The 115,343-nt window shown below is 32.0% G+C and carries 91 protein-coding genes; 37 read left to right on the plus strand and 54 right to left on the minus strand.

Annotation, left to right across the window (positions count from 1 at the left end; all coding sequences use genetic code 11):
- Window positions 1-425 precede the first annotated feature (425 nt).
- From G4D72_RS11140 to G4D72_RS11170, 7 genes are all read right to left on the minus strand, one after another.
- Entirely contained in the window at window positions 426-1,730 is a 1,305-nt protein-coding gene (locus tag G4D72_RS11140; RefSeq protein ID WP_166077936.1) for a TolC family protein, read from the minus strand.
- 99 nt (window positions 1,731-1,829) lie between these two features.
- On the minus strand, window positions 1,830-2,543 hold the full coding sequence (locus G4D72_RS11145) for a hypothetical protein (protein ID WP_207784908.1): 714 nt from the start codon (window positions 2,541-2,543) through the stop codon (window positions 1,830-1,832).
- A gap of 93 nt (window positions 2,544-2,636) precedes the next feature.
- Window positions 2,637-3,263 (minus strand): Crp/Fnr family transcriptional regulator, encoded by a 627-nt coding sequence (locus G4D72_RS11150; RefSeq protein WP_166077788.1) that lies wholly within the window; start codon window positions 3,261-3,263, stop codon window positions 2,637-2,639.
- Window positions 3,264-3,604: 341 nt separating this feature from the next.
- A complete protein-coding gene (locus tag G4D72_RS11155; protein WP_166077789.1) occupies window positions 3,605-5,503 on the minus strand; it encodes an amidophosphoribosyltransferase in 1,899 nt (632 codons plus the stop codon).
- A 101-nt stretch (window positions 5,504-5,604) separates the two neighbouring features.
- Window positions 5,605-6,528: a PfkB family carbohydrate kinase gene (locus tag G4D72_RS11160; RefSeq protein WP_166077790.1), complete on the minus strand. Its 924-nt coding sequence runs from the start codon at window positions 6,526-6,528 to the stop codon at window positions 5,605-5,607.
- Window positions 6,529-6,664: 136 nt separating this feature from the next.
- Window positions 6,665-10,792: a reprolysin-like metallopeptidase gene (locus G4D72_RS11165; protein ID WP_166077791.1), complete on the minus strand. Its 4,128-nt coding sequence runs from the start codon at window positions 10,790-10,792 to the stop codon at window positions 6,665-6,667.
- A 110-nt stretch (window positions 10,793-10,902) separates the two neighbouring features.
- Window positions 10,903-17,700: a choice-of-anchor D domain-containing protein gene (locus tag G4D72_RS11170; protein ID WP_166077792.1), complete on the minus strand. Its 6,798-nt coding sequence runs from the start codon at window positions 17,698-17,700 to the stop codon at window positions 10,903-10,905.
- 181 nt (window positions 17,701-17,881) lie between these two features.
- Between G4D72_RS11170 and G4D72_RS11175 the strand changes: the two genes are divergently transcribed.
- Both G4D72_RS11175 and thiL read left to right on the plus strand, forming a co-directional pair.
- Window positions 17,882-18,361 (plus strand): regulatory protein RecX, encoded by a 480-nt coding sequence (locus G4D72_RS11175; RefSeq protein ID WP_235922498.1) that lies wholly within the window; start codon window positions 17,882-17,884, stop codon window positions 18,359-18,361.
- A gap of 113 nt (window positions 18,362-18,474) precedes the next feature.
- The gene (gene thiL / locus G4D72_RS11180; protein WP_166077793.1) at window positions 18,475-19,530 is read left to right on the plus strand and encodes a thiamine-phosphate kinase; all 1,056 of its coding nucleotides are present in this window, start codon (window positions 18,475-18,477) and stop codon (window positions 19,528-19,530) included.
- An 85-nt stretch (window positions 19,531-19,615) separates the two neighbouring features.
- Here thiL and G4D72_RS11185 read toward each other — a convergent pair whose 3' ends face one another.
- The 7 genes from G4D72_RS11185 to purN all read right to left on the minus strand — a co-directional run bounded on the left by G4D72_RS11185 (window position 19,616) and on the right by purN (window position 26,223).
- The gene (locus G4D72_RS11185) at window positions 19,616-20,959 is read right to left on the minus strand and encodes an outer membrane beta-barrel protein (protein WP_166077794.1); all 1,344 of its coding nucleotides are present in this window, start codon (window positions 20,957-20,959) and stop codon (window positions 19,616-19,618) included.
- Window position 20,960: 1 nt separating this feature from the next.
- On the minus strand, window positions 20,961-21,224 hold the full coding sequence (locus G4D72_RS11190; protein WP_166077795.1) for a hypothetical protein: 264 nt from the start codon (window positions 21,222-21,224) through the stop codon (window positions 20,961-20,963).
- Entirely contained in the window at window positions 21,211-23,187 is a 1,977-nt protein-coding gene (locus G4D72_RS11195) for a KUP/HAK/KT family potassium transporter (RefSeq protein ID WP_166077796.1), read from the minus strand. The genes G4D72_RS11190 and G4D72_RS11195 overlap by 14 nt, the downstream gene beginning before the upstream one ends.
- 216 nt (window positions 23,188-23,403) lie before the next feature.
- Entirely contained in the window at window positions 23,404-24,081 is a 678-nt protein-coding gene (locus G4D72_RS11200) for a response regulator (RefSeq protein WP_166077797.1), read from the minus strand.
- Window positions 24,074-25,156 carry a sensor histidine kinase gene (locus tag G4D72_RS11205; RefSeq protein WP_166077798.1) on the minus strand — a complete coding sequence of 361 codons (1,083 nt, stop codon included), beginning with the start codon at window positions 25,154-25,156 and terminating at the stop codon, window positions 24,074-24,076. The genes G4D72_RS11200 and G4D72_RS11205 overlap by 8 nt, the downstream gene beginning before the upstream one ends.
- A 3-nt stretch (window positions 25,157-25,159) precedes the next feature.
- Window positions 25,160-25,639 carry a ribonuclease HI gene (gene rnhA / locus G4D72_RS11210; protein ID WP_166077799.1) on the minus strand — a complete coding sequence of 160 codons (480 nt, stop codon included), beginning with the start codon at window positions 25,637-25,639 and terminating at the stop codon, window positions 25,160-25,162.
- 14 nt (window positions 25,640-25,653) lie between these two features.
- Window positions 25,654-26,223, minus strand: a complete 570-nt coding sequence (purN, locus tag G4D72_RS11215; protein WP_166077800.1) for a phosphoribosylglycinamide formyltransferase — start codon at window positions 26,221-26,223, stop codon at window positions 25,654-25,656.
- A 245-nt stretch (window positions 26,224-26,468) separates the two neighbouring features.
- On the opposite strand from purN, the gene G4D72_RS11220 reads away from it, so the two are divergent.
- The 5 genes from G4D72_RS11220 (at window position 26,469) to pyk (ending at window position 30,919) form a co-directional block, all read left to right on the plus strand.
- Window positions 26,469-26,705, plus strand: coding sequence for an acyl carrier protein (locus G4D72_RS11220; RefSeq protein WP_007137004.1), 237 nt, complete (start codon window positions 26,469-26,471; stop codon window positions 26,703-26,705).
- Window positions 26,706-26,899: 194 nt separating this feature from the next.
- Complete coding sequence (gene fabF, locus G4D72_RS11225) at window positions 26,900-28,153, plus strand: beta-ketoacyl-ACP synthase II (protein ID WP_166077802.1); 1,254 nt, start codon at window positions 26,900-26,902, stop codon at window positions 28,151-28,153.
- A 3-nt stretch (window positions 28,154-28,156) separates the two neighbouring features.
- Window positions 28,157-28,906, plus strand: coding sequence for a ribonuclease III (gene rnc / locus G4D72_RS11230; RefSeq protein WP_166077803.1), 750 nt, complete (start codon window positions 28,157-28,159; stop codon window positions 28,904-28,906).
- A 109-nt stretch (window positions 28,907-29,015) separates the two neighbouring features.
- The gene (locus tag G4D72_RS11235) at window positions 29,016-29,486 is read left to right on the plus strand and encodes an IPExxxVDY family protein (protein ID WP_166077804.1); all 471 of its coding nucleotides are present in this window, start codon (window positions 29,016-29,018) and stop codon (window positions 29,484-29,486) included.
- 2 nt (window positions 29,487-29,488) lie between these two features.
- Window positions 29,489-30,919, plus strand: coding sequence for a pyruvate kinase (gene pyk / locus G4D72_RS11240; protein ID WP_166077805.1), 1,431 nt, complete (start codon window positions 29,489-29,491; stop codon window positions 30,917-30,919).
- Window positions 30,920-30,983: 64 nt separating this feature from the next.
- Here pyk and G4D72_RS11245 read toward each other — a convergent pair whose 3' ends face one another.
- The 3 genes from G4D72_RS11245 to dinB form a co-directional block, all read right to left on the minus strand.
- Window positions 30,984-35,261, minus strand: coding sequence for a T9SS type B sorting domain-containing protein (locus tag G4D72_RS11245; protein ID WP_166077806.1), 4,278 nt, complete (start codon window positions 35,259-35,261; stop codon window positions 30,984-30,986).
- Window positions 35,262-35,388: 127 nt separating this feature from the next.
- Entirely contained in the window at window positions 35,389-37,185 is a 1,797-nt protein-coding gene (lepA, locus tag G4D72_RS11250) for a translation elongation factor 4 (protein WP_166077807.1), read from the minus strand.
- A 137-nt stretch (window positions 37,186-37,322) separates the two neighbouring features.
- A complete protein-coding gene (gene dinB / locus G4D72_RS11255) occupies window positions 37,323-38,429 on the minus strand; it encodes a DNA polymerase IV (protein ID WP_235922499.1) in 1,107 nt (368 codons plus the stop codon).
- Between the two features lie 146 nt (window positions 38,430-38,575).
- On the opposite strand from dinB, the gene G4D72_RS11260 reads away from it, so the two are divergent.
- Complete coding sequence (locus G4D72_RS11260) at window positions 38,576-39,043, plus strand: CYTH domain-containing protein (protein ID WP_166077808.1); 468 nt, start codon at window positions 38,576-38,578, stop codon at window positions 39,041-39,043.
- 71 nt (window positions 39,044-39,114) lie between these two features.
- Here the strand turns inward: G4D72_RS11260 and G4D72_RS11265 are convergent, their stop codons facing one another.
- The 4 genes from G4D72_RS11265 to G4D72_RS11280 all read right to left on the minus strand — a co-directional run bounded on the left by G4D72_RS11265 (window position 39,115) and on the right by G4D72_RS11280 (window position 41,721).
- Window positions 39,115-39,567 (minus strand): septal ring lytic transglycosylase RlpA family protein, encoded by a 453-nt coding sequence (locus tag G4D72_RS11265; RefSeq protein ID WP_166077809.1) that lies wholly within the window; start codon window positions 39,565-39,567, stop codon window positions 39,115-39,117.
- A 153-nt stretch (window positions 39,568-39,720) separates the two neighbouring features.
- A complete protein-coding gene (locus G4D72_RS11270; protein WP_166077810.1) occupies window positions 39,721-40,137 on the minus strand; it encodes a hypothetical protein in 417 nt (138 codons plus the stop codon).
- A 65-nt stretch (window positions 40,138-40,202) separates the two neighbouring features.
- Entirely contained in the window at window positions 40,203-40,766 is a 564-nt protein-coding gene (locus G4D72_RS11275; protein ID WP_166077811.1) for a 5-formyltetrahydrofolate cyclo-ligase, read from the minus strand.
- Window positions 40,759-41,721, minus strand: coding sequence for a succinylglutamate desuccinylase/aspartoacylase family protein (locus G4D72_RS11280; RefSeq protein WP_235922501.1), 963 nt, complete (start codon window positions 41,719-41,721; stop codon window positions 40,759-40,761). The genes G4D72_RS11275 and G4D72_RS11280 overlap by 8 nt, the downstream gene beginning before the upstream one ends.
- 274 nt (window positions 41,722-41,995) lie before the next feature.
- On the opposite strand from G4D72_RS11280, the gene uvrC reads away from it, so the two are divergent.
- The 15 genes from uvrC to G4D72_RS11355 all read left to right on the plus strand — a co-directional run bounded on the left by uvrC (window position 41,996) and on the right by G4D72_RS11355 (window position 66,729).
- The gene (gene uvrC, locus G4D72_RS11285) at window positions 41,996-43,783 is read left to right on the plus strand and encodes an excinuclease ABC subunit UvrC (RefSeq protein ID WP_166077812.1); all 1,788 of its coding nucleotides are present in this window, start codon (window positions 41,996-41,998) and stop codon (window positions 43,781-43,783) included.
- Between the two features lie 3 nt (window positions 43,784-43,786).
- Window positions 43,787-46,036, plus strand: coding sequence for a patatin-like phospholipase family protein (locus G4D72_RS11290; RefSeq protein ID WP_166077813.1), 2,250 nt, complete (start codon window positions 43,787-43,789; stop codon window positions 46,034-46,036).
- A gap of 70 nt (window positions 46,037-46,106) precedes the next feature.
- Window positions 46,107-47,600, plus strand: coding sequence for an APC family permease (locus G4D72_RS11295; protein WP_166077814.1), 1,494 nt, complete (start codon window positions 46,107-46,109; stop codon window positions 47,598-47,600).
- A gap of 296 nt (window positions 47,601-47,896) precedes the next feature.
- On the plus strand, window positions 47,897-49,054 hold the full coding sequence (locus G4D72_RS11300; RefSeq protein ID WP_166077815.1) for a homogentisate 1,2-dioxygenase: 1,158 nt from the start codon (window positions 47,897-47,899) through the stop codon (window positions 49,052-49,054).
- A gap of 55 nt (window positions 49,055-49,109) precedes the next feature.
- Window positions 49,110-50,273 (plus strand): 4-hydroxyphenylpyruvate dioxygenase, encoded by a 1,164-nt coding sequence (gene hppD, locus G4D72_RS11305; protein WP_166077816.1) that lies wholly within the window; start codon window positions 49,110-49,112, stop codon window positions 50,271-50,273.
- A 435-nt stretch (window positions 50,274-50,708) separates the two neighbouring features.
- On the plus strand, window positions 50,709-51,482 hold the full coding sequence (locus G4D72_RS11310) for a DUF3108 domain-containing protein (RefSeq protein WP_166077817.1): 774 nt from the start codon (window positions 50,709-50,711) through the stop codon (window positions 51,480-51,482).
- A 5-nt stretch (window positions 51,483-51,487) separates the two neighbouring features.
- On the plus strand, window positions 51,488-52,408 hold the full coding sequence (locus G4D72_RS11315; protein WP_166077818.1) for a tryptophan 2,3-dioxygenase family protein: 921 nt from the start codon (window positions 51,488-51,490) through the stop codon (window positions 52,406-52,408).
- 16 nt (window positions 52,409-52,424) lie between these two features.
- On the plus strand, window positions 52,425-53,660 hold the full coding sequence (locus tag G4D72_RS11320; RefSeq protein WP_166077819.1) for a M23 family metallopeptidase: 1,236 nt from the start codon (window positions 52,425-52,427) through the stop codon (window positions 53,658-53,660).
- 11 nt (window positions 53,661-53,671) lie between these two features.
- Entirely contained in the window at window positions 53,672-55,330 is a 1,659-nt protein-coding gene (gene pgi / locus G4D72_RS11325; RefSeq protein WP_166077820.1) for a glucose-6-phosphate isomerase, read from the plus strand.
- A gap of 85 nt (window positions 55,331-55,415) precedes the next feature.
- Window positions 55,416-58,736 carry a TonB-dependent receptor gene (locus G4D72_RS11330; RefSeq protein WP_166077821.1) on the plus strand — a complete coding sequence of 1,107 codons (3,321 nt, stop codon included), beginning with the start codon at window positions 55,416-55,418 and terminating at the stop codon, window positions 58,734-58,736.
- A gap of 18 nt (window positions 58,737-58,754) precedes the next feature.
- Window positions 58,755-59,756, plus strand: a complete 1,002-nt coding sequence (locus G4D72_RS11335; protein WP_166077823.1) for a fasciclin domain-containing protein — start codon at window positions 58,755-58,757, stop codon at window positions 59,754-59,756.
- A 91-nt stretch (window positions 59,757-59,847) separates the two neighbouring features.
- On the plus strand, window positions 59,848-61,293 hold the full coding sequence (locus tag G4D72_RS11340) for a nucleoside recognition domain-containing protein (protein WP_166077824.1): 1,446 nt from the start codon (window positions 59,848-59,850) through the stop codon (window positions 61,291-61,293).
- A 118-nt stretch (window positions 61,294-61,411) separates the two neighbouring features.
- Entirely contained in the window at window positions 61,412-61,960 is a 549-nt protein-coding gene (locus G4D72_RS11345; protein WP_166077825.1) for a transposase, read from the plus strand.
- Between the two features lie 79 nt (window positions 61,961-62,039).
- Window positions 62,040-63,641 (plus strand): fumarate hydratase, encoded by a 1,602-nt coding sequence (locus tag G4D72_RS11350; RefSeq protein ID WP_166077826.1) that lies wholly within the window; start codon window positions 62,040-62,042, stop codon window positions 63,639-63,641.
- 151 nt (window positions 63,642-63,792) lie between these two features.
- Complete coding sequence (locus G4D72_RS11355; protein WP_166077827.1) at window positions 63,793-66,729, plus strand: S8 family serine peptidase; 2,937 nt, start codon at window positions 63,793-63,795, stop codon at window positions 66,727-66,729.
- A gap of 82 nt (window positions 66,730-66,811) precedes the next feature.
- Here the strand turns inward: G4D72_RS11355 and G4D72_RS11360 are convergent, their stop codons facing one another.
- The 8 genes from G4D72_RS11360 to trhO all read right to left on the minus strand — a co-directional run bounded on the left by G4D72_RS11360 (window position 66,812) and on the right by trhO (window position 75,611).
- Window positions 66,812-67,975 (minus strand): class I SAM-dependent rRNA methyltransferase, encoded by a 1,164-nt coding sequence (locus G4D72_RS11360; RefSeq protein WP_166077828.1) that lies wholly within the window; start codon window positions 67,973-67,975, stop codon window positions 66,812-66,814.
- A gap of 106 nt (window positions 67,976-68,081) precedes the next feature.
- Complete coding sequence (locus G4D72_RS11365; protein WP_166077829.1) at window positions 68,082-68,444, minus strand: four helix bundle protein; 363 nt, start codon at window positions 68,442-68,444, stop codon at window positions 68,082-68,084.
- A 137-nt stretch (window positions 68,445-68,581) separates the two neighbouring features.
- On the minus strand, window positions 68,582-69,238 hold the full coding sequence (locus tag G4D72_RS11370) for a CoA transferase subunit B (RefSeq protein ID WP_166077830.1): 657 nt from the start codon (window positions 69,236-69,238) through the stop codon (window positions 68,582-68,584).
- Window positions 69,239-69,278: 40 nt separating this feature from the next.
- Window positions 69,279-69,977, minus strand: coding sequence for a CoA transferase subunit A (locus G4D72_RS11375; protein ID WP_166077831.1), 699 nt, complete (start codon window positions 69,975-69,977; stop codon window positions 69,279-69,281).
- Between the two features lie 8 nt (window positions 69,978-69,985).
- The gene (locus G4D72_RS11380) at window positions 69,986-72,310 is read right to left on the minus strand and encodes a penicillin-binding protein 1A (protein WP_166077832.1); all 2,325 of its coding nucleotides are present in this window, start codon (window positions 72,308-72,310) and stop codon (window positions 69,986-69,988) included.
- An 8-nt stretch (window positions 72,311-72,318) separates the two neighbouring features.
- Window positions 72,319-72,807, minus strand: a complete 489-nt coding sequence (locus G4D72_RS11385) for a gliding motility lipoprotein GldH (RefSeq protein ID WP_166077833.1) — start codon at window positions 72,805-72,807, stop codon at window positions 72,319-72,321.
- A complete protein-coding gene (locus G4D72_RS11390; protein ID WP_166077834.1) occupies window positions 72,797-73,951 on the minus strand; it encodes a PSP1 domain-containing protein in 1,155 nt (384 codons plus the stop codon). The genes G4D72_RS11385 and G4D72_RS11390 overlap by 11 nt, the downstream gene beginning before the upstream one ends.
- 289 nt (window positions 73,952-74,240) lie before the next feature.
- Window positions 74,241-75,611 (minus strand): oxygen-dependent tRNA uridine(34) hydroxylase TrhO, encoded by a 1,371-nt coding sequence (gene trhO / locus G4D72_RS11395; RefSeq protein WP_166077835.1) that lies wholly within the window; start codon window positions 75,609-75,611, stop codon window positions 74,241-74,243.
- 179 nt (window positions 75,612-75,790) lie between these two features.
- Between trhO and recA the strand changes: the two genes are divergently transcribed.
- From recA to G4D72_RS11415, 4 genes are all read left to right on the plus strand, one after another.
- On the plus strand, window positions 75,791-76,795 hold the full coding sequence (gene recA, locus G4D72_RS11400; protein WP_166077836.1) for a recombinase RecA: 1,005 nt from the start codon (window positions 75,791-75,793) through the stop codon (window positions 76,793-76,795).
- Window positions 76,796-76,885: 90 nt separating this feature from the next.
- Window positions 76,886-77,293, plus strand: a complete 408-nt coding sequence (locus G4D72_RS11405; RefSeq protein ID WP_166077837.1) for a hypothetical protein — start codon at window positions 76,886-76,888, stop codon at window positions 77,291-77,293.
- Between the two features lie 9 nt (window positions 77,294-77,302).
- Complete coding sequence (locus G4D72_RS11410; protein ID WP_166077838.1) at window positions 77,303-77,842, plus strand: RNA polymerase sigma factor; 540 nt, start codon at window positions 77,303-77,305, stop codon at window positions 77,840-77,842.
- A gap of 80 nt (window positions 77,843-77,922) precedes the next feature.
- Complete coding sequence (locus G4D72_RS11415; RefSeq protein WP_166077839.1) at window positions 77,923-79,617, plus strand: porin family protein; 1,695 nt, start codon at window positions 77,923-77,925, stop codon at window positions 79,615-79,617.
- 86 nt (window positions 79,618-79,703) lie between these two features.
- Here the strand turns inward: G4D72_RS11415 and G4D72_RS11420 are convergent, their stop codons facing one another.
- Window positions 79,704-80,444, minus strand: a complete 741-nt coding sequence (locus G4D72_RS11420; RefSeq protein ID WP_166077840.1) for a lysophospholipid acyltransferase family protein — start codon at window positions 80,442-80,444, stop codon at window positions 79,704-79,706.
- A gap of 439 nt (window positions 80,445-80,883) precedes the next feature.
- On the opposite strand from G4D72_RS11420, the gene trpS reads away from it, so the two are divergent.
- Window positions 80,884-81,855: a tryptophan--tRNA ligase gene (gene trpS / locus G4D72_RS11425; RefSeq protein ID WP_166077842.1), complete on the plus strand. Its 972-nt coding sequence runs from the start codon at window positions 80,884-80,886 to the stop codon at window positions 81,853-81,855.
- A 9-nt stretch (window positions 81,856-81,864) separates the two neighbouring features.
- A complete protein-coding gene (locus G4D72_RS11430) occupies window positions 81,865-82,833 on the plus strand; it encodes a hypothetical protein (RefSeq protein WP_166077843.1) in 969 nt (322 codons plus the stop codon).
- Window positions 82,834-82,895: 62 nt separating this feature from the next.
- Here the strand turns inward: G4D72_RS11430 and dprA are convergent, their stop codons facing one another.
- Window positions 82,896-83,999 (minus strand): DNA-processing protein DprA, encoded by a 1,104-nt coding sequence (gene dprA, locus G4D72_RS11435; protein ID WP_166077844.1) that lies wholly within the window; start codon window positions 83,997-83,999, stop codon window positions 82,896-82,898.
- A 233-nt stretch (window positions 84,000-84,232) separates the two neighbouring features.
- Here dprA and G4D72_RS11440 point away from each other — a divergent pair, with 233 nt between their 5' ends.
- From G4D72_RS11440 to G4D72_RS11450, 3 genes are all read left to right on the plus strand, one after another.
- A complete protein-coding gene (locus G4D72_RS11440; RefSeq protein WP_166077845.1) occupies window positions 84,233-85,219 on the plus strand; it encodes an HU domain-containing protein in 987 nt (328 codons plus the stop codon).
- A gap of 65 nt (window positions 85,220-85,284) precedes the next feature.
- Complete coding sequence (locus G4D72_RS11445) at window positions 85,285-85,797, plus strand: acyl-CoA thioesterase (protein ID WP_166077846.1); 513 nt, start codon at window positions 85,285-85,287, stop codon at window positions 85,795-85,797.
- A gap of 11 nt (window positions 85,798-85,808) precedes the next feature.
- The gene (locus G4D72_RS11450) at window positions 85,809-86,861 is read left to right on the plus strand and encodes a ferredoxin--NADP reductase (protein ID WP_166077847.1); all 1,053 of its coding nucleotides are present in this window, start codon (window positions 85,809-85,811) and stop codon (window positions 86,859-86,861) included.
- 59 nt (window positions 86,862-86,920) lie between these two features.
- On the opposite strand, the gene G4D72_RS11455 is transcribed toward G4D72_RS11450, so the two are convergent.
- The gene (locus G4D72_RS11455; RefSeq protein ID WP_235922502.1) at window positions 86,921-87,949 is read right to left on the minus strand and encodes a glycosyltransferase family 9 protein; all 1,029 of its coding nucleotides are present in this window, start codon (window positions 87,947-87,949) and stop codon (window positions 86,921-86,923) included.
- The gene (locus G4D72_RS11460; protein ID WP_166077848.1) at window positions 87,950-88,555 is read right to left on the minus strand and encodes a DUF4254 domain-containing protein; all 606 of its coding nucleotides are present in this window, start codon (window positions 88,553-88,555) and stop codon (window positions 87,950-87,952) included. It abuts the gene before it with no gap.
- 69 nt (window positions 88,556-88,624) lie between these two features.
- Here G4D72_RS11460 and upp point away from each other — a divergent pair, with 69 nt between their 5' ends.
- Window positions 88,625-89,278 carry a uracil phosphoribosyltransferase gene (gene upp / locus G4D72_RS11465; protein WP_166077849.1) on the plus strand — a complete coding sequence of 218 codons (654 nt, stop codon included), beginning with the start codon at window positions 88,625-88,627 and terminating at the stop codon, window positions 89,276-89,278.
- Here upp and G4D72_RS11470 read toward each other — a convergent pair.
- Complete coding sequence (locus G4D72_RS11470) at window positions 89,273-90,199, minus strand: DUF6427 family protein (protein WP_166077850.1); 927 nt, start codon at window positions 90,197-90,199, stop codon at window positions 89,273-89,275. The two genes, upp and G4D72_RS11470, sit on opposite strands and share 6 nt — an antisense overlap.
- 44 nt (window positions 90,200-90,243) lie before the next feature.
- Between G4D72_RS11470 and G4D72_RS11475 the strand changes: the two genes are divergently transcribed.
- The gene (locus tag G4D72_RS11475) at window positions 90,244-90,477 is read left to right on the plus strand and encodes a DUF6341 family protein (protein WP_166077851.1); all 234 of its coding nucleotides are present in this window, start codon (window positions 90,244-90,246) and stop codon (window positions 90,475-90,477) included.
- 76 nt (window positions 90,478-90,553) lie between these two features.
- Here the strand turns inward: G4D72_RS11475 and purD are convergent, their stop codons facing one another.
- Entirely contained in the window at window positions 90,554-91,825 is a 1,272-nt protein-coding gene (purD, locus tag G4D72_RS11480) for a phosphoribosylamine--glycine ligase (protein WP_166077852.1), read from the minus strand.
- 111 nt (window positions 91,826-91,936) lie between these two features.
- On the opposite strand from purD, the gene G4D72_RS11485 reads away from it, so the two are divergent.
- On the plus strand, window positions 91,937-93,244 hold the full coding sequence (locus G4D72_RS11485; protein WP_166077853.1) for a phenylacetate--CoA ligase family protein: 1,308 nt from the start codon (window positions 91,937-91,939) through the stop codon (window positions 93,242-93,244).
- Between the two features lie 58 nt (window positions 93,245-93,302).
- Here G4D72_RS11485 and G4D72_RS11490 read toward each other — a convergent pair whose 3' ends face one another.
- The 7 genes from G4D72_RS11490 to G4D72_RS11520 are packed head-to-tail and all read right to left on the minus strand — an operon-like array spanning window position 93,303 to window position 101,030.
- Window positions 93,303-94,070: a glycosyltransferase family 2 protein gene (locus tag G4D72_RS11490; RefSeq protein ID WP_166077854.1), complete on the minus strand. Its 768-nt coding sequence runs from the start codon at window positions 94,068-94,070 to the stop codon at window positions 93,303-93,305.
- Entirely contained in the window at window positions 94,070-95,422 is a 1,353-nt protein-coding gene (locus G4D72_RS11495) for an undecaprenyl-phosphate glucose phosphotransferase (RefSeq protein WP_166077855.1), read from the minus strand. Before G4D72_RS11495 ends, G4D72_RS11490 begins: the two co-directional genes overlap by 1 nt.
- 1 nt (window position 95,423) lies before the next feature.
- Window positions 95,424-96,407 (minus strand): UDP-glucuronic acid decarboxylase family protein, encoded by a 984-nt coding sequence (locus G4D72_RS11500; protein ID WP_166077856.1) that lies wholly within the window; start codon window positions 96,405-96,407, stop codon window positions 95,424-95,426.
- Window positions 96,404-97,738, minus strand: a complete 1,335-nt coding sequence (locus tag G4D72_RS11505; protein WP_166077857.1) for an O-antigen ligase family protein — start codon at window positions 97,736-97,738, stop codon at window positions 96,404-96,406. Before G4D72_RS11505 ends, G4D72_RS11500 begins: the two co-directional genes overlap by 4 nt.
- Window positions 97,671-98,786, minus strand: a complete 1,116-nt coding sequence (locus G4D72_RS11510) for a DUF1972 domain-containing protein (RefSeq protein ID WP_166077858.1) — start codon at window positions 98,784-98,786, stop codon at window positions 97,671-97,673. The genes G4D72_RS11505 and G4D72_RS11510 overlap by 68 nt, the downstream gene beginning before the upstream one ends.
- A 45-nt stretch (window positions 98,787-98,831) precedes the next feature.
- The gene (locus G4D72_RS11515) at window positions 98,832-99,971 is read right to left on the minus strand and encodes a glycosyltransferase family 4 protein (RefSeq protein WP_166077859.1); all 1,140 of its coding nucleotides are present in this window, start codon (window positions 99,969-99,971) and stop codon (window positions 98,832-98,834) included.
- Complete coding sequence (locus tag G4D72_RS11520; RefSeq protein ID WP_166077861.1) at window positions 99,972-101,030, minus strand: O-antigen ligase family protein; 1,059 nt, start codon at window positions 101,028-101,030, stop codon at window positions 99,972-99,974.
- A gap of 403 nt (window positions 101,031-101,433) precedes the next feature.
- Between G4D72_RS11520 and G4D72_RS11525 the strand changes: the two genes are divergently transcribed.
- Both G4D72_RS11525 and G4D72_RS11530 read left to right on the plus strand, forming a co-directional pair.
- Complete coding sequence (locus tag G4D72_RS11525; protein WP_166077862.1) at window positions 101,434-102,762, plus strand: lipopolysaccharide biosynthesis protein; 1,329 nt, start codon at window positions 101,434-101,436, stop codon at window positions 102,760-102,762.
- Window positions 102,755-103,522 carry a glycosyltransferase family 2 protein gene (locus G4D72_RS11530; protein ID WP_166077863.1) on the plus strand — a complete coding sequence of 256 codons (768 nt, stop codon included), beginning with the start codon at window positions 102,755-102,757 and terminating at the stop codon, window positions 103,520-103,522. The genes G4D72_RS11525 and G4D72_RS11530 overlap by 8 nt, the downstream gene beginning before the upstream one ends.
- A gap of 21 nt (window positions 103,523-103,543) precedes the next feature.
- Here G4D72_RS11530 and G4D72_RS11535 read toward each other — a convergent pair whose 3' ends face one another.
- The 12 genes from G4D72_RS11535 to G4D72_RS11590 form a co-directional block, all read right to left on the minus strand.
- Entirely contained in the window at window positions 103,544-104,068 is a 525-nt protein-coding gene (locus tag G4D72_RS11535; RefSeq protein WP_166077864.1) for a hypothetical protein, read from the minus strand.
- A gap of 51 nt (window positions 104,069-104,119) precedes the next feature.
- Entirely contained in the window at window positions 104,120-105,955 is a 1,836-nt protein-coding gene (locus G4D72_RS11540; protein WP_166077865.1) for a glycosyltransferase family 39 protein, read from the minus strand.
- Window positions 105,956-106,909, minus strand: coding sequence for a glycosyltransferase (locus G4D72_RS11545; RefSeq protein WP_166077866.1), 954 nt, complete (start codon window positions 106,907-106,909; stop codon window positions 105,956-105,958).
- Window positions 106,902-107,801, minus strand: a complete 900-nt coding sequence (gene rfbD, locus G4D72_RS11550; RefSeq protein WP_166077867.1) for a dTDP-4-dehydrorhamnose reductase — start codon at window positions 107,799-107,801, stop codon at window positions 106,902-106,904. The genes G4D72_RS11545 and rfbD overlap by 8 nt, the downstream gene beginning before the upstream one ends.
- Window positions 107,795-108,346: a dTDP-4-dehydrorhamnose 3,5-epimerase gene (gene rfbC, locus G4D72_RS11555; protein WP_166077868.1), complete on the minus strand. Its 552-nt coding sequence runs from the start codon at window positions 108,344-108,346 to the stop codon at window positions 107,795-107,797. The genes rfbD and rfbC overlap by 7 nt, the downstream gene beginning before the upstream one ends.
- Before the next feature lie 46 nt (window positions 108,347-108,392).
- A complete protein-coding gene (gene rfbA, locus G4D72_RS11560; RefSeq protein ID WP_166077869.1) occupies window positions 108,393-109,250 on the minus strand; it encodes a glucose-1-phosphate thymidylyltransferase RfbA in 858 nt (285 codons plus the stop codon).
- A gap of 239 nt (window positions 109,251-109,489) precedes the next feature.
- Window positions 109,490-109,621 carry a four helix bundle protein gene (locus G4D72_RS13590; RefSeq protein WP_394367577.1) on the minus strand — a complete coding sequence of 44 codons (132 nt, stop codon included), beginning with the start codon at window positions 109,619-109,621 and terminating at the stop codon, window positions 109,490-109,492.
- A 146-nt stretch (window positions 109,622-109,767) separates the two neighbouring features.
- Window positions 109,768-110,781: a dTDP-glucose 4,6-dehydratase gene (gene rfbB / locus G4D72_RS11570; RefSeq protein ID WP_166077870.1), complete on the minus strand. Its 1,014-nt coding sequence runs from the start codon at window positions 110,779-110,781 to the stop codon at window positions 109,768-109,770.
- Window positions 110,781-111,737 carry a hypothetical protein gene (locus G4D72_RS11575; RefSeq protein ID WP_166077871.1) on the minus strand — a complete coding sequence of 319 codons (957 nt, stop codon included), beginning with the start codon at window positions 111,735-111,737 and terminating at the stop codon, window positions 110,781-110,783. The genes rfbB and G4D72_RS11575 overlap by 1 nt, the downstream gene beginning before the upstream one ends.
- Window positions 111,738-111,740: 3 nt before the next feature.
- Window positions 111,741-113,426 carry a DUF6909 family protein gene (locus tag G4D72_RS11580; RefSeq protein ID WP_166077872.1) on the minus strand — a complete coding sequence of 562 codons (1,686 nt, stop codon included), beginning with the start codon at window positions 113,424-113,426 and terminating at the stop codon, window positions 111,741-111,743.
- A 133-nt stretch (window positions 113,427-113,559) separates the two neighbouring features.
- The gene (locus G4D72_RS11585; RefSeq protein ID WP_166077873.1) at window positions 113,560-114,459 is read right to left on the minus strand and encodes a carboxypeptidase-like regulatory domain-containing protein; all 900 of its coding nucleotides are present in this window, start codon (window positions 114,457-114,459) and stop codon (window positions 113,560-113,562) included.
- A 3-nt stretch (window positions 114,460-114,462) separates the two neighbouring features.
- Window positions 114,463-115,323 (minus strand): carboxypeptidase-like regulatory domain-containing protein, encoded by an 861-nt coding sequence (locus G4D72_RS11590; protein WP_166077874.1) that lies wholly within the window; start codon window positions 115,321-115,323, stop codon window positions 114,463-114,465.
- Between the last annotated feature and the right edge of the window lie 20 nt (window positions 115,324-115,343).

Here is a 115,343-nt window from a genome sequence, read left to right on the forward strand (position 1 = left end):
ATAATTTTTTTAATTTCTTAAATCTGTATTGTTACTTATTTTCTTTTGAAACACAGACTGGAGAAATCATATTAATTTTAATAATTTTTTTAATTTCTTAAATCTGTATTGTTACTTATTTTCTTTTGAAACACAGACTGGAGAAATCATATTAATTTTAATAATTTTTTTAATTTCTTAAATCTGTATTGTTACTTATTTTCTTTTTAAACACGGATTGGAGAAATCATTTTAATTTTAATATTTTTTTTAATTTCTTAAATCTGTATTGTTACTTATTTTCTTTTGAAACACAGATTGGAGAAATTTTAATAATTTATATAATTTCTTCAATAAATGTTATTCTTTTTTTCAACACAAACTGAAGTGATTTTTTAGAATTCTTTAATTTCTTAAATCTGTGTTGTTAGAAAGTTTCTATCTAATTACTTCGTTAAAAACTGTAAATACTGTTTGGTGAAATTATATTCGAAAACCGCTTGTAATTGTTCTAATTCTTTTTGAATCATTTGGGTTTCGGATTGCAATAAATCGGTTGTTTTTTCTAAACCTTGTGCGAATCTGTTTTGACGAATTCGGTAAGCTTCTTGCGATTGTTCGAAAGCTAATTGTGATACATTCACTTTGTTCTCTGCATCTTTTAATTGGCGATTGGTTTTGTTTACTTCCAGCAGACTTTGTTTGGTGTATTGCTCTTTTTCTGCATCGGCTTTTTGAGATTCTGCTTTAGCTTTTTCAAATTTACCGATAGATTTATACCCATCGAAAACATTCCAAGACAATTGCGCACCAACAACATAGCCTTTTGCAGAAGTTCCTAATATATCTTTATCGTACATTTCATAGCTTCCGAAAGCGTTTAATCTTGGTAAGAATGTCATTTTTGATGCTTGTAGCATTTTCGCATACGCTTCCGAAGATTTTGTCATGGCCTGTATGTCTTTTCTATTTTCAGATAAATTCGCGTTTATGGCTTCTATGGAAATTGTGTTTTCTAAAGCTTCCGAAGGTTTGTAAATTTTGCCTTGTGTGTCTTCGTTTAATAAAAATCCTAAATAATCTGAAGCGTTTTGTATGTTACTTTTTGCATATTGTAATTGATTGGCGATTTCGTTTACTCGAACTTGCACGTTAAGTAAATCTGTTTTTTGCAACAAGCCTTGTTTGAAATAATTTTCGACTAATTTCAAATTGGCTTTTCCGGTAGTGTGGGCTTTTTCTAAAACAGTTACAGCTTTGTAGGCCAATTGCAATTGCATGTAGGCTTTCGAAACTTCTAACTCTAAATATTCTTTGGTGCGTTCGGTTTGTAGTTGAAACGCTTCCATTTTAGCTTTAGCGGCTTGTCTTCCGTAAATACCATCAACATTAATTAAAGGTTGTTGGATTTCGAATTTCGTAGCAAAATTTTGAGTTCTTGCGGGATCATTTAATAACGCGGGATTGAAATCAGAAGCGGTTAATATTTCCTGATTTAATTTCGAACCGAAAGCCATTAGCGGATTAGTAGTTGAAATTCCGGTGTGCGACACATTTATATTCGGCAAGAAAACTGCTTTCGATTGGTTGTAGTCTGCTTTCGCTGATTGAACATTTTTTTCAGCAATTTTCATTTGTAAATTATTCTCAGCAACTTTCTTTGAAATGTCATTTTTAGATATAGAAAGCGTGTCTTGCGTCCATCCAAAAACGGAGAATAATAAAGTGGTTATAAAAATCGGTTGTTTCATTTTTTTCATAATCTGATGAATTATGAAGCAAATTTAAACGCAACCGAAATGGTATACAGTTACAAATGTTACAGAGGTTGGATTTTTGTTAAAAGGAATTTACTCCCACCAACTTTTAATTGTCTCTTTGGTTTTACTTTTAGATTCAGTAATATCTAAACTATATGCTTTGCCTTTCAATGCTAAATCTATCCATCCTTTTTTATGATATTTTTCAGCAACTACAAATTCACCTGCTCCGATATCAAAACTACAATCAACACTTGGAACTCTATAATCGCCCCAATGGCATTTTTTTTCGATTTTATAATGGTACATTTTCCAACTTCCCACAAATGCATTGTTGAAATAACCATCAGAATGGATATTTATATTGTCGTATTGCATTTTATCATCTTTATCTAAAAACCATTTCGTTTCTAAAATTCCAGTAAAATAACCAGAATGTGATTGTAATTTATTTTCGAAAAATTCATATTTAGCGGTTAACAAACCTTGTGTTTTTATACCTGAATTTTTAAATTCGTCATCTACTCCAAAATGTTCCCTTTTCGATTCTTGAATTTTAAGAATTGTAATTTTACCAACAAATTCGCAAATATTTTCTTTGACACTTGATTTACCATAGACAAAATATTCATTTGGATTGTTGATATTTTTTTCGATTGTAAGCAACTTTATTAAAATTCTTTGATACTCATCACCGAGAATTCCGTATACCAAACTGTTCTCCGTTTCTAGCCATAATTTGGAAAAATCATATTTTAAAAATTCATCAATTTTATTGTTTGGAAGTAAATTTTCTTGATTCATTATATCTGTTTTACACAAATCTTGTGAAAAAGAACTTATTGATAAAAAGATGTATAAGAATAAAATTTTATATTTCATTTTTGCGAGATTCATTTACAACAACTCTATATACGCTCTATTCAATTTAATTTTTCCTTTGTTTTCTAGGGCTTTTAGAATTCTAGAAATTACTACTCTGGAAGTATGTAAATCGTAAGCAATTTCTTGATGTGTATTATGAATTTTATTGGATTTATTAATTTTAGCTTTTTCAAATAAGTAGTTTAACAAGCGTTCGTCCATGTTCATAAACGCCAAATGATCTATGGTAGTTAGCATTTCTTTCAAACGATTGTTGTAGCTGTTAAATACGAAATTTCGCCAAGTAGCATATTTGCTCAACCATTCGTTCATTTTAGCTACTGGAATTAAAATAACTTGTCCGTCGGTTTCGGCAATTGCACGAATTTCACTTTTAGCATTTCCTAAACAACATTGCATAGACATTGCACAAGTATCTCCTTTTTCTATAAAATATAAAAGCAATTCACCTTCATCAAAATCTTCTCGTAAAATTTTAATAGCGCCAGTTAAAATTAGCGGCATACTTTTTATATTTTCATTAAAGTCGATTATGATGTCGCCTTCTTTGAAATTATGAATCTTAGAAACTTCAGAAATTTCATTCAGTAAAGCTTCTTCGAAAATAAAATTATAGGTGTTTTGAAGTGTATTTTCCATGTTAGGAAATTTAGGTTTATTTCTTAGGCTAATTTAGTAAATTCAATAAGAAATAGGTGTTAAATAATAATTTTTAATTTCTTTTGATGCAGCCGAATGTTTGCTATTTAGAAAAAAAAGTCTTGGTAAACTGATGAAATACCTGGCTCAGAAACCAGAAAAACCAAATTTCATGAAGTACTAAAAATAAAAAAGGCGAAACTTTCGTTTCACCCTTTTTGCCCCAAATCTACCATAAAACTTAACCTACTAATTTTCTGGTGATGTAAAATTGAATAAATTAATTTCATCGGCAATAAAAACTTGTTAAAAAGTAAGAATACTCGTTAAAATACACTTTTTTAATAAGCGCGTTGTCCATTACCTTCGAAAAAATTAATAAAAGCAGTGTTAACTACTCTGTTTCCACCTGGAGTTGGATAGTCTCCCGTGAAATACCAATCTCCTAAGTTTTTCGGACAAGCTTTATGTAAATCTTCTACTTTTTGGAAAATAATTTTCACTTCAGCTTTTACTTCTTTTGAAGTTAACATTTCTGCCATTTTATCTGAAATTTGTTCATCTGAAAAAGGTGCATATATGGCTTTTACATGATTTACCACTTCTGTATCTTTTAACCCTTGTTGTGCTTTACATTTTTTATAAACTTCCTCAACAATATGATATTGATTGGTTTCTTTTAATAATTCTAACGTAGCTCTGAAAGCAATGAAACCTTCCATAGTACTCATATCGATACCGTAACAATCTGGATATCTAATTTGTGGTGCAGAAGAAACCACTACAATTTTTTTAGGATGTAATCGGTCTAAAATTTTTATAATACTTTTCTTCAATGTTGTTCCACGAACAATACTATCATCAATAATAACTAAATTATCAGTAGGTTTTACTACTCCGTAAGTGATATCATATACATGCGCCACCATTTCATCTCGACTACTATCTTCAGTAATAAAAGTACGAAGTTTAACATCTTTAATGGCGATTTTTTCGGTACGTACTTTTTCTTCTAAAATGGCATTTAATCCTTTTTCATCTAAAGTATTTCGTTGTGCAATAATATCTTTTACCTTTTGCTCGTCTAAATGTTTTTGAGCGGCTTCTGCCATTCCGTAAAAAGAAGTTTCAGCAGTATTCGGAATAAAAGAAAAAACAGAATTATGAATGTCATTATCAATTTCTTTTAATACACTTGGGAAAACATATTTACCTAATAATTTTCTTTCTTGATAAATTTCGGCATCGCTTCCGCGAGAAAAATAAATTCTTTCAAAAGAACAGGCTTTTTTTACACCAGCTTCTCTGATAGTTTCTAAAATTACATTTCCGTTTTTCTTAACGATGATGGCATCACCAGCTTCTAATTCTTTTACCGCATCAAACGCTACATTAAAAACGGTTTGAATGACTGGTCGTTCTGAAGCCACCACTACAATTTCATCGTCTTGATAATAATAAGCAGGACGAATTCCGTTCGGATCTCTCACTACAAAGGCATCCCCATGACCTAAAAGTCCGGCCATTGCATATCCGCCGTCAAAATTTTTAGATGCTCTTCTTAGAATTCTGGCAATATTTAGGCGTTCTGCAATTACTGGAGAAGCTTCTAATTTGGTTAAACCTTCATTTTTACAATCTAAGTATAAATCGGTAATTTCATCGTCTAAGAAATGACCAATTTTTTCCATAACCGTAACGGTATCAGCCATTAGTTTCGGATGTTGTCCTACATCTACTAAATCTTGAAACAACTCTTTTACATTGGTCATGTTGAAATTTCCTGCGACTAATAAATTTCGGTGCATCCAGTTGTTCTGACGTAAAAAGGGATGTACACTTTCTATACTGTTTTTTCCGAACGTACCATAGCGAACGTGTCCTAAAAACAATTCTCCTACATAAGGAATGTTTTCTTTTTGTAAAGCTACATTATCTTGGTATGATGGATTTTTGGCTAACTCATCTGAAATTCTTGTATTGATTTGCGTAAAAATATCCTGAATAGGTTGTGCTTGATTAGAGCGTATTCTACTGATATATCGCTGTCCAGGTTTCACATCTAATTTTATGCTGGCAAAACCAGCACCATCTTGTCCGCGATTGTGTTGTTTCTCCATTAAGAGATACATTTTTTCTACACCGTAAAAAGCGGTACCATATTTTTCTTTATAGTATTCTAATGGTTTTAATAATCTAAGTAAGGCAATTCCACATTCGTGTTTAATAGCGTCGCTCATAGTTGTTGTGTTGTTTATGCTGCATTTATTTCAGCATTTGTTTAGTGTGTATGTGTTTTTAATATTAAAAATGCCCCGAAAATTCGAGGCATAGTAGGTGCTTATAATTTGATGTCAAATTGTGTTAATGACTTAAATTGTTGTAAACGAGCGTAAACGTCTTCTTTGTTTAAATCCACCATTCTTTCTGTTCCGAATTTTTCCACACAGAAAGAAGCTAAGTTAGAACCGTGAATGATGGCATTTTTCATGCTTTCGAAAGAAGTATCTTCCGTTTGAGCAATGTAACCTGAGAAACCACCTGCGAAAGTATCTCCTGCTCCTGTTGGATCAAATACTTCTTCTAATGGTAACGCTGGTGCGAAGAAAACATCTTTATTATGGAAAATTAAAGCTCCATGTTCTCCTTTTTTAATAACTACATATTTTGGACCCATAGTATGGATTTTTGCAGCCGCTTTTACTAAAGAATACTCTCCAGATAATTGACGCGCTTCTTCATCATTAATAGTAATTACATCTACACGTTTAATTACCTCTAATAATTCTGGTAAAGCGCAATCCATCCAAAAATTCATAGTATCTAAAACTACCAATTTGGGTTGCGTAGTCATTTGATTTAAAACAGAAGCTTGAACCATTGGGTGTAAGTTTCCTAACATTACCACTGCTGCATCTTTATATGCTTGTGGAACAACTGGATTAAAATCTGCTAATACATTTAACTCAGTGGCTAAGGTATCACGAGAATTCATATCGTTATGGTATTTTCCACTCCAAAAGAATGTTTTTCCACCTTTTACGATTTCAATACCTTCGATATTTATATTTCTTTCTGTTAATAAATCTAAATGTTCTTGTGGGAAATCTTCACCTACAACAGATACAATTGCTGAATCTACATTAAAAAAAGACGCAGATAAACCGATATAGGTTGCTGCTCCGCCTAAAATTTTATCTGTTTTTCCAAAAGGGGTTTCAATGGCATCAAAAGCTACTGTTCCTACAATTAATAATTTGCTCATTTTCTTTGTTTTAAATAAGCCGCAAAGATAGCTATTCCGTTTGAAGTTTAAAAATTGTTACAATAATTTTAAGCATAAAAAAAATCTCGATTCCGAAAACTATCAGAATCGAGATTTAATCTTTATTGTACTTATCTTATTTAATTACTTTTCTTGTTACAGTATTTCCTGAAATAAAAGTAATTTTTACAAATAAAGCCTGATTTCTATTTGCAATTGAAGAAATCGTTAGTCCTTTATTTTTAACATTTGAATTGTTGTATACGTTTCTTCCTAATACATCAAACACATCAACAGTTGCGATTTCTTGAGAAGCAGAAATTTTCAATTCTTCATTTTGAGTAATTACGATCACATTTTCATCTAAAACAGCTGTGTCATTAGATAAAGTATTTCGGAAAACTACTTTAAATCTGTTATTATCCACACCTTCTTGAGTAGTAAACACGTAAGGTGCTTGTTTGATATCGTGAATCGTATTCGTTGTGTTATCTTTAATATAAACATTTTGAGAACCGAACAATCCATCTACATTTTCTAATGAAATCGAATAAGTACCTGATGAAGTTGCTTTTAATCCTAAAGCAATTTCGTCTGAATCATCGAAAGGCAATCCTTTACCTTGAATTACATATTCTTTATCATCAATTACGCTGTATAACATCGTTTTTGAATCATCTGGAACGCTTCCATCAATTCCAAAATCGAAACCAGAAGTTGCACCTTCCATATAACCAAATAAAACCTGATTGTGTTTTTCATTTTCTTTATTTAAACTTAACCAGATACGGTGTTTTTCTGTTTCAATGTTATTTGTTGTTTCTTCAGATGTTCTAAAAAATTGAGTCGATGCAGAGGCATTTTCTCTATGTGCATTGGTAAATCTCATTGTACCAAATTCTAAACCTCTTACAAAGAATCCTTGTCCAACCTGAATGATTCCATTTGGAACTTGACCGCCAGAAACTGAAGCTGTACCACCCATTAAAGTATAAGCTGAATAGTTATTTTGTGGATATGTTCCGCCTGAAGCTGCAACAGTATTATTCCAGAAATATAAGGCACCTATCATCGTTGGATTGTCGTTCATTATTTTAGTGGCATTAATAGGAGAAGCATAAGGATTACCTAGTAAATTAAATCCTCTAGCTATACTTACTGAAACATCACCATTATATGGCACACCTGTAAACTGGCCGTTGTAAACTGTTGAAGTGGTTGGCCAGTTATTTGCAGTTCTAATCATATAACCTTTACCTCTAGCGAAATTTGAAGTAGCCGTAACTGACTGATAAGCTGTTGGTGTAGTATTCCCTCCATAAAAATACTCATAAAAACGTGTTGGAAGAGTATTTGGAGAGAACGCTTGCAATTGCTGATTTGCAACTGGAGAAGACCAAGCTGTATAATCTAAGCGAACCATTCCTGTAGAATTTCTTCTTACAATAATATTTCCTGTATTAACCGCATTACCATCTATTTGACGTAAGGCTGCATTATTATTTAATATTAAACTTCCTGTTCCGTTAGCTGTTACACTTCCGCCTACAATTAACGTATGACCCGCATTGAAAGTAACTGTTGCTCCTGTATTTATAGTAACTGAACAAGCTTCTAAATTGGCTGTAGAATTAAAATTACCAGCAAAAACTGCAGCTACGTTTCTATTGGGTACACCATTAGACCAAGTTGTACCGTTCCAAGTTGAAGTTGTTGTACCACACACTCCTGCTGTAGGTGTAATTTGAGTATAACAAATTGTAAACGTAAAACTGTTTAATGTACCATTTCTAGTAGCAACTACGTCTGCAACTCTAAAAAGCCATGTTCCATTAGCATTTTCACCATTTAATACTCCTAGATCTCCAACCGGACGCATCGTACCAAAATTATCAGTTGCACCACAAGCTGCTGGATTAGCAGAATTGGAATCAAACGTTCCATTTAAATTAGCGATTGCATTACCACAACCCCCTTGATTAAACAGAGAAACAAAAGTATTTGCAGGACTATTAACAGCTACTACTAACTCATTACGTCTAGCATGAGTAATATTAGAAGTAACATTAACATCCGTAATAATAGCGTCTAACGGAATATTAATAGCAAAATTTTGGTAAGCTAAAGGTGTTTGAGTCGTAATTGCATTGCCTGCAGTTAAGGTTCTTGTAAAATCTTGACAAACCTGTGTTACTGTAAATCCAATGGCAAAATTTTGAGTATTTATAGCGTAAAAATTATTCGCGGTAGGCTCAATTAAAATTCTACAAAATGGAGCATCAACATCTGGTATAGTTACAACTTGCGTTCCATCATTAGGAGTATTAGATAAAATTGTAATAGGATACGTTAATCCACCATCTGTAGACAATTTAATGTTTACGTTGGCTGCACCAGCCATTAAATTAGTATTATTTACTGACCAAGTTATAGTTTGAGTAGAAAGAGGAGCGTAACTAATACCTGTAGTATTTTGAGAAGTTATTAAAAACGGACCTCTAGTTGCATCAAAAGTAACAGCTGTATTTACACTTTCATTATTTCCTCCGCCTAATTTATTATCTCTAACTGTCAGTCTAAAGTTCATGGTTCTTCCCACATTTGGTACTACTTCCCATTTATTACCTGTTAAACCATTTCTAACGTGGTCTACCAATCTAGGAAAAAATCTAGTTCCTGAGTTAGAAGGCAAAAACGATCTGAAATTGGGACCTGCTGTATCAGAACCAACTGGAATACAATCCGCATCACCAGCTGGATTTGTACCCGATTGACTACAAAGATTACCAGCTCCAGAAGCATCATCAACTTGCTCCCAACTATAAGATAAAATATCACTTGAATTGGCATCTGTAGCAGTACCTACTAATTTAAAAGCTGTACCTATAGGCAAAGTTAAGGTTGCAGGTGCAGAAGGAACTGGAACTGCATTTGCAATAACAAATTCTGTATCACAAGTTTTAGTTTTTACATTATTTGTAATTTGCTGAATTGTTCCTGCATGAAATACTCCAATAGAATTATTGGCTACATCGGTATTTGCACCAGTAATCCCAGCATAAGCCATAATAGTAACGCCAGAACCTGGTTCCATATTTACAGGGTTATCTTCAACAGATGTAGTAAATGTATGATTACCACCAAACTGATGTCCATATTCATGTGCCACATAGTCTATATCAAAAGTATCGCCTTGAGGTAAACCAGCAGACGGAGAAGTATATCCACTTCCTTTTTGTCTTTGGTTATTTGCAGTAGGATTCACACAAACACAACCAATACAACCAGCATTTCCTCCACCGCCAGAAGCACCAAATAAGTGACCAATATCATAAACGGCATTATTTGCTGCTAAAGTCGTACCAACTCCTGTTAAATTGGCATTTAAATTATTTTGCAATTCTAAATTCCAAGCCCCACCAGCACCTGTAGCTCCATCAGAATATGGATCTGTTGCTGGATTATAATAAATCACATTGGTACTTTGATTAATGATTTGCATGGTAACATTGAAATCTTGCTCATAAATAGCATTTACCCTAGTTAAAGTGGCGTTATATTGTGCTAAAACTAAATTAACCTGAGCAGCTGAAGTAGCTCCAAAAGCATTAGAATATTCTGCTGTACAAGATTGCGCTAAATCAAAACGTCTAAGTACAGAATCGTCTGCATTGTTTAAAATAACATTATCAGTCTTTTCAATATCTGGACCAAACTGCTTTACATCGTCTTTAGTAAAACAATTAAATTTACCTTTTGAACCTGAAGTAAAAGCTCTATCATAAACGATAAATTTCTTATAATCCATAGAAAAAGGATCAATGATATAAGTGGTTTCATCAGTTGCAGAACGAATAGTAGCGCTAATTCCACTTTCTTCAGATAAACTAAAACGGATAACATTTGAAGGATTTCTTATATCATTTCCAGCAAAAGAACGAATGTTTGGGAAACGAGCTTGTAAGACCTCATCAAAAGAGGAAGCCTCAACAATACGATAATCTACAAGTTCACCGTTTGGTAAAGGCAAAGATACAACTACATTAGAAACACCATTAAAAGTGTATCTATTAGGAACATTTCTTAATTGATTTTGGAATGCTTGATAGTTGAATTCGAATATAGAAAATTGAAGCGGTAAATTAGGTTTTCTGGAGACTTCATTGAAATTAATATCAGAATTATCTACCAATGTCCAACTCTCATTTTTTTGAGCAAAAGTTATTGCACAGAAAAAAACAAAAAAAAGTAATTTTTTTTTCATTAGTTTTTAATTTGGGGGTTAAGTTCTCAAAATTATAATATTATTTGATAATAACAAAAAAAGAGTGATAAAAATCACTCTTTTTAACTATTTTAATTAAATATAAATAATTAATAGATGGTTTTAATAATTTGTTTGATCCCGTTATCAAGTGTTATTTCAATCAACAATGTGGTATTTCGTTTGCTAACTGGCACAATAAAATTACTTGAATTAACTTTGTCTTTTTCATATAATTTTCTTCCTAAAACATCATAAATAGTCACTTTTGCAACCTTACTGCTTTGACTTTTTATGCTTAAATCTTCATTTGAAACGACTACTATATTATTATTTGAGTTAAATGTAGCATTTGATAAAACAGCTTCATTTGTATATCTAATTACAAATCTGTCTATTATAGCGCCTTTAGTTGCCATAAATGAATAAGGTGCGGTTCTTAAATCATAAATCACATTTAACAACTTATCTTCTAAATAAATATTTTGATTTGTATTTGTAAACAAACCATCAACCGCCGCTATACCTATTTTGTATAAGCCATCTTGAGGTATATTCACACCAATTTTTACTTTGTCGTTTTCATTAAATGGAAGTGATTTCCCTTGAATAAGCATTTTTTCATCTTCTATTAAAGAGAAAATATTGAACGCTAGTTTTTCATTAGAAAAAGCATCAAATAACCTGTCTTTATCATTTGTTGCGTTTTCTATATATCCTATCATTGCTCTAGTACTTGAACCAGAAGAAGCAATTAAATCAATCCAAATTCTATTTCTTTCTAAGCTAATAGTTTGATTTTCTACTGAATTTGAATTTCTAAAAAACTGGCTGTTATTATAAACTCTATTTCTAAGTGAATTATTAAAAATTAAGTTTTCAGTTGTAGCTGCTGTACCATGTAACATCGAAACAAAAAATCCTTGACCACCGGCAATAGAACCATTAAACATACCTGGACCACTTGATGCTCCCGATGCATTATAAGTGATGTAATCGCCAGGTGTATAATTATAATCATAATTATTATAAAATGGATCTGCAATTGCGGTAGAAGGTAATGTCCCGTGTGTCCAAATATTAACAAAACCTGCGATGTTGGTATTTAAAGTTAAAAAGTCTATGGCGTTAATAGCTGATGGATACGGATTACCTACTAAATTCCAGTTATCATCTTCGTCTGTTCCTAATGTTGTAGAAACTCCAGTAGAATAAGTACCACCATTCCAAGTTCCTCTGCTAATTGGTATAGATATTAATCCATTGTTAGGAATACCTGTAAAAGTAGCTGTATAATTCGCTAAAGTAGATATAGAATAATTATTAGGACCTCTTATTGCATACCCTTTTCCTAGAACCATTGTTTCGTTGGCAAAAGACCAGTTTCCAAACCCATTGGTGTTTGAACTTATTGTTGGGGTCCAAAACAACTGCAAATTTAAAGAGGTTGCTGGAGATATCGCAGCACTAGAAAAACCTGCAACAGGAGAAGACCAATACACATAATCATATCTTCTAATATTAGTAGTTCTGTTGTAATTTATATTTCCAGAATTTACAGCTGCATCATTAATTTGTACTAATGAACCATCACTTAATACATCTAAATTTCCGTTATTAGTTATACCGTTTTGAACTTCCACATAACCTCCTGATGAAATAGTTAAAGATCTTGCGGCATTTACCGTTAGACTACAACAACTAAAATTTCCATTCGTTCCAGTAACATATGTACCATCAATTATTACTGGTCTGGTAATTGTTGGAGCGCCACCTATCCAAGCAGTTCCATTCCAAATTGACGGGTTGTTATCTGTGATTTTTACAGCATTTGTAGCCGAATAACAAGTAGCTGTATTTTCTCTTATTTGACAGTAATACTGATAATTTAAAACTCCAGAAATAGAAGAAATACTTAAAGAAGCAGTTGTTGCACCGCTGTAAATTCCACCATCTGAAACAGCTGTCCATGAAGCATTTCCAGGTGCTGCAAAAAACCATTGATAAGCTAAAGGATTTCCACCTGCAAAACCTTCTGTACCTGCTGTACTTAAAACTACTGAAGTAGCTCCACATGATGATGAATAATTTGGCTGAGTAGTTACAGTTGGAGGTGTACTTCCTGTAGGTAAAATTAAACCAGCACTTGGGTAACAAACGCCTGGGCCAAGAGGAATAGTATTCCAATCTGCTGCTACGAAAGTAGTTCTAGCATTCAACGCACCTGAATTTCTTACCATGTAATAACCTGGACCTGTAACATATGTTTGCACATCATCGATAACAACTGAGCCAGTTGCATTTCTTAATTGTATACCATCATTCTGATTAAAACCACCATCAATTGTTCCGTTTGTTGATGCTGGTCCGCAACTAGCTACAGATACCTTTAATATACCTAATGCACCAGGAGCAATTGTGCCTGTTAAATTCGCATAATCAGTATAAGTAACACCATAATCTCCCGCTCTCCAAATACTATAATTGGTTAAATCTACTGTACTAGCTGTTCCATTGTATAATGTAATAAAACCGCCAGAACCTGTTTGCTCGTCGTGAATATCGTAAATAATTAAATCTGTAGTTACTGCAGAGACCCCTTCACAAGAAGAAGTATCATTAGTAATTATTGTAAAACTATTGTTAACAGCACATGGTTGACTATCTGAAACTGTTAACAATCCTGTAATTGCACCAGATGGGATAACTGCCACAATGGTTGATCCGTCATTAGAAAGAATTGTAGCATTAATACCTGAAAAGGTTACAGTTGCACCAGTTAAATTTGTTCCATTAATTGTAACTTCAGTTCCTACAGGTCCTGAAGTTGGAGTAAATGAAGAAACAGTATGTGAAGGAACACATGCATTAATTACTTGAACCGTATAATCTTCAGTAGAACCATATGTAAATGTCCCACAAGGTGAAACGGCTGCAGAAGTAGCTGCCTCCGTTTGAACAATTCGCATTCTATAATTGCCAATAGGCTGTCCTGCAGGAACATTGATAATAAAATTTTGTATTACATTAGTATCTGTAGCTGTCATTGCTATGTCTGCAGTACCAATTGTTTCATTGGCGTCTAAAAAATCTCCATCATTATTCCAATCGATCCAAACTCCTCCGGCGCCATCAAATTGAGCACCATCACTACAATCTCCAAACTCAACTGCTACAGTGTAAGTTCCGCCTACTTGCAAATCAGCACTTAAGGCTGTAAAATTATTTACACCTGTTGTACAAACATTTGTTGTATTATTTGAAATCGTAGAAGAAAATCCTACTAAAGTTACATTTTCAATTTCAGAATCTAAACTTGAAGTTGCGCCTGAAGCACAGTATGCCAAAGTAGGAGTACAAGAAACTTCTGTACCATTACTCCAATTTAAATCGTTTCTAGTAAAAATTTTGAAAACATATGTCGTCCCATTCGTTAGACCTGTAACAGTTACTGAAGTTCCAGTTCCTTTAAAAACTGTAAATCCTCCATCAAATGCGGTTCCAGAACCGAAAATTGAATTGTCTGTATAAGCACCACCGTTTCCTACTGGGGTAGCTGTTGAAAAGGCACTGTTTGTTGCAAACACTAAAACATTATCGCTACAGCCTAATGGAGCAGTCCAACTAATTGTAGCTGTTCCGTTTTCACAAACTGAAGTCACCGCGCCAGTCACATTATTTGGAATCGCACTTTGTATTGTGTGTGTCCCACTTGCAAATGCTGTACCTGATTTATTTCCTAATACAAATGTTAAATCGGCAGTAGTAATGGCATCAACAACAATGGTATTGCCTGCTGTTGAAGAACAAGGAATATCGGTAGTAATAAAGAAATATCCTGTACTACCATTAGTAATTAATCTTGTAAAACCTGTAAAGGTATGTGCGCCAATCCCTAGAGCCGCTGTTTCATTATCTAAAGTAATGTCTAATGTGCTGTTAAAAGTAGCATCAGTAGAATACCACAATTTAAAATTGGTGATATTTGAAGCTGCATAAATGCCAGAAGTATTAAATACCACTGAATTTAAAGTAGCATCTGCATTTGTTACGGCTAAGTTAAAAGCATAAATAACGTTATTTATTGTTCCTTGTGTGATGTTAGACGCCGCAGTAGCCGGATTCGAAGAACTTAATACTATATTTGGAGTAGCAAATCCAGTTCCGATTAAAGCAAAATTGTATGGGTTTTCATTGGAGTCATTATTCATAATTACTATCTCTGCATTGTGAGTTCCTACAATTGTCGGATCAAATGTTACTTGGAATGTAGTAGAACCACCAGCAGCAACAGTTCCTGAAGGCGGAGTTGTTAGCGTGAAATTTGCAGCGTGAGTTCCAGTAAATGAAATAGCACCAATTGTTAAATCTGCTGTTCCTATGTTTTGAATCGTGAAGGTTTTTACGATCGTTCCGCCTGCAATATCTGCAGAACCGAAATTAGTATCGTCACCAACAATTGGTGTAACATCTCCATCAAGAATAGTAACCGAATTTCCTTGAACATTTATTTCTGGCATTGGTGGTGCACATGAGTTAGAATGTGTTCCTAAATCTGCAATGTAATCTGTAGCAAAACCTGTCCATTCTGTTACTGGATTAAATGCATCGGCACCATTAATATCTCCTGCTTGAACTGCAAAATTTCTGATTATGGTATTATCTGCTGTGGATTGATTTCCCGCACCCCATTCAGTACCCGGATCATTTCCAATTTGACCAATAACATCAATGTTTACCCCTGATTTTCTTAACGCAATAGCATCATCACCATTAAAAGTTAAGACTAAACTAGCTGTTGTTTGGTTTGCTACTGCTAAAATTGCAGCAGAAGCACTTGAATTACTAACAACATGTGTTCCATAAGCAGGAATGGTTCCTGTTAACGCAAATGTTCCAGTTACAGTTGCACTTCCATTACTATAATAAACTAAATCGTAAGTAGCTAAATTAATTGGAGCTGCGGTTGGATTATAAATTTCAATCGCTTTATTATTACTACTTCCTTCTATATATTCCGATATAAATAAATCTCCACAATTCACTACCAATGCTGTGGCTTCTGCTCTAATGGCAAAATCATAGCTAGATTCGTTGCTATCATTATTTGTAATAGTGACTACATCATTAAAAACACCAACTAAAGCACTATTAAAAGTGATCGTAAAAGTTGTAGAACTTCCTGCTGTAATTGTCGCAGGTAACGTAATTCCACTAACCGCAAAAACCGACCCTGTTGTTAAAGCAACATTTGAAACAGTTAAATTAGCTGTTCCTATATTTTGAATCGTAAAAGTTTTAGTAATATTTGTTGAAACAGTTGTACTACCAAAGTTGGTATCGTCTGCTAATATTGGTGTAACATCGCCATCTACAATTGAAGTACCATTTCCTTGTACATTAATTTCTGGAGCTGTAACAGTTAAAACTCCATTTACATTAGTTGTACCATTCCAAAAACCGCCGTTATAACCACCATATCTAAAAGCTCCTATTCCTAACTGAAATCTTGAGGCATAATAATAGGTTCCTGCTGGTAAAGTGGAACCAATTTCTGCTTGATATTCATCATTATTTCCTGATTGTACATTAAATGTAGCCGGTACCCAAGTCCAGCCTCCACCACTTGGGTCTGTATTTGCTGTGCTATATCCTATCTCAGCCAAAATCCCTGCGCCTTGTCCGGCAGCTTCTGTAACTCCGGGTTCGTAAACTTGTGCAAATACGGTAAAATTACCACCTGAAACAATAGTTCCATTGGCTGGAAATTGAACATTTGCATAATCTACCACAGACGGATTAACCGTTAACACACCACTTGTTTGTGTAGTTCCATTCCAAAAACCATTTGGAAAACCACCATAACGGAAAGGCCCACCATTTAATTGAAAACGTGAGGCATAATAATAAGTACCTGGCGCTAAACCAGCACCTAAAGCAGTAGTAAATTCATCATTATTTCCAACCTGCGTGTTGAATGTAGCTGGTAACCATGTCCAACCAGCACCACTTGGGTCTGTATTTGTTGTGCTATATCCTATCTCAGCCAGAATCCCTGCGCCTTGTCCCGTAGCTTCTGTAACTCCGGGTTCGTAAACTTGTGCAAAAACTGAAACCGTTCCGCCTTCAATAATAGTTGCAGCTGAAGGAAATTGTAAATTACAGTAGTCTACGGCGTCATTAGAAACTGTCCATGACACATTCACATCATCTATTGCTAAACCGTGATCATTACCCGTATGGTCAGGATCTAGCCATCTTAACATTATGTAATCTCCTGATGCAAGATTTAATGATGGAATAGCAGTTGAAGGAATAACAACTCTATTTACAGCTAAATTTCCGTTTAATGAACTAGCAGCTGCAGAGTTTTGTGGACTAATAAAATTTAAAACTGTTACTGCTGTCCATCCTGTATTATTGTTTGGAGTTAGAGCCGTAATCGGACTTGATGAAATTCTATACCAAAATGTAATAGATTGAGATGTTACATTTTCCCTTCTCCATTGTTCTCCCGTGTATGCAACAGATAAGTTCGTAACAGTTGTACCAGATGTATTTCTAAGTAATAAACCATGAGCAAAACTACCAGCAGCGGCGTTTCCAGAACCAATTGAGCCTAAAGCTCTTTCCAAAGACACTACCCCTTCACCAAAACTATATAAATTTCCAGTAGCTGTAGTCCCTGTATTTGCTGCATAGGTAGTCCCTGTTCCTGTTCTTTGCGAATACCAACTTGCAATGGTACTATCGTCAACCCATGGGACAGCGGTTCCTGCATTTGTTAAAGTATTAAAATCTTGAGTGTAATTACCAGTAGCGGTAATATTAACCTGCCCCCAACTCAAAAAAGAGCATAAAAAGGCAGCTAAAAATAAGGTAAATTTTGTAATGTAGTTGTTTTTCATTTCAAAGGGGGTTTTATTATGCTTGCATAGTATTTTTCATAAAAACACTAAGAAAATTAATAATCTTTCTTTATTTTTACTATTCCTTTGTGTTTTTTAAACAAAGGGCATCAAATTTACGCAAAAATATAATTTTAACCTTATTTTTGTAAAATATTTACATGAATAAATTGTTAACAAATTGGAAACGCCCAAAAACACTGAACATACTACAAATGAGGTAATTAGTAAATTGGAATATTTTTGTTCTTATCAAGACCGTTGTCATAAAGAAGTGGAACAAAAACTCAAAAATTTCATGTTAATTCCAGAAGTAAAAGAGAAAATTATTGTACATCTTATCGAAAACAAATATATCGATGAAGAACGGTTTGCTAAAAGTTTTACACGTGGTAAACACAATTATAAAGGTTGGGGAAAAGTTAGAATTATTCAAGAATTAAAATTCAGAGAAATCTCTAAAAGAAATATAGATTTGGCCTTGTTAGAATTGCCTTTTGAACTATATCTTCAAAATTTTCATGCGCTTGCCGAAAAAAACTGGGAAAGCAGCAAAGAACGAAAAGGACAAAAAAAGAATAAAAAATTCGTTGATTTCTTACTCAGAAAAGGCTATGAAACTAATTTAATCTTCGAAAAACTAAGAGAATTAGACAAGTAAAAAATTAGACATTTGCTCCATTTTCAATATGCCAAAGATAAAAACCAATTGGCGAATTGACACATTAAAATATTGGCACATTAATTTCCTATCTTTGCAAAAATTAAAATTCGATGTTAGAAAATAAAGATCAAAAAAGAACCAGTTTGGCCAGTTTAGGTGAATTCGGATTAATTGAACATTTAACCAAACATTTTCAAATTAATCAAGAAAGCACACTTAAAAGTATTGGTGACGATGCGGCTGTTTTAGATTTTAAAGATAAGAAAGTAGTAGTTTCCACAGATTTATTGGTAGAAGGCGTGCATTTTGATTTAAGCTACATGCCTTTAAAACATTTAGGTTACAAAGCGATCGTAACTAATGTTTCTGATATTTGTGCGATGAATGCAGTGCCAACTCAGGTTACCGTTTCTGTTGCCGTTTCGAATCGTTTTCCTTTAGAAGCTTTGGAAGAACTTTTTGCAGGAATTACTTTAGCAGCTAACACCTATAACGTAGATGTAATTGGTGGCGATACGACTTCTTCTCAGAAAGGATTAATCATAAGTATTACAGCAATTGGTGAAGCAAATTTGGATGAAATCGCATACAGAAGTGGCGCACAACAAACGGATTTATTAGTAGTTTCGGGCGATTTGGGTGCTGCTTACATGGGCTTACAAGTTTTAGAAAGAGAAAAACAAGTCTTTCAAGTGAACCCGAACAACCAACCTGTTTTAGACGATTACACCTATTTAATTGAACGTCAATTGAAGCCTGAAGCCAGAAATGACGTAAAAGAATTACTAGAAAAATTAGAAATTAAACCGACTGCTATGATTGATATTTCGGATGGTTTGTCCTCTGAAATCATGCACATCTGCAAACAAAGTAAATTAGGTTGTAATTTATATGAAGAAAAAATTCCGGTGGATCCACAATTGATAAATGTTTGTGAAGAATTTAATGTAGACATCACTACAATTGCTTTAAACGGTGGTGAAGATTACGAATTGCTTTTCACGATAAAAATGGACGATTTCGAAAAAATAAAACACAATCCTAACTTCACTATTATCGGTCACATGGTCGCAGAAAGTGAAGGCATGCATTTAGTGACTCGTGCCAACACTAAAATAGAATTAAAAGCTAGAGGTTGGAACAGTTTATTGGAAGAACAAGAATAAATCAATTTTGTCATACTGAAAGTGTTTCAGTATCTAAAAAAAGACCTGAATGATTTCTAAAATCCGTCAGGTCTTTTTTAATTGGTTACAATCTAAAATTCACTGCTAAAATAATTCTGTTTTCATTTTTTACCAAATCGGCTTTCCATGTTGGGTCTACTATATCATTTGAAAATCCGGTTTGTGATGTTGTTCCACCGCTTCCAGTGAAATACGGAATACTTGCATTTCTGTAAGCATATTCAATTCGGAACGTTACGAAATCGCTTGGCATAAAATCTAAAGTCGCGCTTAACTGTTTCATGTTTAATTTTTCTCCATTTGAAATTGCCACTTCATAATCGTTTGGAACATTTCCAGATTGCGCTGGATTGAAAGATAAATAACCTCCAGGATTGGTTACATAATCGAAACGAGTGGTCAATCCAATTTTGTTATTGTTAAACCATAAGCGGTTCACAAAAGAAGTTCCAGCCATAAAATTATCTTTAGCTTTTACACCATCGCCTTGCTGAAAACCATAGTGGTTGTTTAGACTAAAAGCGGCTTGAGACAACCCTCTTTTTTTGTTTTCAGGTTTAAAATATCGGTACACGATACTATTATCATGATGAAAACGAGTAATGTTAGATAATTCTGGCGTACCACTTTTACTGTCTTTTCCGTAGTAAAAATTCGCTACTAATTGAAGGTTTTCATTTGGTCGGTAATAATTAGAATTTCCAACTCCAGGATGTTTGCTCCAACTGTTGTACGATTGCCATCCGTTTAAAATCCATAGCTCTGTTTTGTAGTTTTTAGTTGGATAATATTGTACCCTTGCTCCTTGAAAATAAAATGGGGTAAAATCACAAACCATACTTCGTTGGTAACTCCAATTTTCTTGCGTTAAATAACTTTCCAAGCCAATATAACTCATGAAAATTCCCATTTCTACATTCAAACCATAATTTACATCAAAATGATAACCTGCTGCGGCTTCTCTTATGAATTTTAAGTTTCCGGTACTTGTATTTCTTCCTCTAGTTACAGAGCCGTCGGTTTCTTGAATGATGTTTATCATACTTCCAGTTTGCAACCACAAACGACCAATCGTATTTTTATAATTCGATTCAATTCCGATACTTGCTAAAGCCAAACTGAACTCGTTACTTCTTGCGGTAACCGCTGAAATAGTTTGTGTATTGTCTTTGGGTTGCGCAAAATTGTAATTGAAATGTCCGTCTAAATACACTACTCCAGTTAAAATGGTTTCGCCCGATTTATCTTTTAAAACTAATGGGAAATCTTTTTGACGATTTTGTCCGTTGATCCAAGTCGTATTGTAGTTTTCAAACGGAATCTTCTTTTGTATAGAATCCGTATTGGTTTGAGCATTTGAAAAGATTGACACGAAAAGCATCAAAGTAAAAATTATATTTTGTTTCATGTTAAAAAAGTATTTGTAAGTTATCATCAAAGAAGAATACTTCTAAGATGTCTTTATGTTTAATGATTTCGCCTTCTTCTGGATTAAAAACCGCTTCTTCTTCCGCTTCCTGAAAAATCCAGCGTTCTACAAAAAAGGAATCACTGTGAAAAAAACCAACTAAAAAACCGATTTTGATTTCTTGATTCGAAAGATGCAGCTTCACTTTTTTATTTGAAACCGCATCTAATTTGTCATATAAAATTTTCGATTTATCTAGCAGCATCTTCTTCTCTGGTTAAATCAATATTTGAGATGGGTTGATACAACAATGGAACTTGTTCAATAATTACGTCACTTTTATCTAAACCGAAGGCTTTTTCATCGCTAATTCCGAAATGTTTTAAATAATTGTAGGTATTTAAGAGTAAACTGTCTTTAATACTGAACTCATTTTCAACGGAAAGGTATTTTTCAATCACCACGAATTTGAAATCGGGTTCGTTGTTATATTTCGAAGAACCATCTGGTCGGATGTGTAAGTTTAATTCTTTATTCGCTACCAATTCTTGTACGATTTTTTTGAAATACAATTCGGTTTTAGGTTGAATTCTGAAGCCTACATTGATGTTAACTTTTATTACTTTATCATCAACTAACTCAGAAACGTTATAAGTTAACGTATACGGTTCATTGGTTCGATTTAGATGCAAAAACCAATACACATCGGCACGTTTCGGCTTTTTTGCTAAAATGGATTTGATAATTTTTTCTTCCACCTGATGTCTTCTATCCGCTTTAGAAAGATAAATCAAATGGGTTGCGAATTTTGGAATACTATCGTCTTCACTTAATGCGGCTAGTTGCGTGCTGTATTTTCCTAATTCGGTAAACTTAGTGTATCGGTTATGAATTTTTCTGGCTTCGTACCAAATGTACATCACCATAAATATGCCTAATTCGAAAAATAAGAACATCCATCTTTCTTTAATTTTTGCCACATTCGCAATAAAAAAAGACGTTTCTACAATCGCAAATAATCCAACCACTAAAAAAACGGCATATTTATTCCATTTTAATCTGTATCTTAAAAAATAACCCAATAATAAGGTAGTCATCATCATGGTAATGGTAATTGAAAAACCATAAGCGGCTTCCATATGTTCCGAAGAACGGAAATATAAAATCATCAGAACACAACCAAACCAAAGGACATTATTCACACTTGGAATATAAATTTGTCCTTTCAATTCTGAAGGTTGACGCACCGCAACTCGAGGCCAGAAATTTAAGTTGATGGCTTCATTAATTAAGGTATAACTTCCACTTATTAAAGCTTGAGAAGCGATAACGGTAGCTAATGTCGCAATGATGATACTTGGCAATAAAAACCAAGTTGGCATGATTTCGAAAAACGGATTTCTCCCATTTAAAAAGGCTTCATTTTGATGCATTAACCAAGCTGCTTGCCCTAAATAAGCTGTAACCAAACTGGTTTTTACAAAAATCCAACTGATGCGAATGTTTTTGATACCACAATGGCCTAAATCGGAATACAAGGCTTCCGCTCCTGTTGTACATAAGAATACTGAACCTAACAACCAAAAACCTTGCGGATATTGTGTTAACATTTCATAGGCATAAACAGGACTTAAAGCTTTTAAAATATCAGGATGAATTAATATCTGATTTAAACCTGCAAAGAAAAGCATGCTAAACCAAACCAGCATAATAGGTCCGAAAAACCTTCCAATGACTTGAGTTCCGAAGCGTTGAAAAAAGAAAAGCAACGATAAAATTACCACTACTAAACCCACCACTACATTATTTCCTGCCACAATAACATCTTGTAAGCCGTTCACCATTCCTAAACCTTCAACGGCTGATGCCACAGAAATGGGCGGTGTGATAATTCCATCCGCTAAAAGAGTGGTGGCTCCTAAAACAGCTGGAATGACTAATTTTTTTCCATATCTTTTTACTAAAGCATACAAAGAGAAAATTCCACCTTCTCCATTGTTATCGGCTTTTAACGTGAGCCAAATATACTTAATTGAAGTTTGTAAAATTAATGTCCAAAAGATGGCTGAAAGTCCGCCATACACTAAAATTTCATCGATTTTTCTTGTTCCAATTACTGCTTTTAAGGCGTAAAGCGGACTGGTTCCGATATCGCCATAAATAATTCCTAACGCTACCAGTAAAGAAGCTGCTGTAACTTTACTTGGTATGCCGAGTTTTGTTTCCATAATAATATTAAAAATTTATGGTACAAAGTTCGGGCGAAAGCTATTGGTAAAATATAAAGAAACGAAGGGTTGGTATAAAGAAAATATAAAGATTAAACTCGTTTGGTATCGTAAAATTTTGAATGTTTTTATCATTCTGAACTTAACTCAAAATCGATTCTCTTCTAAACTAGTTAATAAAGAAGCTGAAACGAGTTCAGCTTGACAAGTTTAGTTTTATTGAAAACGGTATCCCACACCACTTTCGGTAATAATATGAATCGGATGATTGGGATTTTCTTCGATTTTTTTACGAAGTGTTCCCACGAAAACCCGTAAATATTGCGTTTCAGTTTGCGAACCTACACCCCAAATTTCTTTTAAAATGTATTGATGTGTAAGTACGCGACCTTCGTTTTTAATGAAAAGTGCTAGTAAATTAAATTCTGTAGAAGTCAGTTTTAAGAATTCGTTGTTTTTCTTTACGGTTCTCGCCACGACATCAATTTCTAAATCGTTAAACTGAGAAATAACTGCATTATTTTCAGAAGTATTTCTTCGGATAGCTGCACGAATTCTGGCCATTAATTCGGCATTTCTGAACGGTTTCGTTAAATAATCGGTAGCTCCGTTATCTAAGGCCTTTACGATATCTTCTTCTTGGTCAATTACAGAAAGAATGATAATGGATTTCGTATACCAAGTTCGTAATTCCTTTAAAATTTCGTGACCACTTTTATCGGGCAAACCTAAATCTAACAAAATTAAATCGGGTGAATGATTGGCGGCTAACAAAATACCTTGTTTACCTGTTTCGGCTTGGATGACTTTAAAATCGTTACTCTCCAAAGTAATTTCGAGTAATTTTCTAATTTGAGCTTCGTCATCAATGACAAGTATTTCGGCCTTATTCATTTTTTAATTGGTTTACATAAGTAATTTCAACAGGTACAAAAATATCAAATTTTAGTCCGTTCGGAATGGTGTTTTTAACTGCAATTGTTCCGTTTTGAGCTTCCACAAAACCTTTCACAATAGACAAGCCTAAACCTGTTCCGCCAGTAATTGTATTGGGCACTCTGTAAAATTTATCGAAAATTTCTGGTAAATGTTCTGAAGGAATTCCTTTCCCGTTATCGGCAACAGATAAAAGTAAAACTTCCTCTTTTACTTGTATTGAAATCGTAACCGTACAATTATCGGCAGTATACAAAAGTGCATTTCGAATTAAATTGATTAAAATTTGTTCTAAAATTCCGATATCTAATTTACAGATTGGGAAATTTTCTTCTTCTTCAAAAAGGATTCTGGGATTCGATAAAAAATGATTTTGAATGACCAATCGGATTTGTTCGTTCACATCGCACCAATCCAATTTAAGTTGTAAAATTCCGGATTCGAGTCGACTCATGTTTAAAAGGTTTTCAACCTGATCATTTAATTTCAAGCCTGCAATTTCAATTTCGCTGAGTAACGATTTTCTATTTTCAGAAGTTAATTTTGCATCATATTCTAGAAGCATATCTGCCGAACCAATAATAGTAGAAATGGGCGTTCTTAACTCGTGTGAAAGCGAATTTAATAACGTATTGTAAAGCTTTATCGTTTTTTCTTTTTCTTCTTTGTCACGAGCTTTTTTCTCCATTTTCTTAATTTTAACTGTTAAAACGGTATTCACAAAAGCTACCAAAAAATACATTAAAAACATGAGCATATCTTCCGAATTGCTAATATGAAAGGTATAAATCGGTTGAATAAAAAAGAAATTCCAAATTAAAGCACTAAGTGTTGCGGCTAGTAAAACGGGGACAATTTCAAACAACATCGCTAAAATAGAAACTGTCATTAGTAAGATAAAAGCAACGACTTTATAACCTATAAATGCACTGAAAAAATAGCAAGAAACCGACACAAGAATTACCATAATCAAAGCAATTACACTCTGATTTATGATGTTATGTTTTTGATTATGAATTGCTTTTGATATCATCAATTACATTAATTTTTGCTCTTCAGTTTCGTAAAAAGTATCAATATTTAATTTTTTTTGTTGTGATGCCATAACCGCTAATTCGTCGCAACGTTCGTTTTGAGGGTGACTATTATGGCCTTTTACCCACATGAATTTCACATTATGTTGGCGGTAAATTTTGAGAAATCGCATCCACAGATCTGGATTTTTTTTGTCTTTGAAGTGTTTTTTTTCCCAACCAAAAACCCAACCTTTTTCTACGGAATCTACCACATATTTAGAATCGGAAACTACTAAAACATTCGTTTTTAAATTTTTCAATTTCTCCAAACCAACTATAACCGCTAATAATTCCATTCTATTATTAGTAGTATGGCGGAATCCTTCATAAAACTCTTTTTTATAAGGTGTGCCTACCATTTCCATCACCACACCATAACCGCCTGGACCGGGATTTCCTTTGGCAGCGCCATCTGTGTATATGTGAACTTGGTAAGACATGTTGAAGTTGGAAGTTAAAAGTTAGAAGTTAGAAGTGTAGCTATCACTTTCGGAAAATGTTCCCTTTCCAATTCGTGAATTTTTTGTGCGATTTCTTCTGCTGACGAACAATTTTCAATATTTATGTTGGCTTGAAAAATAAATTCGCCTTCATCAAAATGTTCGTTTACATAATGTACGGTGATTCCGGTTTCTTTCTCTTTATTTTCTAAAACGGCTTGGTGTACATGTATGCCATACATTCCTTTTCCACCATAATTAGGTAACAAAGCCGGATGAATATTAATCACTTTATTGGGAAAAGCATTAATAATATGAATAGGAAATTTCAACAAGAAACCAGCAAGTACAATTAAATCGGGTTGTAGTTCTTGCAACTGATTAAGAACCGTGTCGTCTGAAAGTTCGGTTTTGTTGAATATATAAGTAGGTATCTGAAATTTTTTAGCTCTTTCGATAACTTTGGCATTTGAATTGTTTGTGAACACACCGACTACAGTTCCTTGACCCGATTTCTCGAAATGTGCCATAATGTTTTCGGCATTTGAACCATTGCCCGAAGCAAAAAGTACCATCTTTTTCATTTAAATCTCATTTTTTTCAACTTATATCAGTAATAAATCGTCTAAATTTCACACAAAAGTATAAATTCCTTTAGGTTTAGACACAAAAAACGGAAGAAATAAAAAAATAATTTAACGGAAAAGAATAGAGAATTAGGCTATTGAAAGATTTTTTTATAAATTCGTAGTTATATTTACTAACAAAAATGTTGTTTTAAAATAAAGTTTTTTATTTTTGCCAACAAATAAATTAAAAATTAAAAATTATGTCAGACATTGCATCAAGAGTAAAAGCGATTATCGTGGACAAATTAGGTGTTGACGAAAACGAAGTAGTAACAGAAGCAAGCTTCACTAACGATTTAGGTGCTGATTCATTAGACACTGTAGAGCTTATTATGGAATTCGAAAAAGAATTTGACATCCAAATTCCAGACGACCAAGCTGAAAACATTGCTACTGTAGGTCAAGCAATTTCTTACATCGAAGAAGCTAAGAAATAATAACCATTCATCCGTGTAATTTTATTTTTATACGGATGTTGTTATTTTTGTTTCTGTTTTTAAAAATCTTTGTTTAGATTTGTAAAAACATTGATTGTATTACAATCATTCAACATAAGACATTTATGTAATACCCAATGTTTCTATTTATAATATGATACATTGGGTTTTTCTATATAACTAAAAAAAAATTTATGCAATTAAAACGTGTAGTAGTTACAGGACTTGGAGCTTTAACTCCAATTGGAAACAACATTCAAGAATATTGGGACGCCTTAATTAGCGGGAAAAGCGGCGCGGCTCCAATTACGTATTATGACACTGAAAAACATAAAACAAAATTTGCTTGTGAAGTAAAAAACTTCAATATCGAAGAATTTATCGATAGAAAAGAAGCAAGACGTATGGATAAATTTGCGCAATATGCCATCGTTGCTGGTGAACAAGCTATTGCAGATGCAGGAATTTCTGATTCTAATGTAAACAAACAACGTGTAGGTGTAATTTGGGGTGCAGGAATTGGTGGTTTAGAGACTTTCCAAGAAGAAGTACTAAGTTATGCTAGCGGTGATGGAACTCCACGTTTCAATCCGTTTTTTATTCCTAAAATGATTGCTGATATCGCTCCAGCTCATATTTCTATGAGAAATGGTTTTATGGGACCAAATTATACCACAGTCTCTGCTTGTGCTTCTTCAGCAAATGCTATGATTGACGCTTTCAACTACATCCGTTTAGGAATGTGTGATGTAATTGTGTCTGGTGGGTCTGAAGCTGCTGTTACCATCGCAGGAATGGGAGGATTTAACTCTATGCAAGCTTTATCAACCAGAAATGATTCTCCTGAAACCGCTTCAAGACCTTTTGATGCGAACAGAGACGGATTTGTATTAGGAGAAGGTGCTGGTGCTTTAGTTTTTGAAGAATACGAACACGCAAAAGCGCGTGGTGCAAAAATATATTGTGAAGTTGGTGGTGGTGGAATGTCATCAGACGCGTATCATTTAACAGCTCCACATCCAGAAGGTATTGGAGTGATTGCAGTAATGGAAAATACGCTACGTGATGCAGGTATGAAACCAGAAGATGTAGATCACATCAACACACACGGAACTTCAACTCCATTAGGTGATGTTGCTGAATTAAAGGCAATTAGTCATGTTTTTGGTGATCACGCGAAAACAATTAATATCAATTCTACAAAATCTATGACAGGACATTTGTTAGGAGCTGCTGGTGCTATCGAAGCTATTGCTTCAATTTTAGCTATGAAACACGGCATTGTTCCCCCAACAATTAACCACTCAACTGTAGACGAAAATATCGATCCATCATTAAATTTAACTTTAAATGTTCCTCAAAAAAGAGAAATTAAAGTAGCCATGAGTAATACTTTTGGATTTGGTGGACACAATGCATGTGTACTTTTCAAAAAAATTGAAGAATAATTCATGCGCAGAATTTTTAAAAAAATATTGAAAAAATCCCCATCTTCTAACCAAGACGGGGTTTTTTTTGAACAAATTACCAAAATTTTAGGTTTCAAACCGAATGCTGAAGAATTTTACAAACATGCTTTTACACATCGTTCTTCAAACAAGGTTGATGATAATGGTTATCCCATTAGTTATGAACGCTTAGAGTTTTTAGGTGATGCTATGCTAGGCAGTGTAATTGCGGCACATTTATACAAAAAAGTACCAACTGGTGATGAAGGATATTTAACCAAAATGCGATCTAAAATTGTAAGTAGAGAACACTTGAATGAATTAGGTCGCGATTTCAATTTAGTCCAATTTATCGAAAGTAAAGTTAGTCCTTCGCACTTTGGCGATAACATTCACGGAAATTTATGCGAAGCCTTCATAGGTGCCATTTACTTAGACAAAGGGTATCCTTACTGTGAAAAATTTATTCACGAAAAAATCATCAAACCCTATGTTGATATTGCACGTTTAGAAGGCAAAGTAATCAGCTATAAAAGTTTAATTATCGAATGGTGTCAGAAAGAAAAAATCAATTTTAAATTTGAGGTTTTTGAAGACGACGGAAAAGAAGGCGTAAAACATTTTGGAGTTAAACTACTAATGGACAATGAAGTAATTAGTAAAGCTAGAGCAACTTCCAAGAAAAAAGCAGAAGAAACTGCTTCCAAAAGAGCGTTTTTTGCCTTACAAGATAGAATTGAAAATAAATTGTAAAAATTTTTATTAACTACAACGTTTGAAATGAAAATTTAACGGTTTTACAACCTTTTTTACAATAATTTAATATTTTTAAAGCCTATCTTTACAATTATTAAAAATTTTAATGGCCAATCTGAAACTTACATTAGACGATTTTGAATCAAATGATTTTGAGTTATTTGCGATTCATACCAATCTGAAAGATTTTAAATTAAGCTTTTTAATCAATTTAAAACTGAATGTATTGTTGGCAAAAAATGAAAACGAAATAACTATTAAATCAAAAAATGGAATTGGAAAATTTTCAAGATTTAGTTATGATGATTTCAACCAAGACATCACATGGGAACTTATTAAAAATCAAACCCATTTTAATTCGAACAAACAAAATGTAGGTTTTTTTGAACAAGACCCAATTACAATAAATTTAATCCCAGAACTAAAATTAGCAGATTATTTATTAAAACTTGATAATACAGATATGGGGTTTAATGCTGAAAATATAATTGAAAACATAAGTACAATACCAAATATTTCTACAATATATAGAGTAGAAACAGAACATTTAAAATCGATAAACAATTTAATTTTTTAAAAATGCATACAACAAAAAAAACAAAAATTGTTGCCACTTTAGGTCCAGCTTGTAGTAGTAAAGAAATCATTAAAAAAATGATAGACGCTGGAGTTAATGTATTCAGAATTAACTTTTCTCATGCCGATTACACCGATGTGAGCGAAAGAATTAACATCATTAGAGAACTGAACAAAGAATTTGGTTACACTACTTCCATTTTAGCCGATTTACAAGGTCCGAAATTACGAGTTGGTGTCATGAAAGAAGATGTGATTGTAAATCCGGGTGATATCATTACCTTCCAAACTTCAGATGATGTTCCGGGTACGGCTGATAGAGTGTACATGAATTACAAAGAATTTCCAAAAGATGTAAATCCGGGTGAAAGAATTTTATTAGACGATGGTAAACTGATGTTTGAAGCCATCGAAACCAATAGAGTGGATGAAGTAATTTGTAAAGTAATTCAGGGTGGACCTTTAAAATCAAAAAAAGGGGTAAATCTTCCTAATACAAAAGTTTCTTTACCTGCTTTAACCGTAAAAGACATTAAAGATGCGATTTTCGCTTGTGAAAACAAAGTAGATTGGATGGCTTTATCGTTTGTGAGAACAAAAGAAGATATTAAAGATTTACAAGATTTAATTGAAAAACATTCTGATCATAAAATTCCAATTGTTGCTAAAATTGAAAAACCAGAAGCTGTTGAAAACATTGACGAAATTGTAATAGCTTGTGATGGTTTAATGGTAGCTCGTGGCGATTTAGGTGTAGAAGTTCCAGCGCAAGAAGTTCCATTAATTCAGAAAAAACTAATTTTAAAAGCCAAATTAGCACGTATTCCTGTAATTGTTGCCACTCAAATGATGGAAACTATGATTACGAGTTTAACTCCAACAAGAGCAGAAGTAAATGACGTTGCCAATTCGGTTATGGATGGTGCAGATGCTGTAATGTTATCGGGAGAAACTTCTGTAGGAAACTATCCTGTTCAAGTAATTGAAACGATGACAAACATTATTGAAAGTGTGGAAGATTCTCCATTAATTAATGTTCCGCATATTCCACCAACAAAAAGAAACGACAGGTATATTACGAAATCAATTTGTTTTAATGCCGCATCAATTGCAGACAGTATTAATGCAAAAGCAGTTACAACCTTAACTAATAGTGGATATACAGCCTTTCAAATTTCTGCTTGGCGACCTCATGCACATATTTTAGTTTTTACTTCTAACGAAAGAATTTTAACACAACTAAATTTACTTTGGGGTGTAAGAGCTTTCTATTATGATAAATTTACTAGTACTGATGACACTATTGATGACATCAATAAAATTTGTAAAGAAAAGAAATATGTAAAAAAAGGAGATATGGTAGTTAACCTTGCTTCAATGCCAATCGCAAATAAAGGAATGGTAAATACTTTAAGAATTTCTGATATTGAATAAATATAAGTAACGAGTTCAAACAAAAATCCCAAATTCAATAGTAAGAATTTGGGATTTTTATTTGTTATCTTTTTAAAGTAAAATGGGATTTAAAAACGGCTCTATTATTCGTTTGTGTTGTATATTCAACAGTAAACCAATAATCGGTTGAAGGTAAATCTTGCCCGTTATATTTTCCATCCCAACCTATTCCTGAAGGTGAAATCTGTTTTAAAAGTTTCCCATATCTATCAAAAATTGAAATGACACTATCAGTTTGTTGGGCCAAATCGAAGATATTCCATGTCTCATTTACTCCATCGCCATTAGGAGTAAAAAAATTAGGATAATTAACGATATAAATCGGTCCGATCCGTGTTGGAGAACAATTCCCTAAAGTATCAAAAATAGTTACGAAATACTCACCAGTTTCTAAATTTGTAAACACATTACTCGATTGAAAAGCACTCGTTGAACCATCTGGATTTTCTAACTGATAAAGATAATTTCCTAAACCACCAGTTATAGTAATGGTAATAAATGTATTGTTTGTATCAAACTCCGCACTTACATCGAAACTTGCTAACGCAGGACTAGAGGCAATGACTTCAAAGGTGGTTGAGTTATAATTACAATTTGCACCTACATCTGGTGTTAATTTAATAAAATCAACCGTATAAATACCCGCTTGGGAAGCCGAATAACTCGAACCTGTACCCATTAAATTTCCTCCTAAATACCAATTAACTGTAAATTGAGTAGGATCCAATCCTGTTTGAACGGTATAAGTGTCAAGTGCAACATTAGTTGTAGGATCTACACAGATAATTCCGTCGGGAAGATTTATATTCAATAAAGGATGAACCGTAAAAGTAAATGCTTGTTCGTCGTTACAATTAGCGTTATTGGTAGCGGTTGCATAAACATAGTAAGTATACGTTTGAGAAACAGCAGGTGGATTACCAGGTGTTCCAGTAGTATTAGAAATAACTAAATTTGTAATCGGTCCTACTCCATTTGGCTGAGAAAAATAACCAATATTGTACGGAACTGATGGTAATGGAGGTAACACATACGTACCACATTCTTCAGGATCAAAAACGATAGGTGCAATTACTGGTGTTTCAGAAACTGTAATGATAATTTCATCGACTTCAACACAACTTACACCAAATCTACCATTGTTCACAGCATATACATAAACAGAAATAGGATTGGCAGTAGTTGGAGTAAAAACAGTACCATTCGGAACCGGATTTGTACCATCATTATTATAAAAATATCCAATTGAATAATTTGTAGTTGGCTCAGGTGGCACATGCGTTAACATAGGCAAGGTATAAGAATCACATACACTCACATTGGAATAATTAGGTAAATTTATACCGTTATAGTACATTTCGAAAGGCTTATCTACTACACAACCTGTTACAGGATCTTGGTAATATAAATAAAACCTTCTGTCTTCGTTAAATATATCTGTTGGAGCCACAACAACTCCTGTTCCTGTTGGTCCGCCTGGTGCAGTATAAATCTGACCAGTTACTGGTGCTGGTATGGAATACGGATTACAAACAACCTGATTTATATATTCATCAACAATAGGTAAAGGTGTAATTCCAATGGTAAAACTACTTTCAGAAGCACACAAAGTTGTGGTTGAATTCGGATTTAAATTAGTTTCATCATTGTAAATATAATATGTTCCTGGAGGCAAATCATCAGAGGTTAAACCAATAACTTGTCCTGCAGTCAATGCCGTTTGACCAATGGCGCTTGGTCCACCAGGTAAAGTAAAGTAATTTCCATTTGTTAGGGTTGGTAAAATAAATGATCCACAAAAAGTTCCACTAACTAAAGTATCAACTGAAGGTTCAGGGTAAATAGTAATATCATAATTTAAATTATCTGTACAATTTGGTAAAAGTGTTGTGTTTGCATAGTAGTATATTACTTGAGAAGTCGTAATTGGAAGTGCTGGATTAACAGGAGAACCACCGCCGTTTGGAGCCGTAAAGTATCCGCCAAAAGCAATTGGAGGTAATGTATAATTTGAATTGGAACAAACATATATGTTAGTAAATTGAGAGGTATCTACCAGATTTACAACAAAAGGTTCAGAGATAAAACAAGAACCTGCACTTCCGTCAGAATTGGTATGTGCCAGTTGATTGACTACATAATAAGTACCTGGAAAATTTGGTCCTGCAACATTTATAACATCATTTGCACTTAAAGTTAACCCAGTTCCATCTGATGAAGTATTATAAGTTCCATTAGTTAAGGCTGGTAAAGTATACGTATCACAATAAGTTACATCTGGAAGAGAATCAACTAAAGGATTTCCATGAATATAAATATCAAACTGTTGGTCTCTACAAAAAACGCCATTGACTTCCGCATAATAAAATATGGTTTGAATAATAGTTGCTTGTGTTGTGTTTGTAAAAACTGTTCCTTGTGGAATTAAAGTTCCTGGCCCAGTTGGTCCGCCAGCAGCTGTATAAAAAGCACCAATATTATAAGGAGCAGCAGGCACACTAAAAGCACCACAATTGTCTAAAACCGGCACATATTCATCAATAAAATAAGCTGTAAATGTAGACTGATTAAAGCATCCATTTGCGTCAGGTCCGTTGTATATATAATAAGTAGCACTTGCATCAATTGTATCTCCAGCGTTTAAAGGCGTTCCTGTTCCGTTTGGACCTGTAAAATAATTTCCATTAGTTAATGCTGGTAAAATGTAACTACTACATTCAACAACATCTGCTATTTCATCAACTGGTGGTAACGGGTTAACTATAATGTCTACACTTGTTATATCAAAACAAGACGGGTTAGAACTATCTTGCATTCTAATCCAAACGGTTGCAGTTGTAGTTCCGTTAGGAATTGTAATGGAAGAAATTACTGCTCCATTTCCAGCAACAGCATCAGCCTGAGAAGTATAATATAATATATTGTATCCTGATTGTCCGTTTAAAACTTCAGAATCTAAGGCTGCTAATAAATATGTTGTGCCGCCATTTGATTCGCAAACCTCAACATCATTAGGCTGTGTTGCAACAACACTTGCATTAATTAATAAATTAAACGCATAAATCGCATCACAAAACTGATTCGTTACTGTATTGAAAATTTTGATGTATAAAGTTTGATTCGAAGAAGTTGTATAATTATTTGGTGAGCTAATCGGAATATTAGCCGTAGCATTTGCTGGAGAAGTATAATAGAAAAGATCATAAATAGCATTGTCAATTCCTAATTGAACTTCACTATTTGTTGTTAAATCAAAAATATAACTTGCCGCGCCTGTATTACAAGTTTGCAAATCTATCGGATTCGTAACAGCTAAAGTATTAAACACAACCGTATCTGTTAAAAAACAAGAACCTTTAGTAATTTCAACCCTGTAAGTTCCTGGAGAAGTTACCGTATATGTTGAGGTGTTTCCACCAGTTGGATTTCCATCTAAAAACCATTGATAGGTGTAGGTGTTATCTAACTGAGTATCCAATATAGCGGTATTTCCTGTACAAATAGTTTGATCTGAACCTAAATCTAATGTATTCGTAAAGCTTCCACCTGAAATAAAAACAGACGAATCGAAATCAGAATCACCGTAATCGGCAATAACTAACTTTAATCGGTATGAAGTATTTGGAATTACAGAAGATGACGCATTTAAAACAACAGTATGGCCTCTCATATTTAATGTTGATGAAGAAAAATCTATAACATTATACACGCCAAAAAGAGAAGGATTAGTAGAACTACAAGTAGAATTATAAATTGAATTTTTAATTGTTCTTACAGAAACTGGACTTGAAGTAGAAGGTATAACTCCTAAATTCGTTGTTACGTTAGTTGTTAAATTAGTTAATTCAAATGCAAAAATATCATTAGACAAACATTGAAATTGTCCGTATTCATTTGAAGCAAATAAAAAATCAAAACTAAATGAAGAAGAAACAGGTATAAAATCGAACTGAATAAAAGCTAAATCTGTTAATGCAGTAGTGGTTCCACTACTAGTGTTGCTTAAGTTTTGTAAAAAAGGATCCGTTCCTCCGCCCGATGCTGGTGTACTCAAATTTGAACCATTATATTGCCCTTGCGTATTTAAAATCGCGCCACTTCTTAAAATAATTCCTTCATTGATTGGAAAAGTAGAACCATTTCTGTTAAAATAACCTACAGAATTTGGAGAAGAAATAGAGATATTAGAAATTTCAACACAAGAATTTCCAGATAATAAATTTACCAAATCTGCTGGAGAATATGTGGTATTATCTACAGTTATTGTTTGTGAAAAGGAAACTGTTGAAAAAAGCAAAAATAGGCGTAAAATTTTTTTCATAATGATATCATTAGGGCAATTGAAAATCAGTAGATAAATATACTAAAAAAAGAAAGTTTAAAAAAGAAAAACTTATCAAAAAAATTAATATTTTGATAAGTTTTTAAATATATTGTTAAAAGAATAATTAATCGTTAAGTTTTAATACAGCCATAAAAGCTTCTTGCGGAATTTCTACATTTCCAACTTGACGCATACGTTTTTTACCTTTTTTCTGTTTTTCTAAAAGTTTACGCTTACGCGAAATATCTCCACCATAACATTTTGCGGTTACGTCTTTACGAAGTGCTTTAATCGTTTCGCGGGCAATAATTTTTGCACCAATAGAAGCCTGAATCGGAATTTCAAATTGTTGACGTGGAATCAATTCACGTAACTTTTCACACATTTTCTTCCCGATATTGTAAGCGTTATCGACATGAATTAATGCAGAAAGCGCATCTAATTGATTCGCGTTTAATAAAATATCCATTTTTACTAACTTCGATTCTCTCATTCCAATTGGATGGTAATCAAAAGAAGCATAACCTTTAGAAACCGTTTTTAATCGGTCATAAAAATCAAATACAATTTCCGCTAAAGGCATATCGAAATTTAATTCTACTCGCTCTGTAGTCAGATAAGTTTGGTTGGTAATTAAACCACGTTTTTCAATACACAAACTCATTACGTTTCCTACGAAATCCGCTTTGGTAATAATAGTTGCTTTGATAAACGGTTCTTCTACTCGATCTAATTTGGTAGCATCTGGTAAATCACTTGGATTGTTTACGATGATAGGTGTATCGGGTTCTTTTTTGGTATAAGCTAAATACGAAACGTTAGGAACCGTAGTAATTACGGTCATGTCAAATTCACGCTCTAAACGTTCTTGGATAATTTCCATGTGTAGCATACCTAAGAAACCACAACGGAAACCAAAACCTAAAGCTGCTGAACTTTCTGGAGCAAAAACTAATGACGCATCGTTCAGTTGTAATTTTTCCATAGAAGCACGTAAATCTTCGTAATCTTCCGTATCAACCGGATAAATTCCTGCAAATACCATTGGTTTTACATCTTCAAAACCTGTAATCATATTGGTAGTTGGTTGTAACGCATCGGTTACTGTATCTCCAACTTTTACTTCTTTTGCTTCTTTAATTCCAGAAATTAAATAGCCAACATCACCAGTAGAAACCACATTTTTAGGCACTTGATTTAATTTCAAAGTACCTATTTCATCTGCATAATATTCTTTTCCTGTAGCCATGAATTTTACTTTCTGACCTTTTTTGATTTCTCCATTTACTACACGGAAAATTACTTCAATTCCACGAAAAGGATTGTAATGCGAATCGAAAATTAAGGCTTGTAATGGTTCTTCTTTATTTCCTTTTGGTGGTGGAATTTTTTCAATAATGGCTGCTAAAATATTTTCCACACCAAAACCTGTTTTACCAGAAGCGTGAATAATATCTTCTAATTTACAACCTAATAAATCTATAATATCATCTGAAACTTCCTCTGGATTGGCTGAAGGTAAATCGACTTTATTTAAAACTGGAATAATTTCCAAGTCGTTATCTAAAGCTAAATATAAATTGGAAATCGTTTGTGCCTGAATACTTTGTGCCGCATCAACAATAAGTAAAGCGCCTTCACAAGCTGCGATACTTCGAGACACTTCATAAGAAAAATCTACGTGCCCTGGAGTATCAATTAAATTTAAGATATAATCTTCTCCTTTGTATTTGTATTCCATTTGGATCGCGTGACTTTTTATGGTAATACCACGTTCGCGCTCCAAATCCATATTGTCCAGTAATTGAGCTTTTTCTTCTCTAGCTGTAACAGTTTGAGTTGCGCCTAAAAGTCTATCCGCTAATGTACTTTTTCCGTGATCAATATGTGCAATTATGCAAAAATTTCTAATGTGTTTCATAGTCAATTTCAAAAATCAATGTCAATTTCAAAATCAATAAAAAAATATTGAATTTCAAAATAGCTTTTCTTATATTATAATCTACAAAGATAAGGTAATTATACGATTTTGAAAAAGAATAATTTGGGAATAACCAACTAAAATTCAAACTTTAACTGATACACTACAAATTTTTTCTGATGGGTGTTCAAATTGTTTAAGGAAATACCTAATAGTCGCACTGAATTTTTTAATTTTTCTTGATATAATAATTCTTTTGCGGTTTCAAAAATCAAACCTTTATCTGAGATAAAATATTGTAAAGTTTTGCTTCGCGTTTGTTGTGTAAAATCGGAATATTTAATTTTTAACGTAATGGTTTTACCTGCAATTTTGTGCTTTTTTATCCGACGTTCAATTTCTTCAGCGATATTTTTTAACCGTTCTTCCATATAAATTTCGGAAGATAAATTGGTATTAAAGGTTCGTTCAGCTCCAATAGATTTCATTTCTCTATTAGGTTTAACTTGACTAAAACTGATGCCTCGAGATAAATTATAGTACGATTTTCCACTGTTGCCAAAATGCTTTTCAAGATAGTCTAACGATTTACTTTTTAAATCGGTTCCAGTATAAATGCCTAGTTGATACATTTTTTCTGCGGTGACTTTTCCAATTCCGTAGAATTTTTTCACATCTAACACTTCAATAAAAGCTTCCACCTCATCTGGATTGACTGTTTTTTGTCCGTTAGGTTTATTAAAATCACTGGCGATTTTCGCTACAAATTTATTAATAGAAATTCCAGCAGAAGCGGTTAAACCCGTTCTTTCAAATATTTTTTGTCTGATTTCTTGAGCGATTAAAGTAGCACTTGGATTGCCTTTTTTATTTTCCGTTACATCCAAATAGGCTTCATCTAATGAAAGTGGTTCTACCAAATCGGTGTATTCATGAAAAATAGCTCTGATCTGTTTCGAAACTTCTTTGTACCGGTCAAAATTAGTTTTCACAAAAATTAAATCTGGACATAAACGAGCAGCCTGAGCGCCACTCATCGCACTACGAACACCAAATTTTCTGGCTTCATAACTAGCCGCACTCACCACACCACGAACTTCATTTCCACCCACTGCAATGGGTTTCCCTTTTAAATCAGGATTATCCAACTGCTCTACAGAAGCATAAAATGCGTCCATATCAATGTGAATTATTTTTCGGTATAACGTTTCCATATGAATTACAAAGTACTGAAAAAAATCCATTTTACAGAATACAAATTTCACAAAAAAACACCAACAAGGCATAAAGAAAAACTTAATTTTCTTGAATTTTCATATGGTAAATCTTTAGAAGATATATAACTTTATATTTAAATATAGTACATTTGATTCTTAATATTTTGAAAATTATGGAAGAAATAGAACGTAAATTTTTAGTTCACTCGTTAGATTTTATCGTGGAAGCAAGTCAGGCTCAAAAAATTGCGCAAGGTTATTTGAACTCAGCTCCAGAACGAACGGTAAGAATTAGAATTAAAGATAATAAAGGATTTATTACCATAAAAGGAAAAGGAGACGAAACGGGAACTACGCGTTTTGAATGGGAAAAAGAAATTGATTTACAAGAAGCAGAAGCTTTACTTCAATTATGTGAAGCAGGTGTAATTGATAAAACTCGCTATTTAATTAAAAAAGGCAATCACACCTTTGAAGTTGATGTTTTTGATGGGGAAAACAAAGGATTAGTTGTAGCTGAAATTGAACTTTCTGATGCCAACGAAACCTTTGAAAAACCAATTTGGCTCGCAAAAGAAGTGACTAGTGATGAAAAATATTATAACGCATATTTAAGTAAAAAGCCTTTTAAGAGTTGGTAAAAATGTTATCATTTCACCTTAACTTATCACTAGTGTTTTGTAAAAACTGATTTTTAAAAAATAGTTGCAAATTACTTTTTCACTACTTCTATGTCAACATCAATATGTCCACCATAAGACAGTGGTTTAACTTTATCAAAAGCAGCTTTTGTTAAATCAATATGTCTGTTTTTATGAAAAGGGCCGCGATCAGTAACTGTAACATACACCACTCTTTTTGTTTTTACACCTGTAATTTTTAACTTGGTTCCAAAAGGTAATTTTCGGTGTGCACAAGTCATGTCATTATTGTTGAATTTTGCACCACTTGCGGTTCTTCTTCCGTTAAATTTATTGGCATAATAGGATGCATGTGCCGATTTATGGTACATCTCCAATTTCTCAACTGGTTTAATCGTGTCCTTTTTAATCGTATCTCCAGCTTTAACTAATTTGGGCTTTTCTTGTGAGGGTATTATTTTTAAATTTTCCTTCTGAAAAAAAAGCACAACAAAAAGTGGTAATATGTATATAAACTTCTTCATTTTCATGTACTATTAAGATTAAAAAAAACAAAAAATGCCATTCTGAAATTAATTCAGAATCTAAAAAATTTACTTTAATAAATTAAAAAGAGTCTGAATCAAGTTCAGATAGACAAAAATTCATTTTTTATGTTTTTACTGCTAAGACAAAAATTATGCCATCCAATTCGACCAAGGAATTCTTGATAAAATAAATAGTAAACCTGCGAAATATAAGAATCCGATTTTTTTAAATTTTCCGTTGCTGCTTTCTTCTTTTTTGTGTTTGCTCCAACCTATTGTAATTAAAGCAATAGCTAAAATATTTACTAAAGGATGTTCTACTGCAGTTAATCGTAAAGCGGCGTTACTCATTTGACTCATAGCTTCTTTTCCTAATGGAGAAGTTACCCATACAGCCAAACCAACTACTAATTGTATGTGAGTTAAAATTAGTGCTACTAAAGACAAACTTCTGTCTTTTTTTGTGAAATTTCTTTTCGCTGAAAGTCCTAAAAAAGCATTTATTACAGCAATTAATAATACCGCCAAAACAGCATAAGCTAATGTAGAATGAATAGATTGTAACATAGATTAGATTTTAAGTTATTATTTCAAATGTAAGAAAATATCTGTAATCCTTACTTAATTTATCGTTAAAAATTGTAAATTCTTGTTGGAGTTACGCATAAATCTAATTGAATATCAGTAGGTAACACGTTTAAAATTAATGTTTCAGACTCGAAAAAAGACAGACCAATTTTTAATACATCAGGTTTACATTTGGCTAAAAAGTTATCGTAAAAACCTTTTCCATATCCTACACGATTTCCTTTTTCGTCAAAAGCTAAAAGCGGCACAAAAACTACATCAATTTTAGAAACTGGTACTTCTAAACCATCAACGGGTTCCGGAATATCGTATCTATTTTTTTTAATAGTGGTGTTATCAGTTAATAAAAAATGTGTCATTTCTCTGGTTTCAAAATCGGATTTAGAAAGCACAATGTTTTTATCTTTTCCTGCCAAAACTTGAAGAATATATTCAGTATTGATTTCCTTCTGCTTTTCAATAGGTAAAAAAAGATGGTAAAAACTATGTTGCCAAATATCTAGACGAATGAGTTGATTGGCAATTTGCAACGACCAATCTTCAATATTATCTTCTGATAAATTCAGTCTTAAATCTTTATATTTTTGTCTTAATTCGGGTTTATTCATCTTCTAATTTTGTTGAAATATGAAAAACTGCATCGCCTTGATACACTACAGGCGCATCATTAACATTAATTAAATAACCAGTATGTGGTGCTTTCAATTTGTGACTCACTTTTCCGAATGGATCTGAAATTGTGGCCACTAACTCGCCTTTTTCTACAAAACTTCCAATGGTTTTTAAGCCGTGGAACATGCCTGAAAAATTAGCTCTAATCCAATCTGATTTTTCAATGTAAATGGTGTTATGTGGTTCGGAAACTTGATGTTTGGGTTGCAGCATTTTTAAATGTGATAAGAATCGCTTGGTGCCTTCCACGCCTTCTTTCGTTACCTCATTATTTATATCTACAGATTTTCCACCTTCAAACAATAACATTTTTACTCCCATTCTGTCACAAGAACTTCTAAACGAACCTGCAATATTATTAGAATATAAGGTAAAAGGCGCTCCAAAAACGTCCGATAGGGTTTTTAATTCCGAATTATTAGGGACAATTCGAATTTGTGGCGCATTAAATCTTCTGGCTCCACCCGCATGAAAATCTACAGCATAATCTATGTGTGGGACAATTTCTTTTAATATATAATACGCAAACTGACTTGCTAAAGAACCGGTTTTACTTCCTGGAAAAATTCGATTTAAATCGCGTCCATCAGGAAATTCTCTGGTTTGATTCACAAATCCGAAAATGTTAATTACTGGGATACAAATTATAGTTCCGCATTTTGGCTTGTTGATTTTTTGAACTATAAGCTCTCGTACAATTTCGGTTCCATTAATCTCATCACCATGTAAACCTGCACTTAACAAAACAACTGGGCCTTCTTTTTTACTTCTTTCTACAATAATAGGAATGTGTAAATCGGTCATTGTATGCAATTTTCCTATTTGCATGTTGATGGTTTTACTTTCGCCTGGTAAAATAGTTTCGTTAAAAATGGTAATGGACTTATGCATAACGTGTTCGACTTTTTGGCTAATGTAATAAAAAAAGCGCACCACAGATTCACAGATTTTAAAATTTTAAATCCGACATCATAATAGCATATGAAGATTCAACAAATATGTACACTTTGGTTCTTAGTTTTTACGAACTAAAACCTGTGAATCTGAGTTAAATAAAAAGACTCACTCAAAGTGTTAAGTAGAAATCAATTGTTTTTTGTTATTTTTGTATGACTTTCTTAAGTCAAACTACTGATTACTAAAAACCGAACACTGCTTATTTAAAATGACGCCACTCGAACTACAAATCCAAACCTTACCTGACAATCCTGGAGTTTACCAGTATTATGACAAAGACAACAAGATTTTGTATGTTGGAAAAGCGAAGAATTTAAAAAAACGCGTACAATCGTATTTTACTAAAAATCACGATAATTATAAAACTTCAGTACTTGTAAAAAAGATTGTGACAATTAAACACATTGTCGTTCCAACAGAAACCGATGCGTTATTATTGGAAAACAATCTGATTAAAACGTTACAACCGAGATATAATGTTTTGCTTCGTGATGATAAAACCTATCCTTGGATTTGCATTAAAAAAGAAGCTTTCCCACGCGTATTTCCCACGCGTAAAATGGTAAAAGACGGCTCCGAATATTTTGGTCCGTATACCAGTTTTAAAACAGTAAATACGTTATTAGAATTAATTAAAGAATTGTATCCTTTACGTACTTGTAACTTCGATTTGTCGTTATCTAATATTCGTGCAGAAAAATACAAAGTGTGTTTAGAATATCATATTGGAAACTGTAAAGGTGGTTGTGAAGGGCATGAAACGCAGGAACAGTATCAAAATCAAATTACAGCAATTCGCGAAATATTGAAAGGTAATTTCAAAGAAAGTTTGAAAGAATTCAAAAATCACATGCAAGTTTTAGCAGCAGATATGCGATTTGAAGAGGCTCAAAAAATCAAAGAAAAAATAGAAGTTTTAGAAAATTATCAGGCAAAATCGACCATCTTAAATCCGAAAATCACCAACATTGATGTGTTTTCAATTATTTCTGATGAAACTATGGCGTATGTTAATTTTTTACAGATTTCGCATGGTGCCATTATTCGATCGCATACTTTAGAACTTAAAAAGAAACTAGATGAAACGGATGAAGAATTACTAGAGTTAGCTGTGGTTGAAATTAGAGAACGTTTTTCCTTAACTTCTAGAGAAATTATTGTACCGTTTGAAATAGATTTAGGAGAAAACATTAAAGTCACCGTACCGAAATTAGGCGATAAAAAAGAAATTTTAAATTTATCGGAACGCAATGCGAAATATTACCGATTGGATCAATTGAAACAAATTAAAATTGTAGATCCAGATCGACACACCAATCGAATTATGGCGCAAATGCAAAAAGATTTACGTCTTTCTGTAGAACCACGACACATCGAATGTTTTGATAATTCGAACATTCAAGGAACCAATCCGGTTTCGGCTTGTGTGGTTTTTAAAGATGGAAAAGCGAGTAAAAAAGATTATCGTCATTTTAATATCAAAACCGTTGAAGGTCCGAATGATTTTGCTTCCATGGAAGAAGTCGTTTATAGAAGGTACAAAAGATTGCTTGATGAAAAAGAACCGCTTCCGCAATTAATAATTATTGATGGTGGAAAAGGCCAATTGTCTTCCGCTTTAAAAAGTTTAGAAGATTTAGGTTTGCGAGGAAAAATTGCCATCATCGGAATTGCCAAACGCTTGGAAGAATTATTTTATCCAGACGATCCGATTCCTTTATATTTAGATAAAAAAAGTGAAACACTTAAAATCATTCAACAATTACGAAATGAAGCACACCGATTCGGAATCACACATCATAGAGATAAAAGAAGTAAAGCGGCTTTAAATTCTTCTGTAGAAAGCATTCCTGGAATTGGAGAAAAAACAATGATTACGCTAATTTCTCACTTCAAAAGTGTAAAAAGACTCAAAGAAGCAACAGAAAAAGAAATTTCTGACGTAATTGGACTTTCAAAAGCGAAAAAAATTACCGACTTTTACAAAAAAGAATAATACATGAGTAAGAACCAAGTAAAAAGTAAAAAGAAACAAGTGTATCGCTTTAGCGGTAAGTTCTCTTATTTACTACTTTTTACTTGGCTCATTTTACTTGGCTCATTTCACGCAAATGCTCAAGACACCATCAAAAAACCAAAAATCGGATTGGTGCTTTCTGGTGGTGGCGCCAAAGGATTAGCACATATAGGTGTGTTAAAAGTTATCGATTCTTTAGGGATAAAAATAGATTATATTGGCGGAACCAGTATGGGCGCAATTATTGGCGGATTGTATGCTTCAGGATATACAGGAAAACAACTCGATTCTATATTCAAAACCATAAATATTGACGATTTAGTTCAAGATAATATCCCACGGAAAACGAAACTATTACTCAATAAAAAAAACGATGATGTTTACGCATTGGTTCTCCCGTTTAGAAATTTTAAATTAGAAACACCCAACGGATTATCTAGAGGCTCCTATAATTTTAATTTTTTGTCTCAACTGAGTTATCATGTGAGGAACATTCGCGATTTTAAAAAATTGCCCATTCCTTTTTTTTGTATTGCTACCGATATTGAAACTGGTGAAGAAGTAGTTTTAGACAAAGGCATTTTTCCGCAAGCTTTAGTAGCAAGTAGTTCTATTCCTAGTATTTTTTATCCGATTGAAATTGAAGGAAGACTACTTATTGATGGTGGAGTAATCAATAATTATCCAGTAGAAAAATTAAGAGCATTAGGCGCAGAATTTATTATTGGTGTGGATGTACAAGAAGGTTTAAAAACACGAAAAGATTTACAAGGAATTACCACTATTTTCGGACAAATTTCCAACTTTAACACACAAGGTCAAATGGAAAACAAACGAAAATTAACCGACATTTATATCAAACCAGACATTAATGGTTTTTCTGTTTTATCCTTTGAAAATGGTAAAAAAATTATTAAAAATGGTGAAAATGCCGCGAACTCGAAACTAGAAGAACTTTCCGTATATAAAAATATCGATTTCATTAAACCACCAATACAAACTGTAAAAGATTCTATTTTTATTGGAAATATTGGATTTACAGAATTAAAAAAATATACAAGATCGTATGTATTGGGTAAGTTACGATTTAAACCAAACACCAAAATAAGTTTTAAAGATTTTCAAAACGGAATTCAAAATTTAGTCAATACACAAAACTTTAGTGGCGTGAAATATCAATTTAACGATAAAGATATTTTCATAAACTTAAGAGAAAACAAAATCAATACATTTATAAAATTTGCCCTGCATTATGATGAACTTTATAATAGTGGTGCGTTAATTAATCTAACCCATAAAAAATTATTATCAAAGAACGATATGGTATCGCTCGACGTAGTTTTAGGAGATAATTTTAGATATGATTTTAATTACCTTATTGACAATGGCTTTTATTTTAGTTTTGGACTTTCATCTAGTTTAAATAATTTCAATAAAAACATAAATAACGCTTTCGGAATTGAAAAATATTTAAACAATACTTTTGAAAAAATTAACTTAGATTATACCAGTTTAAGTAATAAGGTTTTTGTACAAACTGTATTTTTAAGAAAGTATACGATTGGTGGTGGTATCGAATTTCAAAACTTAAAACTAACTTCCGATAATTTACCACAAGCCAACAAAACAATCGAAAACAGCAATTACTTATCGTTTTTTACCTTTTTAAATCACGATACTTTCGACAACAAATATTTTCCAAAAAAAGGATGGTACTTTAAAGGAAACTTTAATTATTACTTTCATTCTTCAGATTATACCAATCAATTTAAAAAATTTTCCATCGCAAAAGCAGATATGGCAATTGCCTTTGAACCTATTAAAAATGTTTCTTTGGTAATTCAAAATGAAGGTGGATTTAAAGTTGGCTATTCATCTTTACCTTATTTCGACTTTGTTTTAGGTGGTTTCGGATTTAAGGAAACCAATAATATTCGTCCGTTTTATGGATACGATTTTTTAAATATTAGCGGAAACTCTTACGTTAAAGGTAGTGCAACTTTAGACTTTGAATTTTACAAAAAAAATCATGTTAACATGACGTACAACGCTTCTATTGTTGACAATTTTATTTTTAATGCCACAAAAACTTGGTTAAATAAACCCACATTTTCAGGATTCGGAATTGGGTATGGATTAGAAACACTTATTGGCCCAATTGAAATTAAATATACTTGGTCTCCGGAAACACATTACAGCGCTTTTTGGTTCAATTTAGGCTTCGTTTTTTAATTAAATATTTTGATTTGGTTAATTCATTGAAAATATCCTATATTTGACACAACTAAAAAATTATTACTTTATGTCTATTTGGAGAGTTAAACCCGTTTCTGCATTTGAAGCGGATATGAAAAAAAATGATTTAAAAAGAGTACTTACGAAATGGGGATTAACATCTCTAGGGATAGGTGCAATTATTGGTGGAGGAATTTTCACTTTAACTGGTATTGCAGCGCATGATTATGCCGGACCTGCATTAGCACTATCTTTTGTAATTGCTGGTATTGGTTGTTTATTTGCATCTTTGTGTTATGCAGAATTTGCATCAGTACTTCCGGTTGAAGGTTCTGCATATGCGTATGCGTATGGAACTGTTGGTGAACTTTTCGCATGGTTTATCGGTTGGAATTTAATTTTAGAATACATGATGGGAGCGACTACTGTCGCAGTTGCTTGGAGTGGTTATTTTGTGAAACTCTTACACTTGTTCCACATAGATTTTCCAATTTGGCTATGTAATGATCTCACCACAGCTACGGAAAAGGCTAGAGAAGCTGGTATTGAAGCCCCTGCTTTTGCTATCAACTTGCCTGCTTTTATTATTACTCTAATTGTAACTTCTATATTAGTTAAAGGAATTAAAGAAGCGGCTAAAACCAATAATATCATTGTAATTATTAAAATTGCAGTAGTTTTGTTTGTAATTATTGCTGGTGCTTTTTATATTGACACAGCTAACTGGCAACCGTTTGTTCCAGAAGAAACTACAACAATTGTTGATGGGGTAGAAAAAGTAAATTTTGGTTTTGGTGGAGTAATGACAGCTGCAACCATTGTATTTTTTGCATACATCGGATTTGATGCCGTATCGACACAAGCTGGTGAGGCGATCAATCCTAAAAAAGATGTCCCTTTTGCAATTGTAGCCTCTTTAATTATATGTACTGTACTTTATATTTTAGTCTCTTTAGTTTTAACAGGAATGGTAAAATATGATGTATTAGATAAATCTGCACCTGTTGCCTCGGCCTTTGCTGAAAACGGTTTAGGTTGGGCTGTATTTATCATTACTATTGCTGCTACAGCTGGTTTAACTTCTGTGATGTTAGTTATGATGCTTGGTCAAACAAGAATATTTTTAGGAATGGCAAAAGATGGTTTATTACCTCCATTCTTTAAAGATTTACATTCTACTTTTAAAACACCTTATAAAAGTACTTACTTAGTTGGAGCTATTATTGCACTAGTTGCTGCATTCACTCCTATTGATAAAGTATCTGAAATGTGTTCAATGGGAACTCTTCTAGCGTTTGCCATGGTGTGTATAGCTGTTATGATTTTAAGATACAAAAAACCAGAATTAGAAAGACCTTACAAAACTCCAGCCTTGTATTTAGTTGGTACACTTGGTGTTTCTTTTAACTTGTTTTTAATGTATTATGTAAGAGCAGAAACTTGGTATGCTTTTATCATTTGGGGAGTAATCGGAATTGCTGTTTATTTCTTTTACAGTAAAAAACACGCAAAACTTAATAACCCAGAGGAATTTGACAGATTAGATGAAAATCGCAATTAATTATATAAAAACGACTTCAAATTGAAGTCGTTTTTTTTTACAATATATTTTTCCGATATTTGTGTATTGAATTTGCTAAAACTTAAAACTTTACGAATCTTTAAAATTAGCGATTCTTTAAAAACAGCTAAAAAACAAGTTTTATTGCTATGAAAAATTGGGACGGATTATTAGCGTACTTGAAATTCCTCATCAAGAGAAATCCGGAGTGAATAATTTAATGTGTCAATTAGATAAAGGTTCGATCCACAAATTATCTAATTCTTTTATTGTCTAATTATCTAATTAATAAAAAAATGCCAATATATCATAAATTAGGAGATTTCCCTCAAAAACGCCATGTTCAGTTTGAAAAACCTGATGGTGGATTATATTACGAACAGCTTTTTGGTACAGAAGGATTCCACGGACATTCTTCTTTATTATACCATGTTCACCGACCAACACAAGTAAAAGAAATTACGAAGTCTTATTCTGTAGAACCAAAAATTGCCATTGGCAAAAACATCAAATCTTTATTATTTAAAGGTTTTGAATTACAACCCGCCGACGATTTTTTAGAAAGTAGAAAAGACATGTTAGTTAACCGTGATTGTACCATCGGATTAGCCGCACCAAAAAAATCATTACGAAGTTATTTTTATAAAAACGCCGATGCAGACGAAATGATATTTATCCATAAAGGTTCTGGAAAATTACGAACCATGATGGGAAATATTGATTTTGAATACGGTGATTATTTAATTATTCCTCGTGGAATGATTTATCAGATTGATTTCAATACAGAAGATAATCGCTTATTTTATGTAGAATCTTATGCTCCATTTTATACACCTAAAAGATATAAAAACGAATCGGGTCAACATCTGGAACATTCGCCTTTTTGCGAAAGAGATTTTAAATTACCTACTGAAATAGAAACGTACGATGAAAAAGGTGACTTCTTAATCAAAATTAAAAAAGAAGGCATGATGCACGAAGTGGTATATGCAACACATCCTTTTGATGTTATCGGTTGGGATGGATACAATTTTCCATATGGATTTTCCATTCATAATTTCGAACCGATTACAGGTCGTGTACATCAACCACCACCAGTTCATCAAACTTTTGAAACTGCTACCTTTGTGGTTTGTTCATTCGTACCAAGATTATACGATTATCATCCAAAATCAATTCCAGCACCTTACAATCACAGTAATATAGATTCTGATGAAGTATTGTATTATGTAGATGGCGATTTTATGAGTCGAAACAATATCGAACAAGGTCATATTACTTTACATCCAAAAGGGATTCCTCACGGACCAGCACCTGGAGCTATGGAAAGAAGTATTGGTCATACCGAAACAAAAGAATTAGCTGTTATGGTAGATACCTTCCGTCCGTTAATGGTTACAGAAGCTGCTATGGGATTAGATGATGGACAGTATTACAAATCTTGGGTAGAATAACAAACAAAACACAACTTTAGGTAATGTGAAAATTACCATTAATATCAAAAAAATTATGAATAACGATTTAAAATCAGTCGAATACGGCTTAGAAAAAATATTTGAAGGCGCACAAGATTTCTTGCCATTACTAGGAACAGATTATGTAGAATTTTACGTTGGAAATGCAAAACAAGCCGCTCATTTTTACAAAACAGCTTTTGGTTTCCAATCTTTAGCATATGCCGGATTAGAAACAGGTGTAAAAGACAGAGCTTCTTACGTTTTAAAACAAGATAAAATTCGCTTGGTCTTAACAACGGCTTTAAAAAGTGATTCGCCAATTGGAGAACATGTAAAAAAACATGGCGATGGAGTTAAAGTAATTGCACTTTGGGTTGAAGATGCTCGCAAATCATATGAAGAAACAACAAAACGTGGTGCAAAACCTTATTTTGAACCAGTAGTTGAAAAAGACGAAGACGGAGAAGTGGTTCGTGCTGGAATTTACGGTGCTTACGGAGAAACTGTTTTTGTATTTGTAGAACGTAAAAACTATAATGGAATTTTTATGCCAGGCTACAAAGAATGGAAATCGGATTACAATCCTGCTCCAGTCGGATTAAAATTTATTGACCATATGGTGGGCAACACAGGTTGGAACAGAATGGATGAAGCCGTTAAATGGTTTGAAGACGTGATGGGATTTGTAAATTTCCTTTCTTTTGACGACAAACAAATTACTACTGAATACTCGGCATTGATGTCTAAAGTAATGAGTAATGGTAATGGAAGAATTAAATTCCCAATCAATGAACCGGCTAACGGAAAAAAACGTTCTCAAATTGAAGAATATTTAGATTTCTATGAAGGAGAAGGTGTACAACATATTGCTGTTGCAACAGACGATATTATTTCTACTGTTGCCGATATGCGATCTCGTGGAATCGAATTTTTAAGTACGCCACCACAAGCTTATTACGATGCCATTCCTGAAAGACTAAAAGATCATATGTCGAAATTTAAAGAAGACATAAATGAACTTCAAAAATTAGGAATCATGATTGATGCCGATGAAGAAGGTTATTTGTTACAAATTTTCACGAAACCTATAGAAGACCGACCAACACTTTTCTTCGAAGTCATTCAAAGAATGGGTGCAAAAGGATTTGGAGCAGGAAACTTTAAAGCACTTTTCGAATCAATTGAAAGAGAACAAGAAAAAAGAGGGACATTATAAAAAATAAAAAGCAGCTGTAATAGGCTGCTTTTTTATAAAATAATTTAATATCAAGCAGTTACAAGAAGAATTGATTAAAAAAAAATAAAAATCTTGTTGTTTTTATCCCTCAAAAACCCATAAACTAAAAACACAAATTATTAAATACTTAAAAATAACACAATATTTTTTTGTTTTGTTAAATTTTACCCACTTTTCTTACGTATTATTCTGTTAAAAGTGTTAAAGTTGATTTTTCTTTAAATAAAACACAAAATCTTAACATATCTTTGCAGGGCAATTGAGAGGTAGTAGACTCATATTGTATATAAGTTTTCATAATTTATAGTTTTTTGGTTGGTTAAAACATAAAAACTCAGTCATATCATTTGACTGGGTTTTTTGTTTTTTGTAACTTTGGAACAATAATTGTATTCTTCCAAGAAAACTAAAAAAATGAAAAAGATAATTTTACTTTTTACAGTGTTTGTAATCTCTAACTCTTTTGTTACAGAACAAACAGATTCTTATGGCGTTGGAGAGTTTTTTAAACTAAGAATACATTACGGAGTTATAAATGCTGGCTATGCTACTTTAGAAGTTAAAGATGCCGAACTGAACGGCAAAAAAATGCATCATGTAGTTGGCAAAGGCTATACTACTGGTATGACAAAAATGATGTTTAAAGTAGTAGACAACTACGAAAGTTACTTCAATAAAGACACCAACAAACCTTATGTTTTTATAAGAAATATCAACGAAGGCGGTTATACTAAAAACCAACAAGGTTATTTCAATCAAAACAACAATACAGTTCTAGTAAAAGACTATAAAAACAAAACAGAAAAAACCTTTAATGTTCCAGAAAATGTTCAAGATATTGTGTCTTCATTTTACTACTTAAGAAACCATCCAAAAATTAACAAACTTAGTGTTGGAGAAGCCATAACAATTGATATGTTTTTTGACGATGAAACCACAAAATTTAAACTTAAATTTGTAGGCAGAGAAAATATAAATTCTAAATTTGGAAAAATAAACTGCATGATCTTTAAACCTTTAGTACAAGCTGGTCGAGTTTTTAAAGAGGAAGAAAGCTTAACGGTTTGGATTTCAGACGATAACAATAAAATTCCAATACGAATAAAAGCCAGCTTAGCTGTTGGTTCTATAAAAGCCGACATTGATCAATATAAAGGACTAAAACATCCTATAAATTTTAAAAATTAAGTGTTTTGCAAAACAATATTCAAGAAAAAATCGAACAATTAAATGAAAAGTTTGATAAAATAAATCAGAAAACGGATACACATTTAGAAGGTTTACTTTGGTCGAAACCCATAACTTATTGGGATTATATTCAAACTGATGCCTTGCTTAATTTACAAATCCAACGTTCTACTTTACCTGACGAAATGGTTTTTATCATGTACCATCAAGTAAATGAATTATTGTTTAAAATGATTCTGTGGGAAATGAATCAAGTTTGTCATAGCACTAAAATATGTACTGATTTTTTTACAGAACGACTGAATAGAATTAGTAGGTATTTTGACATGTTAACCACTTCTTTTGATATTATGAAAGAAGGTATGGAACCCGAACAATATTTAAAATTTCGAAACACCTTAACACCAGCAAGTGGCTTTCAAAGTGCCCAATATAGAATGATTGAGTTTGCTTCAACAGATTTAATAAATCTTATCGATATCAGATATCGGGCCACAATAGATGTGAACACACCTTACGAAAATGCCTTAAATCATTTATATTGGCAAGCTGCTGGAAAAGATTATCACACCGGTGAAAAATCCTATTTATTAAGCGAATTTGAAAAAAAATACAAAAGAGAATTTTTGTGTTTTATGGAAGATTATAACGACAAAAATCTTTGGCAAAAATTTAAACAATTACCTATAAACGATCAAAAGAACCCAGATTTAGTAGCTGCGATGCGCCATTATGATAAAACCGTTAACATTACCTGGGTAATGGGTCATTTTAATGCCGCTAAAAAATACATAGAAAGTGTACCTGGATCTCAGGAAGCAACTGGCGGTAGTGATTGGAAAAAATACATGCTTCCAAAATACCAAAGGAGAATTTTTTTTCCTGAACTTTGGAGCGAAGAAGAATTAAAAAATTGGGGAGAATAATACAAAAAACAACAGTTTGAAATATTTACTATACGTACTTCTGCTATTGGTTTCGTTTTCATGTCAGAATAATGAAAAGGATAAAAACGCAGTAGAAAAAAAAATTAAAAAAGAACCGATTATAAAAAAATATGGTTTTACATTTAACGACTTTACCGTTGTAGAAGATACGCTACAATCTGGTGACACGTTTAGTACCATTTTAGAAACTTATACATTACCAGATAGTTTAAAAACCTTTGATGTAACTGAAAAAATTAAAGATTCTTTCAATATTAAAAACATACGAGCTGGAAAACCTTTCATTACTTTATCTGATAAAAAAAACAAAAAAAACATAAAAGCACTGGTTTATGTTCAAGACAAAACAAGTTATTTAGTAGTCGATTTAAGAGATTCGATAAAAGTTGAAGTTAAAAAAAGACCTACCGTAATTAAAAGAAGAACTGTTGCGGCAGAATTAGATGGCTCTTTGTCTGAAACGCTTTCAAGAAAAGGTGTTAGTGCTTCTTTAGCCAACGAATTAGCACAAATTTATAAATACTCTATCGACTTTTTCAAACTAAAAAAAGGCGATAAATTTGCAGTCACCATTAAAGAAAAATATTTTGAAAATGGCGAATATTTGGGTGTAGATGAAGTTGAAGCTTCATATTTTGAATACAAAGGAAAAAAGATTTATGCCTTTCCTTATAAAATAAATCCAAATCAAAAAAAAGTAGAATATTTTGATGAAAAAGCATCTGGAGCCAAAAGTATGTTTTTAAAAGCACCGCTTTCTTTCTTTAAATTAACCTCTAAATTTACAACTCGCCGATTTCATCCTGTACAATTTACTTGGAAAGCCCACAACGGAACAGATTATGCTGCACCACACGGAACACCTATAAAAACAACTGCTTCTGGTGTTGTTGAAGCAACAGGTTATACTTCAGGAAACGGAAATTTTGTAAAAGTAAAACACAATTCAAAATACGCTACACAATACCTTCACATGTCGAAAATTTTAGTTCGAAGAGGACAATCTGTAACTCAAGGACAAATAATTGGAAAAGTGGGAAGTACCGGTTTAGCTACTGGTCCGCACGTATGTTATCGTTTTTGGAAAAATGGCGTTCAAGTAGATCCATTACGATTGAAATTACCCACTTCTGAACCGATGACCAAGAAACAAAAAGAAAAATATTTAGCACATATTGCCCCTTTAAAAAAAGAATTAGAAGACGTAACTGCAAAAACGTTTAAAGAATAAAAAACACTAAAATGAAACTACAAAATAGCAATCCAACCGAAACAAATGCTTGGCAAAAATTAAGAACGCATTTTTCTGAAATAGAAGCACAATCTATTCAAGATTTATTTCATAATGACCCCAAAAGAGCTGAAAATTTTAATATTGATTGGAATGATTTTTATGTAGATTTCTCCAAAAATAATTGGACAAAAGAAACCATAAACTTGTTAATTGAATTAGCCAATGAAGTAGGTTTACAAAGCGCTATTACCAACTACTTTTCTGGTGAAAAAATAAACGAAACCGAAAACAGAGCAGTGCTTCATACCGCTTTACGTGCCAATGAAAATGACACCGTACTTTTTGAAGGGAAAAACGTAATCCCAGAAATTTTTGCAACCAAAAACAAAATAAAAGATTTTACCAACTCTATCACTTCTGGTGAAGCTAAAGGATATTCTGGTAAACCTTTCACAGATGTAGTAAATATTGGAATTGGTGGATCTGATTTAGGTCCGGCCATGGTAGTAGAAGCGCTACAATTTTACAAAAACAATTTAACGACTCATTTTATTTCAAATGTAGACGGTGATCACGTTCAAGAAATATTAAAAAAAATAAATCCTGAAACCACTTTATTTGTGATCGTTTCTAAAACATTTACTACTCAAGAAACCTTAACCAATTCGGAAACTGTAAAAAAATGGTTTTTATCTGAAAAGTTTGGAACAACCGAAAAAGATATTGCCAAACATTTTGTGGCGGTTTCTACCAATTTACAAAATGTAACGAATTTCGGAATTGCATCTGAAAACATTTTTCCAATGTGGGATTGGGTTGGCGGACGCTTCTCTTTATGGAGTGCAGTAGGTTTAACCATAAGTTTAGCTGTTGGTTATGACAATTTCAATGAATTATTAAAAGGAGCAAACAAAATGGACGAACATTTTAAAACGACACCTTTTGAAAAAAACATTCCTGTAGTTTTGGCTTTATTGAGTATTTGGCATAACAATTTCTTTGGAGCAGAAACAGAAGCCTTAATTCCATACACGCAATATCTACAAAAATTAGCACCTTATTTACAACAAGGAATTATGGAAAGTAACGGAAAATCTATTGGTAGAAATGGCTTTCCCGTAAATTATCAAACCGGAACAATTGTATGGGGCGAACCAGGAACCAATTCACAACATGCTTTTTTCCAACTAATTCATCAAGGTACAAAACTAATTCCTACTGATTTTATCGGTTTCATTCAACCGCTTTACGGAGAAAAAGACCATCATAATAAATTAATGTCGAACTTTTTCGCACAAACGGAAGCTCTTTTAATGGGAAAAACCAAAGAACAAGTAACTTCAGAATTTATTAAACAAGGAAAAACAGAAGCAGAAGTTTCACATTTAATTCCTTTTAAAGTGTTTGATGGAAACAAACCAACTAACACCATATTAATTGAAAAACTAACGCCAGAAAGTTTAGGCGCTTTAGTTGCCATGTACGAACACAAAATTTTTGTACAAGGAATTATCTGGAACATATACAGTTACGACCAATGGGGCGTTGAGTTAGGGAAGCAATTAGCCAATACTATTTTAAGCGAAATAGAGAATAAAGTTGTGAAAAACCACGATAGTTCTACTGCTGCTTTACTTGCAAAATTTATTAACAAAAATAAAAGTTAATAAATTCTAAATTATGTTAATGTTTACTTAACATTAGCCGTTGTTTTTTTTATAATTTTGTGGAAAATTTATAATTAAATACAACATGAAAAAGTACATTTATTGGTTTTTTCTATTCGTTTCCGCTGTCGGATTTTCACAGGTAACTAAATCGGCTATAGCCGGTACTGTAAAATCTACAACAGGAGAAGTACTTCCGGGTGCAGTAGTAGAAATAAAACACGTTCCAACAGGAACAAAATATTTTTCGACAACCGACGAAAAAGGAAATTACTCTTCAAATTCAGTAAGACCAGGTGGACCTTACACCATTAAAGTAAACTACACAGGTTACAACGAATCTGTAATTGAAGAAGTGTCTGCTCCGCTTGGAAGTTCAATTATTGTTAATATTGAATTACAGAGCACTTTAAATGCTATTGAAGAAGTAAAAATTGTTGCAGTTAACGCTAAAGATGCCTATAACAAAGGTAAAACGGGTGCAGGACAACAATTTTCTACAAGAGAAATTAACTCCGTGCCAATTATCGGATCAAGAAGCATTAACAGTATTACTAAGTACAATGCAAATGCTGGAAGTAATGGAACTTTTGGAGGTCAAGATTCTCGTTTAAATAACTTTACTATTGATGGTTCTGTATTTAATAACGGATTTGGTTTAGGTTCAGACACTCAAGCTGGAGGAAGAACTGGTTCTACAGCAATTTCTTTAGACGCAATTGAACAACTTCAGGTAAATATTGCACCATTCGATGTAAGACAATCTGGTTTTACAGGTTCTGGAATTAACGCAGTTACAAGAAGTGGTACGAACGAAGTTGAAAGTTCTGTATACCATTCTTTCAGAAATGATAAAAAAGAATACTTAGGAAACAGAGCAGGTAATATTAAAATTACTCCATCAAAATTTCAAGAAAAAATTTGGGGTGCTAGAATTGGAGCTCCAATTATTAAAGATAAATTATTCTTCTTTGGAAATTTTGAAACTATAGATAATACTAGTCCAGCTACAACTTGGACAGCTTCAGGCTCACCAACACCTGGTGCGCAAGTGTCTGAAACTTCTTATACAGATTTGGTTAATGTTTCCAACTTACTAAAAAATTCTTTTGGCTACGAAACTGGACCTTTTGAAAATTTTGATGCTGTAAGAGAATCAAAAAAATTCTTAGCACGTATCGACTGGAACATCAACGATAATCATAAATTAACAGTTCGTTATGTACACCATGATTCTGGATCAGATGAATTAATTTCTAACTCTAACTCAGCTGGTTTTGGTAACAGAAGAACTAATGTTTTCTCTATGTCTTACAAAAATAGTGGATATGTTATTGAAGACAATACTAGATCATCTGTATTAGAATGGGACTGGAAAATCTCAGAAAAATGGTCGAATAACTTTATTGCTGGTTACGACAAACAATTAGAAAATAGAGGTTTACAAGGTGGTGGGATTTTCCCAACTATCGATATTAAAAGAGGAGCAAATAACTATATCTCTGCTGGTTTAGATCCATTTACTCCAGGAAACTTACTAGATTATTCAACACTACACTTTACCAACAACATTACTGGAAACTTTGGTAAACACACGTTATTATTTGGTGCTAACTTTGAAAGATTTGTTTCGAATAACAACTTCTATCCAGCATCAAACGGAGTTTATATTTTTGATACTTTAGCGGCATTTGAAGGAGCGGTTGCTGAAACTGTTGCAAATGGCGGTGCCCCAGCAACTACAGCAGCTAACTTACCGTCTCGTTTCCAGTACAGATATTCTGCTTTACCTGGCGGTGCTGAACCTTTACAAGTATTAAAATCAAATAAGATTGATATATATGCTCAAGATGAATATAATGTATCTGACTTTTTAAAGTTAACACTTGGTGTTAGAGCTACAGCTGTAAGTTTTAGAGATACTGCATTAGAAAATCCTGCAGTTACAGCAATGACTTTTGCGAATGGTGAAAAATTCAACACTGGTGAAATGCCAGATACGCAATACTTATTTGAACCTAGATTTGGATTCAACTTAGATGTAAACAAAAACAAAAAGACAATTCTTCGTGGTGGAACTGGAGTTTTCACAGGAAGACCGCCTTTAGTTTTCTTATCTAACGCTATTGGAAATAACGGAGTATTGACAGGTTTTATTGATGTAAGTGGTGCAGATTTAATTAATGGTGGTTACGGATTTACAGCTAATCCAGGTCAGTATTTCACACCAAGTACGCCACAGTTACCATCAACTTTTGATTTAGCTTTTACTGATAAAGATTTCAAATTCCCTCAATCTTGGAAAACTAACATTGCTTTAGACCAAAAATTACCATTCGGATTTATTGGATCTTTAGAAGGAATTTACAGTAAAAACATTAACGAAGTTTTCTATTATAACGCGAACTTATCAGATCCAGTTGGAACTATCAGTAATGGTGGAGACAACAGACCTTTTTACTCGGGAACTGATGCAGGCGCAAGAGTAAACAACAATGTTTCTAATGCTATCGTTTTATCTAATTCTAATCAAGGTTACTTTTATTCAACAACAGTAAAATTAGAGTACCCTTACAAAAAAGGATTTTGGGGATCTATTGCCTATACTTACTCTAACGCACAAGATTTATTATCTGCTGGTTCTATTGCCGCAGGATCTTGGACAGGTGCTAGATCAGTTTTAGGAAATAACAACTTAGATTTATCTAATTCTAATAATAATACACCACACAGAATTGTTGGTTTATTAGGATACAAATTAAATTACGGTAAAAACTATGGTGGTTCAACTTCAGTAAATATTGGATATATTGGAGAACAAGCTGGTGCATTTACTTATACTTACGGAAGTGATATTAACGGAGACCGTGTAAATGGAAACGACTTATTATACATTCCAAACAATGTTTCAGAATTACGATTTGTAGACATCACTCAAAATGTTGGAGGTGTAAACCAAGTATTATATACTGCTGCAGAACAAGCCGCTGCATTTGACAGATACATCGAACAAGATTCTTATTTAAGAGGAAAAAGAGGTCAATATGTAGATAGAAATGCTAACGAGTTACCAATGTTACACCGTTTAGATTTATCTGTTACACAAGATTTCTTCTTAAAAATTAGCGGAAAAAAACAAGCTTTCCAATTTAGAGCAGATATCTTAAACTTTACTAACTTATTAAACAACGATTGGGGAGTTTCTAAAAGAGTAACCAATTCACAAATTTTATCAGTTAGAGAAGCGCCAAGTGCTGCAAATAATTACACACCTGGTTTACAAATGGCAATTCAAACAGATGACAATGGTCAGAGATATTTAACTAGAAATACATTCTCTAATAATTCATCAGTATTTGATGTTTGGCAAGCACAATTCACATTAAGATATACTTTCGGAAAATAATCACATAAATAAAATATTATGAAACTAATAAATAAAATATCAAAAGCATTAGCAGTAATTACTGTGGCTTTATTATCATTCTCTTGCGAAAATGATTCAGAAAATGTTATTGAAAAATACCCAACAATTGTAGAAATTTTAGAAAAAGACCCTGCTAACTTTAGCATATTAAAAGCCGCTTTAATCAAAACGGATTTATTTAATACTTTTAGAAATCCAGGATCTTACACAGTATTAGCTCCAAGAAACAGTTCTTTTGAGGCAATTGGTGTAACAGAAGCTTCTATTGCTACAATGTCTACTGCTGATGTTGCTCTTTTAAGAAGAAGATTACAATACCATGTGTTATCTATAGGAACTATTTCAGCAGATTTCCCAACAAACGGGTATGTAAATTCATTTTCTCCTTTCGGAACTTCTACATCAATTTCTTTAAGTTTACATACTAACAAAGCTTCAGGTATAGTTTTGAATGGTGGCCTTTCAAATGGTGGTGCAACTGTTTTACAAAAAGACATCAACGCAAGTAATGGAGTAATTCATGTTATTGATGCAGTACTTTCATTACCTAAAGTTCACAACTTAATTATTGCAAATCCTGATTTATCTAGCTTAGTGGGAGTATTAAGCTCTACACCTCAAACTTCTGTATTTATGGATTTAACCAGTACAGCAACTGGTGCTACAAATGCATTGTCTCGTACTGTTTTTGCTCCAACTAATGCCGCTTTTACTAATGCCGCTTTTTTAACTGGACAATCAGATGCTAATATTACAAAAGTTTTAAGATACCATATTGAAAACAATAACCGTAGAGCTTCATCTAGCACTTCTTTTGCTTCAACAGCTACTACGATTAACACTCAATTAACTGGTCCACAACAAACTATTACCATTCCAGCTGCTACTGTAAAAGTAGTAGATATTACAACAGTAAATGCTACTATTAGAACTGTAAATATTCAGGGTACAAATGGTGTGGCTCATATTATTGATAAAGTTTTACAACCAACTTTATAATACGCACCTCTAAATATCTAAACCGTCTTGATTCCTTTCAAGGCGGTTTTTTTTTATCTTATAAAATCTTACATTTACAAAAAAAACAAATATGGTATTAAGTAGATTTTGGCTCGTTATTTTTATTTCTTCAATAGTATTTATAATTATAAGTTTATTTGCAGGAAACACGTATTCTGTTGATTTCGTTTTAAATGGAAAAAAAGACGATCCAATATTAATCTCAGAAAAATTTTTAACTGAAATTCCTGTTTTTATAAAAGATAGTATTCAGAAATCGGAAGAAAAAACATTTACTATAAACCGTGATACTTTAAATGCCGATACCACTTATGTTTATAAAAACCAAACTGTAAAAATTTACAGCGGGAAACAAAAATCGGATGGTTTATTACCTACTTGTAAAACCAGTTTATTTGATATTATCTTACCACTTATGGCTTATTTAGCCTTCTTTTGTGGTTTAATGGAATTACTTATTATTTCTGGTGCATCAGAAAAATTAGCTAAAAAACTAAGTCCGTTTTTCTCAAAAATATTCCCTTCTGTACCTAAAAACCACGAATCCGTTTCGTACATGACTTTAAATTTTGCTGCGAATTTCCTTGGATTAGATTCTGCTGCCACGCCATTCGGATTAAAAGCCATGCAAAGTTTACAAGAATTAAATTCTGAAAAAGACAAAGCCAGCGACGCCCAAATTATGTTTATGTGTTTACATGCGGCAGGTTTAACGTTAATTCCCACTTCAATTATCGGATATCGAGCAGCAGCCAATGCCGCCAATCCAGCTGATGTGATGTTACCGTGTATAATTACCTCATTTATTGGAACTATAGCCGCTTTATTAATTGTAGGAATTAGACAAAAGATTAATTTTAAAAGCGCTACTTTGATAGTTGGATTAATGACAGTAATCGCGGCAATTGCTGGTTTATTATTTTATGTCAACCGATTAAATTTAGTGGAAAAAAACTTTTTCACTTCTAACCTATCTGGGCTAATGTTAATTGCTATCATCGGAATTACTTTAGTTTATGCTTTTACTAAAGAAAGTAAATTCGTAGCACAAAAAACCACCATTTTTGATGCATTCGTGTCGGGTGCTAAAAACGGATTAACTACAGGAGTTACCATTTTTCCATATGTAATGGGAATGTTAGTAGCCATTTCTTTTTTTAGAAATAGCGGTTTATTTGAAATTATGAGCGACGGAATTTCATTTGCCTTTTCAAACATAGGTGTAAGTAAACAAATTACAGATTCTTTACCTGTTGCGATGCTACGCCCTTTTAGTTCAAGTGGTTCACGTGGATTTATGTTGGATGCAATGAGTACTTTTGGTGTCGATTCGTTAACCGGAAGATTAAGTGCTATTTTTCAATGTAGCGCCGAAACCACTTTTTATGTAATTGCCGTTTACTTCGGAAGTATTAATGTGAAAAACACCAGATACACTTTAGGAATTATGCTTTTAGTAGATTTAATCTGCGTGATTACGGCTATTGCAGTGGCGAGTTGGTTTTTTGTGAAGTAAATTTCTTACCTGCAAGGTTTTCAAAACCTTGTAGGTTTTTCACAAACTCATACTATATATCCATCGACAAAACACTTTCAAGTTCTCTAGAACCGTTAAAGTTAAAAATACACGCCAAATGAAACTTGAAATTCTAGAAAAAGACAAAATTTACCATATTTATAATAGAGGAAATAATGGAGAAAATATTTTTACTTCTGATGAAAATAAAAAATATTTTTTGAAACTCTATTTGATACATCTAGAAGATAACGTTGAGACGTTTGCTTACTGTTTAATGGACAATCATTTTCATTTTGTAATTAAAGTAAATAACGAAAAAAAAGTAACTCAAGCATTCTCGAATTTTTTCAACGCTTATGCGAAAGCATTCAACAAACAAAATGATAGAACTGGAAGTTTGTTCGAAAAACATTTCAAAAGAATACAAGTTGAAAATGAAGAATATTTAAAAAATGTCATTCAGTACATTCATCTAAATCCAAAAAACCACTTAGATATGGATTATAAAAGTTTTACTTTTTCTTCCTATCAAACAATTCTTTCTGATAAAACAACAAATTTATTGAGAAATGAAATAATCAAATTATTTGAAAATATTGAAAACTTTATTTATTGTCACGATTTTAAAAATGAATTTTTATTTGATAAACATCTATTAGAATAAAAAAAACCTACAAGGTTTTGAAAACCTTGCAGATTAAAAAAATAATATTCCTTAACTTTACACTTCAAAACTCATACAAATGGACTTTATATATCAAGAACCGTATCCAATTTTAAAAGACGATACAACCTACAAAAAATTAACTTCAGATTTTGTTAAAGTAGAACAATTAGGCGATAGAGAAATTTTAGTTGTCGATCCGAAAGGATTAGAATTATTAGCTCAGGAAGCGATGGACGATGTTTCTTTTATGTTGCGATCGGCACATTTACAAAAATTAAGAAACATTATCGAAGACCCAGAAGCAACAGACAACGACCGTTTTGTAGCTTATAATTTATTGCAAAACGCAGCAGTAGCTGTAGACGGACAATTACCTTCTTGCCAAGATACTGGTACTGCTATTGTAGTGGCTAAAAAAGGCGAAAATGTATATACAGGTGTAGATGATGGAGAATGGTTATCAAAAGGGATTTACAATACGTACCAAAATAAAAACCTAAGATATTCGCAAATTGTACCGATTTCGATGTTCGAAGAGAAAAATTCAGGTTCTAACTTACCCGCTCAAATTGATATTTATGCTAAAAAAGGAAATTCGTATGAATTCTTATTTTTAACAAAAGGTGGTGGTTCAGCCAACAAAACCTTCTTATATCAAAAAACAAAATCACTATTAAACGACAAATCTCTTGAAGAATTTGTACGTGAACGTATTATGGATTTAGGAACCGCTGCTTGTCCGCCTTACCATTTAGCATTAGTAATTGGTGGCACTTCTGCGGAAGCAAATTTAGCCACAGTAAAAAAAGCATCTGCAGGTTATTATGACAATTTACCAACTTCTGGAAACATGTCAGGTCAAGCTTTCCGTGATTTAGAGTGGGAAAAAAGAGTACAACAAATTTGTCAAGAAAGTCAAATTGGCGCTCAATTTGGTGGAAAATATTTAACGCACGATGTTCGTGTCATTCGTTTACCTCGTCATGCGGCTTCTTGTCCGGTTGGAATGGGAGTTTCTTGTTCAGCTGACAGAAACATCAAAGGGAAAATTAATAAAGATGGAATTTTCTTAGAGCAACTGGAGGTAAATCCTGGTCAGTTTTTACCTGCAACTGCACCTCATTTAGAACCAGCTGTTGATGTAGATTTAAATCAACCTATGTCGGAAATTTTAGCAGAATTATCAAAATATCCAATCAAAACTCGTTTAAAATTAAACGGTACTTTAATTGTGGCTCGTGATATTGCACATGCAAAAATTAAAGAATTATTAGATGCAGGAAAACCAATGCCAGACTATTTTAAAAACCATCCCGTGTATTATGCTGGTCCAGCAAAAACTCCAGATGGCATGCCTTCAGGAAGTTTCGGACCAACAACAGCAGGAAGAATGGACGTTTATGTAGATGAATTTCAAGCTGCTGGTGGGAGCATGATTATGTTAGCAAAAGGAAACAGAAGTAAAGATGTAATGAATGCTTGTAAAAAATATGGAGGATTTTATTTAGGCTCAATTGGTGGACCAGCTGCTATTTTAGCTAAAGAAAATATCTTATCTGTAGAAGTTGTAGATTTTGAAGAATTAGGAATGGAAGCAGTTCGTAAAATTACAGTTAAAGATTTTCCGGCTTTTATCATTACAGATGATAAAGGAAATGATTTCTTTGCAAATTTGTAGTAAAAAAATGAAAAAACACCTTGTTTTTTTGATAATTACTTAACAAACAATTGTTAATATTGATAGATATGTATGTTAATTTATTGTAATCCATCAAAAAAAGAATATATTTGCCATTCTAACTACCCATACGAACCAAAAAATGAAAAAAATGAAAAAAAAATTATTAAATCTTTTTGTATTTAGCTTCAGTATTATTGGGTTTTCTCAATCTGATACAGATGTAAAGGAAATTACTAGAAGTTACGATATTGAATTAATCAAAAATAAAATATCAGAACACAAAACAATAGAAAAGAATGAAAAAGCTAAAGCTTACGATTTCGCATTAAAAAATAACATTCCACTAAGTTATACAGACGAAAAAGGAAATTTTTATCAATTGATGAAAATCACCCTTGATGGTCATCCCTTGTATTACTCTACTGAAAACCTTGCTGCTGCTCGATCTACAAGAGCCGTTCACTTAAATAGTGGTGGTTCTTTGGGCTTAAATCTAAATGGTCAAGGTATGGTAGCTCGTGTTTGGGATGGTGGTACAGTAAGACTTTCACACAATCACTTTGGTGGAAGAGTAGTTAGTATAGATGATCCAACTGGTAGTAATGTTATACTACATGCAACACATGTTACAGGTACAGTTTTGGCAAACGGAGCATCAACAATCAGAGGTATGGCTTATGAAGCAACAGGAAGAACTTTTGATTGGAATGAGGACGAAGCAGAAGTACTGTCTGAAGTTTTAGAAGGAATGCTTATTTCCAATCATTCGTATGGCGTTCCGATTACAAATGGTACTAACATCCTGCCTGCTTGGTACATAGGAACTTATGATCAAGACGCCAGAAACTGGGATGAAATTGCATACCTTTCGCCATATTATTTAATGGTTGCATCAGCTGGTAATTCTGGAAATGATCAAAACAATGCTGATCCGATTGCTTTTAACTACGATAAATTAACCGGAAATAAAACAGCAAAAAATAATTTAGTTGTTGCAAACGCAGAAGATGCTGTTGTAAATACCGCAGGAAATTTAACAAGTCCATTAGATATTAATACTTCTAGTAGTCAAGGACCTACAGATGACAGAAGAATTAAACCTGATATTACTGGAAACGGAACAGGCTTGACTTCAACTGGTAGCTCTTCTAATACTGCAACCAGCACTTTAACTGGAACTTCTATGGCTTCTCCAAATGTTGCTGGTACTTTATTATTATTACAACAACATAATAAAAATCTAACAACCCGATTTATGAAAGCTGCAACCTTAAAAGGCTTAGCTTGTCATACTGCAGATGATGCGGGAAATATTGGTCCTGACGCAATTTTTGGATGGGGATTATTAAACGCAAAAACAGCTGCTCAAGCACTTTCTTCAAATGGATTAAATGCTTGGATTTCAGAAGAAAAGTTAAATCAAGAACAAACTTACACAATGACTGTAAAATCTTTAGGTACGGCACCTTTGATTGCTACAGTTTGTTGGACAGATGTGCCAGGTAATGCTAACAATGGACAAAGAGGTGCAAATGATTTAACACGTGCCCTTGTAAACGATTTAGATGTACGTATTACAAGAAACAGTACTATTTATTACCCTTGGAAACTAGCTGCAGATCCATCTTTAGATGCGATTCGTAACGGGGATAATAACATAGACAATGTGGAGCAAATCAAAATAGATACACCAGCAGCAGGAGATTATACTATTACAGTTACACATAAAGGTACATTAGTAGACAACAAACAAGAATTTTCATTAATAGTTACAGGTATTAGCTCTGGGTTTGCTCTGGTTCCAACATCAGATAATTTAGAAGTATGTGCAAATCAAAATGCAGTTTACACCTACAACTACACACAATCTGCAGCAACTACCACCACATTTAGTGCTGTAGGTTTACCAAGTGGTGCTATCGCTACTTTTTCTCCTACTTCAAGAAATTCAAATGGTCCAGTTACTATGACAATTTCAAATTTATCTAATGCTACACCTGGATTTTATAATGTAGGAATAGTAGGTAATAATGGTACAGAAACAGAAACAAGATATAGAGAATTGAAATTTTACAGTACTACTTTTAGTCCTGTAACTTTAAGTTCTCCTGCTAACAATCAAAATACAGTTGCTACAACAGTTAACTTAACATGGAATGCTAATAGTAATGCAGAATCTTATAGTGTACAAGTTTCAACTTCACCATCATTTGGTACATTAGCATTTAATGCAACTGTTTCTGAAACTTCTTATTTGATTTCAAATTTAAGTCAGCAAACTACATACTATTGGAGAGTGATTCCTCAAAATAGATGTGGGTCAGCGTCTGCTGCATCTGCAACTGTAAACTCTTTCCAAACAGGAGTATTAGTTTGTGGAAATGAATTTACAGCTACAGATTTTTCAAATAATGTAATATCTACAACAAATACAGCAATGGCAGTTGTTCCTATTCAGGTAACTGGTGGATTAACTATAGGTGACATAAACGTTCAATTAAACATATCACATACTTATATCGAAGAAGCTAATGTTCAACTTCAAGGCCCAGCTAGCATTGGAAGTCCAATCATTACATTATTCAATGGTGCGTGTGGTGGAAATGACGATATTATTTGTACGGTAGATGATAGTGGTTCTCCGTTATCATGTGAAACTAATCCGGCCATTTCTGGAACAGTGCAACCAATTGAACCACTTGCTGAACTAAACGGACAAATAGCAGATGGTACTTGGAATTTAATTGTAACAGATCAAGTTTCTGGTGATGGTGGAACAATTAATGCAGTTAAAATTATTATTTGTAACATTCAACCACCACTTTCTCTTGAAGAGAATGTTTTATCAGGATTAAAAATATATCCAAATCCAACTACTGGAATTGTAAATATTGATTTAGGTACGAGTTTAAGCGATACTTCAATTGTTAATTTATTCGATATTCAGGGAAGAATAATTTCTACTAAAGAAATGAATAGTTCTGTTGATTCTATCAATATCTCTAACTTATCTGATGGTGTTTACCTATTAACTATCGAAAATGGTACTTCTAAAACAACGAAGAAAATTGTTTTAAACAGATAAAATATTAAACTAATAAAAAAGCCGTTCCGATAAAATCAGAACGGCTTTTTTTATGAAATGAACTAACTTATCTTAAGAAAATTTATTCTACAAATAAAACCAATCCTTTTAAATAATGTCCTTCAGGATGATAGATATTTGTAGGATGATCTGGACCTTGTCCTAATTTATGTAATACTCTTATGTTTCTTCCAGATTCAATAGCAGCGGCGGCAACAGTGTTATAAAATAAAACATCATCGATAACTTGTGAACAAGAAAATGTAAATAAAATTCCGTTTGGTGCTAAGGCTTTTAAACCTGCAATATTTAAACGCTTATAAGCTTGAGTGGCTGTATGTTTACTTTTGATACTTTTCGCGAAAGCTGGCGGATCTAATACAATAACATCATACTGTTGCGTGTGTTCTCTCATGAAATTAAACACATCATCTGCTACTGCAGTATGATTGGCATTTGGAAAATTGATTTCCATATTACTTGCGGCTAAATCTACTGCTTTTTGAGAAATATCCACCGAAGTTACCAATTCTGCTCCAGCGTTCATCGCATAAATGGAAAAACCACCTGTATAACAAAACGTATTTAATACTTTTTTACCTTTTGAAAATTCTCCTAATAATTTTCTGTTTTCACGTTGGTCTAAGAAAAAACCTGTTTTTTGTCCTTCAACCCAATTAACAGAGAATAAGATGTTGTTTTCTTTTGCAACAGTTTCTGTTTTAGTTCCAAATAAAAAATAATCGGTTCCTGTGTTTGGTAATGTTCCTGAACTTTTACAATAAATCGTATCACAATTATCGGGAAAATTAGACTGAATTGCAGCTGCAATTTCATTCATTTGCATAAAAACTCCTGTAGAATGAGCTTGAATCACCCAATTTTTATCGTAATAATCGATAATTAATCCAGAAATTCCATCACCTTCTCCGTGAATTACTCGGAACGCATTGGTAGCTTCAAAATCCAATATTTGGGTACGTAAATACCAAGCCGATTGTAGTTTGGTTGACCAAAAATTATCAGAAAAAGTTTCTTCGCCGAAAGTCAAAATACGAACCACGATACTTCCTTTGTCACTGAAATATCCAGTTCCTAAATGATTGTTTTTCGAATCGACTACATCTACCATTTCACCATCGTTGATTTCACGACTCACGCCGTAAACGGCACCACTAAAAATCCAAGGGTGACGACGTTGAATAGATTTTTCTTTACCTGATTTTAGAATTACTTTTGGGAACATATTAATGTGTCAATTAGTCGATTAGTCAATGTGCCAATTCAATTAGTCAATTTGAAAATGAGCCAATTCCTTTATTGACTAATTGACATATTGGCTAATTGAGTCATTAGCCTTTTTTTGTGGTTGAAATGATTTTGTTTGTGATTTTCAATATATCAAAAACTTCGGATAATAATTCTTCTGTATTTGGATAATTTTCCAACTCATTACAAAGGAATAACCAAAATTCGGTTTCATCAGCTTCTTTCATTGCAATTTTCATTTTATGAATAAAATCTGATTTGCTTTCAGAATTTTGAGCTTCTTTGATATTGGCTCCTATTGAAGTTCCTGATTTTAATAGTTGATTGGCGATTACGTACTTTCTGTCTTCTTCTAATTTTTCTGTGTATTGAACCACTTTTTTAGCAAATTCAAATGATTTTAAAAGAATTAAATTGTTTTTGTACTTTTCTTGAAATGTTATCATGGCTTATATATTTAATGTGTCTATTTTAAAATGTGTCAATCTAATTAGTCAATTTGAAAATGTGTCAATTCTTATCATTGATTCATCGACTAATTGACACATTCTCTCATTGTCACATTGGCTTATTGCCTCATTGGCTAATTAATACTCATTTCAGGAATTTCTCCTTCAATAATTAAATCGGCTTCAGTGGCTTTGATGATATCTTCCACTGAAACACCTGGTGCTCTTTCTAACAATTTAAAACCATTTGGTGTGATTTCTAAAACGGCTAATTCGGTAACAACTTTTTTCACACATCTCACACCTGTTAATGGAAGCGTACATTTTTTAAGAATTTTAGATTCTCCAGCTTTATTTACGTGCATCATGGCTACGATAATATTTTCTGCAGAAGCTACCAAATCCATTGCTCCGCCCATTCCTTTTACCATTTTTCCTGGAATTTTCCAATTGGCAATGTCTCCATTTTCAGAAACTTCCATCGCTCCTAAAATAGTTAAATCTACTTTTTGAGCACGAATCATTCCGAAACTAAAAGCTGAATCAAAGAAACTTGCGCCAGGTAAAGTGGTAATCGTTTGTTTTCCTGCGTTGATGATGTCTGCATCTTCTTCACCTTCAAAAGGGAAAGGTCCCATTCCTAAAACTCCATTTTCAGACTGAAATTCTACTGAAATATCGGTACGAACATAATTGGCTACTAAAGTTGGGATTCCGATTCCTAGATTTACATAGTAACCGTCTTTCACTTCTTGTGCGATTCTTTTTGCTATATCTTCTTTTGATAACATAATTTTTCTTTTTTACTGAACACTAAAAACTGAACACTGATTACTTTTGACGAACTGTTCTTTGCTCAATTCTTTTTTCAAACTTTTCTCCTTGAAAAATACGATTTACCATAATTCCAGGAATGTGAATTTCGTTCGGATTTAAAGTTCCAGCCGGGACTAATTCTTCTACCTCAGCGATGGTGATTTTTGCAGCACCTGCCATACAAGCATTAAAATTACGAGCCGTTCCTTTAAAAATAAGGTTTCCGGCTTCATCACCTTTCCATGCTTTTACGATTGAAAAATCTGCTTTATAAGCCAATTCCATGACATGCATTTTTCCGTTAAATTCTCGCGTTTCTTTACCTTCAGCTACTTCGGTTCCGAAACCTGCTGGTGTAAAAAATGCTGGAATTCCGGCTTGAGCAGCACGACATTTCTCTGCTAAAGTTCCTTGTGGTGTTAATTCAACTTCTAATTCGCCAGAAAGCATTTGACGTTCGAATTCGGCATTTTCTCCCACATAAGAAGAAATCATTTTTTTAATTTGGCGTTTTTGCAATAGTAAGCCTAAACCAAAATCATCAACTCCTGCATTATTAGAAATACAGGTTAAATTAGTTACATTTTTAGCTACTAATTCAGCAATACTATTTTCAGGAATTCCGCATAATCCGAAACCGCCTAACATAATCGTTTGTCCGTCTTGAATTCCTTCAAGTGCTTCTTGTACGTTGTTTACTTTTCTTGAAATCATAATATAAATTATAGTCCGTCTAAATCTTCAGTACCAGGTTGTTCATCTGGTTTAACCGCTAATGAATCTACTGCAGTTGAATCTGCAACAGCTCTATTTGGTTCTGGTGCACAATCTACATCAATAGACATATTCGAAGGTTTTTTGAAAGGTTGTTGTGAAATATTTAAAGTTGGATCTGCTAAACATTTTCGCATAAAAATTCCGTAAATTGGTAAGGCAGTTGTAGCACCTTGTCCCATATTCGTACTTTCGAAATGTGCGGAACGATCTTCATTTCCAACCCAAACTCCGGCGGCTAAATTAGGTACCATTCCAATGAACCAACCGTCTGAATTGTTTTGAGACGTTCCTGTTTTTCCAGCAACTGGACCTCTAATATTATAAGGCACACCTGTTAAGAAATTAGATGGTGCCGAAGCTGCCCAACGCAAACGCGAACCTGTTCCTGATTCTGTTACACCTTCCATTAATTTAATAATAGAATACGCTACATCTTTATTTACTACATCGTGAGATTCTTCTACACCTTGGTAAATTACTACTCCGTTTTTATCTTCTATTTTAATAATCATTTGAGGCTTGATATACACGCCTTCATTAGCAAAAGTACTAAAAGCAGCAACCATTTCTTCCACAGTAATTTCTACCGCTCCTAATGCAATAGCTGGTCGATTTGGAATGTCTGAAGTAACTCCTAAATTTTTAGTCATTTCTACAACTGCTGGTGCTCCTACTTCATCAATTAAACGAGCTGAAACGGTATTTATAGAATTCGCTAATGCTTTTTTCATAGAAACCAATCCTCGGAATTTTCCATCCGAATTATTTGGTGTCCAATCTTTATCGTTATTGTCTCCTTTTAAAATGGTAAATGGCGAATCCATTATCATCGAACAAGGTGATTTTCCTAATCTATCAATAGCTGTAGCATAAACAAACGGTTTAAAAGTAGAACCTACTTGACGTGCCCCTTGACCTACGTGATCATATTGGAAATATTTATAATTGATTCCACCCACCCAAGCTTTTACGTGTCCGGTTTGAGGCTCCATAGCCATCATACCAGTTTGTAAGAAATGCTTATAATACAAAATTGAATCTTTAGGTTTCATGATGGTATCTCTTTCCCCTTTCCAAGTGAAAATTTTCATTTTAGCAGGCACTTCAAAAGATTGTTTGATTTCCGCTTCCGATTTTCCATTGATACTCATAATACGCCATCTCTCTGAATTTTTCATGGCTTGATTCATAATTTTCTGAGTTTCTTCAGGAGTGATATCTAAAAACGGTGCTGTTGGATTGTCTTTTTGTCTGCGATTAAATTCTGGTTGTAAATTCGACAAATGTTCTTCTACTGCTTCTTCAGCATATTGTTGCATACGAGAATCGACAGTGGTATAAATTTTTAAACCCGCAGTGTATAAATCAATTTCTTCGCCTTTTTCTTCTTCAATTTTCTTGATAATCGGTTTTAATTGTTCACGCAAGTATTCTCTAAAATATGTAGCTGTTCCTTCTGCGTGACTTTCAGGTTTGAAGTTGATTTTTACAGGAAGTTTTTTTAATTGTGCCGCTTTTGTTTCAGACAAATACTTGTTTTTAACCATTTGATCTAAAACTGTGTTTCTTCTGTTAAAAACTTTTTCTTTCCTTTTTTCTTTTGTTGGATTAAATAAAGCTGGGTTTTTTAGCATTCCTACAAATAAAGCACTTTCTTCGATAGTTAAATCTTTTGGTTCTTTACCCATATAAATTTTAGAAGCTGAACGAATTCCGACCGCACTATTTACAAAATCTACTTTGTTTAAGTATAAAGCTATGATTTCTTGTTTGGTATATTGTCTTTCAAGTTTGGTTGCAATAATCCATTCTTTACATTTTTGGATGATACGAAAGGGTAAAAAACGGGAACCTTCACCGTGAAATAAATTTTTAGCTAATTGTTGCGTAATAGTACTTGCTCCACCGCTTCTTCCTAAACTTGAAATCGCTCTTAAGGTTCCTCTTGCATCTACTCCTGAATGTTCGTAAAAACGTTCATCTTCTGTAGCAACTAAAGCATCTACTAAATGTTTAGGTAATTCTTGATATTTTACAGGAGTTCTGTTTTCTTTATAAAATTTACCTAAGGTTACACCGTCTGAAGAAATAATTTCTGTGGCGATATTGGTATCTGGATTTTCTAATTCGTCAAACGAAGGCATTTTTCCAAAAAATCCCCATGATGCTAGAAGAAAAAACAATAAAACACCACCAAAACTGTAGCCAAACAATTTCCAAAATTTTCTTACGTAATCTGAATAAGTGAGTTGATTATTAGTTGTTGCCATATGCTCTATTATTTTCTTTTTTCGATTCTTAATCCTAATTCTGTAATTCCTGTTAAATCTTGAACGCCTTGCACTTTACCAGTTTGTCTGACTGCGTGTTCTACATCCAATGTGTATTTTCCAGCTTTTTCAAAACTGTAATTTTCTTTATACCACAGTTTACTTTCCTTAATATCTGAAAAACCAGTTCCTAATAAAGTACCATCTGGATTTGCCATTTGGTATTCTAAAGTATCTACTAAAACTTTTCCATCGGGTTGATTTAACGATACGATTAAAAATAAATTATTATATGGGTATTCATTATTATTTCTCACATTTAAAAACATATTGTACACCGTAGTTGTGTCTTTTTGTTCAAAAGTGAATGTAGCTTTATTGTTTTTTTTCCATGTGCCATCAAATTCTTTGTATTCATCGAAAACTTGATTTTTATCACAAGAAACTAGGCTAAAAAGCAAAGCAAAAGGTAGTATTTTAAAAAAATTATTGTTCATTTTTCTTAAACGGTTTCTTTTTCCTTTTATTATTATTGTTGGATTTTTTCTTAGGTTGATCAAAACGAGTTAAGCTGTCTTGACCTACCACATTTTCGAATTTTTTCTCAATATTTACGGCAGAAACTTCTTCTACATAATCTTCCAGTTGTGCGATTTTTTTTCCTTGTTTGTTTAACGCTACAATTTCTTTAACTCTATCTGCTTTAATAGTGTGCCAATGAGCTGGTGCATTTGCGTAAGAAAACCACATAAGATTTTTAAAGATGTCTATCTTTTGGCAATACGCATCTCCTTTATCTGTAAGCAATTTTGTATCCATATCTGGCAAACCTTTTAGCGCGTCTAAATACGTATCTAATTCGTAATTTAAACAACACTTTAGTTTACCACATTGTCCGGCTAATTTTTGAGGATTTAAAGATAGTTGTTGGTAACGTGCTGCAGAAGTATTCACACTTCTGAAATCAGTTAGCCATGAAGAACAACATAATTCGCGTCCGCAAGAACCAATTCCGCCTAAACGAGCCGCTTCCTGACGGAAACCCACTTGTTTCATTTCTACACGGATTTTAAACTCACTCGCATATTCTTTAATCAATTGACGAAAATCGACACGATCATTTGCCGTGTAATAGAAAGTCGCTTTAGAACCATCGCCTTGAAATTCGATATCCGAAATTTTCATTTCTAATTTAATCGCAATGGCAATTTCACGTGCTCTAACCTGTATGGCGTCTTCTTTATTTCTTACACCATGCCAAATATCGATATCTTTTTGAGTTGCCTTTCTATAAACTTTAGGAATTTCCGCGTTGTCTTTTACATTTTTCTTGTTCATTTGAACACGAACTAATTCACCTGTTAAAGACACTAACCCTACATCATGACCAGATTGCGCTTCAGTAGCAACCACATCACCAATACTTAAAGTCAGTTTTTCAGTATTTCTAAAAAATTCTTTTCTTCCGTTTTTAAATCGAACTTCTACACAATCAAAAGGCGCTTGTCCGCCAGGTAAAGTCATATTAGACAACCAATCGAAAACCGTTAATTTGTTGCAGCTATCGGTGCCGCAAGTCCCATTATTTTTACACCCCTTTGGTGCACCACCATCGGAAGTTGAACAACTTGTACATGCCATAAATCTATATATATTGATCTTCCGATTTATCGGAATACTTTTCAAATGTTGATTATATTTTTTTTCATAAGTCATCCCGAATTATCGGAACAAGTTATAATATCGCTTTCTTTTTATTTGAACTTGTTTACAACAAGACTTTTGAATTTGCGATTTCAAATGTTATTTTGAGCGTAAAGATAGCATTTTTTACCTTAATTTATAATTTTGCTTTTTGAAGTTTTTGCAAACTAAAAAACCTGCTACATAATACAAACGTAACAGGTTTCTTTTTCTTATAAATTTATAATTATATTTTGTAAATTTTATCCGATTCTCTGATTTTAAATGGCACGACAAATGTCACTTTATCGCCAGATTTTGCAACTGTACTTTCCACTCCATTTACGAACATTGTTCCCACTTCTAACTTTTGATTTCCTGTTGTTGGTCCGATGACATAAATGGTGTCGCCCGTTTTTAATTCTTCTTTTTCAATTAAAAATTGTCCAACTTGTGCTTTGGAGAAATAATGTTGCCCTTTTCCGATATATAACTTTCTCTCGGTGGCAATTTTTCTTTTTCTAATTTGTGTAACCGCTGAAACTTTTACAGGTTTTTGAGCAATTTCTTCAAAAATATTTCTTTCCGTGTTTTGTTTGAATTTTAAATCTGGAGATTTTCCCTTTTGAAAAATTTTATTGCCGTTTTTTACTCCTTTTCTTAGCTTTTCTTGTTCTTCTAATGGCAAATAAATCGTTTCTACACATGTAGTCGAGCAGCAATTTTCCATTTTTTCCGCACAAGAATCGCATTGAATAAACAACAAATGACAACCTTCATTCGCACAATTTACGTGAGTATCACAAGGTGCACCACATTGGTGACATTGCGCAATAATATCATCCGTAATTCGTTCTCCTAAACGGTGGTCGAAAACGAAATTTTTTCCAATAAATTTACTTTCTAAACCTTCTTCTTTTATTTGTTTGGCGTAATTAATAATACCACCTTCTAATTGAAAAACATTTTTAAAACCTTGGTGTTTGTAGTAAGCAGAAGCTTTTTCACAACGAATTCCACCTGTACAATACATCACTAAGTTTTTATCTTCTTTGAAGTCTTTTAATTGTTCGTTAATGATCGGTAAACTTTCACGAAACGTTTCTACATCTGGTGTAATTGCGCCTTTAAAATGCCCTACTTCACTCTCATAATGATTTCTAAAATCGACTACAATGGTATTCGGATCGTCTAAAATCGCATTGAATTCTCTAGCATTTAAATGCACTCCTTTGTTCGTTACGTCGAAAGTTTCATCATTTAAACCATCGGCTACAATTTTATTTCTAACTTTAATGGTTAATTTTAAGAAAGAATGATCATCATGTTCCACTGCAATATTCAAACGAATGCCTTTCAGGAAATCGTACTTTTCTAACGTTTCTCTGAACGCCTCAATATTTTCAGCTGGCACCGACATTTGTGCATTAATTCCTTCAGTAGCGACATAGATTCGGCCTAAAGCATCTAATTTATTCCACTTCAGAAATAAGTCGTTTCTAAATTGTGTTGGGTTTTCAATTTTGGCGTACGCATAAAAAGAAAGCGTTAATCGCTGACCGGCTTGATCAATTAACTTGGCTCTTTCTTCTGCGCTTAAGGTGTTATACAGTTGCATGCTATAAACAATTAAGGGTTAGAGATGCGATTTGTCGCATCTTCACAGAAATAATAAACAAACGAACTCTAAATGGAAGAATTCAGGTGCAAAGTTATATTTTTTTAGAAAATCACAAAACATATTAACAATCTTTGTTCCGATTAAAAAATTCTGTATTTTTACAAAAATTTATTATTATGAGCACGGAAAAAGAAGCAAAATTAAAAGCCTTACAACTAACATTAGACAAATTAGACAAAACTTACGGTAAAGGAACTGTGATGAAAATGGGGGATTCTGCTGTAGAAGAAGTAGAAACCATTTCGTCAGGATCTTTAGGTGTAGACATTGCATTAGGAGTAAATGGATATCCGAAAGGAAGAATTATTGAAATTTACGGGCCAGAATCTTCTGGTAAAACCACCTTAACCTTACACGCCATAGCAGAAGCTCAAAAAGCAGGAGGAATTGCTGCTTTTATTGATGCAGAACACGCTTTTGACCGTTTTTATGCTGAAAAATTAGGAGTAGATATTGATAATTTAATTATTTCTCAACCAGATAATGGAGAGCAAGCTTTGGAAATTGCAGAAAGTTTAATACGTTCAGGTGCAGTTGATATTGTGGTTATTGACTCGGTTGCGGCTTTAACACCAAAAAGTGAAATCGAAGGCGATATGGGTGATAGTAAAATGGGATTACACGCCCGTTTAATGTCTCAAGCTTTAAGAAAATTGACTGGAACCATTCACAAAACAAAATGTACAGTGTTTTTTATCAACCAGTTGAGAGATAAAATTGGAGTAATGTTTGGTAGTCCTGAAACTACAACTGGTGGAAATGCTTTAAAGTTTTATGCTTCTGTTAGAATTGACATCAGACGTTCATCACAAATTAAAGATGGCGAAAATGTTATCGGAAACAGAACCAAAGTAAAAATTGTAAAAAACAAAGTAGCCCCACCATTTAGAACTTGTGAATTCGACATCATGTATGGTGAAGGAGTTTCTAAAGTTGGAGAAGTGTTAGACTTAGCAGTTGACTTTGAAGTGATAAAGAAAAGCGGTTCTTGGTTCAGTTACGGGGAAACCAAACTAGGACAAGGAAGAGATTCTGTAAAACAACTCATCAAAGATAATCCAGAATTAATGGATGAACTAGAAGTTAAAATTAAAGCTTTATTAAAAGAGCAAGCGGAATAAAAAATTAAAATCATCCAACAGGATGATTTTTTTTGATTATAACGCAACCTTTTTGTAAATTTTGTATCTATTTAAATAAACCTTTTAACAATGAAAAAAATTATAGCATTTTTTAGTATTTTATTCGTATTGATTTCGTGTACTCCTGAATCAAGCAACCCAAAGGTTCGGTTTGAATTATTACCTATAGAATCTGTAGTCTTACCTACAAGTTTTAATGTTAATGAAGTAAATGAAATTGAAGTTAATTTTTTAAGACCAACGACATGTCATGGCTTTGATGGGTTTTTATACGAAAAAGATGGTTTAACTAGAACAATTGCAGTGCAAAGTTTTGTGTCAGAACAAAACAATTGTGAAGCTTTAACCAATCAAATTGTGACACAAAAATTAAACTTTAAACCCATTCAAACTGGCACATATTTGTTAAAGTTTTTTAAAGGAACAAATGCAAATGGAAGTTTAATTTTTGAAGAAGTATCGGTAGATGTGCAATAAAAAACACGAATGATTGAAAAAATTTTATACGATTGTAAACAAAATAACACTAAAGCTAAAGAACAATTGTATAAGCTTTTAGCGCCAAAATTGTTCGCTGTAAGTTTAAAGTATTCTAGAAACTATGAAGAAGCACAAGATAATTTACAAGAAAGTTTTTTAATTATTTTTGAAAAGTTAACACAATTTAATAACAAAGGATCTTTTGAAGGTTGGGCAAAAAGATTAGTTATTAATTATGTTTTGCAACAATATAGAAAACAAGGTACATTTTTAGAATTAGTTTCGGATAACATTCCCAATGAAGAAGAAGTTGAAATTGACGAAGAATCTGTTACTCTAAATTTTTTGTTGAAAATTATTCAAGAATTACCAGATCGGTATCGATTGGTGTTTAATTTATATGTTGTTGACGGGTATTCGCATAAAGAAATTGCAGAAATGCTAGACATATCAGATGGTACATCGAAATCTAATTTGGCCAGAGCTAAAATAATTTTAAAAGAAAAAATACAAAATTATACTACCGCATTTTCCAAAACAAAATGAATCGCAAACAAGCATAAGTTTGTAGAAGCAAACGACAAAAAATTTAAAGCGATACATTTAAAAAAATTAAGTTCAAACAAATGAAAAAAAGTAAAAATATAGAACGCCTTTTTCAAGAGAAATTTAAAGATTTTGAAGTTGCTCCACCAGAGTTGGTATGGGAAAACATTCAAGAGAAATTAAATTCGAAAGAACAAAAAAGAAGAATACTTCCATTTTGGTTTAAAACTGCTGGAATTGCTGCTTCTTTTGTGGCAATTGGTTCGCTACTTTTTTTTAACTCCAACAACAATTTTAAAAACACTTCTACTGAAAATAACACCGTTGTTACTTCTGAAGAAAATCAAATACATAAAAATTTAAACCGAAACAATATCGATTCGAAAACCGCTAAATCGAATGAAAATAAGTTAAATTCTTCCATCACTAATGAAGCAATAAATCATCCGAAATCTAATGCTGTTGTAACAAATACTTCCACTAACTCGGATTCAAATATAAATTTAGAACCTGCTAAAAAATCAAACCTAAATTACAATAAAGTTTCGAATCCAAAATTAACCAACAACAAATCGAATACAGGTTTTGCCTCAAATACGGTGTCTAAAAATAAATTTGAAAAGAAAAAAACTCTTATTTCTTCAAGTTCAGAAATTGTAGCAAATAATACTACTTCTAACCAATATGAAAAGAACTATTTCAAAACAGTTGTACCGTTAAGTGACATTCAAATTAAAAATCAAAGTTCAAATTCTGGTGTAACGGATTTTAATGTAAATAAAAATCTCAACATTTCTCAACAGAAAAATTCTGGAAAAACAGAAAGTAATAAATTTAGTTTTTCCGATTTGCCGTTCAATACCATTGTTTCAAAACCTACAGATGCTGTCAACAATCTTGAAAAAACAATAAATACCAATTCTAGCGCTGTTGTAGCAATAGATCCAATAAAAACAGACACTACAAAATTAGCAATAGCAACAATTGAAGAAAACCCAATGGAAAAATTGCTTCGTGAAAAAGAGACAAAACAAGTTGTTGCCGAAAAAGAGAAATGGAGTAAATGGGCTGTAAACAGTTTTGTTTCGCCTATTTTCTTCAATTCTTTTGCTAATGGTTCTCCGATTTCTGATGAATTTAGTTCTAACGAGAAATCGTTTAATAACTCTACCAGTTACGGAATTGGCGTGTCGTATGCTATAAACAAGCGATTGGCTATCAAAACAGGTGTTAGTAATTTGAATTTAGATTACGATACAGAAAACATTGCTTTTTATTCCTCTTTTGAAGACCAATCGAAAATTGCCAATACAAACATCGAGAGAAATTCAAACAGTAAATATTTAGTGTTAAAAAGTGAAAATAATTTATCTAAAAACACATCGGAAATACAAAACATACAAAGCAATCAAAACTTAGGAAATTTAAACCAAAGAGCGCAATATATTGAAGTTCCTTTAGAAATGTCTTACGCCCTTTTAAACAAAAAAGTGGGAGTCTCACTTCGTGGTGGTATGAGTACTTTGTTTTTAACTGCCAATGAAGTTTCAATTAAAGCCACAGATGGAACCATGCAAATTGGTAAAGCTTCCAACTTAAATACAGTACATTTTAGTAGTAACGTTGGACTAGGTTTTAGCTATAATTTCATGAAAAGTTTTCAATTGAATTTAGAACCTACATTACGTTACCAAATTAATACATTTAATAAAAATGCTGAAAATTTTTCACCTTATGTAATTGGTGTAAATACTGGAATTAGTTATAAATTTTAAAGTTAGTTATCTATAATTTAGTTAAGTTGTTTCATTGCTTCTAATAAGTTTGAAACTGAAAAAGCGTCTATCCCAAAGGCGCTTTTTTATTGCAGATCTTTCTCTAAATGTGTTAAAATAACTTGTCTAACTTCCTGTTTTATAGCATGTCTGTCTTCTAAAACTTTTCCTGCTGTTTCAATTGGTTGGTGAATTTTAGCGCGCATTTTACCTGGAGTTCCACTAAAAAAAGTATACGAAAATCGTTTTTTATTATCGAAAAAAGTCATCGGCACGATGGTAAGTTGGTGTTCAATAGCAATTCTAAAAGCACCATCTTTAAATTCATCTAAAATAACACTTTCATCAGGCACGCCACCTTCTGGAAAAATACAAATGCTCAATCCTTGTTGAATTCTTTTTTGCGCCCTTTCAAAAACCTCATACCTGCTTTTGCTATTACTTCTGTCTACTAAAATACATACACGCTTATAAATAAATCCGAAAATAGGAATCTTAACCAATTCTTTTTTTCCCACAAACACAAACGGATGATTTTTCACCGCAAGCAACATCAACATAATATCCGTCATCGAAGTATGATTGGCCACTAACATGTAACTTTTTCCGTCTTCAAAAACTTCATCGCCTTCAATAGAATATCTAAAACCCATCCCAATTAAAATAATTTTAGACCAAAGTCTGGCAATTTTAAAAAACAGCGGATAGGTTTTTTCGCTTAAAATCGTAATAAAAATAAATGGGAATAAAACCAATATGGGCACCAACATTAAAAGGTAAAACCAAATTCTATAAAGCAACCAAAGCGGATAAAGTATAATTTTCATTTTATTTTTTTTATGAAACACAAATATAGCATTTCAAAACAAAATCGCACCCGCTTTCCGTTATATCTGTTACAATTTGCTTTTAAGTAGCAATTTGTAACAGGATGCCACTGCAATCGGGGTTAGAAATCGCGCATAACTTTAAACTGAAAACTGCTATAGATTCCTTTTTACTTTGTACTTGACTCTTTTCACTTGACTCTTTTCACTTGACTCTTTTCACTTGGCTCTTTTCACTTGGCTCTTTTTACTTGACTCTTTTCACTTGACTCTTTTTACTTGACTCTTTTCACTTGACTCTTTTCACTTGACTCTTTTTACTTGACTCTTTTTACTTGACTCTTTTCACTTGGCTCTTTTCACTTGACTCTTTTCACTTGGCTCTTTTCACTTGGCTCTTTTTACATAAAAACTTACATTTGCAAAAACAAAAAATAAAATGGCAAAAATATTAACAGGCGTTCAAAGTACAGGAACGCCACATTTAGGAAATTTATTAGGAGCAATTATTCCAGCTATACAAATGGCAAATAACCCAGCCAATGAATCGTTTTTATTTATTGCCGATTTGCATTCGATTACCCAAATTAAAAATGGAGCCGAATTAAAAGCAAATACGTATAGCACAGCAGCTGCTTGGTTAGCTTGCGGATTAGATACTAATAAAGTTACGTTTTACAGACAATCAGATGTGCCACAAACTGCAGAATTGTCTTGGTATTTAAGTTGTTTTTTTCCCTTTCAACGATTAACGTTAGCCCATTCTTTTAAAGATAAAGCCGACAGATTAGAAGATGTAAATGCAGGTTTGTTCACCTATCCCATGTTAATGGCAGCCGACATTTTATTATACGATGCAGAAATTGTTCCTGTTGGAAAAGACCAAATGCAACATTTAGAAATTACACGCGATGTAGCTTCACGTTTCAACCACCAAATGGGAGAAACTTTCGTATTGCCAGAAGGAAAAACTTCTGAAGATACCATGTTGATTCCGGGAACAGACGGACAAAAAATGAGTAAATCTCGTAATAATTTCATCAATATTTTCCTAGATGATAAAGCTTTATTAAAACAAATAAAAGGTATTGAAACCGATAGCACACCATTAGAAGACCCAAAAAATCCAGAGACTTGTAATGTTTTTGCACTTTATAAATTATTAGGTTCTGAAGAACAAACCGCACAATTAAAAACCAAATATTTAGCCGGAAATTATGGTTTCGGTCACGCCAAACAAGAATTATTCGAGTTAATCACTGAAAAATTTAAAACGGAAAGAGAAAAATATACGTATTATATCAACAACTTAGAAGAAGTTGACAAACTGCTTTTCGAAGGTGCAGCAAAAGCAAGTAAAGTTGCAGATGGTGTATTAAATAGAGTTAGAGAAAAGTTAGGGTTTTTATAAAAAATTAGCATGAAAAAAATATATTATTTTGTGTTGTTTTTATTAAGCAATATAGCTATTGGTCAAACTGTTGTAAAAGAATTCAGTGCATATGGCAACTTAAATGGTTCTAATTTAGTTTGTTTAATGAGCGATAATACGCTTTGGATTGGAAACGGCATTGACAGTTGGACAAAACTAGATACTAGCCAATTACCCAAAGATGTGGCCATAAAAATAATTGGTTCAAAATCAAACTTAAATTTTGATTACTCTAAAACCGACTTAATAGTTATCTTAGAAGACAATACCATATGGAACTTAGAAGATGGGTATTCTAAATGGGTAAAACTTCAAACTAACAATTTACCAACAAACTCCAAAATAAAATGTTTTAGAACTTACACCAAAGAAACCGGCTTAAGCTTCGTTTTAGATACCGTTTTAGTTTTAATTTTAGAAGACAATTCGGTTTGGTGGTCGGATGGTGAATTAAACTGGGAAAAAATTACTGATGTTGGTTTGCCAAATGGTTACAATATAGAGGCTTTTAATTCCTATCAAAAACCAAGAATGTATGATACTGAAACAAGAATTTTTGTAACATTATCCGATAGTTCTTTTTGGTGGATAACCGCCGGAGAAAAAAATTGGAAAAAATTAGAAACCAAAAATTATCCAACAGATAAAAGTATTGTGCAAACAGAAGCGTACATGAAGGTTGGCTTAGGTGGTGGTGAAGGACGTATAGTATCATTATTTAACGACAATACTTTAATGTGGATGTCGGCACGTGATTGTAAATGGATTCCTTTTGAAACTAAAGAACTTCCGATAGGTGTAAAAATTAAAAAAATGAATGTTTTTACAAAATATGTTTTTTCTGGAACAGGAACCAGATTAGTTGTTTTATTAGAAAATAATGAATTTTGGACTTGGACACAAGAATCTAAAAAATGGAGTAAAATAGCTAACGAGGGTTTACCAATAACAAACTAAAGCTCACTAAACCAAAAAAAATCACAAATTAGCAAAAGACTAATTTGTGATTTTTTTTTTACCTAAATGGCTTCAAACAGCTTACCTGGCAAAGGTCGAATTACACCTTTTAGTTCCATATTTAATAACAAAGAAGAAATTTTAAAAATTGGCAAATCACAATCTAGAGCTATAATATCCATTAGTTCAGGTTGTTTATTTTGAAGATAATCGTAAATTTTTTGTTCATCATCTGTTAAAGAAACAAATAATTGCTTTTGAATGGGTGTTACTTTTTTCTCTTGTAAGTCCCAATTCAAAATATAAATTAAATCTGCCGCACTATTTAACAAATGCGCGCGTTGTGTTTTAATCAGATTGTTGCAACCTTGACTAAATTTATCTGAAACACGACCTGGAACGGCAAAAACATCTCGATTGTAATCGTTAGCTAAATTAGCTGTAATTAACGAACCGCCTTTTTCTGCACTTTCTATCACTACAGTAGCTTCACACATTCCTGCTACAATTCGATTGCGTTTGATAAAATTTTCTCTATCCGGATTGGAAGTACTCCAAAATTCTGTCATAAACCCGCCATTTTGCTCCATTTTAGCCATATATTTTTGATGCATTTTCGGATAAATCTGATTCAATCCATGTGCTAAAACACCTATGGTTTGCAAGTTGTTTTCCATAGCGGCTTGATGAGCAACAATATCGATACCATAAGCAAAACCACTAACTATAATCGGGTTTAATGGGGCCAAATCAGCTATTAATTTTTTTGTAAATTCTGTTCCGTAAGGTGTTACTTGGCGTGTTCCTACAATATTTATGAGTTTTCTGTTTTGAAAATCAATATTTCCTGATTGAAACAACACTAGCGGGCCGTCGATACAATGCTTCAATCGTTCAGGATAACTAGCTTCCTGATAGTACAAACAAGAAATATTTTGTTGTTCAACAAATTGAAGTTCTTTTTCGACTAACTGAAAAACGGAATGATCTTGTAATTTTTTAAAAAGGACTTCGCCCACACCATCAATGGCTAATAGCGCTTTTTTCTTAGCTTCAAAAACGGCTTGGGCAGAACCGCAATGGGTTATTAATTTTTTGGCAACAATGTCACCAATTCCATCGACTTTTAAAAGTGCGAGTGCGTGTAATAATTCAGTATGTAACATGGCGTATAAAATAGATTACAAATATATTTATTTTTTATAATTTTGAAATAGTCATTAAAAACAAATTTGTACAATCAAATACCATTGAAAATAAAGACCATACCTTTCGACCAATAAAAAACAATAAATGATTACGATTGAAAATCAAACCTAAATAAACTCAAAGCTTAGATTGTTAATAAAAATTGTTGATAAAATTTTGTTTTTGTCTTTGAATACTTAATTTTGCTACTATGAAAATAGAGAAATACATTTCTGGATTATTGTATCGTTACCAATGCGTTAGCATTCCTGGTTTCGGTGCGTTTTTAAGCGAATGGCAATCGGCTCAAATAGCAGAAGGTCAAAATTCGTTTGTACCTCCAAGAAAAGTAATTTCTTTCAACGCCAACATCAAAACTAATGACGGTTTATTGGCGAACCATATTGCCTTACAAGAAAAAATTAGCTACGAAAATGCGCTTGCAAAAATTGAAACTCAAGTAATTTTTTGGTTAGAAAAACTTCAAAATAAAGAGGTATTAAACTTAGAAAATATAGGTGAAATATTTTCAAATTCTGAAAACAATTTGGTTTTTAAACCTAATACTTCCGTTAATTACTTAATGGATTCTTTTGGTTTGGCAGGTTTTAATTCTCCTGAAATTATCCGAGAAAATCAAACCCAAAATGTAGTTGAAACCATTTCTATCGCTCAAGAGGTTGTAGAAAATGAAATTTTGAAAAAAGTAGTTATTGAAGTTGAAACTCCAGTAATTCCATTAGTTCAAAACAAAACCAATACGAATTGGTTGAAATATGCTGCTGCAATTGCGATTTTTTCTTCAGTAGGAATTTATGGTTACAAAATGTATTATGATTTTACTATAGATCAAAAAACTGTTTTAGTTGAAAAAGCAGTGCAAGAAAAAGTAAATCAGAAATTACAAGAAGCTACATTTGTTTTACCTAATCCAATGCAAGCTGTTGATTTAACGTTGGAAGAAAAAATAAATGCGAAATACCATGTTATAGCAGGTGCTTATAGAAATGAACATAATGCTGATAAGGTACTTAAAGAATTAATAGCTCAAGGTTTTGAAGCTCATTTATTGAAAAAAAATAAGTCGGGTCTAATTCCTGTTGCTTTTGGAAGTTATACAAAATTAAAAGAAGCGCAAAGTTTGAAGCTTAAAATAAAAGCAAAAGACAGCATTGATGCTTGGTTGCTTATAGATTAATCCCAATTTTGGGATTTTTTTATGCCTTGTTTTTAAATCAGAGTTAGTATCTTTGTAAAAAAACAATGCAAAATAAATATCCTTCAGACTCCGTAACTGTTCTTACAGATTTAGTTTTACCAGGTGAAACCAATCCTTTAAACAATCTTTTTGGTGGTGAATTATTAGCGCGTATGGACAGAGCTGCAAGTATTACTGCACGTCGTCACTCTCGTAGAATTTGTGTAACCGCATCTGTAAATCACGTAGCCTTTAACAAAGCAATTCCACTAGGAAGTGTGGTTACTGTAGAAGCAAAAGTGTCTAGAACTTTTTCAACATCTATGGAAATTTTTATTGATGTTTGGACAGAAGACAGAGAATCTGGAATAAAAAATAAAGCTAACGAAGCAATTTATACTTTTGTTGCGGTAGACGAAATGGGAAGTCCCGTTCCAGTTCCACCAATTGAACCACAAACAGAGTTAGAAATTCAACGCTTTGAAGCGGCTTTAAGAAGAAAACAATTGAGTTTAGTTTTAGCAGGAAAAATGAAACCAGCTGAAGCTACTGAATTAAGAGCCTTATTTACAACATAAAAAATTACAATATGGATTTTTATAAATTAGCCATAAAAGAAATTAAAAGAGAAACTAAAAGTGCCGTTTCTATTGTTTTTAATATTCCTGAAGAACTAAAAGCAGTTTATCAATTTATTGCTGGACAATATGTTACGTTAAAATTAACTTTAGATGGAAAAGAAATTCGTAGAGCGTATTCTATATGTTCTTCTCCAAAAAGTGGCGAAATGCGAATTGCTGTAAAAGAAGTTTCAAACGGAACCTTTTCAAAATTTGCTAATCGTAATTTAGCAGTAGGCGATTTATTAGAAGTAAGCATTCCTGAAGGGAAATTTACTTTTGAAGCCAAACACGAACAACAAAAAAGTTATGCGGCGTTTGCTGCTGGAAGTGGAATTACTCCCGTTTTATCGATTGCAAAAAGTGTTTTAGAAGACGAACCAAATAGTACATTTGTTTTGGTTTACGGAAACAAAGACGTAGCAGAAACTATTTTCCATGACGAATTACACGCGCTTCAACTTAAAAATTTAGGTCGATTTTTTGTACATTTCGTATACAGTCAAGTAAATGTGGCTGGCGAATTGTTTGGAAGAATTGACAAATCTGTGGTAAACACTGTTCTTAAAAACAAACATGCAGATAAAACCTTTTCTAAGTTTTATTTATGTGGACCAGAAGAAATGATTAAAGTAGTTTCTGCTACTTTAACTGAAAATAATGTTGCAGAGAAAGACATCAAATTTGAATTATTTGGAACGTCTGCAACAACAGAAAGTAAAACTTCTACTGGTTCAAACGGACATACTCAAATTTCAATCTTAGTAGATTCTGATGAAGTGACTTTTGAAATGAGTCAGAAACAAACCATTTTAGAAGCGGCTTTAAAGCAAGGTTTAGATGTACCTTATTCGTGTCAAGGTGGAATTTGTAGCAGTTGTATTTGCCGAGTGACAGAAGGAAGTGCCACTATGAATAAAAACCAAATTTTAACTGACAATGAAGTCGCGGAAGGCTTAGTTTTAGCTTGTCAAGCCGTGCCAACTACTTCAGAAATTAAAGTAGATTTTGACGATATTTAAACCTATCAACTCATAATAAAAAACCCTAAATCGCTTTTTTTGATTTAGGGTTTTTTTATTTATAAAACAGAATTGATTTTATTCACAACCGTTTCCGGCAATATACTTCGCATCGCATTTTCATAACCTTCCACTTTTTTATTTCCATAAACCGAAGTGGGTAAAAAAGGATATTGCTCTCTATCGGAAGTAATACAAAAATCATCAGGTTGATGAAATGGTTTAAATCCAGCAAAAGGATGTGTGGCGCCCCAAAGTGTAATCACTTTTACACCCAACATAGCCGCTATATGTGCATTTCCAGAATCCATAGAAAGCATCAGGTTTAAGTTAGCAATTAAGTCCAATTCTTGTTGAAACTTAATTTTCCCGGCCACAACCATCACGTTTTCATGGTTGTTTTTCAGTTGATTTAATTTTTTAATTTCTTCGTTTCCACCACCAAATAAAAAGACTTTTACAGAAGTGTTTTTTGCTAATTCATCAATCACCTCTTGCATTAAATCTATCGGATACACTTTAGTTTCGTATTGTGCGAAAGGTGCGATGCCTATCCAATTTTTATCTTTATTGCCAGTAATCGCGATAATTTCTTCTGATAAAAGGGCTTTTTTTGGAAAAATCGGATGGTCTAAATTTAATGGAAAACCTAATTTTTCAAACGTTTTTCCATGTCTATCAAACATCGATTGGGTTGGCGAAATAGTTTTATTAGCTAGTTTTGTTAGTGCTTTCTTCTCTTTTCGGCCTTTGTCTGTAGCAGCCACTTTTTTTCCTGTTAAGGCAAATAATGTTCTGACCACTTTCGAACGCAACACATTATGTAAATCGGCAACCGCATCAATATGCAACTTTCGTAAATCGGAAAACAAACGTATTAATCCTAAAAAGCCCTTATGTCGTTCCTTTAAATCGATAGCAAAAAAAGTTACGTTTTCAATATCTTCGAAAAAAGGTTGGAAAAAAGGTCGAGAAACCACTGTGATTTTCACCTCAGGATATTGTAAAGAAAAAGCTTTCAACACAGGAACAGTCATTGCGACATCACCCATAGCTGAAAGCCTGATAACTAAAATGTGTGGCGACATTTATTTTTTATTTTGATACAAAACTGGGTTCAATTCCTCATCGTTGTACATTTTCATTTGTTTGTACACCTTCATGAATTTATCACCGTTTTCGATATCTTCAATTAATTGACTGATAGAAATAAACATGTCGTTTTTCTGATCTAACAATACGTTTAATTTTTCTTGACATTTTGCTCTGTGTTCTGCGGTTGCTTCTTCACGTGTAGCTTCTTCATTCATGTGGTAAATTTTCAAAGCTAAAATAGATAACCTGTCAATGGCCCAAGCTGGACTTTCCGTATTGATTCTAGCTTCTGGTTTTACTTGAACGTGCGCATATTTCTGTAAAAAATAACTATCAATATATTCTACCATATCGGTTCTAACTTGATTAGAAGCATCGATTTTACGTTTCAAATCTAAAGCGGCAACTGGGTCAATGTTTGGATCACGAACAATATCTTCATAATGCCATTGTACCGTGTCTACCCAATTTTTTGCATACAATAAATGTTCTACTGAACCTTTTTCAAAGGGGTTTAATACCGGCTGATATACATCATCTATAACATGATATTCTTTTATCGATTGTTCAAAAATCGGAAAGGCAAATTCTGCAAACATAGTTTCTAATTTAATTTACAAAAATAAGGATTTTTTGTACTTTTAACCACAAATTTCAAATTATCTCACATGACCGTACATTATATCTCCGAACAAAACAGTATTTTAAATCATTTTCTTACGCAACTTAGAGATGTAAACATTCAGAAAGACAGCATGCGTTTTAGAAAAAACATTGAACGTATCGGTGAAATTATGGCGTATGAGTTAAGTAAAAAATTAGAATACAAAGACATTGCTGTTCAAACACCTTTAGGTATAAAACATACTACAACTATTGCGGAAAACCTAGTTTTGTGTTCTATTTTACGAGCTGGATTAGCACTTCATCAAGGGTTTATGAATTTTTTTGACGATGCGGAAAACGGATTTGTTTCGGCTTACCGTCATCATTATAATAACGATGACGAATTTGAAATTTTGGTGGAATACAAAGCAACTCCAACTTTCAATAATAAAAGCTTAATTTTAATTGATCCGATGTTGGCTACTGGACAATCTTTAGTAGCTGTTTTGAAAAAACTTTTAGTGGATCACAATCCAAAACAAATACATATTGCAGTGGTAATTGCCGTTCCAGAAGGTATTAAATATTTAGAAGAAAACTTACCTGATACTTGTCATTTATGGGTCGCTGCTTTAGATGAAAAACTAAACGAAAAAAATTATATTGTTCCTGGTTTAGGTGATGCTGGCGATTTAGCGTATGGAAATAAATTATAATTGAGCAAAAAAGAAAAACATACCTACGGCAAAAAGTAAATACAACGAAACTTCTTTGTAAACCGAATCTTCAAATTTTTCAAACATATTTGCGCCTAAAATAGATAGTGGTGCAAAAGAATAAATAAGTAAATCGTTAGATTTATTTGGTGAAAAAATATAAATACCTACGGCCAAAATAAACGAAAAATAAATTTGTTTGTAAGACGATTGCATGTTCAAAGGTTTGTTCTGATAATCAAAAGTTTGAGAAGCAAAAAACAAAACAGATATCGAAACGAATAAGGCCAAAGCCATATTTTGATACACATTATCAAACGCAAAAAAGTTAAAACCTACGTCAAAAATATTTTCTTTGATAGCATAATTATCGAAAAGCACTAAGCTAGAAAATATATACAGAATCCAAACGCATAAAAAAGAAACAAAAGGTAAAACCCAATTTTTATAATCTTTTCCAGAGTGAAAAACGATAGAAATAAACACCAAAACGATATACAGAATACTCCAAAAATGAAATATTGCGGAAAGAAAAATCCAAAAAGAGGCATCGAATATTTTCTCTTTTGGTGAGTTTAGTGTTTTTAAAGAAATCAATCGTCGTAAGGCCAACAATAAAAACACATTAGACAATACAATTTTCGTATCATCTAAAATGGTTGGAAATAAAAGTATAAAAATCAAAAAAATTAAAATGGCATAATTATCATTTTTCGTAAGCGAATTTTTTAGTGAAATAAAATTGACAAGAAAAAAAGAAAAAATAATTAATACTAAAACGGCACCTTTTTCTAAAAGCGTATTTGTGGTAAAATCGGTAGCCGAAACTTGAAATTGATATAAAAAATAACAAGAAAGCAGCATTATGAAAATTAATGCATAATTTATTGGTCGAGTTTTACTAAAAAGGCTTGCAATCATAAAGATATTTTATATTTTTGTAGTGTAAATATAATAATAAAAAAATGAAAGCATTTTTCGAAGCAATACAATTTTTATTTGTTGAAGTACTTTTTGTACCGATGGACTTGTTAAGAAGTTGGGAATTAACCAATTGGTGGGGTGCAAATATTATCAATTGGGTATTTATTTGTATTTGTTGTTATTGGACGTATTACTGGACCAAACAATTACAGATTTTCAAAAAATCTGGAGAAGATGAGCAAGATACCACTGCGCATTCTTTCTTAACGAAATAATTCTTTTTAAAAATAAAAAAAACACTGTGCCAAAATTAGTACAGTGTTTTTTCGTATCTTAAAGTCAAAGATTCAATTACAAGTCGAATCCTATGTCTTTTCTATAATTCATCTTATCAAATTTTAGGTTTTCTATGGTTTGATAAGATTTTTTTGTGGCTTCTACGAAGGTATTTCCAAAAGAAGTTACTGCTAAAACACGACCTCCATTAGAAAGTATTTTCCCGTTTTCTTCTTTTGTTCCTGCATGAAAAACTAGCGATTCTGTTTCATGGTTTAATCCAGAAATTTCTTTGCCTTTTTCAAATGCTTCAGGATAACCACCAGAAACTACAACAATTGTCGCAGCCGTTCTTTCGTCTAAATCTAATTTAAAATCCGATAACTTTTCGTTAGCAACCGCCTGAAACAAAGCCACTAAATCGCTGTTAATTCTTGGTAAAACTACTTCCGTTTCTGGATCACCCATTCTTACGTTGTATTCAATTACGAATGGATTATCGCCCACTTTAATCAGACCAATAAATACAAAACCTTTGTATTCAATGTTGTCGTTTTTTAAACCATTGATAGTTGGAATTACAATTTGAGTTTCAATTTTTTCCATCAATGCCGCATCTGCAAATGGCACTGGAGAAATGGCGCCCATTCCACCTGTATTTAAACCTGTGTCGCCTTCGCCAATTCTTTTGTAATCTTTGGCTGTTGGCAATATCTTGTAACTTTTTCCGTCTGTTACAACAAAACAACTTAATTCAATTCCGTCTAAAAATTCTTCTATTACGACTTTCGCACTCGCTGAACCAAATTTCGCTTCGACTAACATCGCTTTCAGTTCGTCTTTTGCTTCTTGTAAATCGTTTAAAATTACTACACCTTTTCCGGCTGCTAAACCATCCGCTTTTAAAACATAAGGTGGAGAAAGGGTCTCTAAAAACTCATATCCTTTTTCCACGGTTTCTGGAGTAAAACTTTCATATTTAGCCGTTGGAATGTTGTTTTTTACCAAAAACTCTTTGGCAAATTCTTTACTTCCTTCTAATTGGGCGCCTAATTTTGAAGGTCCAATTACTGGAATAGCAGAAATTTGAGTATCATTTTTAAAGAAATCGTAAATTCCGTTTACTAAAGGATCTTCCGGACCGACTACTACCATTTCAACTGCGTTAGCCAAAACAAATTGTTTAACCGATTCAAAATCATTTGGATTGATAGCTACATTGGTAGCAATTTGTGCTGTTCCTGCATTTCCTGGTGCCACAAAAAGTTGCGAGCAAAGTGCACTTTGAGTCATTTTCCAAGCAAAAGCATGTTCTCTTCCGCCAGAACCTAAAAGTAAAATATTCATATCGTGTGTGTTGTTTGTTTCTGCAAAAATAGTTGTTTTACTTGGAAAAAAAAGTAAGTCTTTGTTAGATTATAAAATTAGGTTTGTTATTTTTGAATAAATTCAGAAATCGTGATTCACTTATTCGACTTAACATTAAAAATAAATGGTTTCCCTATGAAGGAAGCTCAACTTGAATTTGAAAAAAATCTACAAATTTCTGAATCTGAGTATCAAAATTTTATTGAAGAAAAAAGAAAAGCGATTGTTCAATTTCATATAGAAAACAATCCGTTTTATAAGAAATTAGCAGGAAATATAGAGGTTTCAAATTGGAATAATTTACCTATTCTGACTAAGAAAAACTTGCAAGTTCCTTTAGCAGAAAGACTTTCTAAAGGATTTGAAAAAAACATTTACATCAATAAAACGTCAGGTTCAAGTGGCGATCCGTTTATTTTTGCGAAAGATAAATTTTCTCACGCGCTAACTTGGTATTCTAATATTTACCGATTTGGTTGGTTTGGAATCGATTTTAACACGTCGTTGCAAGCGCGATTTTATGGCATTCCGTTAGATAAATTTGGCTATTACAAGGAACGGTTTAAAGATTTATTAGCCAAAAGGTATCGCTTTCCTATTTTCGATTTATCGGATGTGGTTTTGGAAGAAATTCTGAAAAAATTCCAACAGAAAAAATTCGATTATATTAATGGATACACGAGTTCCGTTGTGCTTTTTGCGAAATTCTTGCAATCGAAAAACATTATATTAAAAGACATTTGTCCGACTTTAAAAGTCTGTATGGTTACTTCAGAAATGCTTTTTGATGCTGATAAAATCTTGCTAGAAAAATATTTAGGCATTCCTATAGTGAACGAATATGGTGCTTCGGAATTAGACTTATTAGCTTTTCAAAATCCGAAAGGTGAATGGCAAGTCAATGCCGAAACCTTATTTGTTGAGATTTTAGACGATAACAATCAGCCCGTTCCAAATGGTACTTCTGGAAAAGTTGTAGTGACTTCTTTGTACAACCAAGCACATCCGTTTATTCGCTATGAAATTGGTGACATTGGCATTTTGGATGAAAAAAGCACTTGGAAAAAACCGATTTTGAAGCAATTAATTGGTCGAACTAATGATGTTGCCATTTTGCCTAGCGGAAAAAAATCGCCAGGATTGACATTCTATTATGTGACGAAAAGTATTATTGAAGACGATGGAAATGTGAAAGAATTCGTTATCAAACAAACCAAATTAGATAGTTTTGAAATCGATTATGTGAGTGAAAAAGCACTTTCTACAACACAGATTGACGAAATTCAGAAAGCCATTGATTTGTACTTAGAACCGAATTTGAATTTTACCTATACGCGAAAAGACTTTTTAACGAGAAGCAATCGTGGAAAATTGAAGCAATTTACTTCGTTGTTGTAATAGCCTCACCCCAGCTCTCTCCAAAGGAAAGGGAGCGAAAACGTAATTTAGTTTGTGTTTAAAATTTCAACTTATACTTGGGTTTGATAACCAATTGAACATACAAAAATTGCATTGTATCGAAACAAGCCATTAGAAAATTTCGTTTGTGGAAATCTTTATATACTTTGAAATTATATTTAATTAATTTCCATTTGGATGCGGAAATAGAATCTTGACGAACTCTGTAGTATGCTAAGCTTTCGGGAACTGGAGTCGCGAATTTAGTTTGCTTTACAATTTGTAACCACAACATCCAATCTTGTCTTTTTTTGATAGAAGAAATCGGAATTTTTCCAAAGAAATCTACCGAATAAATTCCTGTTAAATTGCCAATCCAATTGCAAAAATATAACTGTTTGTATGTAATTTTTGTGGGAGTTGTAATCGTTTCATTTCTCAAATTCCCAGCTTCATCTATGATTTCATAAAACGAAAAAGTAAAAGGGATTTTATGAGATTGCATAAAATAAAGTTGTTTTTCCAATTTTTCCGGTTTCCACAAATCATCTGCATCTAAAAAAGCGATATAATTACCGGAAGCTTTTTGAATACCTAAATTTCTTGCTTTGCCTGCACCTGAGTTGGTATCTAATTTAAAGGCTTTTACACGCGCATCTTGAGAAGCAAAATCTGTAATTATGGTGTAAGTAGTATCAGAAGAACAATCGTCTATAAGAAGTAATTCCCAATTTTGAAATGTTTGATTTAAAACAGATTGTATTGCTTGTGAAAGATATTTTTCAGAATTGTAACAAGGTGTAATTATGGAAACCAACAGACTCATTAGTAAGCTTTTTCTTCTCCTCTTATGGCGTTAAGAACTGTTTTGTAAATAATTTTGACATCTAATAAAACAGACCAATTTTCTAGATAAAAAATATCAAATTTAACTCTATTTATAATGTCTTTTTCTGTTTCAACTTCACCTCTACAACCATTAATTTGTGCTAAACCTGTAATTCCAGGTTTGATAAAATGTCTTACCATAAATTTATCAATGCTCTTTGCATACATTTCGGTGTGACTTACCATATGTGGTCTTGGTCCTACAACCGACATATCTCCAAGTATAACATTAAAAAATTGAGGCAATTCATCAATACTGAACTTTCTAATTATCTTTCCAAGTTTAGTAACTCTAGGATCGTTTTTTTGGACTTGTTCTAAATCGGCAATAGGATTCAATTGCATGGATCTGAACTTATAACAATAAAATTCTTTGTAATTTAATCCGTTTCTTTTTTGTTTGAAAAAAACAGGCCCTTTGGATTCTAACTTAATTAATATGGCGATTAAAAGTGTTAACCACGACAATAAAAAAACAATAATTAATAGTGAAAAAACAACATCAAAAAAACGTTTAAACCTTTTGTTAACTTCTTTGTCTAAAGGTATCGTTCTTAATGAAATTACTGGAATATATCCATAATACTCCACAGCTAAATTCCTTAAAAGTCTATTTTTACTATCTGGCAATAATTTTATAGTCTTCAGATTATTATCCGCAAAATTTATTAAACTATCTAAATCAGAATTGCTTAATGTGTTTAAAGAACCGTAAATTTCGTCAACTTTGTGTTCTGATACAAATTCGTAACATTCTTTAATTTCATCTTTTTTATTCTTTTTTAAATCGAAAATCTTTAAAAGATTGTAGCCGTAATCTAAATTGGTATTAAAAAAAGTTTTGAGTTCGTCAACATCTTTTCCGTGCCCTAAAATGATTACATTTCTAAGGTTTCCTCCATAAAACAATCGATATTTTCGAAGTAGAAAAAATATAGAAAATTTAATAAAACCTACCACAACAAATGAAGTGATAATATAATGCCAAATTTCGTCTGGAGTTACATATTTGTATTTATACCCAACGTAAGCAAACGTAATTAAACTTATAAAAACAAATTGTTTGAACAATTTTCCAAAAATTGCAATCTCTTTTGTAAAACGGTAAACCTCGTAATAGCCTGAATAATAGGATACAATTATCCAAAACAATGATAAAATAGTATGATAACCAAAATTACTCATTGCCGAACGCAGACACACTAATATTAATAGATTGATAACTAATAAATCTAAAAAAGTAATTAATGGCCTTATAAGACTCGAATATCTACCTGTTTTTGGCTTCAATTTAATAAATATATTTAGAGAAGTCTTTGTGTTCTTCCTTCGCTAATTCTTCAGCAGAAAGAGATTTAAAATAGTCATACGTAAGTTTCATACCTTCTTCGCGGTTAACCTTCGCACTCCAACCTAAAATTTCTTTAGCTTTTGTAGTGTCGGGTTGACGTTGCATTGGATCATTAACTGGTAAATCTTTATAAATAATTTTTTGAGTAGTTCCTGTTAATTTAATGATTTCTTCAGCGAAATCAGAAATTGTTATTTCGTCTGGGTTTCCAATATTAACGGGTAGGTGATAGTCTGAAAGTAACAATCTGTAAATTCCTTCCACTTGATCAGTTACATAACAAAAGGAACGGGTTTGACTTCCGTCTCCAAAAACAGTTAAATCTTCACCGCGTAAAGCTTGACCGATAAATGCTGGAATAACACGACCATCATTTAATCGCATTCTTGGTCCGTAAGTGTTAAAAATACGTACAATTCTAGTTTCTACACCATGAAACGTATGGTAAGCCATGGTGATTGATTCTTGAAAACGTTTTGCTTCATCATATACACCTCTAGGTCCGATGGTGTTTACGTTACCATAGTATTCTTCTGTTTGAGGATGTACTAAAGGATCGCCATATATTTCAGAAGTTGAAGCTATCAGTATTCTTGCTTTTTTAACTCGTGCCAAACCTAATAAATTATGTGTTCCTAGTGAACCCACTTTTAAAGTTTGAATTGGTATTTTTAAATAATCGATTGGACTTGCTGGTGAGGCAAAATGTAAAATATAATCTAATTCACCTGGAACGTGAACAAATTTTGTAATATCATGATGATAAAATTCAAAGTTTTTCTCTTTGAATAAATGTTCAATATTTTTTAAATCTCCAGTGATTAAGTTATCCATTCCGATTACAAAATAACCTTCTGCTAAAAATCTGTCACACAAATGTGAACCTAAAAATCCTGCCGCTCCTGTTATTAATATTCTTTTCATTTGGTTTTAAGTCTTTTATATTCATTATTACAATTAAGTAGACAATAAAATATTATAAAATATAATACTCCTGTTTGTCTCCATAAGAATGATTCGGTCAAAAATAAGCTTATCATTAGAATTGCAAAAGAAATATGTATAAAATGTTTATTATTAATTGCGTTTTTTAAGTTTAGGAATAAAATTATACACAATAATAAAAATCCAATAAAACCTAATTCTGCAAAGTTTTGAACATATTGATTGTGAAAATTAAATTTTCCATAGCCTGGATGCAAATTATATTTTTTTTCTTTTTCTAGTAATTTATTCAAAGAGGCATTTAATCCTAAACCTGTCCAGAAAACGGGTTCCTCTTCGAAAATTTCAACAAACATTCTGAATTGATAGACTCTGAAAGCAGTACCAGGAAAATAATCTGCAATATTAAATTTTTCATTATTCCAAGCTTCATAAATACTTATATAATTTACCCCTTCATCGGCTTCATTATACACACTATGACTTACACTTGTATTTGTATTGGACTGAAATTCTACTAAAAATCTGTTTTTAATTTTACTAAAACTTAAAATACTTCCTACTACTAAAATAAAAATAATTAAATTTCTCAATCGCATTTTATTAGATGATTTTGAAAAATAAAAGAAATGAATTCCAATTAAAAACAGGAACACAATAATTATGTTTTTAGAGGATAATAAAAAAATAAAAATAAAAAGTAGGGAAGCGCAAACACTATCTGTATTACTTTTTATTTCTTTACTTAAAAAGTAGAAAAAAGCTACCGCCATATATACAGAAACATGAATGGCGTTTAACAATTTTGGAACCAGTCCGAAATCATCATCATATTCACCATGGTAAAAAAACGCTCTTTGATCGCCTGATATTGTGTATCTAATTACTGCTCTTAGAAGAAAAAAAACAGCATAAAAAACCATCGAAAAACTATAGTATTTTAATAAGTTTTGAATTTGACTTTTAGAAAAAGGTTTCATTAGAATAAAAGAAACTGGAATTAAAAAAAGTGTAACTTCTTTTAAAATAGCAACACCTGTTCTAGAAGTATCTACTGACCAAAAATATGAGGCCGCCATCCAAACAAATAATACTATTGGAAAAAATAAGATTACCTGAGTTTCAATTTTATTTTTTCTATTTAAAACCAAAACCGACAATATGAAAATTGCTGTACTAACGTTATTTATTGCCATTATTGTTGGCAAAGTAATTAATATCAGTAAAAAAGGTAAAAATGATTTATTTAGCTTTTGCTCTTCTAGAATTTCTTGCCAAGCATTTGCTAAAAAACTGTAAATATTCTTCATTTATTTTATTCCAATTAAACTTAGTAGCAATGGCTTCAAAGTTGTTTTTTACAAATTGCAAGTTATCATTTTTTTTGGTTGCATCTATAATTTTTTTCACATCGATTGAAGAGTTAAAATAGAATGCATTTTCTTGTAAAACGCCTTTATTAAACAAATTATTGTGTGCAACAATTAAAGCCTGCGATGCCATAGCTTCTAATAAAGAAGGATTGGTTCCACCAACCGTATGCCCATGAAAATATAAATTGGAGAAATACCTTAAATTGTCTAAATGATTTAGATTATAGATTGCTCCTAAAAACTTTATTTTTTTACAATTTTTGAATTTGTTTTTTAAGTATTCACCATATTTTGTGTTATGGTTTCCTATTACTAAAATTGGTTTTTCGTCAGCGCTTAATTGTACACCTTCTAAAACCATATCTAAATTGTTTTCCGGTTCAAAACGAGCCATGATCATGTTGAAGTGATGCTTTTCGACATGATATAGGCTTAATATTGCTTCATTTGGAGTGTCGAAATTATGAGCTCCATATGCGATATATTCACTATCTTTATTGTGTGTATTTAATAAATACTGTTGAATTCCTAGAGAATCAGAAATTAAATAATCGCTTTTATTGGCGGCTAATTTTTCTGCGATTTTTAAAACTTTTTGAACGGGTTTACTGTACTTAGTTCGTTTCCATTCTAAACCGTCCATATTAGTAATTACTAAGCTATTTTTTGGATGTAAATCATACCAAAATGCACTACTGGTATAACCCAATTGAAGGATAATATCAAAATTTCTTTTACGAGAATCTATTATACAATTTAAATCATAAATAAATTGTCCTATTGTACCTATTTTATGTTCTGGATCGTAGCATTTAATTAGATTTACCTTTTCAAATACAGTTTCATTATAGGGATGGTTATGTGGAGAATACACAAAAACATCGTGTCCAGCTTGTGCGGCATACGTTGAGAAAAATTCAGCAAATTGTTCAAAACCGCCGTAATTATTGGGTATCCCTCGAGTTCCTAAAATTCCTATTTTCATTTGATTGGGTAATTGAGACAAAAATAGTGTTTTGAAAAAAATATTTTAATTGTTTTCTAAAATATCTTCAATTTTTGTCACATAATTTTGAATACTAAAGCTTTCAACAGCTCTTTGATAGCCCTGTTCTCCGAAAGTTTTTCTTAATTCTGGATTATAGATTAATTTTTCTAAAGCTTCTTTTAAAGCAGTTTTATTATTGGGTTCAACCAAAAAGCCTGTTTGATTGTTTACAACAATCTCCGTTAATCCACCATGATTTGCTGCAACTACTGGTTTTTGCGCCATCATAGCTTCAATAGCAACCATACCAAAAGGTTCAGGTTCAGTAGAAGGAACAATTGCCACGTCTATACTTTGCCAAAGTTGGTTAATGTTTTCTTGAAAAGGAATAATTTCGACTTTTTTAATCAAATTATATTCACCAATTTTATCGTTTAAAGAACTCAAAAAATGTTCTTGATTAGGTGGTGTGGAACCAATATAAACTAATTTTATGTTTTGGTGTGTTTGAATTAATTCGTTGAAAACCTCTAATAACAACATTTGTCCTTTCCAACGGCTAATTCTTCCAACAAGTGCTAAAACAAGTTCAGAATCGGTATTTAAAATTATTCTCCTAATCGTATCTTTTTCTTCATTTTTAAGTTCTGGAAATGTGTCAATTCCGTTCCAAATCACCACGTTTTTTCCTTTACAATTCCAAAAGTTGGATGTAGCAATAGAATTGTGTATTACAAACGTATTGGTGGAGTTATTAAGCAATAAACGAAATAATTTTGCGAAAATTTTTGGAGATTCTATGATTTCATGAACATGCCAAATGTGTTTCGTTTTATGAAAGAAACAATAAAAAAAACCCAATAAAACAGCTAAGGTATTTGAATATATGAAATCTATTTTATGCTGCTTTTTTATAGATTTTATGGTTTTTATACCTTTAAAAAAATCATTAATAAATTGAAGTAGATTGCTTGGAGTAAACATCTTTCTGTGTAATTTCAATACAGGAGTAATGATTACTTTTATATTTTCTTTTTCAAGTTCTTTTTTAAGCGGGCCGTCATTTGGTAAAATAACGATAGGATAGAATTTGTTTTTATCTAGATTAACAACTAAATAAAGTAAGGTTTTATCTGATCCATATAATTCGGCAGATTGATGAATGAAAAGAATGTTTTTCATTTAAATTTGATTATAACTTAATGCGCCACCTAAAACAAAAACCACAATGTCTTTCGGAATATAAATTCCTGTAATTATAAGAAACGTAAAAATATAAAATATACCAACAAAAGATAGGAATTTATTATTATAAAATTGTTTTGATTTTAATTGTTCGGACCTGTATGTTTTGGAGTATAATTTTGATAAAAAATAAAATAAAAATAGTAAACCAAAAATTCCCGTTTTATAAAAGACAAAAATATATCCATTATGAAGTCGGGAAATGTATTTCATATCCTCTTCACCTACTGGAGCTTTAAACTTTAAATTTACCAATGATCCAAAGCCATTACCCATGACATAACTTTCTTTATTTTCATTCATTAATGCTAGTGCTCTTTTCGCTTCATATGCTCTCCAGTGATCCCAAAGATTTTTGTGGTTTTCTCTATCTATTTTAGATTTAAAAATTTCTTCCGGTGCAATTTTAATTTTATATAAAAAGGCTTCAATTCCGGTAGAATTTCTTTGTATTTTTATAGAAAACAAATAGGAATAAAACAACACGACACATATTACCAAAAGCCCAATATATTTTAATGAACTCTTGGTAATTTTTGTATAACCTTGCAGTGTGAAATATCCTAAGAAAAAGACAATTAACATCGTTCTAGAAAAATAAAAGAAAATCGAAACCAGAAAAATGACAATACAAATCCAATATTTGGTTTTATTTTCAATTAATCTTTGGCCTAACCATTTTTTAGAATAGAATAAAAAATAAAAGGCAAAAATTTCAATAAAACTATCTAATCCATAATCGCCTCTGATATCGCTAATGGAACTTTTTAGAAAATTAGAGAAGAAGAGCACGCCTGATAAATGTATTATTACAGAAATTAATCCAATAAAAAATATATTTTTAACGAAAACCTCAATGTCTTCATTTTTATAGAAAATAATATATCCTATAGCAACACCTATTATGGGTTTTAAAAAATAAGTAATGTCTTTAAACACGAATGTTAAAGGATAGGAATTTACAAAAAAACCTAAAAATCCAAGACTAAAAATCAAGAATAATGGCAGTATTTGTTTAAAAAAAGAAGTAGAAATGGCTACCTTTTTCGTAGTCAGTAAAAAAACTAAAAACAAAAGTTGTAAAAAAAAATTTACTTTATACGATGGTAAATACATCTCGCATAAAACAAGAAGAGTAAAAAACAGTAGTGAGGGTTTCTTAAAAATAAACAAAATCAAAATTTTAAAAATCAAAAGTAAGGCTTTTTACTAAATTAAAGTATATTTGCGATTTAGTTTTTATTCATAAAATATATCTTTGTAAATAGTTTTTTTTTGAAAAATGAAGCAAAAAATCAAATAATTAGTAATTATTTTTTTAAATAAAATGTCATTAGAAATTTTGATGTTTAATTTATTCAATTCCAAGAATTAATTCTATACACAATATTTTACTTCAATGATTTTAAAAAAAATAAAAGATAAACTATCAAGTCAAGCAATACAAAGTACTATATATAAAGGTTTGACTGGAGCTTTTATGTTTTTATCAATTTCTTTATTAGTCAGATATCTAGGAGAAAAGGGATATGGTATTTGGGTTTTGATTTTCAGCTTCTTTCAATGGGGATTATATTTTGATTTTGGAATTTCAAATGTACTTAAATCTAAAATCCCCGAATTAATTTCAAAGAAACAAGAATTCTTAATAGGTAATTATATTTCTGAATCTATAAAAATTACCTTTTTAATTGCATTGATACTTTTTAGTATTTGTTGTATTGTTATTTTTACGTTTGATATCAATTCTACATTTAATATTTTTTTAGAGAATTCATTTATAAAAAAGGTGTTTCTTTTAAACGGTTTGTTTTTTAGTGTTAATTTCGTTCTATCAATTAATAAATCACTATACATTGGTGTGTTAAATCCAAAGATTTCTGAATTATCTGCAACCATATCTCAAATTTTATTCTTTATATTAATCCTTGTACTTTTCCTTTTTTTTAAAAAAATACCAATTCAAGAAAAATTGTGGGCAGTTACAATCATAAATGGTATAAGTACCATTTTAATAAATGGAATTTATTTGGTTATATTTTTTCATAGGCAAAACTATCAATTAAATCTCATTAGCAGGTTAAACTTAAGTATTTCTTCTCAAATTTTGAATAATGGTTTGAAGTTTATGCTGATTCAAATTTTTATGGTTGTGATTTTTTTTTCTGACCCCTATTTTATTGCCTCTTATTGCAGTCCGAAACAAATTTCGGTTTTTGATATTTTAACTAAACTATATCAATTGCCTTTATTAGTTATTATTTCCGGATTGGCTTCATTTTGGCCTTTTTTTTCACAAAAGTATCATGAAAAAGATTTTGAATGGTTTAAAAAAATATTCCAAACCTTTCAAAAAGCATTCTATTTGATTTTTATTTTACTAATTTTTTTCACTTTATTTTCAAACTATTTAATTCCATTTTGGGTTGGTAAACAAATAGATAATTTAATCAGGAACGAGTACTTAATCTTTATGATGCTAATTGTTTTGTTTCGAGTTTATTTTACTTTTTATGCTAACTTTTTTAATGGAATAAATCGTCTAAACAGTCAAATTTTAGTTATGGGTATTACTACATTAATAAAAATACCACTAACTATCTATATATTAAAAAATGGTTTTGGCTTAAATGGAATTTTTTTACAATTATTATTTTTCATGTTGCTTTGGGCCATAATTTTTAAAATAGAATCTAAATTTGTAATTAAAAAAATAATAAATGAATAATTCTCCATGTTTTACAATTATTACTGCAAGTTATAACAGTGAAAAGACCATTGCAAAAACAATAAAATCTGTGTTAAATCAGGATTTTACTGATTTTGAATATTTGATAATAGATGGAAATTCAAATGATTCTACTTTAAAAATCATTAAATCTTTTGAATTAAAATTTAAAGAAAAAAACATTAATTATAATTATATCTCTGAACCAGATAATGGAATTTATGATGCTTGGAATAAAGGGATAAAAATGAGTTCTGGAGAATGGATTAGCTTTTTAGGGTCTGATGATACGTATTTTTCAGATGCTTTAACAGTCTATTTTAAAGAAATAAAAAAACATCCCGAAAGTAATTATATTTCTTCTCAAGTTAATTTGGTAAATTCTGATGGAAAAATTTTACAAGTTTTTGGTGAAAAATACAACTGGAAAAATGTGATAAGTGATATTAATGTAGCACAAGTTGGTTCTTTTCATAAAAAACAGCTTTTCAACCAAGTTGGTTTATACAGTTTAGACTATAAGATAGTTGGCGATTTAGATTTTTATATTCGTTGTAAAGACTTTATTCGACCTACTTATTTTACAAAAGTGACAGCCAATATGGAAAATGGAGGGGTAAGTAATCAAATATATTTAGCGTTAAAAGAAGCTTTTAATGTGAAACAAAAGTATGGCTACAAAAGTAAAATATTTAATTATTACAAATTTTATACTTCTTTGTTGAAATGCTATATCAAAATGGTTATAAATAAAAAATAGGAACCAAATGGTTCCTATTTTTTATTTAAATAATTTTTCTAATTCCGTTGGTAATTTTTCAAGTGGGAATAACGAAATATTATCACCTTTTTTAAGTGGTTTATACTTATTTGTAATACTATCATAAGAAGTACAGAATTCGTTTGGTCTGAAATAATTTGAAATTTCTTTTCCTTTTAACTCAAATTTTTTGCCTAAATAACTAATATCTATTTTATCAATTACAACTCCATCAGGATTGTTAATTCCAAAATCTAATCTCAATTGATTAGGTAAAACATCTTTAGGTAACTTATATTGAACTTCTAAATTATTTCCAGATACATTAGAAAATTCTGCCCAAACTGTTTTCTTTTCGTCAAAATTTAATGATTTATCCTCAGTGTAATATACATGGAAGGTATCATCTTTTTTTCCCTGAACATTTAATTTTACAACAAATAAATCACTAACAACTTTTTTTGTTGTATTATTAGTTTCTTTCTCTTCTTTACAAGAAATTAATGACAAAAAAGCAAAAAATGCTATTATTCCAATTTTTTTCATAACTTAAATATTAATTAATTTTGCAAATATATATATAATTATTTTAAACATTTATTTTTTAATCTCTAAATTGGTTAACTTTATTTCCTCAAAATTATTTTCTTTGTTTGAAATGTAAATTGCCAGTTTATAATTCGCATCAGTTATCTTATTCAAATCAATTTTTGTAGTAAAACCTGCAAAATCATAATTTACATTGTCTTTACTAAAAAACGAAGTAATGTCTTTTCTGATTACTTGTTCTGGTGTAATATTTATTTTAGAATTCTTATCTATCAAAAATAATTCAATTTTATTTTTTCTTGAATCTATATTTTTAACAAGAGCCCAACCACTCACTGTAAAAAAATTATCTTTTTTTAATGATACTTCAATATTTGATTCTATTCTACTAGGTTTATTTGCTGGAATAATTTTCAATTTTGATAAATCTATCATTGGTTTATTCCCAATTAAATTAAACTCTTTTACCCAAACATCATGACCGTTGAAATTATTTTGTATGTAAAAATGTTTTTCAATAAAATCTAATGTTTTTTGTTGTGGCTCATACTTTCTACCGTGAGAATCTATATACCAAAAAGGTTTAATTTTAGTAGTATCTTTTATCATTTCATCAATATGTGTTTCCAAGGAATGCTCGACAATTTTGTTTTTAATAAAAAAAGGGAAATACCATGCAAGACTTGACACAACTTCATTATTGCTTTTATTATTATCATTTATAAACTGACTTCCTTCACGAAACTGCGATTTTGTAGTTACAAAATGATATTTTTTGATAATAAAAATATCTGTAATTGAAAAAACAATAAAAAGTCCTAATAAAGAAAATTGAATTATTTTATTTTTAAAATGTGATATTCCTATTGAAACTATGATCAATATTGCTGGTAATACTACAATAAAATATCTAGAAATTATCATTGGAACTGTTAGATAAGATCTTATCAAAGGGACTAATAAAACAATCGATATCCATGGTAATAATATAACAAAGCTTAGTACAATTTTATTATTTACAATGGTGTATGTATTAACTAAAACTTGTTTTTCGTTTGCTAATTTAACGAAATAAAAGAATATAAATATTCCCAATAAACATAAAACCATTTCGGAATTTCCAAAAAATTCCTTAAAAATTAATGTGTAAGCATCTAGTGTTGGAGCCGGTATCCAAAACTCTTTTATTTCAGAAATTTTTAATAATACTTTTATTGCTGGTAAAAATAATATTGAAATAATCAATCCTGAAACAAGTGATAAAATTAAGAATTTGTTTCTTTTTTGTTTTTCATTAATTATCAAAAAAAACATAAAAACAAAAAGTTGTGAAAACAAAACAAACATTCCAAAAAAATGTGATAATAACATTAAACCGGTAAATACACCATAGTATATTGAATATTTGTAATTTGTTTGTTTTAAAAATTTTACAAAGTAATAGAATGAAAATATTGTGAACAAAAACAAAAGAATGTAAGGTCTTGCTTCTTGGGAATAATAAAGATGGAATGGATTTATAACTAATAATAATGCTGAAATTAATCCAATTTTTTTGTTAATTAATTCTTTTCCAAACAAGTACATCCCATAAACACTAAAAACACCTATTAAGGCAGAAAAAAATCTAGCAACAAATGTAGTATATCCAAAAACTTTGAAGATATAATATAAAGAATAAAAATATAATGGAGGCATTTGTTCACTATTTAACAAAGAGTTATAAACCTCTGAAAAAGATAAACTAGGATTCGCTTCGTTTAAAGTATGTAATTCATCCAACCAAACACTTTGAAAATCTAAATGAAAAAATCTTAGAAAAACTCCAAATGTTAAGAGGCTTAATAATAAATAATTGTCTTTTAATTTTTGAATAAATTCCATTTAATCTTGGTTTATGTTAATTATAAATTCTTTATATATTTTTGAATTAGGTGCAATTATATTTTTTCTTGAACTCAATTGCATTAATAAAACTATTAAGGTTACAGAAAAAAGTTGTAAAATAATACTAGAAATGATTAATATTAAACTAGAAGCCCAACCAGGAATTGCGGTATCTGTAATGTATTTTTTAAATAAGACTATTCCAACAGAAAAAGAACAAAGTACTATTCCATAAATTGAAAATCTTAAAATTTTTAATGATAAATAATCAAAGTAAACAGCTATAGAACTTAATCCGTGCAGTATTAAATTATTAAAATTCATTTTGGAAACACCCGCATATCGTTTTCCTCTATCTAATAAAACTTTGTCAAAAGGAATTTTTGATTGAATAATTCCGCCAGAGTAATGATTCCAAATGTTACTTTGATGTACCACTTTCCCTAATAAAGCATCTGGAATTATACTAAAATTACCAAAGTTTATTTTTTGTCCCGTTAAAAAATGAAAAATATGCTTATAAAAATAATAACCCACTTTAAAAAAAATAGATTCTTGTCTTTTTTTTCTTTGAGCAAAAATAATTTTTTTTGAATTCTCAGCTTCAGCTTTCTCAACTAACATGGTTACATGCGATGGTAAATCTTCTCCATCAGAATCCATTACTACTACAAAATCAGAATTTTCTACTTCGTTATAAATATACTGTAAGCCTACAGCAATAGCTCTTTGATGACCAATATTTAATTTTAAATTTAGAATAGTTATTGGTAAAGCAACCGTTGTATTTTTATTGAAACTATCCGAAGAGCCATCGTTCACCGCAATTATACGAAAATTATAATCTTTTAATTCAAACGACACTTTTTCAATTTCAGCAACTAAAATTGAAAAACTATCCCAATCATTATAAACCGGTGTGAGACAAACTATATTTTTTTCTTTAATCATTTTTCAAACTCTCTTTCCAATCCATAATCTCAATACCAAAAACCTTTTTGATTTTGCTTTTGTCCAAAACACTATACGCTGGTCTTTTAGCTGGTGTAGGATAAGCAGAAGTTGGTATGGGTTGTAAATTTATGGAAATATTATTCACTTTGAATATTTCTGCGGCAAAATCGTACCATGAACATTGTCCTTCGTTACTGAAGTTGTAAATGCCATAGTCTTCAGTGTTCAGTTTTGAGTGTTCAGTTATAATTGTTACTAAACATTCTGCTAAATCAACTGCGTTTGTTGGTGTGCCAATTTGGTCTGAAACTACAGATACACTATCTCTTTCAGTAGCCAATCGCAACATGGTTTTCATGAAATTATTGGCAAATTGCGAATACACCCATGAAGTTCGCACAATAAAATGCTTTTCCCAAGTGCTTTCAATAGCTTGTTCACCTTGTAATTTAGTTAATCCATAAATTCCAGCTGGAAAAGGTACATCCGTTTCTGTTAATCCTTTTTCGCTTTTAAGTGGCAGTCTTAATTCTCGGTCGTAATACGCAATTCCGTCTACAAATTTGGCATCGAAAACGAAATCGGTAGAAACGTGTAATAAAATCGTGTCATGTGTTTTACAAACCTCAGCTATGTTTTGAGCTCCTGAGACATTGATGGCAAACGCTTGTTCAGGTTCTGATTCTGCTTTGTCAACTGCTGTATAAGCCGCTGCATTGATACAAAAATTGGGTTTATATTTTTCAAAAACAGTTTCACAATTGTTTTTATCTGTAATGTTTAATTCTGATGAGGAACAAAATACAAAATCGATTGAAGGATACTTTCCCACAATCGACTGAATCGCCTGACCTAATTGTCCGTTTGCTCCCGTTACTAAAACTACCATACTTTTTTTGCGTTTTCTAAAGTGGGTAAAATGGTGTCTTTTTCTGAAATAATTAGTTGTTCTGTTGGGAAATTCCAAACAATATTTACGGTTGCATCGTTATAAATTAATCCGCCTTCCGATTCTTTGTTGTAGAAATTATCGCACTTGTAAAAGAAAGTCGCGGTTTCACTCAACACTAAAAAACCATGTGCAAAACCTCTTGGTATAAAAAATTGCGTTTGATTTTCTGCTGTTAAAAGTACACTTTCGTGTTGACCATATGTTGGAGAATTCGGTCTTAAATCGACCGCCACATCTAACACTTCACCATGTAAAACTCTTACTAATTTGGCTTGTGCGTGTTCACCTGTTTGATAATGTAAACCACGCAACACACCTTTTGTTGAAAACGACTGATTGTCTTGAACAAAAGTTACTTTCTGACCTACGCCTTCACTAAAAGTTTTCTCATTAAAACTTTCCATGAAATACCCACGTTCGTCTTTTATTATTTTGGGTTCAAGGATAAAACATCCTTTTAATTTGGTTTCTATGAATTTCATGAACTCAATCCGTCAATTTGACAATAAGGCTATGTGCCAATTAATTTTAAATAATACTTAATAAATGGGTTCCGTATCCACTTTTTAATAAAGGTTCGGCTAATTTTTTCAATTGTTCGGCATCGATGAATCCCATTTTGTAAGCGGCTTCTTCAATAGCTCCGATTTTTAAACCTTGACGTTCTTCAATCACTTGCACAAATTGACCGGCTTGCATTAACGATTGAAACGTTCCGGTATCTAACCAAGCAGTTCCTCTATCTAAAATACTAACTTTTAGTTTTCCTTGTTCTAAATACGCCTTGTTAATATCGGTAATTTCTAATTCGCCACGGTGACTTGGTTGAATATTCGCAGCAATTTCTAACACCGAATTATCGTAGAAATAAATACCCGGAACTGCGTAATTTGACTTAGGTTCCGTCGGTTTTTCTTCGATAGAAAGTACTTTTCCGTTTGTGTCAAATTCTACAACTCCGTATCTTTCTGGATCGTGAACATGATAGGCATAAACAATTCCTCCATCAGGATTATTATTTGCTTGTAGTAATTCTGCTAAACCTGTTCCGTAGAAAATATTATCTCCTAAGACTAAAGCTACTTTGTCGTTTCCAACGAAATCTGCTCCAATAATAAAGGCTTCTGCCAATCCGTTTGGATGTTCTTGAACGGCATATTCAAAACGACAGCCTAATTTACTTCCATCACCTAAAAGATTTTGAAACAAAGGTAAATCGTGAGGTGTTGAAATGATCAATATTTCATTGATTCCTGCCCACATTAAAGTCGATAACGGATAGTAAATCATCGGTTTATCGTAAATAGGCATCAATTGTTTACTTACTGCTAAAGTTAACGGATGCAAACGGGTTCCTGAGCCACCGGCTAGTATAATTCCTTTCATTGGTTCAATTTGTCAATTAGGCAATTTTCAATATGCCAATTATTGGTTTACTTCTTGTTTTTAGAAGTTGCAATTATTTTATTTGTAATTTTTAATATGTCAAAAATTTCATTTAATAAATCATCCGAATTGGGATAATTTTCTAATTCATTACATAAAAATAACTAAAATTCAGTTTCATCGGCCTCTTTCATTGCGATTTTAATTTTATGAATAAAATCTGCTCTACTTTCTGCGCTTTAAGCTTCTTTAATATTTGCTCCAATTGAAGTTCCTGATTTTAGTAATTGATTGGCGATTACAAATTTTTTTTGATCTTCTAATTTTTCTGTATACTGAACAACTTTCTTAGCAAAACAAAAGTTGTCAATAAAATTAAATTGTTGTGGTACTTTTCTCTAAATGTTATCATGGCTTGTATATTTAATTTTCAATGTTCAATACAACAATATGCCAATTTTAATTATCAATTTGTCAATTAACAAACTGCTTTAAAATTGGCACATTGATAAATCGGCTAATTGGCTAATTTACCTAGGTACCACTCGATGGTTTTTACAATACCAGTGTCGAAATTTTCATCGGCTTTCCAGCCTAATTCTGTTTCAATTTTTGTGGCATCGATGGCGTAACGTAAATCGTGTCCAGGACGATCTTTTACAAAGGTTATTTGATCTTTATAACTTCCTGAATCTTTTGGTTTTAATTCGTCTAATATGGTACAAACTCTATCAACAATTTGTAAATTATTACGTTCGTTTCTTCCGCCAATATTATAGGTTTCGCCAGATTTTCCTGTTTGGAATGCCAGTTCAATTCCTTTGCAATGGTCTAATACATATAACCAATCACGTACATTTTTTCCATCACCATAAATTGGAATATTTTCACCAGAAATAGCTTTACGAATTATAGTTGGAATTAACTTTTCATTATGTTGTTTGGGTCCATAATTGTTTGAACAATTGGTAGTTACTACATTCATTCCGTAGGTGTGAAAATAGCTTCTCACAATCATATCTGAACCCGCTTTAGAAGCCGAATACGGACTATTGGGCGCATAAGGAGTTACTTCTTCAAACAAGCCTGTTTCACCTAAAGTGCCGTAAACCTCATCTGTAGAAACATGATGGAAACGCGCTTTTTCAAAACCCGGTTTGTATTCATTTGGAGCCGACATCCATAATTTTCTAGCCGTATCTAATAAATTAAAAGTACCTAAAACATTCGTTTTAATAAAGGCTTCCGGACCAGAAATAGAATTGTCAACATGACTTTCCGCAGCGAAATGAATCACATCGTGAAACTGATACGTATCAAATAAATTTCTAATAAAGTCACCATCCACAATATCACCTTTTACAAAAGTGTATCGTTCATGGTTTTCCACTTCAGATACATTCTCTAAATTTCCTGCATATGTTAAAGCATCTAGGTTTACTAAATGATATTCCGGATTATTTTCTATGAAATAAGGTACGAAATTAGCCCCAATAAAACCTGCTCCGCCTGTTACTAAAATGTTTTTCATTATGATTTAATGCGTTGTTTTTGTTGTTTGTAAACTTGATAAAACCAATAACCTGATAAATAAAAAATTACAAATAAAAAGGGTAAAATTAATTTCATTTTATTATTCGTTCCTTTTGTATTGATTTGGTTTAAAGAAATATTTTGGTCTTTTATCACTTTATCATATTCTAATTTGTGTATCGCTAACATTTGATTTTCATTAATTAACGCATCTTTTTTATTAATCAATTCTGTTAAGCCACTATTTTGAGAGATTGTTACACCGCCAACAGATTTACTTTGAGATAAAGTAACAATTAACTGATCTATTTGGGTAATTAATAATTTATTAGCTTCAACTTTTTCAACTAAATTATCTTGATATACTTTTTGAAGTTTCGTAAAATAGTCTGTTTGTTGTAAATATTTTAAAATTGGATCAATTAAATCTTTCTTTTCAAAAGCATTATTAGTGCTAATGTTGATTGCATGTAAATAAAAGTTTCTACTGGTTAAATCATCTTTAATAATTTTATCAATCTCTCCATCTTCTGCCATCAATTTAATGAATTCAAAATTAGATTTTTGACTTTCAGAATTAATAAAATTATAAATTCCGCTTATGGGTTTAATTTCAATACTTGAAAAATTATCAACATCAGAAATTCCGATTGTTTTAAAAAAAGCTTCGTCTTTTTCTTTCAGTTTTGCAGAAATTAAATTCACTTTTTCATATAAATAATCATTACTTCCAAAATTAGGAATTACAATAATTTCATGATTATAATGAGGTTTTTTGTCAAACAGAAAACCTAAAACAACACCTAAAACAAATAAAACACCTACAATTATTATTTTCTTTTGTATGAAAAAAATGACATCGAAACATTTATTAATTAGGTTTTGAAATATCTTAGAGATACTTTTTCCAATTTGACTTAAATCAATTTCTTGCTCTTGAGAAGTAGTGCTCATATTTTAGTTGACGTTAAAAATTTGTTCTAATATTTTGATGGTAATCAAATAGGTTGGTTTTACACCTGTTGTTCCTAAACCTCCAGAAGCTAAAGTACTTCCTGTTTCTAAAGGATTATCTGATGCATAATAGGCATAACGTACTTTTACATTCGGATTGATGCTTTTTCTAATTCTTGAAGCCGACTGAATGGCTTTTTGATAATACGAACCTTCCATTTCTAAACCAATAGCTTCCCAAGTAGATTCGTGGAAAAATTTCAATAAATCTCTGTTTTGTAAAGAGGTTCCTAAAACCGTAATCATTGGTCCAGCAAAAACAGGAATTCCGTTTCCTTCAAACATTTCTTTAGTTAGTTCGTTTTCGAAAGGATAATTATCTGCTGTTCCTTCATTCACGTGCGCGTTAGGAATCATGATATCTCCTTTTCCACCTTCTAAAATTCCAGCTTTACCCATAATTGAAACGGATTCTACATTCAATAAGGTTTTTGTTTTACCTACTTTATAAGGTTTTAACAACTCATCAATGGTTTCATAAGCTTGTTCGCCAAAAGCATAATCCATTACAATAAGAACCGGTTTATCTTTCACTTTTGCAGTAGTAAAGGCCGTTTTTTTCCAATCGAATTTTGCGGTATCGAAAATTTGTACATCAATGTTTGTTCCTGAAGTATCTGGTAAAGATATCATCCCGTGTTGTAAGGCAACATCTTCAACTTTTTTACGTAAATCTTTGTGCGAAGAAGAACTTAAATCTTCATAAATTTGATATTCTTCTTTGCCTTTATATTTCGTCGCTAAAACAGCTGGTGCAAAAACCGAATTCATCACACTGTGCATGTTGGCACTAATAATATGAATAGGTCTTTCTAGTAAATTGTTAGCTCTAAGTGTTTCTTTGATGTTGTTTGCCCAAATTTCACCGTAAATATGATGACCTAATCGTTCTCTTAAAATCGGACTGAAAGTAATCGTACGTTTGTTGTTGTCTACAATTTCTTCAATGGCAATTTTTCCTAACCAATATACAATTTGTAAAAAACGTTCTGGTGCTTCTGTAGTAGCAAAACCGTCATAAATATCTTGTACTTCTGCAAAGGTTCTTCCTAACACGTTAGAGGCATGCGACATGGCAATTTCTCTTTCAACTTGAGTTAGTTTTTTAGTTTGTAAGACGAATTGTTCTAGTTTTTGCCAATCGCGGGAAACCGAACCTTCGTCGTCAATTAAAACTCTGTCTTTTATTTTATGCGATTCAATAAAAATGAACGTTAAGTGTGTTAAAATGTCGTAAATATCAGAACGACCACGTGTAATTTCGATGTTCATTTGTTCGTCGTCAATACGGTAACAGTTTCTTCTTCTTTTTGGTGGTACAATTGCTTTGAAGTGGGAATTCGCATAACCTTCATCCGAGGTTAAATTGATATAACGACATTGTTCGATACCTACTGGCAAACGCTCAATCACGTATAATAATCCATTTAATTCTACTTTTTCTTCTGCAATAGAACCATAAATTTCTGGTCGAAGTGATAATAAAGCTTCACGTAAGGTTTCTCCTGAAACTCCCATAGGTTTATAAAAACCACGGTTAAATAAGTGACGCATGGTAATGTACAATCGTTCGATAGCTGCCGACGATTCTTGCGCTCGCGAGCGCGAAATGTTTTTAATGTCTTTCATTTATCTCCTTTATATTTTCTCTTTGGTATAAATGAATTCGCCTTTTTCTACCTCATCATTCATCAGAATCTGTTGTGGGCTCATTTCATTAATATTTTGTTTATCTAACCAACAAAGGTAATAAATTTATTTTTTAGTTGGTGAGTGTAAGTTTTATTGATGGTGTTAAGTATTTGTTATGATATTTACGCATCAGTAAATTCTCATAACTTTTTGGATTGTCTAACATAATTTTTTGAGCTTTTTCCCAACTTTCAAGTCTTTTATTAAAAACTATAAATTTATCAGAAGGCACTACAGAAATTTCTGTTTCATATTTCATTTGTTTTATCGTTCTTTTTTCTCCAGTAGACATTCTTCCGGTTGTTTGATAATAATATTTATTTTCATCTATTAATAGGTTTTCAAAACATAAAAAGATGCCTTCCTGAGGTATTTGAATGTTAAATTTAGAAACGTCTATTTCATTTCCATTATGGCCTTTTTTTACGGTAATTATGGAATCGCCAAAGATTTTTATTTCACCAATAGTACTAGTTGGTAATGCATTTAAAACATACATCTTAAGTTTTGAGTTGTTAATATTAGAATACGTATGAAATTTTATTTTACTTAAGAAAGTGCAAGGTTTTGTTGAAGAATCATTTTTAATCAATATTGCATAACCCTGATGGTAATTATGATACCTGAAACCACTCGATTCATAAATATCAATTTCTTTTTGTATGCTGTTTTTTTTTCCAATTACCTGTATTTCCTCAATTTCTGTTTCTTTTGGTTTTAGAAAAACTTCCAGATTATTTGAGGCATGTACAGTTATGGATTCATAACCAAATACATGAAATGTTAATTTAGAATTTTGTTTTACATCAATAGTAAACGAACCATTTTGCTCTGTTTGAAATGCATGCTTTTCATCCGTAAAAATACTTACATAAGCAATTGGTTCTTTTGTAATGCTGTCTTTAACCACGCCTTTTATTTGAGCTGTGGCAGAAATAGTAAAAAGAAATATTAAAAATAGTTTGTTCATAATTTAATTAGATAGCGTAATATTTATAGCTGGTATTGGATGATTATTTTTCTTATTGTATTCTTTACTAAAAGAAACCCATTTACCTGATCTTTTGTGATAAGTTTCTATGTTATCATTATGAAAATAACCAATATGTGGAGAATAATTAATGTACTCATATTTCTTTTTAGGTTGAATACTATGGGCTACTTGAACATATTTATTTTGTTCTAAAATTAAACTTTCAAAACAAACAACAATGCCTTTTTCAGGAATTTGAATGTTATATTTTGAAATGTTGACAATTGTTTTATGTTTCCCTTTTTTTACATTTACAATAACTTCTTCGGAAATTAAATCATCGCCTGGTAATCCATTTTCATTTACTTCAAAAACTCTTACTCTAAAAATTCCATTTTCAACTTCACTTTTTGTAAAATAAATAAGTTCATTTATATATTTTACATCAAGATTATTTGCATCTAAATTAAATTTTCTAGCAAATAACCAAGGCATAGTTTGTGTTTCTGGTAAGTAAAATTCTTTTTTAACATCTCCAATTTCTATTTGTTTTGACTTTAAAGGTGCTGATATTACAACTTCAGGAATTTCAATTGTTTTTTGAGTTAATAAAACTTCAGAAATTTTTGAAGCTAAAACTGTTTTTGTTTCATAACCTAAAACTGAAAAAATTACAGTTTCATTTTCGGAAACATGTAGTTCAAAAGAGCCATTTTCTTCAGAAGTAATGCCTATGATTTTATTCTCAACCCAAATTGAAACATAAGCAATCGGTTCGTTAGTAATACTGTCTCTAACCACACCTTTTATTTGGGCTTTGGCAGAAAGGGTAAAAAGAAATAATAAAATAAACTTCTTCATTAAAATTAATTATTAGAAAA

The sequence above is a fragment of the Flavobacterium difficile genome, assembly GCF_011392115.1.
Taxonomy (GTDB): domain Bacteria; phylum Bacteroidota; class Bacteroidia; order Flavobacteriales; family Flavobacteriaceae; genus Flavobacterium; species Flavobacterium difficile.

What these genes read in the sequence shown, in the direction of transcription:
- G4D72_RS11200 (WP_166077797.1), bottom strand. Translation starts at nt 24,081, where the DNA reads ATGAATAAGGCCGAAATACTTGTCATTGATGACGAAGCTCAAATTAGA.
- G4D72_RS11330 (WP_166077821.1), top strand. Translation starts at nt 55,416, where the DNA reads ATGAAAAAGTACATTTATTGGTTTTTTCTATTCGTTTCCGCTGTCGGA.
- G4D72_RS11145 (WP_207784908.1), bottom strand. Translation starts at nt 2,543, where the DNA reads ATGAATCAAGAAAATTTACTTCCAAACAATAAAATTGATGAATTTTTA.
- lepA (WP_166077807.1), bottom strand. Translation starts at nt 37,185, where the DNA reads ATGAAACACATTAGAAATTTTTGCATAATTGCACATATTGATCACGGA.
- G4D72_RS11155 (WP_166077789.1), bottom strand. Translation starts at nt 5,503, where the DNA reads ATGAGCGACGCTATTAAACACGAATGTGGAATTGCCTTACTTAGATTA.
- G4D72_RS11365 (WP_166077829.1), bottom strand. Translation starts at nt 68,444, where the DNA reads ATGATAACATTTCAAGAAAAGTACAAAAACAATTTAATTCTTTTAAAA.
- G4D72_RS11420 (WP_166077840.1), bottom strand. Translation starts at nt 80,444, where the DNA reads ATGAAAATTATACTTTATCCGCTTTGGTTGCTTTATAGAATTTGGTTT.
- G4D72_RS11445 (WP_166077846.1), top strand. Translation starts at nt 85,285, where the DNA reads ATGCAAAATAAATATCCTTCAGACTCCGTAACTGTTCTTACAGATTTA.
- G4D72_RS11340 (WP_166077824.1), top strand. Translation starts at nt 59,848, where the DNA reads ATGGTATTAAGTAGATTTTGGCTCGTTATTTTTATTTCTTCAATAGTA.
- G4D72_RS11265 (WP_166077809.1), bottom strand. Translation starts at nt 39,567, where the DNA reads ATGAAGAAGTTTATATACATATTACCACTTTTTGTTGTGCTTTTTTTT.
- G4D72_RS11410 (WP_166077838.1), top strand. Translation starts at nt 77,303, where the DNA reads ATGATTGAAAAAATTTTATACGATTGTAAACAAAATAACACTAAAGCT.
- G4D72_RS11580 (WP_166077872.1), bottom strand. Translation starts at nt 113,426, where the DNA reads ATGAAAGACATTAAAAACATTTCGCGCTCGCGAGCGCAAGAATCGTCG.
- G4D72_RS11205 (WP_166077798.1), bottom strand. Translation starts at nt 25,156, where the DNA reads ATGATATCAAAAGCAATTCATAATCAAAAACATAACATCATAAATCAG.
- purN (WP_166077800.1), bottom strand. Translation starts at nt 26,223, where the DNA reads ATGAAAAAGATGGTACTTTTTGCTTCGGGCAATGGTTCAAATGCCGAA.
- G4D72_RS11140 (WP_166077936.1), bottom strand. Translation starts at nt 1,730, where the DNA reads ATGAAACAACCGATTTTTATAACCACTTTATTATTCTCCGTTTTTGGA.
- G4D72_RS11455 (WP_235922502.1), bottom strand. Translation starts at nt 87,949, where the DNA reads ATGTCGCCACACATTTTAGTTATCAGGCTTTCAGCTATGGGTGATGTC.
- G4D72_RS11450 (WP_166077847.1), top strand. Translation starts at nt 85,809, where the DNA reads ATGGATTTTTATAAATTAGCCATAAAAGAAATTAAAAGAGAAACTAAA.
- G4D72_RS11470 (WP_166077850.1), bottom strand. Translation starts at nt 90,199, where the DNA reads ATGATTGCAAGCCTTTTTAGTAAAACTCGACCAATAAATTATGCATTA.
- G4D72_RS11345 (WP_166077825.1), top strand. Translation starts at nt 61,412, where the DNA reads ATGAAACTTGAAATTCTAGAAAAAGACAAAATTTACCATATTTATAAT.
- G4D72_RS11370 (WP_166077830.1), bottom strand. Translation starts at nt 69,238, where the DNA reads ATGTTATCAAAAGAAGATATAGCAAAAAGAATCGCACAAGAAGTGAAA.
- G4D72_RS11295 (WP_166077814.1), top strand. Translation starts at nt 46,107, where the DNA reads ATGTCTATTTGGAGAGTTAAACCCGTTTCTGCATTTGAAGCGGATATG.
- G4D72_RS11150 (WP_166077788.1), bottom strand. Translation starts at nt 3,263, where the DNA reads ATGGAAAATACACTTCAAAACACCTATAATTTTATTTTCGAAGAAGCT.
- G4D72_RS11185 (WP_166077794.1), bottom strand. Translation starts at nt 20,959, where the DNA reads ATGAAACAAAATATAATTTTTACTTTGATGCTTTTCGTGTCAATCTTT.
- G4D72_RS11195 (WP_166077796.1), bottom strand. Translation starts at nt 23,187, where the DNA reads ATGGAAACAAAACTCGGCATACCAAGTAAAGTTACAGCAGCTTCTTTA.
- G4D72_RS11385 (WP_166077833.1), bottom strand. Translation starts at nt 72,807, where the DNA reads ATGAACAATAATTTTTTTAAAATACTACCTTTTGCTTTGCTTTTTAGC.
- G4D72_RS11260 (WP_166077808.1), top strand. Translation starts at nt 38,576, where the DNA reads ATGGAAGAAATAGAACGTAAATTTTTAGTTCACTCGTTAGATTTTATC.
- fabF (WP_166077802.1), top strand. Translation starts at nt 26,900, where the DNA reads ATGCAATTAAAACGTGTAGTAGTTACAGGACTTGGAGCTTTAACTCCA.
- rfbD (WP_166077867.1), bottom strand. Translation starts at nt 107,801, where the DNA reads ATGGTAGTTTTAGTAACGGGAGCAAACGGACAATTAGGTCAGGCGATT.
- rfbB (WP_166077870.1), bottom strand. Translation starts at nt 110,781, where the DNA reads ATGAAAAACATTTTAGTAACAGGCGGAGCAGGTTTTATTGGGGCTAAT.
- G4D72_RS11360 (WP_166077828.1), bottom strand. Translation starts at nt 67,975, where the DNA reads ATGTTCCCAAAAGTAATTCTAAAATCAGGTAAAGAAAAATCTATTCAA.
- upp (WP_166077849.1), top strand. Translation starts at nt 88,625, where the DNA reads ATGACCGTACATTATATCTCCGAACAAAACAGTATTTTAAATCATTTT.
- dprA (WP_166077844.1), bottom strand. Translation starts at nt 83,999, where the DNA reads ATGTTACATACTGAATTATTACACGCACTCGCACTTTTAAAAGTCGAT.
- purD (WP_166077852.1), bottom strand. Translation starts at nt 91,825, where the DNA reads ATGAATATTTTACTTTTAGGTTCTGGCGGAAGAGAACATGCTTTTGCT.
- G4D72_RS11160 (WP_166077790.1), bottom strand. Translation starts at nt 6,528, where the DNA reads ATGAGCAAATTATTAATTGTAGGAACAGTAGCTTTTGATGCCATTGAA.
- G4D72_RS11440 (WP_166077845.1), top strand. Translation starts at nt 84,233, where the DNA reads ATGAAAATAGAGAAATACATTTCTGGATTATTGTATCGTTACCAATGC.
- G4D72_RS11310 (WP_166077817.1), top strand. Translation starts at nt 50,709, where the DNA reads ATGAAAAAGATAATTTTACTTTTTACAGTGTTTGTAATCTCTAACTCT.
- G4D72_RS11280 (WP_235922501.1), bottom strand. Translation starts at nt 41,721, where the DNA reads ATGCATAAGTCCATTACCATTTTTAACGAAACTATTTTACCAGGCGAA.
- G4D72_RS11355 (WP_166077827.1), top strand. Translation starts at nt 63,793, where the DNA reads ATGAAAAAAAAATTATTAAATCTTTTTGTATTTAGCTTCAGTATTATT.
- G4D72_RS11545 (WP_166077866.1), bottom strand. Translation starts at nt 106,909, where the DNA reads ATGATTAAAGAAAAAAATATAGTTTGTCTCACACCGGTTTATAATGAT.
- G4D72_RS11490 (WP_166077854.1), bottom strand. Translation starts at nt 94,070, where the DNA reads ATGAGTCTGTTGGTTTCCATAATTACACCTTGTTACAATTCTGAAAAA.
- rnc (WP_166077803.1), top strand. Translation starts at nt 28,157, where the DNA reads ATGCGCAGAATTTTTAAAAAAATATTGAAAAAATCCCCATCTTCTAAC.
- G4D72_RS11575 (WP_166077871.1), bottom strand. Translation starts at nt 111,737, where the DNA reads ATGAGCACTACTTCTCAAGAGCAAGAAATTGATTTAAGTCAAATTGGA.
- G4D72_RS11515 (WP_166077859.1), bottom strand. Translation starts at nt 99,971, where the DNA reads ATGAAAAACATTCTTTTCATTCATCAATCTGCCGAATTATATGGATCA.
- G4D72_RS11390 (WP_166077834.1), bottom strand. Translation starts at nt 73,951, where the DNA reads ATGGCATGTACAAGTTGTTCAACTTCCGATGGTGGTGCACCAAAGGGG.
- dinB (WP_235922499.1), bottom strand. Translation starts at nt 38,429, where the DNA reads ATGGATTTTTTTCAGTACTTTGTAATTCATATGGAAACGTTATACCGA.
- G4D72_RS11505 (WP_166077857.1), bottom strand. Translation starts at nt 97,738, where the DNA reads ATGAAGAATATTTACAGTTTTTTAGCAAATGCTTGGCAAGAAATTCTA.
- G4D72_RS11165 (WP_166077791.1), bottom strand. Translation starts at nt 10,792, where the DNA reads ATGAAAAAAAAATTACTTTTTTTTGTTTTTTTCTGTGCAATAACTTTT.
- hppD (WP_166077816.1), top strand. Translation starts at nt 49,110, where the DNA reads ATGAATAACGATTTAAAATCAGTCGAATACGGCTTAGAAAAAATATTT.
- G4D72_RS11535 (WP_166077864.1), bottom strand. Translation starts at nt 104,068, where the DNA reads ATGAAAAAAATTGGAATAATAGCATTTTTTGCTTTTTTGTCATTAATT.
- G4D72_RS11245 (WP_166077806.1), bottom strand. Translation starts at nt 35,261, where the DNA reads ATGAAAAAAATTTTACGCCTATTTTTGCTTTTTTCAACAGTTTCCTTT.
- G4D72_RS11350 (WP_166077826.1), top strand. Translation starts at nt 62,040, where the DNA reads ATGGACTTTATATATCAAGAACCGTATCCAATTTTAAAAGACGATACA.
- G4D72_RS11540 (WP_166077865.1), bottom strand. Translation starts at nt 105,955, where the DNA reads ATGGAATTTATTCAAAAATTAAAAGACAATTATTTATTATTAAGCCTC.
- rfbA (WP_166077869.1), bottom strand. Translation starts at nt 109,250, where the DNA reads ATGAAAGGAATTATACTAGCCGGTGGCTCAGGAACCCGTTTGCATCCG.
- trpS (WP_166077842.1), top strand. Translation starts at nt 80,884, where the DNA reads ATGGCAAAAATATTAACAGGCGTTCAAAGTACAGGAACGCCACATTTA.
- G4D72_RS11270 (WP_166077810.1), bottom strand. Translation starts at nt 40,137, where the DNA reads ATGTTACAATCTATTCATTCTACATTAGCTTATGCTGTTTTGGCGGTA.
- G4D72_RS11585 (WP_166077873.1), bottom strand. Translation starts at nt 114,459, where the DNA reads ATGAACAAACTATTTTTAATATTTCTTTTTACTATTTCTGCCACAGCT.
- G4D72_RS11430 (WP_166077843.1), top strand. Translation starts at nt 81,865, where the DNA reads ATGAAAAAAATATATTATTTTGTGTTGTTTTTATTAAGCAATATAGCT.
- rfbC (WP_166077868.1), bottom strand. Translation starts at nt 108,346, where the DNA reads ATGAAATTCATAGAAACCAAATTAAAAGGATGTTTTATCCTTGAACCC.
- G4D72_RS11220 (WP_007137004.1), top strand. Translation starts at nt 26,469, where the DNA reads ATGTCAGACATTGCATCAAGAGTAAAAGCGATTATCGTGGACAAATTA.
- G4D72_RS11290 (WP_166077813.1), top strand. Translation starts at nt 43,787, where the DNA reads ATGAGTAAGAACCAAGTAAAAAGTAAAAAGAAACAAGTGTATCGCTTT.
- G4D72_RS11500 (WP_166077856.1), bottom strand. Translation starts at nt 96,407, where the DNA reads ATGAAAAGAATATTAATAACAGGAGCGGCAGGATTTTTAGGTTCACAT.
- G4D72_RS11335 (WP_166077823.1), top strand. Translation starts at nt 58,755, where the DNA reads ATGAAACTAATAAATAAAATATCAAAAGCATTAGCAGTAATTACTGTG.
- G4D72_RS11460 (WP_166077848.1), bottom strand. Translation starts at nt 88,555, where the DNA reads ATGTTTGCAGAATTTGCCTTTCCGATTTTTGAACAATCGATAAAAGAA.
- G4D72_RS11590 (WP_166077874.1), bottom strand. Translation starts at nt 115,323, where the DNA reads ATGAAGAAGTTTATTTTATTATTTCTTTTTACCCTTTCTGCCAAAGCC.
- G4D72_RS11525 (WP_166077862.1), top strand. Translation starts at nt 101,434, where the DNA reads ATGATTTTAAAAAAAATAAAAGATAAACTATCAAGTCAAGCAATACAA.
- G4D72_RS11235 (WP_166077804.1), top strand. Translation starts at nt 29,016, where the DNA reads ATGGCCAATCTGAAACTTACATTAGACGATTTTGAATCAAATGATTTT.
- G4D72_RS11380 (WP_166077832.1), bottom strand. Translation starts at nt 72,310, where the DNA reads ATGGCAACAACTAATAATCAACTCACTTATTCAGATTACGTAAGAAAA.
- trhO (WP_166077835.1), bottom strand. Translation starts at nt 75,611, where the DNA reads ATGCAACTGTATAACACCTTAAGCGCAGAAGAAAGAGCCAAGTTAATT.
- G4D72_RS11375 (WP_166077831.1), bottom strand. Translation starts at nt 69,977, where the DNA reads ATGATTTCAAGAAAAGTAAACAACGTACAAGAAGCACTTGAAGGAATT.
- pgi (WP_166077820.1), top strand. Translation starts at nt 53,672, where the DNA reads ATGAAACTACAAAATAGCAATCCAACCGAAACAAATGCTTGGCAAAAA.
- G4D72_RS11405 (WP_166077837.1), top strand. Translation starts at nt 76,886, where the DNA reads ATGAAAAAAATTATAGCATTTTTTAGTATTTTATTCGTATTGATTTCG.
- pyk (WP_166077805.1), top strand. Translation starts at nt 29,489, where the DNA reads ATGCATACAACAAAAAAAACAAAAATTGTTGCCACTTTAGGTCCAGCT.
- thiL (WP_166077793.1), top strand. Translation starts at nt 18,475, where the DNA reads ATGTTAGAAAATAAAGATCAAAAAAGAACCAGTTTGGCCAGTTTAGGT.
- G4D72_RS11510 (WP_166077858.1), bottom strand. Translation starts at nt 98,786, where the DNA reads ATGAAAATAGGAATTTTAGGAACTCGAGGGATACCCAATAATTACGGC.
- G4D72_RS11190 (WP_166077795.1), bottom strand. Translation starts at nt 21,224, where the DNA reads ATGCTGCTAGATAAATCGAAAATTTTATATGACAAATTAGATGCGGTT.
- rnhA (WP_166077799.1), bottom strand. Translation starts at nt 25,639, where the DNA reads ATGTCTTACCAAGTTCACATATACACAGATGGCGCTGCCAAAGGAAAT.
- G4D72_RS11530 (WP_166077863.1), top strand. Translation starts at nt 102,755, where the DNA reads ATGAATAATTCTCCATGTTTTACAATTATTACTGCAAGTTATAACAGT.
- G4D72_RS11170 (WP_166077792.1), bottom strand. Translation starts at nt 17,700, where the DNA reads ATGAAAAACAACTACATTACAAAATTTACCTTATTTTTAGCTGCCTTT.
- recA (WP_166077836.1), top strand. Translation starts at nt 75,791, where the DNA reads ATGAGCACGGAAAAAGAAGCAAAATTAAAAGCCTTACAACTAACATTA.
- uvrC (WP_166077812.1), top strand. Translation starts at nt 41,996, where the DNA reads ATGACGCCACTCGAACTACAAATCCAAACCTTACCTGACAATCCTGGA.
- G4D72_RS11415 (WP_166077839.1), top strand. Translation starts at nt 77,923, where the DNA reads ATGAAAAAAAGTAAAAATATAGAACGCCTTTTTCAAGAGAAATTTAAA.
- G4D72_RS11475 (WP_166077851.1), top strand. Translation starts at nt 90,244, where the DNA reads ATGAAAGCATTTTTCGAAGCAATACAATTTTTATTTGTTGAAGTACTT.
- G4D72_RS11300 (WP_166077815.1), top strand. Translation starts at nt 47,897, where the DNA reads ATGCCAATATATCATAAATTAGGAGATTTCCCTCAAAAACGCCATGTT.
- G4D72_RS11275 (WP_166077811.1), bottom strand. Translation starts at nt 40,766, where the DNA reads ATGAATAAACCCGAATTAAGACAAAAATATAAAGATTTAAGACTGAAT.